The organism is Enterobacter wuhouensis (assembly GCF_004331265.1).
Classification (GTDB): domain Bacteria; phylum Pseudomonadota; class Gammaproteobacteria; order Enterobacterales; family Enterobacteriaceae; genus Enterobacter; species Enterobacter wuhouensis.
Map to the genome: position 1 here is coordinate 1 of NZ_SJOO01000003.1, position 115,343 is coordinate 115,343.

The window sequence follows — 115,343 nt, forward strand, 5'->3', positions numbered from 1 at the left end:
CCGCGCTGACGAACAGTCCCTTTCCGGCGCGGATAGCCCCGTATTCATCCGTGCGCAGTTCTGCGCCCGTGCCGCGGCGCTGTCCCTGCGCGTCCACCGGGTGCCCGGCGTTCAGCTGGGTTTTTCCGTACTCCGTGGCGAGCTTGATGTGCTCCTCCCCGCGCCGGTCCTCCATCCGCAGCTTGTTGTTCGCCGGGGTGCGCAGCACGTTGCGGGTGTGATTGTCACGATTCACGAGGTCGGGATGTTCAGAGTCGTGCAGCGCATACGCGATGTACGGCAGGTCAATATCACCGTTGCTGAACGCAATCGCCACTTCCGTCCCGTCGGTGAGCGGCGTATGCCAGCCGTATGTATCGCCAGCGTACGGCTTCGCCATCCGCAGCCACAGGTATGCAAAGCCCTGCTCAGTATCGTCCCGGTCAAAGTCCAGCCTGACCCGGTAGCGTCCGTGCCCGTCCAGATGGGCGTATATGTCGTTCTTCTCCCGGCTCTCGATGCGCGCGGGCAGGGTGCCGTGAATTTCAGGGCGCGGGATTTCCGCCGGGCGGAAGCAGTAGCGCTCCGTGTACGGCATCCCGTCGACGGAGACGTGCAGGCGGGTGTCGCGGGCGGCGTGGTATTCCACCTGAGTGATGACCACGCCTTCCTGCAGCGCGCGAATCACCTCACCCTGCGGCTCCAGCACCTGGCCGGGCATCAGGCCGGCGGCGTTGCTCTCAAGGTGAACGCGGGCCGACCCGTTCAGCTCCCGCTCGTGGTGAATGCGGGCATAAAAGGCCCCGGATTCGGTCTCCGGCTCCGGGTCCGTATCGTCCCCTGCAGTGCGGTACGGCTCCTGGTAGCGGTAATGCTCGCCCGTCGTCACCGCATCGCTGCGCACGCTGACCGCCGCATCCATCGGCGTGGTGGCGGTGCGGTAGTTGTGGTCCCTGGCGCTGACCCTCCCCGGCACCACCTGATGCCGGGTATGCACGTCCCACACCGACTCCTCTGCCCCGTCGTACAGCCCGGACGGCTCGCGGTACGGCAGGCGGACGTCAAACCGATAGTTCAGCGGGCTGTCGGCGAAAATCACGACCTCCAGCCCGCGGGCCTCGTCCGTCTCCGTGCGCCAGAATATCCCGACCTCTGAAAGGAGGCGCTGCACAAAGTCGAGGTCCGTTTCCCGCCACTGGGTGATAAGCTCACGCGCCGGGTACGTCCGCTCCAGGCGGAAGTCAAAGTCCGGCCCTTCCAGCCCGTGCTGGCGTAAAACCTGCTCCACCACCTCCGGCACGGAGTGGTTCTGAAAGACCCGGCACCGGCGGGTGCGGCTGAGCAGCGCCAGGCGGGAACTGAGCACCACCTGCCAGTGCGACTGGTCGGCGGTGACGGCAATCCACGCCATGCGGGTGATGATGCCGTGCACCGCCTTGCCGCTGCGCATGCGCAGTGTGGCGTGCTTCATCAGCACCTGTTCCGGGGCGACAGGGTTCTGCGGGGTGGTGAAATCGATGGTCCAGCAGAAGGGTTCGCTGAGCGCCTCGCGGCCCTGAAAGCGCAGGACGTCGGGCGTGACGGGGGAGTCGTTTATCTCGAGGGTGTAGCGGGTCTGTCCGTCGAAAAGCGCTGACCAGTTATCCATAACAAAGACCTTTAATTCTCTATGGTGAATAATCTCTGTGATAGTTACATAACGCAAATTCGTTGTAAATTGCTTAAATGATGCGTCTAAAAAAGACGATATCTTATAAAAGAACCTGTAAATAAATTTTGCCCGCTGAACATACAAAATTGTTTATATAATTACTGACACATCTTCATCCGCTCTTGAAAAACAATGTTCCTGCTTTTCCCAATAACAAAATGTAAGGACAGTAAGATGATGAAAATGACCCGTATTGCGTTGGTTGCAGCGTTGCTGGCGGTGTGCAGTTTTACGGCGCAGGCCGCTAACGTTCAGGCTGCCCCGTCTCCGACGCAGGATCCGCTGGTACAGCACCTGAAGCTCAGCAACGAGCAGGTTAAAAAGATCGAAGATCTGCACCAAACGTTGGAACAAAACGTCAGCAAGATCCCAATGACTGGCGTAAAAGATGGCGCGCTGATCGACATGTTCCAGACCGGGAAATGGGATGAAAGTACAGTGAAAAGTCAGCTTGCTGCCTTCAGCAAAATTGAAGAGCAGACCCGCTACTATCGCGTGAAATATTACTTCGATGTTAGTCAGGTGCTGACGCCTGAACAGCGCAAGCAGGTGAAAACCGACATGGCCAACGCGCTGGCAAACTGATTTCGAACCCGCGCCCGGCGCGGGTTTTTTATTTCTTGATCGCCATCACTTTTAGAAAAAAACAGTTTATTAAAACGTAATAAAAGCAAAATTTCCTCCCGGCCCGAAAAAACCACATAAAACTTGTGACCTTTTTCTCCCTCGTCACGGATATGATCTTTCCACACCAATAACAAACGCCTGCAAAGACCTGAATCGCAATCGCTGGCGATCGGCACCTAAAAAAATAAAAGTTACCCTACAAAATAAGCGAGTGTATTCATATGGATACGGCAACAAACGGCAGTGTGATTGTGAACGACTCCCCCGCGGCAAGGCGGGCTGGAATGAGCGAAAGCGAATGGCGAGAGGCGATTAAATTCGACAGTACCGACACGGGCTGGGTCATCATGAGCATTGGGATGGCTATCGGCGCGGGGATCGTTTTTCTCCCGGTGCAGGTGGGATTAATGGGTCTGTGGGTATTTTTGCTGTCGTCGATTATTGGTTATCCGGCAATGTATTTGTTTCAGCGTTTGTTTATTAACACGCTGGCGGAATCACCTGAATGCAAAGACTACCCAAGCGTAATTAGCGGTTATCTCGGTAAAAACTGGGGCATCTTATTAGGGGCGCTCTATTTTGTGATGCTGGTGATCTGGATGTTTGTCTATTCCACGGCCATCACCAACGACAGCGCCTCGTATTTGCATACCTTCGGCGTGACCGACGGTTTGCTCTCGGAAAATCCGTTCTACGGGTTATTCCTGATTTGTATTTTAGTGGCGATCTCCTCGCGCGGTGAAAAGCTGCTGTTTAAAGTCTCCAGCCTGATGGTGCTAACCAAGCTGTTTGTAGTTGCGGCTCTGGGGCTGTCGATGATTGGCCTTTGGCATTTAGCCAACGTCGGCATGCTGCCGCCGATGGGGCTGCTGATTAAAAACGCCATTATTACGCTGCCCTTTACCTTAACCTCCATTCTGTTTATTCAGACGTTAAGCCCGATGGTGATCTCTTATCGTTCTCGGGAAAAATCTGTTGAAGTGGCGCGCCATAAGGCGCTGCGGGCAATGAATATCGCTTTTGGCGTGCTGTTTGTGACGGTCTTCTTCTACGCCGTCTCCTTTACCCTGGCGATGGGGCACGACGAGGCGGTAAAAGCCTACGAGCAGAATATCTCTGCCCTCGCGATTGCGGCGCAGTTTATCAGCGGCGACGGCGCGGGCTGGGTCAAAATCGTCAGCGTTATTCTCAATATTTTCGCCGTGATGACCGCGTTCTTCGGGGTCTACCTCGGCTTTCGCGAGGCCACGCAGGGCATCGTGATGAACCTCCTGCGCCGCAAAATACCGGCTGAGAAAATTAAGGAAAGCACCGTCCAGCGCGGCATCATGCTGTTTGCCATCCTGCTGGCCTGGAGCGCGATTGTGTTAAACGCGCCGGTGCTCAGCTTTACCTCAATCTGTAGCCCTATCTTCGGCATGGTGGGCTGTTTGATACCTGCATGGCTGGTCTACAAAGTCCCGGCGCTACACAAGTATAAGGGCGTGTCGCTGGTGATTATCGTCATCACCGGGCTGCTGCTTTGTGTTTCTCCTTTCCTCGCATTCTCCTGAGGGCAAATAAGGTCGTAACGATGTCTGAGCAAAATCATCCTTTATGGAATCAATTTATTCGCGCGGTGCAGGAAGAAGTAAAGCCTGCGCTTGGGTGTACGGAGCCTGTCTCACTGGCGTTGGCCAGCGCGATGGCCGCAGAGCAACTCTCCGGTGAGGTCACGCAGATTGAGGCGTGGGTGTCGCCAAACCTGATGAAGAACGGGCTTGGCGTAACGGTGCCCGGCACCGGCATGGTCGGATTGCCTATTGCGGCGGCGCTGGGCGCCCTCGGCGGGAATGCCCAAGCCGGGCTGGAGGTGCTGACAGGTGCCTCTCCCGAGGCGCTGGCGCGCGCGAAATCCCTGCTGTCTGCGGGGAAGGTGCAGGTAAAACTGCAGGAACCCTGCAGCGAGATCCTCTATTCCCGCGCCCGCGTTTATGCGGGTGACGCCTCGGCAATGGTCACCATCGCCGGGGGGCATACGCGGGTTGTAGAGGTGGTTTGTCAGGGCGAAACCCGCTTCACGCTGGATGAGCAGCAGGGAGAGGTCAACGACGATCCGCTGGCGGTGCTATCACACGCTACGCTGTCGCAGATCCTGGAATTTGTTGAGCAGGTGCCGTTCGAGGCGATCCGCTTTATCCTGCGGGCAGGGCAATTAAACGATGCGCTCTCGCGTGAAGGGCTCAGTGGAAGCTGGGGGCTACACATTGGCGCGACGCTCAATAAACAGCGCGCGCGGGGGTGGATGGCGCAGGATGTAGGCTCAGACATTGTTATCCGCACCAGCGCGGCGTCGGATGCGCGAATGGGCGGCGCGACGCTGCCGGCGATGAGCAACTCCGGTTCCGGTAATCAGGGGATCACCGCCACCATGCCGGTCGTCGTGGTCGCCGAGCACGTTCAGGCGGATGACGAAAAGCTGGCGCGGGCGCTGATGCTCTCGCATCTGTCGGCTATCTATATCCACTACCAGCTTCCGCGCCTGTCGGCGCTGTGTGCGGCGACAACGGCAGCGATGGGCGCTGCGGCGGGGATGGCGTGGCTGATGGGGGGTTCTTACCAAACCATTTCAATGGCGATAGGCAGCATGATCGGCGACGTCAGCGGGATGATTTGCGACGGCGCGTCTAACAGCTGCGCGATGAAAGTCTCGACCAGCGTCAGCAGCGCCTGGAAAGCGGTGATGATGGCGCTGGATGACTCTGCCGTAACGGGCAACGAGGGAATTGTGGCGCACGATGTGGAGCAGTCGATCGCAAACCTGTGCGCGCTGGCGTGCCGCTCAATGCAGGAAACGGATCGGCAGATTATTGAGATTATGGCGAGTAAGGTGTTGTGATTTAATCCAACCCGTTACCCCTCACCCTAACCCTCTCCCTTTGGGAGAGGGAACCGATCGAGCGAGGGGGCGTGTTGATCTTAAACCGGCAAATCAATCAGCAGCGCGCGCAGCGGCGTATCCGCCACCAGGGTGATATTCGCCTCATCACGAATAAACGCCCCGTCGCCGCAGGTGAGCGCTTCTTTCTCTTCCGTATGCGTCACCGCATGTACCGTGCCGTGAATCGACTGCAGATAGGCGCGCGGGCCGTGAAGCTGGAAGCTCGCCTGTTCACCTTTTTTCAGCTCGATATGGTGCAGCCACACCTGCTGGCGCAGCTGCAGGCTGCCTTTGCTGCCGTCCGGCGAGGCAATCAGCTGCTGCTTATCGCCTGATAAATCTACCTTTTGCACCAGCGGGTTTTCCCGCTCCGGGCAGGCGTCCAGCCACAGCTGCATACGGGTTAGCGTTTTGTCTTTGCTGAGATTATGCTCGCTGTAGCTGATGCCCGGCTGCGTGGAAATTAACAACGCTTCGCCAGCCTTTGCCTGGACATGATTGCCCTCGCTATCGCGGTATTCTGCCTCGCCTTCCAGGATCAGGTTCAGGATATCGACTTTCGGATACGTACGCGGCTGGAAGGCGCTGCCGGGGGCGAGCACTTCCTGGTTCAACACGCGCAGTGAAGCGTAACCGAGGAGTTTAGGGTCAAAGTAGTGTCCAAAGGAAAAGGTGTAGCGGGCCTGCAGCCAACCGAAATCGGCTTGTCCGCACTGTTTAGCTGTTCTTGTCGTAATCATAAACTTGACCTCTCTTTACACTAAAACAATGGTAAAGGTATGGACGCTGCATTGTTAGCCAGATATTCTGCCCGGTATGTTCAAATTTCCTGAATGAGAACGAGATGGCTAAAGAGAGAGCATTGACGCTTGAGGCGCTTCGCGTCATGGACGCGATAGACCGCCGTGGCAGCTTCGCCGCGGCGGCAGATGAACTGGGGCGCGTTCCGTCTGCGCTGAGCTACACCATGCAGAAGCTGGAGGAAGAGCTGGACGTGGTGCTTTTTGACCGCTCCGGTCATCGAACAAAATTCACCAACGTTGGCCGGATGCTGCTGGAGCGCGGCCGCGTGCTGCTGGAAGCGGCGGATAAGCTCACCACCGACGCCGAAGCGCTGGCGCGCGGCTGGGAAACTCATCTTACGCTGGTGACCGAAGCGCTGGTGCCCACCGAAGCACTCTTCCCGCTGGTGGACAGGCTGGCTGCGAAGGCCAATACCCAGCTATCGATCATTACCGAGGTGCTGGCAGGGGCGTGGGAGCGTCTGGAAACGGGCAGGGCGGATATCGTGATTGCGCCGGACATGCACTTCCGTTCTTCGTCAGAAATTAACTCCCGCAAGCTCTATAGCGTGATGAACGTCTACGTCGCCGCGCCTGATCACCCGATCCATCAGGAGCCGGAGCCGCTTTCGGAGGTTACGCGCGTGAAGTATCGCGGCGTGGCGGTCGCGGATACCGCGCGCGAGCGCCCGGTGTTAACGGTGCAGCTGCTGGATAAACAGCCGCGTTTAACCGTCACGTCTCTGGAAGATAAGCGTCAGGCATTGCTGGCCGGGCTTGGCGTGGCGACGATGCCTTATCCGTTTGTTGAAAAAGACATTGCGGAAGGACGGCTGCGCGTGGTTAGCCCGGAGTACACCAGCGAGGTGGATATCATAATGGCGTGGCGTCGCGACAGCATGGGTGAAGCCAAGTCGTGGTGCCTGCGCGAAATACCCAAACTCTTCGCCCACCACAATAAATAAACGAGTAGGCCCGGCAAGCGTAAGCGCCACCGGGCGTTATTTTACGCGCCGATCTTAGGATCGGGGCCAAAGCGGTTTTCACCCGGGGTGCCGTTCTGACAGTTGAAGACCAAGATCACAATCCAGCCCACGATCGGGATCAGCAGCAGCAAGAGCCACCAGGCGGAACGATCGGTGTCGTGAAGGCGTCGGAACTGAACCGCCCAGGAAGGCAGCATAATAAACACGCCATAAATCGTGGTGAGAATGCCTTCTCCCCCGGCACGTTCCCAGCCCAGAATTTTGTCCACAATACTCAGCACCAGGGCGAGGATGAAGTTCACCAGAACGAACATCCAGTACTCTTTACGGCGGGCACGTCCACCAAATCCAATGTAGTTACGCAGTACGTTTAAATACCAGTCCATTTTTCCTTGCCTCATTTATCAGTCAATCACTTGTTTTCTAAGCGATCGAAGTAAGGATAGATGGATATTATGAATTAAAAAAGGGCATCTATTGATGCCCTTAATATTTAGCCGAAGCGGACGTCGCGCCCGTGCGGTTCATCCAGATCCTGCCACGGCCCAATGGAAATAATGCCCGTTGGGTTGATGGTTTTATGGCTGCGGAAATAGTGCGTGCGAATATGGTCAAAGTCGACCGTTTCGGCGATGCCCGGCGTCTGGTAGATATCGCGCAGAAAACCGTGCAGATTAAGGTAATCGCTGATGCGGTGTTTGTCGCACTTGAAGTGTGTAACGTAAACCGGATCAAAGCGGATCAGCGTGGTCCACAGGCGGATATCCGCTTCCGTCAGGCGATCGCCCGTTAAATAGCGGTGCTGACCGAGGATCTGCTCCAGACGCTCCAGGGATTCAAAGACTTTACCGACCGCTTCATCATAGGCTTCCTGGCTGGTGGCAAAACCGGCCTTGTAGACGCCGTTGTTCACGCTGTCGTAGATCCAGCCGTTCAGCTCGTCAATCTTATCGCGCAGTTCAGCCGGATAGTAATCCCCGGCGCGAGCGCCGTGCGCGTCAAACGCGGTGTTGAACATGCGGATAATCTCCGCCGATTCATTGCTGACAATCGTCTGGTTTTTCTTGTCCCACAGCACCGGTACGGTTACACGCCCGGTGTAGTGCGGATCGGCGCGCAGATAAAGCTGGTACAGGAAATCGTGGTGATACAGGTTGTCGCCGGTGGCGGCAGGGAAATCAGCGTCAAACGTCCAGCCGTTTTCCAGCATTAGCGGATTCACTACCGAAACCGGAATCAACGACTCCAGCCCTTTCAGTTTGCGCACGATCAACGTGCGGTGCGCCCAGGGGCAGGCGAGAGAAACATACAGATGATAACGGTCTTTCTCAGCCGCGAAGCCGCCTTCACCGCTGGGGCCTGCAGCGCCATCGGCGGTCAGCCAGTTACGGAAGGCCGAAACAGAGCGCTTGAAGCGACCACCGGTGGATTTGGTGTCATACCAGACATCCTGCCAGACGCCGTCTACGAGTTGTCCCATTTTTTTCTCCTCCGTCAGATAGCAAAAGCGAGGAGATATCTCCTCGCTTTGAATTTATTCAGTATAGCGTGCTTACCACTTCTTATTCAGAAGGCGGTCGATGCTGTAGGCGCCCGGACCGGTGATAGCCAGCAGCAGGAAGCCGCCTGCGATGGTCAGGTTTTTCATGAACATCAGGGAGTTCACGCCTTCCGCAAAGTTGCTGTGGAAGATGAACGCGGTCAGCAGCGTGAAGCCTGCAGTGAACAGCGCGGTGGTACGGGTCAGGAAGCCGAACAGTACCGCCAGGCCGCCGCCGAACTCAAGCAGAATGGTCAGTGGCAGCAGGAATCCCGGAACGCCCATGGCTTCCATATACTGTTGGGTACCTGCATAGCCGGTGATTTTGCCCCAGCCTGCGGTGATGAACAGAATTGGCATCAGAATGCGCGCGACCAGTACACCAACATCTTCTAATTTTTTCATTTTACTCTCCAGGAAACCACATCAGCGGCTGAACTTTAAATGTGTGCAAATTCGGGTAGATACCGCGTCTTTGCTGTCGATGGAGAGAATCATAAACGGGGCGGGTAACAATTGTTAGCAAGGAAAACTGTCAATCTTTATCAAAGATATTGAGTAAGGGATGTGCGCGCTGGTGCCCTCACCCCAACCCTCTCCCACGGGGAGAGGGCGCAAAAACAAAAAACGGTAACCTGGGTTACCGTTTTGCTTTTATCACCGCAACTGCTGCTGACGAATCGTTGATTTCACCAGACGCCAGGCGCTCCAGGCACCGAAGCCACGACGGGCCCAGCGAACCAGCATATTGGGATGACGAATACTCCAGATCGCCATCACGCTGCTCCCGACCAAAGCCCACGAACGCAGGCTCAGGACGGTATTCCAGCCGCGGTCGAATCGACGCGTTGCGTCAACCCAATCGCGACGGCTGGCGGACAGATCCAGCCGCTGCTGTTGGATTTGACTCAACAGATACGCCTTTCGCTTTTGACGTTCGGCTGTGCTGCTCACGATTTATCATCCTCCAGCAGCGAGCGATCGTTGGCTAACTCCTGGCGCGTATGGCGCAAGAAGGTGGACGTGCGCGCTTTGTGCAGCGTCCAGATACCGCCAATTAGCGCTGCAACAAGCAGAACAACGGTGGTAGCTATCATCGCGTTAAGCCGATACTGCGGGTCGATGGCCCAGATGATTAACACCATCAGGCTCATCAGACCGAACGCGGCGAAGAGCATGGTCAGCCCCAGCATCAATAGCATCTGGAAGAGATTGGCTTTCTCCTCTTCCAGTTCGACGACAGCGAGGCGGACGCGCGTTTCGGCAATCCCGACCAGCGTGGTCAAAATACGCTGGCCGATACCGAGGACGTTATTAGCAGGCCCTTGTGCGTGACGAGGATCTTCCATATTAACGACGCGTCAGCAGAACACCCAGCACCACACCGACGGCAGCACCGATACCGACGCCCGTCCACGGATTGTCGCGAACATACTCATCGGCACGCGCTGCGGCCTCGCGGGTCTGCTTAGCCAACGCATCGCCGGTTTCACCCAGGCGGTAACGGCTCTCTTTCAGCGCCTGCTCCGCTTTGCTGCGCAGCTTGCTGACTTCTTCCTTAGACTTATCGGCAGAGGAGTTCAGCACCTCTTCCAGGGTATCCGCCAGGGATTTCAGTTCAGCGCGCAGATGTTCTGAGGTGGTATCTTTTGACATGATTCTCTCCTGTTGAGATTTCCGTTAACTCAATAATCGCGAGCTTCCAGCGCTTTCAGGTCGTCCTGCGCTTCTTGCAACTTCCTCTCGCGTTTCGCAATTTTATCCGCATCACCTTTCTCTTTCGCTTCCTGCAGGTCTTGACGACGCTCGGCAATCTCGTCCTTTTGTTCAGCGATTTTCTTCTGGTGATCGGCACGCAGCTTGCTGTCCGTACAATTGTCTTTCACTTCGCTCAGCGCTTTTTTCAGGCCGTCAACACGGTGCTGATTGTTATGCTTTTCGGCATAGCTGATTTCACGCTGAATATCCTTTTCTTTCTCCTGACACAGAGAAGTGGCGAAGGATGCTGTGCTTAAAGAAAAAAGGGCCAGAGCCAGAGTGATGCGGTATTTCATTATTGAAACCTTCCATTGTGTTACGGCGTGAGCCGTGTTCCAGATTCATGCGGAGAACGTCTGAGGGGTGCTCCGCATACTTAAGCATAGTAAGTAAACGGGGGAATCACCAAAGTTGGTGAAAAGATTCGGAATCCTGGTAATTATCCGAACCGATGCGAAGTATCGCGCAATAATGACAGCCAGGCTGCAGGCTGGCTGTCATCTTCCTGCTGGGCAATGATGTACCCGTGCGGCAGCGTGCGGTCGAGCACAATTTTTGCCGCTGCGCTTTGCGCACTGGAATCAAATTTTATCAGCAGGACGTCGTCCTGCGGGGTGATGCTCTTAAAGCGGATGCCGTTGGCATCCAGATGATGCCAGACGGAAAAACCGTCAGGAACGCTGACGCCCTGATTCGCCGGGCGAATGGCCAGCGTGGACTCCTGCTGCTGAAGCGCCGCCCATGCCAGGAACAGGGCGCTGAACACGATCAGCGCAATCATGGCATAGGAAAAACGACGTACGACGAGCGGTGAGATAACCATCGTTAGCTCCTGGCCCCGTATTTCTTTTTCCACAGTACGTACAGCGAACCCAGCAGGCCAAACACCAGCAGCACGACCGGCAGCAGCATCAGGCACGACATCAGCTGGTCTTCATACTTCATAAAGACCGGCGTTTTACCCAGCGCATAGCCCAGCGTTGTCAGGATCAAGACCCACAGCAGGCCGCTCATCCAGTTAAAGAACTGGAAACGCGCGCTGCTCAGCCCGGAAAGCCCGGCAATGGTTGGCAACAGGGTTCTTACGAAGGCGATAAAGCGGCCAATCAGCAGCGCGGAAAGCCCGTGCTTATGGAAAAGATGATGCGCACGCTGGTGATAATGTGCCGGCAGATGGGAGAGCCAGTTCTGCACAATGCGCGTGTTACCCAGCCATCGTCCCTGGATATAGCTCACCCAGCAGCCGAGGCTGGCGGCAACCGTCAGTAAAAAAATGGTTTGTGGGAATGCCATTGCCCCTTTGGCGCAAAGCACGCCAACCAGGACCAGCAGGCTGTCGCCGGGTAAGAAGGCAGCCGGAAGCAATCCGTTCTCAAGGAACAGGATCATAAACAAGACGAAATAGAGCATGCCAATCATGGAAGGGTTGGCCAGCGTTTCGAAATCCTGAGCCCAAAGGGCATTCAGTAGTTGGGTCAAAAGTTCCATTCAGTGTTCCTGGAAATCGGTTAACGTCACGCCTGTTATCCGGGAAAAACAGCACGGCGACATTGTTGTGATTTCATTATGGTCGCTCGCGGACACGGTAGTGTGTGGCCAACACTGTTCCCTGTTAATTGGCTGGTTAGCAAGCACTAACTTACAAAATAACGAAGTGAATCCAATTGTAACAAAGCCCAACGTTCTGCGTCACAGAATTTGCAGGGGTAAAATGATTTTGGCGTAAGCAAGGGAGGTGAGCGAGGAGTTTTACAAAGGCTGACACTATATATGTTTTGCTTACCCCCTCTCGCCGGAAGGCGCAGCGAAGCGCCTGCCGGGGGAAAAGGAAACTATTTTGCCTGACTGGCTGCAGTATCGAGATGAACGACAGGATTATCCGCAAAAAGATAGCGGTCTGCGTTAAATTCAAAGTCGTCGCTGGTTTCATTGAACAGCATCTGTTTGGTGTTTTCCAGGTGCTGCCACATGGCCAGCTTCGCGGCATGCGGATCTTTACGAATCAGTGCCTTAAGAATTTGGTCGTGATCGTCGCACCAGTTATCGACGGTGCGCAAATCGATGTGATCGTGCAGTTTTTTCCAGTACGGGTTGTGAACGCGCTGAGTCCACATTTTTTCAACAATTGCGGCCAGCGCCGTATTCTGGGTGGCCAGCGCCACCTGAACGTGAAACTGGAGGTCCCATTCGGAATCGCGGAAACATTTTTCCTTACGCGCGTTCTCCTGGATCTCCATCAGCTTCATGATGTCCTGCTTGGTTACCTGAGTTGCCGCAAACTCCGCAATATTGCTTTCAATCAGCTGGCGAGCCTGGAGCAGCTCAAACGGACCGTAGCTGGCAAATTCCAGACTTTCGTCCGGTGCCGGGGAGTGTTTTGCCTGATTTGAAATAACGTGAATACCGGAGCCTTTGCGTACCTCAACGTAGCCTTCTACTTCCAGCATGATGATGGCCTCGCGCACCACCGTGCGGCTCACGCTTTTTTCATCGGCAATGAAGCGCTCAGCGGGAAGTTTATCACCGACAAGATAGACACCTTGCTCGATGCGATCTTTCAGCTCGGCGGCAAGTTGTTGATATAAACGACGTGATTCGGTGATTTCCATATGCGCTCCAGGCAGGGTACGGCGGATGATTTGTTATACCACTTTTGCGCGCCAGTCTCCAGATTTCGCCATGGAAAAAGCCGCTACAGAGCGGCCTTTAAATGCCCGGCGGCGCTTCGCTTGCGCGGGCCTACGGGGTTTGTAGGCCGGGTAAGGCGAAGCCGCCACCCGGCACTGCAACGCTAACTCTGCGTTGCCGGCCCCCCAAGGGACTCTTTTGCCAGCTCGTCTGCGGATTTGCTTTTCAGCACCGTCCAGATAACTACCGCGCCCAGCAGGTCGAAGATAGCCAGTACCGCGAACAGCGGGCTAAAGCCAATGGTATCCGCCAGGGCACCCACCACCAGCGCAAACATCGTACTTGCAGTCCAGGCGGCCATGCCGGTCAGGCCGTTGGCGGTGGCCACTTCGTTACGTCCAAACACGTCGGATGAAAGCGTAATCAGCGCGCCGGATAGGGATTGGTGAGCAAAGCCACCGATACACAGCAGGGCGATAGCAACGTAAGGGCTGGTGAACAGGCCGATCATGCCCGGGCCAATCATCAGCAGCGCGCCCATGGTGACAACCATTTTACGGGAGACGATCAGGTTCACGCCAAACCAGCGCTGGAACAGCGGTGGCAGGTAGCCGCCCACGATACAGCCCAGGTCTGCGAACAGCATTGGCATCCAGGCGAACATCGCAATCTCTTTCAGGTTAAAACCGTACACTTTAAACATGAACAGCGGGATCCATGCGTTGAACGTACCCCAGGCCGGTTCTGCGAGGAAGCGCGGCAGGGCGATACCCCAGAACTGACGGGTACCCAGGATCTGCCAGACGGTCATTTTTTTGCCGTTGTTGGTCTGATGCTGAGATTCCTGACCGCCAATGATGTATTCACGTTCTTCTTCAGACAGCTTTTTCTGGTCGCGCGGGTGTTTATAGAAGATCAGCCACGCCATTGCCCAGGCAAAGCTCAGGACGCCAGAGATGATGAACGCCATCTGCCAGCTGTGCATCACGATAGCCCACACCACCAGCGGCGGCGCAATCATCGCACCAATCGACGAGCCCACGTTGAAGTAGCCTACAGCGATGGAACGCTCTTTTGCCGGGAACCATTCGGAGCTTGCCTTCAGGCCCGCTGGGATCATGGCGGCTTCAGCCGCACCGACTGCACCACGCGCCAGCGCCAGGCCGCCCCAGCTGCCCGCCAGTGCGGTTGCACCGCAGAAAATCGCCCAGGCTACGGCGAAGAAGGCATAACCGATTTTGGTACCCAGAATGTCCAGAACATAGCCTGCAACAGGCTGCATTATTGTATAAGCCGCGGAATAAGCAGCAATGATGTAGGAGTATTGCTGCGTGGAAATATGCAGCTCTTCCATTAACGTTGGAGCCGCTGCTGCCACGGTGTTACGTGTCAGGTAGCCCAGCACGGTGCCGAGCGTCACCAGTGCGATCATGTACCAACGTAACCCTTTAATTTTACGCATGTAAAACCTCATCGTTATGTTATTTCCGTGCCGGGGCACGGTAACAGCTCAACCGTTGCCGGGAGCTGCTCTGTAACGGGAGGGGCGTAACCGGGAGAACTTCCCGGAACGGCCCGAACCTTGCCATAAGTAATCGTGCATAAGTCGGTTTCCGTACCGTTAAATCCGATGTTACTCACACCGGTAATGCATTCCGTCGGCGTAGTGTTTGCGACGGCGAAAAGATAACTTGTCATACAACTTTAAAAGGTGAGTGACATCACAAAAGTGTGATTCTTTGTAAGGACATTCTGAGGCGAGATTAAAGCCAGGGCTGGCGCGGCCTGCGAGAGGGTTTACTCCGTTTGAGGTAATTTATTTGTCGACGTTTATTGATCTAACTCACGAAAAAAACTTCGGTCGGTGGAAATTGGTGTGATAACTTTGCAGCATATGAACATACGCTTTCAGACGCTCTCGTTACGAGGAAGACGATAATGACGCCGTTTATGACCGAAGATTTTCTGTTAGATACCGAATTTGCCCGCCGCCTGTACCACGACTACGCAAAAGACCAGCCGATTTTCGACTACCACTGCCACTTACCGCCGCAGCAGGTTGCCGAAAATTACCGTTTCAAAAACCTGTATGACATCTGGCTGAAGGGTGACCACTATAAATGGCGCGCCATGCGCACCAACGGCGTCGCCGAGCGCCTGTGTACCGGCGATGCGACCGACCGCGAGAAGTTCGACGCGTGGGCGGCCACCGTGCCGCATACCATCGGCAACCCGCTCTACCACTGGACGCACCTCGAACTGCGCCGTCCGTTTGGCATCACCGGTAAGCTGCTCTCCCCAACCACCGCGGATGAAATCTGGGATCAATGTAATGAGCTGCTGGCGCAGGACAACTTCTCCGCGCGCGGCATCATGAAGCAGATGAACGTGAAGATGGTCGGCACCACTGACGATCCTGTCGACTCGCTGGAGCACCACGCCGTCGTCGCACAGGACGCCTCTTTTGACATTAAAGTGCTGCCGAGCTGGCGCCCGGATAAAGCCTTCAACATTGAGCAGGCTACCTTCAACGACTACATGGCGAAGCTAGCTGAAGTCTCTGATACCGACATCCGCCGTTTTGCCGACCTGCAGAGCGCGCTGACCAAGCGTCTGGATCACTTCGCGGCGCACGGCTGTAGGGTATCTGACCACGCGCTGGACGTGGTGCTGTTTGCCGAGTCTAACGAAGCCGAGCTGGACAGCATCCTGGCGCGCCGCCTGTCCGGTGAAGCGCTGAGCGAGCATGAAGTTGCCCAGTTCAAAACCGCGGTGCTGGTCTTCCTCGGCGCGGAATATGCCCGTCGCGGCTGGGTGCAGCAGTACCACATTGGCGCGCTGCGCAATAACAACCAGCGTCAGTTCAAGCTGCTGGGCGCGGACGTGGGCTTCGACTCCATCAACGATCGTCCGCTGGCGGAAGAGCTGTCCAAACTGCTGAGCAAACAGAACGAACAAAACCTGCTGCCGAAAACCATTCTGTACTGCCTGAACCCGCGCGATAACGAAGTGCTGGGCACCATGATCGGTAACTTCCAGGGTGAAGGTATGCCGGGCAAGATGCAGTTCGGCTCCGGCTGGTGGTTTAACGATCAGAAAGACGGCATGGAGCGTCAGATGACGCAGCTGGCGCAGCTGGGTCTGTTAAGCCGCTTTGTGGGCATGCTGACCGACAGCCGCAGCTTCCTCTCCTACACTCGCCACGAGTACTTCCGCCGCATTCTGTGCCAGATGATTGGCCGCTGGGTGCAGGCTGGTGAAGCGCCAGCGGATATCCAGCTGCTGGGCGAAATGGTGAGAAATATTTGCTTTAACAATGCGCGTGACTACTTCGCCATTGAACTGAACTAAGGCCGTTTGAGGTTGATATGCAATACATCAAAATCCATTCGCTGGATAACGTTGCCGTCGCGCTGGCAGATTTAACCGAAGGCACGGAAGTGACCTTTGACAACCAGTCGGTCACGTTACGCCAGGCCATTGGACGTGGACATAAGTTTGCCCTGATCCCCATTGCGAAAGGGGAGAACGTGGTGAAGTACGGTTTGCCCATCGGCCATGCGCTGGCGGATATTGCACCGGGTGAATACATCCACTCCCACAATACCCGTACCAACCTGAGCGATCTGGACGAGTACAGCTATCAACCTGACTTCCAGGCGGAAGCCGAGCGGGCGGCAGATCGCGAAGTGCAGATCTATCGCCGCGCCAACGGCGACGTGGGGATCCGCAACGAGCTGTGGATCCTCCCGACCGTTGGCTGCGTGAACGGGATCGCGCGTCAAATTCAGACGCGCTTTCTGAAAGAGACCAACGATGCCGAAGGCACCGACGGCGTGCATCTGTTCAGCCACACCTACGGCTGCTCCCAGCTGGGTGATGACCACATCAACACCCGCACCATGCTGCAAAACATGGTGCGCCACCCGAACGCGGGCGCGGTGCTGGTGATTGGCCTCGGCTGTGAGAACAACCAGGTCGACGCCTTCCGCGAAACGCTGGGGGAATTCGACCCCGAGCGCGTGCACTTTATGGTGTGCCAGCATCAGGACGACGAAGTGGAGGCGGGTCTTGAACAGCTGCGCCAGCTGTATGAGGTCATGCGCCACGACAGGCGCGAGCCGGGCAAGCTGAGCGAGCTGAAGTTTGGCCTGGAGTGCGGCGGATCTGACGGCCTGTCCGGGATCACCGCTAACCCAATGCTGGGCCGTTTCTCCGACTACGTCATCGCCAACGGCGGCACCACGGTGCTGACCGAAGTGCCGGAAATGTTCGGCGCGGAGCGTATTCTGATGAGCCACTGCCGCGACGAAGAGACGTTTGAGAAAACCGTCACCATGGTGAACGACTTCAAACAGTACTTCATCGCCCACAATCAGCCAATTTATGAGAACCCGTCGCCGGGTAACAAAGCGGGCGGGATCACCACGCTGGAAGAAAAATCCCTCGGCTGCACCCAGAAAGCGGGCGCGAGCCAGGTGGTTGACGTGCTGCGCTACGGTGAACGTCTTAAAACGCACGGCCTGAACCTGCTGAGCGCGCCGGGTAACGATGCGGTTGCCACCAGCGCGCTGGCCGGAGCGGGCTGTCACATGGTGCTGTTCAGCACCGGGCGCGGTACGCCGTACGGCGGTTTTGTGCCGACGGTCAAAATCGCCACCAACAGCGAGCTGGCGGCGAAGAAAAAGCATTGGATCGACTTCGATGCGGGCCAGCTGATCCACGGCAAAGCGATGCCGCAGCTGCTGACGGAGTTCGTGGACACTATCGTGGAATTTGCTAACGGCAAGCAGACCTGCAACGAGAAGAACGACTTCCGCGAGCTTGCGCTCTTTAAGAGTGGCGTGACGCTTTAATCGGTGCGGCCTGATGCCCTCACCCTGGCCCTCTCCCACGGGGAGAGGGTACAAACACTAAAAACGGCAACCTCAGGGTTGCCGTTTTGCGTTTACCCTGTAGGCCCGGTAAGGCGTAGCCGCCACCGGGCTTTTGTTTTAACTGCGCAGTGCATTCTTCGCTAAACGCGCGTCTTCCGCCTGACAGGCCGCGGCGGTAAACAGCACGTCGGTAGAGGAGTTCAGCGCGGTTTCGCAGGAGTCCTGCAGGACGCCGATGATAAAGCCGACGGCCACAACCTGCATCGCGATCTCGTTCGGGATGCCGAACATATTGCACGCCAGCGGGATCAGCAGCAGCGAACCGCCCGCTACGCCGGATGCGCCACAGGCACACAGCGATGCCACCACGCTCAGCAGCAGCGCCGTTGGCAGATCCACCGGAATGCCCAGCGTATGCACCGCCGCCAGCGTCAGCACGGTAATGGTGATGGCCGCGCCCGCCATGTTCACGGTTGCGCCCAGCGGGATCGACACGGAGTAGGTATCGCGGTCCAGGTTCAGCTTCTCCGCCAGCGCCATGTTGACCGGAATGTTCGCCGCAGAGCTGCGGGTGAAGAAGGCGTACACGCCGCTCTCGCGCAGGCACGTCAGCACCAGCGGATACGGGTTGCGGCGGATCTGCCAGAACACCAGCAGCGGGTTGATCACCAGCGCCACCAGCAGCATACAGCCAACCAGCACGACCAGCAGCTGCGCGTAGCCCCACAGCGCGTCAAAACCGGTGGTAGCCAGCGTGGAGGAGACCAGACCGAAGATCCCGATTGGCGCAAAGCGAATCACCAGCTTCACCATGAAGGTCACGGCGTTGGACAAATCGTTGACCAGGTTTTTGGTGGTGTCGTTACCGTGACGCAGCGCGAAGCCCAGGCCAATTGCCCAGACCAGGATGCCAATGTAGTTGCCGCTCATCAGCGCGGTGACGGGGTTAGAGACCATGCTCATCAGCAGGCCGCGCAGCACTTCTACAATGCCGGACGGCGGGGTGATGTCACCGGCCGCGCTGGTCAGGTGCAGCGTGGACGGGAACAGGAAGCTAAACACCACGGCCGTTAAGGCCGCAGAGAAGGTCCCCAGCAGATACAGGAACAGAATAGGGCGAATGTTGGTTTTTTGTCCGTGCTGGTGGTTGGCAATTGAGGCCATGACCAGCATCAGAACCAGTACAGGGGCAACGGCTTTCAATGCACCCACGAACAGCGTCCCGAGCAGCCCCGTCGCTTCTGCCGCTGGCTTTGACACCATCGCCAGCAGGATCCCCAGTACCAGCCCTACCAGAATTTGTTTAACCAGGCTGCCCTGCGCCAGGCGCGCAAAAAGCCCCGTTGATTTTGTGCTCATACATTATTCCTGAGTGAAATTGCGTTCCATCCCGGATGTGCTCTAAGTCACATTTATGTCCGGATGTAAGTAAATGTTTGCCTGGTCGAGTATAGGGAATGCGCGTACGGAGGGAAGCGTAAAATGCTGGATTTTACGTGGTGCGTCATGTTTTTTAACTATTGGTTAACGAAAATGCCGGGTGGCGCTGCGCTTTTCACCCTCTCCCTGTGGGAGAGGGCCGGGGTGAGGGAATTACTCCGCCTGCTGCTTCTTATCGTGCTGGCGGTTAACCCAGGTGTTGATAAGCAGCGTCATGATCAGAATGCCAAACACCACGCCGAGCGAAATGGCGATCGGGATGTGGTAGAAATCGACGATCAGCATCTTGATACCGATAAACACCAGAATCACCGACAGGCCGTACTTCAGCATCGAGAAGCGCTCCGCCGCGCCCGCAAGCAGGAAGTACATCGCACGCAGGCCGAGGATCGCAAACAGGTTAGAGGTCAGGACGATGAACGGGTCGGTGGTGACGGCAAAGATTGCCGGGATGCTGTCGACCGCGAAAATCACGTCGCTCAGCTCAACCAGAATCAGCACCAGCAGCAGCGGGGTGGCGAACAGCAGGCCGTTCTTGCGCACGAAGAAGTGCTCGGTTTCGATCTTGTCCGTCATGCGCAGGTGGCTGCGGATCCACTTCACCAGCGGTTTCTCGCCAATGCCGGTTTCGTCTTCTTTCGCCAGCGCCATTTTGATACCGGTGAACAGCAGGAACGCGCCAAAGACGTACAGCAGCCATTCGAACTGGGTAATCAGCCAGCTGCCGGCGAAGATCATGATGGTACGCAGGATAATCGCGCCCAGCACGCCGTAGACCAGCACGCGACGCTGCAGGGCAGCCGGTACGGCAAAGTAGCTGAACAGCATCAGCCAGACGAAGACGTTATCAACCGCCAGGGCTTTTTCAATCAGATAGCCGGTGAGGAAGGCGAGCGCCTGGGGATCGGCTACCGCGCGGCCTTCGGTCGAGGCCAGATACCACCAGAAGGCGGCGCAGAACAGCAGGGAGAGGGTGACCCAGACCAGCGACCAGGCCGCAGCCTGTTTGATGCTCATGCCGTGCGCGCCGCGACGACCCTGCAAAAAGAGGTCGATCGCCAGCATGATGAGCACGACAACCGCGAATCCGCCCCACAACATTGGAGTGCCGACAGAATGCATACTATTTTCCTTACACATAAAAAACAAAAACGGCCATGGTCAGAAGACGATAGCCGTTAGCTTTTTATGCATAGACCTCGCCTTCCGGCAAGGTCTCACTTACAACCACGAAGGTTGCCCGGCGACCGGATGCGTGTTTAACGCATCGTAATGACGATCCACCGGCGAAGAAGTTACTCCCCTTTGCAGGTAACAAAATATGTCAGACCATTGGTTTCGTCAATGGTCTGCACGGTTTCATTACACAGCTTTACGCGATCGCTTCCGCGCCTACGCCGTCTGCCGGGAACACCACGCCGGTCTGGCGGCGGATCTCCGTCTGCAGCTTCGCCGTCGTGCGGCTCACCGCGAGGCCCGGGTGATTCACTTCGTTGTCCTCGACCAGACGGGCGAAGACCTCTGCCTCATAGAGCATAGTGTTTATATGCTGAGGCTGCGTCAGCTCCTGCGCTTTGCCCCCGCGCGGCACAATGCTCACCTTCTGGCATTCTGAGATCTTTTCGACCACCAGCGATCCCGCTTCGCCCTGAATCTCGCTTGGCAGCACTGAATCGCTCACCTTCGAGTGCTGCAGGGTGACGCTGAAATCACCGTAGTCCAGCACTACTAGCCCGTGCGCATCCACGCCGCTCTCCAGCAGGCTGGCGGTGGCCGTCACGCCGTGCGGTTCGCCCCACAGTGCAACCGCAGAGGCCAGGCAGTAAAAACCGATATCCATAATCGAGCCGTTCGAGAAGGCCGGGTTAAAGGTGTTCGGGTTCTCGCCGTCCAGGTAGCGCTGGTAGCGCGACGAGTACTGGCAGTAGTTGATAAAGGCTTTACGCACCTTGCCAATTTTCGGCAGGGACTGCTGCAGCAGCAGGAAATTCGGCAGGCTGGCGGTTTTGAACGCTTCGAACAGCACCACCTGGTTTTCGCGGGCAAGCGCAATGGCGGCTTCCACTTCCTGGATATTGGAGGCCAGCGGCTTCTCGCAAATCACATGCTTTTTATGGCTGAGGAACAGCTTCGTTTGCGGGAAGTGCAGGGAGTTCGGGCTGGCGATATACACCGCGTCAATGGCGTCGCTTTGCGCCATCTCGTCGAGCGAGGTAAACAGATGTTCAACGAGGTAGTCGTTAGCAAAACTCTGCGCCTGCTCGAGGCTGCGGGAATAGACTGCGGTGAGCTTGTATTTGCCGGTCTCGTGGGCGGCGTCGACGAACTGGCGCGTGATCCAGTTCGTTCCAATGACTGCGAAACGTATCATAAACGTTTACGTACTCCGTAGCTGGGAACCTTTAGCCACTGTAGCACGGGATTATTGCAAAACCAGTGCGCTATTCCGCATTACCTTTTAACGATAAATGCGTAAGCCACAGGCGGGTATCAAACTCGAGCTGGTGGTACTGCGGCTCCATGTGGCAGCACAGGGAGTAGAAGGCTTTGTCGTGCTCTTTCTCTTTCAGGTGCGCCAGCTCGTGCACCACGATCATCCGCAGAAACGCTTCTGGTGCGTTACGGAACACGGTCGCGACGCGGATTTCGGCCTTCGCCTTCAGCTTGCCGCCCTGCACGCGGGAAATGGCGGTGTGCAGGCCGAGCGCGTTTTTCAGCACGTGGATCTTGTTGTCGTACATCACCTTGTTGATCGGCGGCGCGCTCCTCAGATACCGGTTTTTCAGATCCTGTGTATACTGCCAGAGCGCCTTATCGGTCGCGAAATCGTGCGTGCCGGGATAGCGTTTTTCCAGCACCGCGCCGAGCTTCTGCTCGGCAATCAGGCTGCGAACCTGAGTCAGTAAATGCTCCGGGTAGCCCTGGAGATAAGTAAGTTGGTTCATCAAAAGCCCAAATTAATGCGAAAACGGGTATACTCACGCACCCTTTTCAGGGATACGCCAAATTTTACCATTCAGGAGGGCCGATGAGCCACTTAGACAACGGTTTCCGTTCACTCAACCTTAAACGTTTCCCGGAAACGGACGACGTTAACCCGCTCATGGCGTGGGAAGCGGCGGATGAATATCTGCTGCAGCAGTTGGATGAGACTGAAATCCGCGGCCCGGTTTTGATCCTGAATGACGCGTTTGGCGCGCTGGGCTGCGCCCTGGCGGAGCACACGCCTTACAGCATCGGCGATTCCTACCTGAGCGAGCTGGCGACGCGTGAAAACCTGCGCCATAACGACATCGAAGAGTCCAGCGTGAAGTTCCTCGACAGCACCGCGGACTACCCGCAGGCGCCGGGCGTGGTGCTGATAAAAGTGCCAAAAACCATGGCGCTGCTGGAGCAACAGCTTCGCGCGCTGCGTAAGGTCGTGACGCCGGAAACGCGCATCATCGCGGGTGCCAAAGCGCGCGATATTCACACCTCGACGCTGGAGCTGTTCGAGAAAGTCCTCGGCCCGACCACCACGACGCTGGCCTGGAAAAAAGCGCGCCTGATCAACTGTACGTTCAGCGCACCGGAGCTGGCCGACGCGCCAGAGACCCTGAGCTGGAAGCTGGAAGGCACCGACTGGACCATCCACAACCATGCGAACGTCTTCTCCCGTACCGGGCTGGATATCGGCGCGCGTTTCTTTATTGAAAATCTGCCGGAAAACCTGGAAGGCGAAATCGTCGATCTGGGCTGCGGCAACGGCGTGATTGGCCTGACGCTGCTGGCGAAGAATCCGGACGCCAGCGTGGTGTTCAGCGACGAGTCGCCGATGGCGGTGGCCTCCAGCCGTCTGAACGTGGAAACCAACATGCCGGAAGCGCTGGACCGCTGCGAGTTTATGATCAACAACGCGCTGTCGGGCGTAGAGCCGTTCCGATTCAACGCCGTGTTCTGCAACCCGCCGTTCCACCAGAAGCACGCCCTGACGGATAACGTCGCGTGGGAGATGTTCCACCACGCGCGCCGCTGCCTGAAAATCAACGGCGAGCTGTACATCGTGGCGAATCGCCACCTGGACTACTTCCACAAGCTGAAGAAGATTTTCGGCAACTGCGTCACCGTTGCGACCAACAATAAGTTTGTGGTGCTGAAAGCGGTGAAGCTGGGACGTCGTCGGTAAGATCGTTTTGCCTGGCGGCGCTTCGCTTGCACAGGCCTACGGTTTTGTAGGCCCGGTAAGCGCAGCGCCACCGGGCGAGAAATCAAATCGCTAATGCCAATGTTGTCCCCTGCGCAATCGCCCGCCGCGCGTCCAGCTCCATCGCCACATCGCACCCGCCAATCAAATGCACCGTTTTACCGGCTTCGCGCAGCGGATCCGCCAGATCGCGCTTCGGCTCCTGCCCGGCACATAAAATGACGTGATCCACGCGCAGCAGCTGCGGCTCGCCGCCGATCGTGACGTGCAGACCCTCGTCGTCGATCTTCTGGTAGCTGACCGCCGGGATCATCTTCACCCCGCGCGAGAGCAGGGTGGCGCGGTGGATCCAGCCCGTGGTTTTGCCCAGCCCTTCGCCCGGCTTGCTGGCCTTACGCTGCAGCATCACAATCTGGCGCGGGCTTTTCGGCAGCTGCGGCCCTTCCGGGCGTAGCCCGCCGGACTGCTTCAGGCTGGTGTCGATACCCCATTCCACGCAAAACTCGGCAATGTTCTGGCTGGTGGCCTCGCCCGGCTGGCTTAAGTACATGGCGGTGTCAAAACCGGTGCCTCCGCAGCCGATAATCGCCACCTTCTCGCCAACCGGCGTTTTGTCACGCAGCACGTCCAGATAGCTCAATACCTTCGGATGATCGATACCCTCGATCGCAGGCGTGCGCGGGGCGATCCCGCTCGCCAGGATCACCTCATCGAAACCGATCAGATCCGCTGCGCTGACAAACTGGTTAAGCCGCAGATCGACGCCTGTAAGTTCGATCATCCGGCGGTAGTAGCGCAGCGTTTCATAGAACTCCTCTTTGCCGGGGATCTGTTTGGCGATATTAAACTGCCCGCCGATCTCCGCCAGCGCATCAAACAGCGTCACGCTGTGCCCGCGCGAGGCAGCATTGACCGCAAATGCCAGCCCCGCCGGGCCAGCGCCCACCACGGCCAGGCGTTTTTTATTCACCGCCGGAACGATCGGCATTTTAGTTTCGTGGCATGCGCGAGGGTTAACGAGACAGGAGGTGACCTTGCCGACGAAGATCTGATCCAGACAGGCCTGGTTACAGCCGATGCAGGTGTTGATCTCGTCCGCACGGCCGCTTTGCGCTTTGGACAGCAGCTCGGCATCCGCGAGGAACGGACGCGCCATCGACACCATATCGGCGTCGCCGCGTGATATCACATCGTCCGCCACCTGCGGATCGTTAATGCGGTTGGTGGTGACCAGCGGAACGGACACTTTGCCCTTCAGCCTGCGCGTTACCCAGCTGAACGCCGCGCGCGGCACCGGCGTGGCGATGGTCGGGATGCGCGCCTCGTGCCAGCCGATGCCGGTGTTGATAATGGTGGCACCTGCGGCTTCAATCGCCTGCGCCAGCTGCACGGTTTCGTCGAACGTCCCGCCGCCCTCCACCAGGTCGAGCATCGACAGGCGAAAGACGATAATAAAGTCCGCGCCCGCACGTTCGCGCACCGCGCGCACCACCTCCACGGCAAAGCGCATCCGGCGGGCATAGTCGCCGCCCCATTCGTCGTCGCGCTGGTTGGTGCGGGCGGCGAGGAATTCGTTGATCAGATAGCCTTCTGAGCCCATCACCTCAACGCCGTCGTAGCCCGCCTCGCGCGCCAGCGCCGCGCAGCGGGCGAAGTCGTCAATTAACGCCAGGATCTCGTCGTGGGTCAGTGCGTGAGGTTTAAAACGGTTAATCGGTGCCTGAAGGGCCGACGGCGCGACCAGGTTCGGCTGATAGCTGTAGCGCCCGGTGTGCAGGATCTGCAGGGCGATTTTGCCGCCTTCTTTATGCACCGCGTCGGTCACGATCCGGTGGTGCGCAAGCTGTGATGCATCGTTCAGCACCGCGCCGCCCTCCATCGTCACGCCAGAAGGTGCAGGGGCCACGCCGCCGGTCACAATCAGCGCCACCCCGTGGCGCGCGCGCTCGGCATAGAAGGCCGCCAGACGCTCGGCCCCGTCCGGACGCTCTTCCAGCCCGGTGTGCATCGAGCCCATCAGCACGCGGTTTTTGAGGGTGGTGAACCCCAGATCGAGAGGGGCGAATAACGACGGGTAGCGGCTCATAGTCTCTTCCAGTGTAAAATTATTGTTATGTGGTCGGATGAGTTACTAATTTAGCCAGCGGCAGCGGAAAGGTAAAAGCGGGATCGAATGATTGTGATAGATCTCAAAGAACTTCACCCCTCACCCTAACCCTCTCCCCGGAGGGGAGAGGGGACTGGCCGGTGCGGCCTTAAAGAATTGGCTCGATCAGGTTTTTCCCTCTCCCTTAGGGGAGAGGGGCAGGGTGAGGGGTTTGGGTTTTTACTAGCCCCGGTGCCTGCCACATCGACGTCGTCAGTCCGCTGTCCACCAGCCCAAGCTGGTCGGCGTACACCGCCTGCCATTTCTGCATCATGCCGTCGTACAGCTCGCGGTGCTGCGGGTTCGGCGTGAACTCGCGGCTCCATTTCACCAGGCGCTCGCCCGTCGAGGCCATATCCGCAAACAGCCCCGCGCCCGCACCTGCGGCAATCGCGCAGCCGAGCGCCGTCGCCTCCTTTACTTCCGGCACGCGCACCGGCAGGCCGGTGACGTCGCTTAAGATCTGGCTCCACAGGGCGCCCTTAGCCCCGCCGCCCGCAAACACCAGGCTTTCAAACGTCACGCCGGAGAAGCGCGAAATTTGCGCCAGGTTACAGGCCGAGACGATCGCCGCATTCTCCTCCAGGGCGCGGAACAGCGTCGCTTTGTTGCACTTTTCCGGATCGATGGAGAGGTTAATAAACGACGGCGCGGCGTGATACCACTGCTTAAAATGCATCGCGTCGGAAAATATCGGCATCACCCCGTGGGAGCCCGCCGGCACGCGGCTCGCCATCTCTTCCAGCAGGGAATAGGTGTCCATCCCCATCCGTTCGGCAATCAGCTTCTCTTCGGCGCAGAAGGCGTCGCGGAACCAGCGCATGGTCAGCCCGGTAAAGAAGCTGATCGACTCCGCCTGCGCCATGCCGGGAATCACGTGCGGGTTCACGCGGATGTTCATCTCGGGGTCGGTGCGCACCTGCGGCAGGTTGACGACCTGCTGCCAGAAGGTGCCGCCCAGCACCGCCGTTTGCCCGGCGCGAACCACGCCCAGCCCCAGACAGCCCAGCTGCACGTCGCCGCCGCCCATCACCACCGGGGTGCCTTCGCGCAGGCCGCTCTGCAGCGCGGCCTCTCTGGTGACAGTTCCCAGCACGGTGCCGGTCTCTTTCACCGGGGAGAGGATATCGGCGCGCAGCCCGGCCATGTCGAGCAGCGCCGGACGCCAGTCGCGGGAGAAAAGATCCAGCATGCCGGTGGTGCCCGCGTTAGACGGGTCGACCGCCAGCTCGCCGGAGAGCTTCGCCGCCAGCCAGTCGCTGATCATGGTGATGGTCGCGGCTTTGCGGTAAATATCCGGACGATGGTGCGCCAGCCACAGGAGGCGCGGCATGGCGCTCAGCGCCAGCGTCTGCCCGGAAACCTCATACACTTCGGATTCAAAACGGTCGTCGTGGATCTCTTTGAGTTCGGCCACCTCGCGGCTGGCGCGGGCGTCGACGTTGGCGCAGGCCCAGATGGCCTCGCCGTTGCGGTCGTACAGCACGATCCCTTCTCGCATCGAGCAGCAGGCGACGGACTGAATGTCCGCCGCGCTCAGGCGCGCGCGCTCCAGCGCCTGATGAATGCACCGGCAGGCCAGCTGCCAGTTGGTCTCGAGGTCGAACTCCATCGACCCCGGCACGTTCTCCACGCTCAGGTGCTTCCACTCGGCCTGGCCAACGGCAATCTGGTTGCCCTGTAAATCGAAAATCACGGCGCGAACGCTGCCTGTCCCTGCATCTAACGCTAAAAGGTAACTCATGAGCTTGCCTCGTTGTTAGCGCAGGGCAACCCCGTTACGTCAGGGCCAGCACCGCGCGGGCTGTCGTCTCTTCCGTCACCAGGCCATTGATACGGCGACCCTTCAGTGCGGCATAAATCGCATCGGCTTTCTCTTCCCCTCCGGCCACGCCAACGATGGTGGGCAGCTGCGCCAGTTCATCGAGCGTGACGCCCAGCAGTTCTTTGTGGATCTCCAGCTCCTCGACGCACTCGCCCTCGGCATTGAGGAAATAGCCGAGAATGTCGCCGACCGCCCCTTTGCGGGCGTACATCAGCTGTTCACCCTCGCTGATATAGCCGGATCGCAGTATCGTCGCGTCACGGCGCTGGTTTACCGAACCAATGCCGACCACCGCCACGTCGGCGGCGGTGGCGGCGAGGATCACGTCCCGCACGCTGGTTTCGCGTTTTAAGATCCCGGCCACCTCGGCGGAGGACACGCGAAGCGGGGCGGGGATCATGCTGACGCTGCAGGCCGCGTCCAACTGGCCGATACCGGTCATATACGGCCCGACGCCACCGGAGAGCGTCACCAGGCGGATCTGCTGCGAGCTGATAAAGCCGCTCAGGTGCTGCAGGCTGCTCATGGTGGTTTCACCAAACCCCACCGCCAGCAGCTGGCCCGGCTCCAGCACGCCCATCAGCGACTGCGCCGCGCCAATGCCGAGCCGCACGTTCATCGGCGGCGTATTTAACGCGGGCATCACGCGCACCAGCTTCAGGCCAAAGCGCTGCTGTAGCTCGGTCTCCAGCGCCAGGCAGCCCTCGTAGCGGGAGTTGATCTGCACGCGGATCACTCCGGACTGACGGCCCTTCTCCAGCAGGCGAGAAATCTTCAAGCGCGGCAGCCCGAGCCGCTCGCCGATGTCGTTCTGAGTTAATCCGTCGTGGTAGTAGCACCAGGCCACGCGCGCCACCAGCTCCTCTTCCGCCAGTGCCAGCCCGGCAAACCGTCCTTCTTCCGCAGTGCGTTTATCGCTCATAGTTGAACTCTTATAAAAATTTAGATCATATGTTCGTGATGGCGCGGAGGGAAAGTGTGAGCCACGCGACAAAACGGATCTTTTAGATCGTTTCTCGTTTATCTGTATCTCAATCGATAAAACTGTGATCCCTGCACGGTTGTAAATATAGTTCACCGTCTACGCTTTTGAACATTATTAAATCTAAAAATCATTTGTTCAATAGCGGAGCGATGATGACACCACTTCTCGACGCGCGAAATATCAGCAAGCAGTTCTCAGGCGTGCCGGTTCTAAAAGGCATTGATTTCACGCTGCTTGCGGGCCAGGTGCACGCGCTGATGGGCGGAAACGGCGCGGGAAAATCGACGCTGATGAAGATCATCGCCGGGGTCGAAACGCCGGACAGCGGTGAACTTTCTGTCGAGGGGCAGTCATATGCGCGGCTCACTCCCGTGCAGGCGCACAGGTTAGGCATTTACCTGGTGCCGCAGGAGCCGCTGCTGTTCCCCAACCTGACGGTGCGGGAAAACATCCTGTTCCGCCTGCCGCGCGAGCGCGATCTGGAAAAGCGGCTGGCGGAGAAACTCCAGCAGCTGCAGTGCCAGCTTAACCTCGATGCCGCCGCCAGCACGCTGGAAGTGGCGGACCAGCAGATGGTGGAGATCCTGCGCGGGCTGATGCGCAATGCCAGGATCCTGATCCTCGACGAACCTACGGCCTCCCTCACGCCGGGTGAAACCGAGCGGCTGTTCCGCCAGATCCGCGCCCTGCAGGCGCTCGGCGTCGGGATTGTCTTTATCTCGCACAAGCTGCCGGAAATTCGCATGCTTTCGAGCCACGTCTCGGTGATGCGCGACGGCGCGGTGGTGCTGAGCGGCGAAACCGCGCAGTTTGACGACAGCGCCCTGATCGCCGCCATGACGCCGGTAAGCCGGGAGAAATCCCTCAGCGATACGCAAAAGCTGTGGCTGGCGCTGCCGGGCAACCGCCGCACTCAGGCGCAGGATTTCCCGGTGCTGCGGGTGGACGATCTCACCGGAGAAGGGTTTATCGATCTCAGCCTTGAGATCTACGCCGGGGAGATCGTCGGCCTGGCCGGGCTGGTGGGAGCCGGACGCACCGAGTTTGCGGAAACGCTCTACGGCCTGCGGCCGGTACGCGGGGGCCGCGTCTGGCTTGAGAATCAGGACATTACAGGCGAGCCGGTAAGTTCACGCCTGGAAAAAGGGCTGGTCTACCTGCCGGAAGACAGGCAGGTGTCCGGCCTGTTCCTCGACGCGCCGATCCGCTGGAACACGGTGGCGCTGAACGAGCCGTCGATTTGGCAGCAGCGCAAGCGGGAGTCGGCGGTGGTGGAGCGCTATCACCGGGCGCTGGGGATCAAGCTCAACCATGCGGATCAAACCGTGCGCACGCTCTCCGGCGGCAACCAGCAGAAGGTGCTGCTGGCGCGCTGTCTCGAGGCCAACCCTTTACTGCTGATCGTCGATGAGCCGACGCGCGGGGTGGACGTCTCGGCGCGCGCCGACATCTACCAGCTGATAAAAAGCGTGGCGGCGCAGAACGTGGCGGTGCTGATGATCTCAAGCGATCTCGACGAGTTCCCGGGCCTCGCGGACCGGGTGCTGGTGATGCATCAGGGCGTGCTCAGCGGCGAGCTGCCGCGCCACGCCGTCAGCCTCGACAGGATGATGGCGCTGGCGTTCGGAGGGCAATCATGAAGACCTTACTCAAAAACCGCGAGCTGAGCGCGTTTCTCGCCATTCTGGCGCTGTTCGCCGTGCTGGTGGCGCTGAATCCGTCCTACCTGAGTTTACAGACGCTGGGGATGATCTTCGCCAGCTCGCAGATCCTGATCCTGCTGGCCATCGGTGCCGCGCTGGTGATGCTGACCCGCAACATCGACGTGTCCGTCGGCTCCATCGTCGGACTGTCCGCCATCGCCGTCGGCGTGGCGCTCAACAGCGGCTACAGCCTGCCGGTTTCCATTCTCTTCGCGCTGTCGATAGGCGCACTGGCCGGGGCGTTCAACGGGTTACTGGTGGTGGGGCTGCGCATCCCGGCGATTGTCGCCACCCTCGGCACGCTGGGGCTGTACCGCGGCGCGATGCTGCTCTGGACGGGGGGAAAGTGGATTGAGGGGCTGCCGCCGGGGCTGAAATCCCTCTCTGAGCCTGCCGCCGTCGGCATATCGCCGCTCGGCATGCTGGTATTAATTATCGCCGTCACTGGCGCATGGACGCTGTCGCGCACCGCGTTCGGGCGTGATTTCTACGCGGTGGGGGATAACCTCGCCGCCGCACGCCAGCTGGGCGTGGCGGTGAACCGCACCCGAATGCTCGCCTTTACCCTCAACGGCATGCTGGCGGCCTGCGCCGGGATTGTCTTTGCCGCGCAGATTGGCTTTGTGCCCAACCAGACCGGTAGCGGGCTGGAGATGAAGGCCATCGCCGCCTGCGTGCTCGGGGGGATTTCACTGCTGGGCGGCACGGGGACGCTGGTTGGCGCCTTCCTCGGGGCCTTCTTCCTGACCCAAATCGACACCGTGCTGGTGCTGTTCAGGCTCCCGGCGTGGTGGAACGACTTTATCGCCGGGCTGGTGCTGCTGGGCGTGCTGGTGCTCGACGGGCGCCTGCGCCAGGCGCTCTCAAGGCATCAACGGGCGCTGAAATACAGCCGTTTCCAGCCGGGTAACAAAGGTGGAAAGCACGTTACCCCGTTTCCCAAACGCAAAAAAGAGGTGGCGTAAATGAGGCTTAACTGGGAAAGCGCGCTGCTGATTTTACTGGTGCTGGAGATCCTGCTCTTTGGCGCCATCAACCCGCGCATGCTCGACATCAACATGCTGCTGTTCAGCACCAGCGACTTCATCTGCATCGGTATTGTGGCGCTGCCGCTCACGCTGGTGATTATCAGCGGTGGGATCGATATCTCCCTCGGCTCGACCATCGGCCTGTGTGCCATCGCGCTGGGCGTGATGATGCAGGCGGGGTGGCCGATGGCGGTCGCCGTTCCATTGACGCTGCTGCTCGGCCTGCTGTGCGGATTATTTAATGCCGCGCTGATTCACTACACCGGCATCAGCCCGCTGGTGATCACCCTTGGCACCCTCTACCTCTACGGCGGCGGCGCGCTGCTGCTCTCCGGCATGGCGGGGGCGACGGGCTACGAGGGCATCGGCGGTTTCCCGGACGGCTTCACGGCGTTCGCTAACCTCACGATGCTGGGTCTGCCGATCCCGCTGGTGCTGTTCGCGGTGATTACCGTTTTCTTCTGGCTGATTACCCACCGCGGGCGCTTTGGCCGTCATCTGTTTTTAATTGGGCAGAATCCGCGCGCGGCGCGCTATGCGGCGCTGTCGGTGAACGGCATGCCCTACGCGCTGTACGGGCTGGTGGGCGTGGCCTCCGCCATTGCCGCGCTGGTGATGGTCTCCTATTTCGGCTCCGCGCGTTCGGATCTGGGGCGCGATCTGCTGATGCCCGCGCTCACCGCCGCCGTGCTCGGCGGGGCCAATATCTACGGCGGGTCAGGTTCGGTTGTCGGTACGGCGCTGGCGGCGCTGCTGGTGGGCTACCTGCAGCAGGGTTTACAGATGGTCGGCATCCCTAACCAGGTGTCGAGCGCGCTGTCAGGGGCGCTGCTGGTTGTGGTGGTGATGGGACGTTCGCTGAGTCTGCACCGCGAGTGGGTGCGTTCTCTCTTTAGAAAACTATCCGGAGCGTAAGATGAAAACAAAACTGTTCGTCCTGGCAATGGCCCTCAGCTTCGCCTCGGCGCAGGCGGCGGACCGCATTGCCTTTATCCCGAAGCTGGTGGGCGTGGGCTTCTTCACCAGCGGCGGCAACGGTGCGAAAGAGGCGGGGAAAGATCTCGGCGTGGACGTCACCTACGACGGCCCTACCGAGCCGAGCGTCTCCGGCCAGGTGCAGCTCATCAATAACTTCGTCAACCAGGGCTATAACGCCATCATCGTCTCGGCCGTGTCGCCGGACGGCCTCTGCCCGGCGCTCAAGCGCGCGATGCAGCGCGGCGTCAAGGTCCTGACCTGGGATTCGGACACCAAACCGGAGTGCCGCAGCATCTACATCAACCAGGGGACGCCGGAGCAGCTGGGCGGCCTGCTGGTGGAGATGGCGGGCAAGCAGGTCACTAAACCGAACGCTAAAGTGGCGTTCTTCTACTCCAGCCCCACCGTTACCGACCAGAACCAGTGGGTGAAAGAGGCGAAGGCCAAAATCGAGAAAGATCATCCGCAGTGGCAGGTCGTGACCACCCAGTTTGGCTATAACGACGCCACCAAATCCCTGCAAACCGCCGAAGGGATCTTAAAAGCGTATCCGGATCTGGACGCGATTATCGCCCCGGACGCCAACGCGCTGCCGGCAGCGGCGCAGGCGGCGGAAAACCTGAAGCGCGAAGGGGTGGCGATTGTCGGCTTCAGCACGCCGAACGTGATGCGTCCGTACGTTGAGCGCGGCACGGTAAAAGCCTTCGGCCTGTGGGATGTCGTACAACAGGGAAAAATTGCGGTCAATGTCGCCGATCGCCTGCTGAAAAAAGGCGATCTTAACGTGGGCGACAGCGTGGACGTAAAAAATATCGGGGCGCTGAAGGTCGAGCCGAACAGCGTGCAGGGCTACCAGTATGAGGCGAAGGGCAACGGCATCGTGCTGCTGCCGGAGCGCGTGGTGTTCACCAAAGAGAACATCAGCAAATACGATTTCTGACGGGGGAACAAATGGCTGATTTAGACGACATCAAAGACGGCAAGGATTTTGGCATCGGCACGCCGCAGCAGAACGTGCCTTACACCCTGAAGGGCTGCGGCTCGCTGGACTGGGGCATGCAGTCCAGGCTTGCGCGCATCTTCAACCCGCTGAGCAACCGCGCGGTGATGCTGGCCTTTGACCACGGCTACTTTCAGGGGCCAACTACCGGCCTTGAGCGTATCGATCTCTCCATCGCGCCGCTGTTTGGCGAAACCGACGTGCTGATGTGCACCCGCGGCATCCTCAGGAGCCAGGTGCCAGCCGCGACGAACAAACCGGTGGTGCTGCGCGCCTCCGGCGGTAACTCAATTCTGGGCGAGCTGTCCAACGAGTGCGTGGCGGTAGCGATGGAGGACGCGCTGCGCCTGAACGTCTGCGCGGTGGCGGCGCAGGTGTACATCGGCAGCGAGTTTGAGCATCAGTCGATCAACAACATCATCAAGCTGGTAGATGCTGGCGCGCGCTACGGCATGCCGACGCTGGCGGTGACGGGCGTGGGCAAAGAGATGGCGCGCGACGCGCGCTATTTCTCGCTCGCCAGCCGCATCGCCGCCGAGATGGGGGCGCAGTTCGTCAAAACCTACTACGTGGACGAGGGCTTTGAAAAAGTGACCGCCAGCTGCCCGGTGCCGATTGTGATTGCCGGGGGCAAAAAGCTGCCGGAGCACGAGGCGCTGGAGATGTGCTGGCGCGCGATTGACCAGGGGGCATCCGGCGTGGACATGGGGCGCAACATCTTCCAGTCCAGCGCGCCGCTCGCCATGCTGAAGGCGGTGAAGAAAGTGGTTCACGAGAACTGGAATGCTCGCGACGCGTTCCAGTTCTGGCAGGAAGAAAAACAGGGAGAAGCAAAATGAACGTGACGCTGGTGGAGATTAACATCAAGCCCGAGCGGGTGGACGAGTTTCTGGAGGTATTCCGCGCCAACCACGAGGGGGCAATCAAGGAGCCGGGAAACCTGCGCTTTGACGTATTGCAGGACCCGAGGGTGAAAACTCGGTTCTTTATCTACGAGGCCTATAAGGACGAAGAGGCGGTGCTGGCGCATAAGCAAACTCCGCACTATCTGGCGTGCGTGGATAAGCTTGAGGAATTGATGTCAGAGCCGCGCAAGAAACGCAGTTTTGTGGGGTTGTTGCCGGAGTAGCGGATTTGCCCGGTGGCGCTGCGCTTACCGGGCCTACCGGTGCGGTGTGGTGCGGGATTTGCCCGGTGGCGCTGTCGCTTACCGGGCCTACGGGGCGAGGCTGTATTGATTTTGTAGGCCGGGTAAGCGACAGCGCCACCCGGCATTTGTCAGGCCAGCGCCAGATCCGCAAGTATCGCAGCAAGCGCTTCGCGCGGCTCACCCTGTATCGCCTGCAGCGGGAACGGCAGCGCGGGCGCTTCAACTTTCCCCAGCATCTCTGCCGCTGCCGCTACCACCCGTAAGCTGCCGTATCGACGGAACAATTCCCAAAGCGGCTCAAGCCGCTCGGACTGCGCCGCCTCTTTCGATCGCGCAATCGCCAGCGCGGCCTGCGGGAACAATCCTCCCATCACCGAATACCAGACGTCAAACCCGGCCTGCAGGGCGGAGGCCGCTCGCCAGTCACCGGCGATGCCCAGCGTGACGTTTTCAGGAAGGCGAGCGCGTACCTGCAACAGGTCCTCCGGCACGCGGCCAAGCTTTATGGACCCTATATTCGGCAGGGCCGCGGCGGCAAATAACAGTTCATCGCTAAACGAAAAACCGGTCGTTGCGGGGTTATCGTAAATGCACAGCGGTACGGAGATCTGGCGGGTCACCGTTTCATAGAGATTAAACACTTCGTCTTCCGTTAATCGCTGGTACGACACGGGTGCCAGCAGCACGCCGGAGGCTCCTGCCGATTGCGCGCCGTCAGCCAGACGCAGAATATCGTCCAGCCGTAATGCGCCGATGCTGACGATGACCGGAATGTCATCAGCATGCGCCACCGCGCAGCGTGCGATCCGGCTGCGCTCTTCAACGGTCAGATAGGCATAACTTCCCGTTGAGCCCAAAATGCCCAGTGAATCCACGCCAGCGTCGACAACGGGGTGCAGAAGATTGATGAAGGCCCGCTCGTCAAACGTCCCCTCTTTCAGGGGCGTTAACGGAAAGGCGCTTAACCCGTGAAACATTTTTTTGTCCTCTTACAGTTCCAGCAGCTGCACCTGCGCCGTGGCGCCGGGCATCATGCGCTGCAGATTATTGACCAGTTCTGCACCCGCCTCTTCCAGCGCGGCTAACGGCATCGACGGCAGGCTTTCGAGAATAAACCACATAGATCGCGCCTGGCTATCGAGACGCGTGCGTACCCCCTGTCGCCAGTTCCAGCGGCGGCAGGTGACGCCGAGGTCGTCGCGCCAGATAACCTCGCCTGCATCCGGGTATTCCACCACCGGCTGGCCCTCTTTCAGGGTATCAAAGGTTTCATCACCCGCGGCCAGCGTCAGTCGTGGTGCACCGGAATAGGCCGCGAGATTTTCTCCGCCCACCGGAATGGCATAGCGAATGCTCACCGCGTTATAGATATCCACTACCGGGTCGAGCGGCGGCAGCGAGCCGTCTTTAATCACCCGCTTGCGCAGGGCTGCGGCCGAGCAGGGCGTGCGTTTGGGTTTTGCGCCAAAGGCTTTAAACACCTCATCCCAGGCGGCGAGATGATCTTCAGCCCAGGGTACATCGTCATTCAACACCTGCTGGCAGGCCTGCGCCAGCGCGGCGGGCGCAACCTCCGGATGGATAATCGGCGCGGCTTCAACCAGAATGCTCAAGGCCCGAAAGCCGGGCGCGATCCCGGCCAGTCGTGAATCTATTGACGGCGTTACGAGAGACATAAATAATCCTGTATTGACTGTTTTATACCATGGTAGTGACCAATGACTGATAAAGTCAATATAATGACTGATTCGGGTGCCGATGTTGCCCAGGTAAGCCTGGCCGTGGCGAACCGCATCCGCAACTGGCGTAAAGAGAAAAAGCTGTCGCTGGATGAGCTGTCCCGCCGGGCCAGCGTCAGCAAAGGGATGCTGGTGGAGATCGAAAAGGGCGCAGCCAACCCCAGCATCGCCATTTTGTGCAAGCTGGCCGCCGCGCTCGGCATCTCCGTGGCGGATATCGTTAACGTCTCCAGCGAGCCGCTGGTGCATGTTATCGAAGAAGCGGCTATTCCGGTGCTGTGGCAGGGGGCGCAGGGCGGGTACGCCAGGCTGCTGGCAGGCACCGCGGGCCCGGACATGATTGAATTATGGCAATGGGAAATGCAGCCGGGGGAGCGTTTTACCTCTCCGGGGCACCCGGCGGGAACCATTGAGCTGCTGCACGTGAACGAGGGCGTGTTAACCCTGACGGTGGACGAGGTGGTGACGCAGGTTAACGCTGGCGCATCGGCGGTGGCGAAAACGGAAGCGAAGCACGGCTACGCCAATGAAGGTGATACCGTGCTTCGCTTCACCATGACGGTGGCGGAGTTTCACCGATAAAAAGTAGGCCGGGTAAGCGTAGCGCCACCCGGCGTTGTTTACGCTTCTTCCACGCTCACCCGCAGCGCTGCCAGCGCTTTACGCGCCGCTTTCAGCACCTGCTCACACTGCTCAATCGTCAGCGTCAGCGGCGGTTCAATGCGGATGGTTTTCGAGTTGTTGAGCGTTCCGGCGACCAGCACACGCTGGCGGAACATCTCGCTCGCGAAGCTATAGCCGGTTTCGTTATCAACAAACTCAATTGCCATCAGCATTCCTTTCCCGCGCGCGTCCTGCACCAGGTCCGGATACTCCCGGCCCAGCTGGCGGAAGCCGTCCAGCAGCATGTCGCTTTTCTGCTCCGCCTGCGCGGGCAGGTTTTGCTCCAGCAGCACGTTGATGGTCGCCAGCGCGGCCGCACAGGCCAGCGGGTTACCGCCAAAGGTGGTGGTATGCAGGAACGGATTATCGAACAGCACCGAGAACACCTCCTCGGTGGCCACCGTTGCGCCAATCGGCATTACGCCCCCGCCGAGCGCCTTCGCCAGGCACAGGATGTCCGGCTGAACGTTCTCATGCTCGCAGGCAAACATCTTGCCGGTGCGCCCCATTCCGGTCTGCACTTCGTCGAAGATCAGCAGGGCGCCAAACTCATCGCACAGCTGACGCACGGCGGGCAGATAGCCCTGCGGAGGCAGGATCACGCCGCCTTCGCCCTGAATCGGCTCCAGGATCACCGCCGCCACGTCGTCGCCGGTTTTACGGCATTCGCTCAGCAGGGTGCGCATGGCGTTGATGTCGCCAAACGGCACATGGCGGAAGCCCGGCAGCAGCGGCATAAAGGGTTTGCGGAAGGTGGATTTAGCGGTCGCCGACAGTGCGCCCAGGGACTTGCCGTGGAACGCGCCGCTGGTGGCGACAAAGGTGAATTTCCCGCGCGGCGACTGGTACGCCTTGGCGAGCTTAAGCGCCGCCTCGACCGATTCCGTGCCGCTGTTGCTAAAGAAGCTGTACTTTAGTTTGCCGGGCGTTAAGGCTGCCAGCGTTTTCGCGAGCATGGCGCGAAGCGGGTCGAGCAGCTCCTGGCTATGGAGAGGTTGTTTCGCAAGTTGATTCTGTACGGCGGAAACCACGACTGGATTACGGTGCCCCACGTTGAAAATACCAAAACCACCCAGGCAATCGATAAACTCCTGTCCCTGGGTGTCGACAAGCGTGTTCAGACTTCCCGCTTGCCACTCTACGGCTCCGTAATCCCCGCCGGCGGTAACAGATTTGCGATACTCCAGAAAACCAGGGTTCACATGCTCTTTAAAGTAGTCGATGACCTCTCGGTTAAGTTGTTTCATCTCCTCATGATCGAGCGTTCGCTTCTCAATGAGATTCAGTGCGTGCGCGGTACAGGCAAGAGCCGAGGCGCTGGAAGGTAACCTGTTCAAAATATGCTCCCGGGGATCGCGTATCACATGATACTGAGTTAAGTATTGCAGGGATTACGCCACTTCAGATGACTTAACGAAAATCGGGATAAACGCCAGGTTAACATTATGTTGCACAATATTTAATCATGCCGGGACAAGCCAAACGGGATGAACGAGCAGCGCAGAGGCCGGGAAGATGATGCCAGCTTTCGTCAATTGCACCAGCGTGGTGCGTTACATGCTTCTTTAGCGGGCATTAACAGGTAATGCTTTGTAGGTAATTTCTTCTCGAAAGTATTTTAAATCAATTAATTATAAAAACGCACAAAAAGTGCGGTTTAACTAAAATTTGCGATCTCGATCGAATTTAACAACTAAAGATAAATTGGTTATCGCCGAAAAAACAATAAACCACAAAATTAACATTCGAATAACCTGCAAGGAATGCCCGCCATGTCCTCTCCATCCTACGTCACCCAGAATGAATATCTTCTGGACGATGACACAACCCTAATGTCGACCACCGATCTCGACAGCTACATGACCCACACCAACGATACCTTTGTGCAGGTGAGCGGCTACTCCCTGCAAGAACTGCTTGGTCAGCCGCACAATCTGGTACGTCATCCCGATATGCCGAAAGCGGCCTTCGCTGACATGTGGTACACGCTGCAGCAGGGAGAACCCTGGAGCGGGATTGTCAAAAACCGCCGTAAAAATGGCGATCATTATTGGGTTCGCGCCAACGCCGTACCGATGGTGCGCCACGGAAAGGTGACGGGCTATATGTCGATTCGCGCGAAAGCGACGGCAGACGAAATTGCAGCCGTGGAGCCTTTGTATAAAGCCCTGAATGAAGGGCGTTGCAATAAACGCATCCATAAAGGGCTGGTGGTGCGTAAAGGCTGGCTCGGCAGGCTGGCGGGGATGCCGCTGCGCTGGCGGGTGCGCGGTGTCATGGCGGTGATGTACGTGGCGCTGGCAGCCACGCTGGCGGCAACCTCTGCGGCCTGGGCTTCCTATGCGGCCGCCGCCGTTGTCATGCTGCTGGGCATGGCGCTGTTTGAACAGCAGATTGTCCGCCCGGTGGAAAACGTGGCCCGTCAGGCGCTCAGGGTGGCGACCGGCGAGCGCAACAGCGTGCAGCATCTGAACCGCAGCGACGAGCTGGGCCTGACGCTGCGCGCCGTCGGGCAGCTTGGGCTGATGTGCCGCTGGCTTATCAATGACGTCTCAAGCCAGGTGGTGAGCGTGCGCGACGGCAGCGACAGGCTGGCGCAGGGCAACGAAGATCTCAACGACCGCACGCGTCAGACCGTCACCAACGTGCAGCAAACCGTGGCGACAATGAACCAGATGGCGGCGTCGGTACAGAGCAATTCGGAAACCGCCGCTGAGGTGGACAAGCTCTCCGTCGCGGCCAGCAGCGCGGCAACGAAGGGCGGGAACGCGATGCAGACGGTGGTGAAAACCATGGACGACATTGCCGACAGCACCCAGCGGATTGGCTCGATTACCTCGCTGATTAACGACATCGCCTTCCAGACCAACATCCTGGCGCTGAACGCCGCGGTCGAAGCGGCAAGGGCGGGTGAGCAGGGCAAGGGCTTTGCGGTGGTCGCGGGTGAAGTGCGCCACCTCGCCAGCCGAAGCGCCAACGCGGCTAACGATATTCGTAAGCTGATCGATGCCAGCGCCAGCAAGGTGCAGTCCGGCTCCGATCAGGTTCATGCGGCGGGCCGCACCATGGACGACATCGTTGAGCAGGTGAAAAACGTCACGCAGCTGATTGCGCAGATTAGCAACGCCACGTCTGAGCAGGCGACCGGGCTGTCCGAATTAACCCGCGCCGTGGCGGAACTGGACGGCATTACGCAGAAAAATGCGGATCTGGTAGAAGAGAGCGCGCAGATCTCTGCCATGGTGAAGCACCGCGCCGGACGTCTTGAAGATGCGGTAACCGTGCTCCATTAAGTCTTTTCAGGTTTCGCTAAAGCCGTTTATTCCCTTCGGGAGTAAACGGCTTTTTGTTTTTCTGAATAAGTCAGCATGTTAAATAAATATTAAATAACTAAAAAATGCCGGATTTTTTATTCACTCCTGACCCGTTCATCAATGGTGGTAAAGAAAAAAACGATCAAAGTCATAAAGTTAGCGTTTTTATTACCGATAACAGCGATCGTCTGAGAAATAATCACATCGATGGAGTAAATATGTTCTTACATGACGTAAAGATCGGCACGAAATTATTTCTGGCGTTTGGGTTTTTTATTGTCCTGATGATCGTCAGCGCGAGCTTATCCCTTTTGAGCCTGAACCGGGCAAACAACGGGATGCAAACCATCATTAGCAGCGACTACCCGACTACGGTAAAAGCCAACCAGCTAATCGACAACTTCCAGGAATTTATTAGCACCCAGCAGCTTATGCTGCTTGACGAACAGGGCACGTACACGGCGCAATCCCAGCAGCGCTTAAAAGAGATCAGCGAGCGCATTACGGTGATCCTGGGGGAGCTGAACAACGCGCTGCATGATGCAAAATCACAGCAGGTGCTGGCGGATATCCGCGACGTGCGCCAGCAGTACCTGGACTCGCGCTACCGTATTTTACAGGCGGTGCAGAATAACGATCGTGCGGGAGCCATCCAGGAGATGATGACCAACACGATTGCCGTGCAGCAGGCTTACAAAGCGAAAGTGCAGGCGCTGATTGCCATTCAAAACAGCGAGATGCAGAGCGCAGGCGCGCAGGTGGACGGCGACTTCCGTACTAATCGCCTGCTGCTGATCCTGATCACCCTCTTCAGCGTGGCGGTGGGCAGCCTGATCGGCTGGTTTATCGTGCGCTCCATCACCCGTCCGCTGGGCCAGGCGGTGAGCTTTGCGGAAGCCATTGCCGAAGGCGATTTGACCGGCAGCATTCGCTCCCACGGTAAAGATGAAACCGGCCTGCTGCTCGCCGCGCTGATGGAGATGAAAACCCGTCTGCTGGACATCGTGCAGCAGGTGCAGACCGGCTCCGAGAACATCTCCAGCGCCGCCGCGCAGATTGTCGCGGGTAACCAGGATCTGGCCGCGCGCACGGAAGAGCAGGCCAGCTCCGTTGAACAGACCGCAGCCTCGATGGAGCAGATCACCGCGACGGTGAAAAACACCGCGTCGCACACGGGTGAAGCGACCAACCTCTCTGCCGATGCCGCCACGGTGGTCAAAAACAACGGCGAGATGATGAAGCAGGTGACCAGCAAAATGCGCCTGATTAACGATACGTCGAACCGGATGTCCGACATTATCGACCTGATCGACGCCATCGCCTTCCAGACCAACATTCTGGCGCTCAACGCGGCGGTCGAGGCGGCGCGTGCGGGCGAGCACGGTCGCGGCTTTGCGGTGGTAGCGGGCGAAGTGCGCCAGCTGGCGCAGAAAAGCGCATCGTCCGCGAGTGAAATCCGCCAGCTGATTGAAAGCTCCACCAGCCAGACTCAGGACGGGATGAACCTGGTTGAGAAAGCCAGCGGGCTGATCAACGGGATGGTTGGCAACGTGGAGGAGATGGATATGATTCTGCGCGAAATCCGCCAGGCGAGCCACGAGCAGACGGAAGGGATCTCGCAGATTAACAGTGCGATTGGCCTGATTGACGCCACCACCCAGCAGAACTCCGCGCTGGTGGAGGAGTCCGTTGCGGCGGCGGCCTCGCTAAACGAGCAGGCAATGCACCTGAAGGCGCTGGTACGCGTCTTCCGCGTGAGCGAGCACGCGCTGGCTTAATCCAGCTGGGAGATCTCCAGCGCCGCGCGGTCGATTACGCCGATAATCTGCTTTAGCTGCGCGTCGCTGAGCTCTCCCTGATTCACCTTCAAATCCAGCACCGCCTTGAAGTTATCCAGCGCCCGCTTCATCTGCGGGTTTTTGCGTAGCTGGAACCCCACGGAACGCGCTTTGATACGTTCCTGAATCTGCTCAAGCTGTTCCTGGTTTTCATCCAGCCAGCGCTGCCCTTCAGCGGTTATCGCAATTCTCTTACGCCCGTTCTCTTCGTCCGTAATGGTGATAAACGTCTGATCCTGCAGATAATCCAGAGTTGGGTAGATCACGCCCGGGCTTGGGGTGTAGTTCCCCTGCGTCAGGTTCTCAATCTCTTTGATCAGCTCATATCCGTGGCTGGCATTGCGCGTCAGGATATCCAGGATCACCAGCCGCAGGTCGCCGTGGCCAAAAAATCGTGGTCGGCGTCCACCGCCGTCGTGTTCGTGTCGCATAGTGAACCTCATAATTTGATATATCTAAACTATATCGTAGATATATTCAGATGCAATCTAAAAGATCTTGCATTCCTGGTTAATAGCAATCATTATCATTAAAAAATCAATTTCGATATATCGTATTCACCTGAGAAGGGCATAAACATGACATCAACCCGTTACCCTCAACGTGTCCGCAACGACCTGCGCTTTCGCGAGCTGAACGTGCTCCGCGTTGAGCGCGTCAGCGCGGGCTTCCAGCGCATCGTTCTCGGCGGCGAGGCGCTGGAAGGGTTTAGCTCCCGCGGCTTTGACGATCACACAAAGGTCTTTTTCCCGGCACCGGGCACGACCTTTGTGCCGCCGGTGGTGACCGAGGACGGCATCGACTGGGGCGAAGGCGTGCGTCCGCAGGCGCGTGACTATACGCCGCTGTACGATGAGGTGAAGCATGAACTGGTGCTGGATTTCTATGTGCATGACGGCGGCATTGCCAGCAGCTGGGCGCTTGCGGCGAAGCCCGGCGACAAGCTCACTATTGGCGGCCCGCGCGGATCGCTGGTGGTGCCGGAAGATTACGCCTGGCAGCTCTACGTTTGCGATGAGTCCGGCATGCCCGCGCTGCGCCGCCGTTTAGAAGGCATCGCAAAACTGCCGGTGCGCCCGGACGTTCATGCGGTGGTGACCGTCAGCGATGCGTCTTATAAGGACTATCTGGCGCACCTGAGCGAATTTAACATCACCTGGGTTGTGGGCCATAGCGAACAGGCGGTAGCGGACCATCTGGCGACGCTGGTCGTGCCGGAGGCGGATTACTTTATCTGGCTGACCGGAGAAGGGAAGGTGGTGAAAAACCTGAGCCGTCAGTTTGAAACCGAGGCGATCGATCATCAGCTGGTGCGTGCCAGCGCATACTGGCACGCCAAATAATCAGGCGGCGGACTCCAGCTGCGCTTCGCTCACCTGATGTTCGAGCGAGGCTCGGACCTCGTTCAGCGCCTTCTCCTGCTGGGCAAAGTAGGCTTCCATATTGTTCAGCGAGGAGACCAGCAGCCAGGACTCTTCTTTTTCAAGCTCCGCCAGCTCGTTCACCAGGGTGTCGATTTGCTCGCGAACCTGCGCCATTTTTTTGCGGATTCGCTCCAGATCGTTCAGCCTGTCGCTCGCCATCAGCGGCTCAAAGCCCTGCTGCAGGCGCGCCACCAGTGAACGGATTGCTTTCACATCCCCGCGCTGCCTGGCCTGGTTGAGCTGCACCATCCTGGTATTGGCTTCCTCTTTCAGATCGTCCGCAACCAGATCCGGATGGCACAGCTTGCTCGCCTGACGCCACAGGCGTTTCAGCTCGTTCCGATCCTCTTCCGAGAGATCTTTCCCTTTACGCAGACGCACTTCAGCATCGTGATGCTGTTCGCGATACTTCTCGTACTCGTCGTTGGCCTCGTCGCGCGCCTGACGTGCCGGCTCTTCTTCTCGCGTTAAGCCGCTCTCCAGCTCCAGCGCTTCGGCCAGCAGATTGGCGATGAGGTTGCTCTGCTGCTGCAGATGCTTGCGCGCCTCGGCAGCCTGAATGGAATCGGCAGGCAGGTCGCGCCAGCGCTGGGTAAGCGTTGCCAGCACCTCCACCGCCTGCGCCATATAGTGCTGACAGCGACGGTAATCCTCTTCCCGACGACGCGCCTCCGCCTGCTGACGACGCAGGTTTAGCTCCGCCAGCGTTTTGCGCAGGGCGAGGATCTGCTGCATCAGCGGCCCGAGGCGGGAGAAATAGAGATCGTTGAACTCGTCAAGCTGTTGGACGCGGGCGTTACGACGATCGATCAGATCGCGCAGACGCTCCTCCAGCGCTTTCAGCTCCATCTTGCTGGCGGCCACCTGCGGGTCGCGCCACGGGGTAACGGCGCGCTGGCCCTGCAGCCAGGCGGTGATGGCCCTGATGGCCGCGGTATAGTTCTTCTGCTCAAGCGCCACGACGATTGCCTGTAGCTCATCGTCAAACGCTTCATTTTTCAGCCGCGTCAGCTGGCTCTGGATGATGTCGTCATCTTCCAGTTCGATGGCATTTTTAATGATTTCTAGCCGTTTGATCGGTGTGCTCATGATGCCTTTTGCTCTGGCGCTTAAGTATTTGAGTTAAGGTTAGTTGTTGTAAAAACTACAGGAAATAATACACACGGATGATGATCGGCGCGATGGGGGATTTCTTTAGTTTTTAGGGTTTGTGAAGGAGTGGTAGGTATTTTGCGATCCTTCTGGATGGGAGAGCACAGCAACTCCTCTTTCTCTGTGGAGTATCGCCAAGAAAAACAAAAGGGCCGACGATTTCTCGCCAGCCCTTGCTGTATCTTGTGGCCCCTGTTGGGTTTGAATCAACGACCAAGAGATTATGAGAACCATGATTACTTAAGTATAAACAATAATTTATGTGTAAATCAGTGAGTTAAATAAACCAATATACACCAATATTAGCCAGTATTCTTAAGTTCAAGCGACACTTTTGCGACACTAAATTTCTGAAAGTGCTCTGTAGGGAAAAAGCCGTTCAATGCGAGCACGATCGATCCCTCTGTTCATTTTTGCTTCAAACAACAGGTATAGATTAACCTCACACAACCATAATTTTTCGCTGTAAAGCATTTGATGTGTTGAAACATTTGAATGCCTAGATAATAGGATAGAAGAGATTCTGTCCCAGTTTTCAACAGGAAGCGTCAGCCAATGAATTACAAATTCTTCGGGAGCGATTTGACTCAGTATATCAATTGTTGAATATTTTCCCGACTGTTTTCCATCCCCGAGAAGAAGGAACTTAAAATGCTCTATATCTTGATCAAGCGCACACAAGATTTCTTTAGCATATTCTGGTCTTTTGTTTATCTGGCTTAATTTTCTTGATTTTTTAAGATAAGAAATTAAATCACTAATATACTTTTGATAAGTATCTTTAATCCAGTAGGAATATGAATTCGCCCTTGTGTAGATACTATCTGCGAATGGGTTGTATACTAATGGTTCTGGCTGCAGCAATCCTTTTTCTAAAAGCCCATCAATATAATTACATTGGAATGAATATATTTCATCGAAACTCATGTTAATTTCTTGTATTTCTGAAAGCATATAAGTTAAGCAGAAGCAGTGCATCATACCTTCAATATCCGTGACTTTAAAATTTCTAAAATCATCAAACATTTCCTCAATTGCTAATCTTACTATTTCGCTTTCCAAATTGTCAAAATTAATTATTTTTACCCAAGCAGGATGTTTAATTCTTTGAAAGAAATACTTGGATATATTAATTGAGTTGGTTATTTCTCTTACAGGATATCTACCTGAGTCAAAAATATAGCCTAAAAGTTCATTGTTCAAAGATGGATTTCTAATTTCTTCCATGGAATATTTATCAATAAATTTTAATATATTCTCATTTTTCTTTTTTTCATCTTCACTTGCTTTTTCACTCTTGCTTTTAAATGCAATATATTCTAACTGATTTTTTGGCAATATCCTGATTTCATTTGCATTAAGGTTGCCAAGTCTAAACTCAATGTTGAGTATACAGAAATAATTAAAAAGAGCTTGCATTGCTAAAGTGTTTTTAATATGCGCCGGCTCGAGACACTTAAGAAGTCTACTGCAATCACTAATAACACATTTCAAGATTCTTAATGAATGGCAATTGGATTTTTTAAATGATTCTAATATCAATGATTTGGCGTGTGAGTAGTTATTAAGATTCTGATTTTCTTTAAAGAAAGATACTGCTGCCTCATCGATTTGAGGTTCTATTTTTATAGTGTGTCCGACAATTTTTTCTTTAGTTTTGATAAATTCATGATGGGTTTTTATGTCATGAGCTAAAATTATAACTTTACATTGATGATGTTCGACGTACTGATTAATCACCCCTAAAATATCATTGTTTGGAATTGTACAGCGTTCGAGATCATCAAATATTAATACTTTTTCTTTATTAACTGTCTGTTTTATTAATGGCCCTAACATGTTACTGATTATACTTCCAGCACCGAAAGTAACCCCGCCGACTTCACTTGAAACTTCTTTTGTCATATCAAGTATTTTTTTTGCATAGTTCTTTCCGGGATACATTTTTGAAAAAACAGTACTATAAACTTCTTGGGAGTTATTAATACCGAATAAGCTGACATGGCATTGAAGATTAGCAGGGATTGCTTTAAGAACCTGATGTGTTTTACCAGATCCCCATTCGCCAGTTACTAAAACGGCAAATCCGGGGGCATTCAAAGATAGGTAGTAACTCAAATAACTTTCTAGGTTGGTTTTTTTCACGCGTTAACCTTAATTTTAACTAGTTTGCTAAGGGATTAAGTTTTAATGCTTCGTCTAAGTGGTTTGGTGCAAATTGCGCATAACGCATTGTCATTTTTATATCTGTGTGCCCAAGTAGGCGCTGAAGAACAATAATGTTCCCTCCATTCATCATAAAATGAGATGCAAAAGTGTGTCTCAAAGCGTGCGTGGATTGGCCAGCAGGCAATTCTATCCCTGCGCGTTCAAGGGCTGATCTAAAGGCGTAATAGCATGACTTAAAAAGAGAACCGTTCTTTTTGGGGAGCTCCGCTATGATTTCTGATGTTACCGGAATGGTAAGGTTGCGCTTACCTTTAGTTTTTATAAAAGTTACTTTTCCAGCTGTTATTTGGCTTCTCTTTAAATTTTCCGCCTCGCTCCAGCGAGCGCCCGTAGCGAGACTAATTTTGACAATCATCTCTAAATCTCTAGCAGAACTGCGGCGGCATTCCTCCAAAAGCTTATCAATCTGCTCAACCGTCAGATACTCCTCATTCAACTTGCCGAGTATCGATAAAGGGTCTTCGCATTCTTTATTAATTCTACGTAACCATTCTAAAGCTTTTACATGCTTTGAACCTTCGGGAGCATGTCCCGGAGCATCGGCATAGAAAAAAAGACTATCTAACCCAGCGTGGGTTTCTACGGATGATATGTGATCGGCTACAACTGACACTAAAGGCTGCGGAATTTTTCTTTCCATTTTCCTCTAACTCGTCGTTTGAAAGGTTGGTGCGTTGGCTCGCATTGGCTAAGGAGTGCAACACTTTTGCGACACAACGGAAGAGAATAGCTAGTTTTACAAGAATTTATGATGGAGATGTTGCTGATACTAAAGGGAAAATTTGGTGGCCCCTGCTGGACTTGAACCAGCGACCAAGCGATTATGAGTCGCCTGCTCTAACCACTGAGCTAAGGGGCCGTGGCGGTGAATTATAAAGTAACTCCCCTCAGCAATCCAGCCATTCACACCTGCCTGCTGTTTTTATAAACAATGCATAATCAATCCTTTATACTTCCTTAACGATGTATCCATTGGGAGTAAAGATGATCAACGACATTCTGGCCCCGGGCCTGCGGGTGGTGTTCTGCGGAATCAACCCCGGCAAGTCCTCGGCGCACACCGGTTTTCACTTCGCCCATTCGGGAAATCGCTTCTGGAAGGTGATCCATCAGGCAGGCTTTACCGACAGGCAGCTCAAGCCCGAAGAAGAGCAGCACCTTCTGGATACGCGGTGTGGGATCACCATGCTGGTCGAACGCCCCACGGTGCAGGCAACGGAAGTAAACCTGCATGAGCTGCGCACTGGCGGGCGTGAGTTGATCGGGAAAATTGAAGACTATCAGCCTGCCGCGCTGGCGATCCTCGGCAAGCAGGCCTACGAGCAGGCGTTCAGCCAGCGCGGGGCGCAGTGGGGCAAGCAGAGTATAAGCATCGGCGTCACGCAGGTATGGGTGTTGCCGAACCCGAGCGGATTGAACAGGGCAACGCTGGACAAGCTGGTTGAGGCGTATCGGGAACTCGATGAAGCCCTTATCGTGCGCGGGTTGTAGCTGCCGGAGCCAGAGGCTCCGGCATCATCATCAGAACTCGAAACGGGCACCCATGTTGTAGCGGCGTCCTTCCAGGATGGAAGACTGGTTGTAGGACGTTTTGTATATCGGGTTTACGTCGAACAGGTTGTAGACCCCCGCCATCAGCGTGATGCGCTTGTTGAGGTGGTAGCGTGCGCCCATGTCGACCAGCGCATAGGCTTCTGTGGATGTCGATTTGCCGGTGTTTGGCGTATTGCTGCGCCAGCTGGCTTTGGTCCACAGCTCAAGGTCGTTAAGCGCGCTCCACGTCAGGGACAGGTTGGCCATGCTGCTCGGGAATTCGTTCAGCGCTTCACCCTTGTACTGACCGCTCTTTTGCTCGCTGTGGGTGTAGGTATAGTTCGCGTTCGCCTTCAGCGCTGGCGTCACCTGCCAGTCGCCGTTTAGCTCCAGGCCATAAATCTCCGCGTCGCTGACGTTGAAATACTGGGAGACCTCTTCTGCTTCATACCCGTTGTACACACACTTCTGCGTGGCGGTTGCCGTACAGATGGTGTAATCGCTGATCTTGTCTTTAAATTTGGTGAAGAACACGGTGGCATCCAGCGCAAGAGTGTCCTCCTGCCAGTAGACGCCCAGCTCGGTGTTGACGCTCTGTTCCGGCTTCAGGTCATCGTTGCCTATGCCGATAAAGGAGTACGGATAGGCGCCGTAGACGCTGGTGAAACCTTCGTTGTTCTCACGCAAATCCGGTTTTTTATAGCCTGCCGATACGCCGCCCTTCAGCGCCCAGCTTTCATCGAGGGTCCAGTTACCGTAGAGCTTCGGCGTCACGTGGTAGCCAAAGTAGCTATCGTGATCCAGGCGTGCAGAGGTCGTCAGGATAAAGTCAGGCACCATCATCCATGCATCTTCGGCAAAGACTGCCCAGCCGTTGCGGGCGATCTTGCTGACCGGGGTCACGCCCGGCACTTCCTTGTCTGCAATACCGAAGGTGTCGTCCAGTTCATTGCGCGTGAAGTTAATCCCCAGCGTCAGCTTGTGATCGCCAAGCGTAAAGGTGTTCGCGCTGTTGGCCTCGTAGTTTTTTTGCTTGATGAACTGCGAGCTCATGCCCGGCACGCGATATTCGGTTTTGGCGTTCTCGTAGCTGACGAAGTTCTTCACCTCCAGCAGATCGTCGCCGTACCAGGCGTGCTGAGCGAGCGACGCGGCATCACGATCGAAGTCCCACTGCCAGGCTTTATCGTTGTGCGATTTTACCTGGTGCCCCTTAACGACGTTCAAATCCCACAGCTGGGTATCGGTCGGAGACATATTGATGGTGGCATCCAGGTTCCCGGCCTGGTGCTTCACAAAGCGCTCGTCGTTCTGGCTGTCGTCATCGCGACGGTCAAGATAATCCGCCGCCACGCTCACCCCGAGCTTGCCCGGAATGACTGGCCCCATCAGGAAGGCGTTGGTCTGGTTGGTGTTGCCGTACTCGCTCTTCTCCTGCAGGAAGTAGTTATCTTCCAGCACGCCGGTCCATTTATCCAGGTTATAGCCTTTTTTGGTGATGACGTTGACCACGCCGCCGATAGAGTCGGAACCGTACAGCGAAGACATCGGCCCGCGAATCACCTCGATGCGCTCGATAGCCGCCATCGGCGGAAGGAAGGCCGCTTCAGTACCGATGTGGTGCCCGTAAGGACGGGATTCGCGGGTACCCTGTTTGATGCCGTTGACCATGTAAGAGGTATAGGTCGAGTCCATACCGCGCATCTGGACGTCGCCCGTGGCAAGGCTTCCGTTACCGTTGCCCACCAGGACGCCGGGCATCTCGCGCAGCGCTTCGGTGACGTTTTGATTCGAACGGGTGTTAAGCTCTTTTTCGCCGACGACGGAGATGGTGGCCGGTGCCTCGCGGCGCTCCTGTGCAAAACCGGTGGCGGTGACCACGAGCCGATCTTCATCAGCAGGCGTTGTTTCTTCAGCGAAAACGGTCGCAGGAAGGGTGGCGAGGGCGAGCGACATCGCCAGCGCCGTACGTGTCTGGTTAATCACAGCGTGCTCCTCAGAATTGGGTTAGATCGAGTTTGAGCACGTAGTCAGCCTTGTTGGCTTTCTCATCCTGCTTCACGCTGACGAACAGCGTTTTACCGTCAGGTGAAAGCACCATGCTGTTCGGCATGGCTGCCGTTTTGACGGTGTGCTTCAGGCTGTAGTTGCTGGCATCGATAATGCTGATCTGACGGGCATTGCGGTGGGTGACATACACTTCGTTGCGCGCGGCGTTGTAGACCGCGGCGATAGAGTTCGGGGTTGGGACGCGATGAACGATCTTGCCGGTGCCGAGCTGCACAACCAGCACGTCGGCAGTATTGGTATCCGCGATAAAGCCGACGCCTTTGGCGGTATTCATGGCGATATTCAGGAAGTAGTGCTTAGGTTCGGATGGGTCAACCTTCACGCGGGAAAGCACCTGGGACGTTTTGCCATTCAGAGTGACTAACTCGCCTTTGCCGGTGACGGCGTAGACTTTGTCGCCATCTTCATCGACGGCAAAGCCGACCGGATCCATGCCTTTCAGGGCATGCAAAAGCCTCTGGTTCTGCGTGTCGACAACCCACAGCACGCCTTTACCTTCACTGCCGATGCCGGAGACATACAGGCGGTGGTGTTTCTTATCAAGAACTACCTCGCGGACGTGTGCTTTATTCTCAGCATCCGCAAGCTGGAGGGTTTTCACTTCTTTGCTGGTGCGGGTATCGAGCAGCGTCACTGAGCCATCCAGCGCGTTGCCTAACCACAGGATATGGTTGGCGTCATCGAGTGAAACCGCAAACGGGCGGCGCTGGGTAGTAATGCGCTCATCTACTTTTAGTGAATCGGCGGCAAGCTGGAACACTTCTCCGGCGGTTTTGTCTTTCTCGAAAGAGGGGGCAGAGGCCGCGTAGAGGGCCTGTTGTCCGGCGTCATAAGCCAGTTCGTAAACGCCGTGACCCAGCGTCTGAGTGGAAAACTGATTTTCCGTGAAGTCCTTTGCCAAAACAGAACCCGCATGAAGGGCTAGGGAAATCGCGAGCGCACAGAGGGATTGATTTTTTAATGTTCTGAAATTCATGTAATTTTTCTTTACAGTAGTTTACGAAAAGAAAAATGATAATGAAAATAAATATCATTTACAATTGCATGTTCGCGCTGTTACCCCTACCAATTTTTGTACTCTGCGGAAAATCCGCAAAAAAAAAGCTCCCCGGAGGGAGCTTTTCAATAACGGGAACGATTAGTCGTCCAGGAAGCTGCGCAGCACTTCAGAGCGGCTTGGATGGCGCAGCTTACGCAGCGCTTTCGCTTCGATCTGACGGATACGCTCGCGGGTAACGTCGAACTGTTTACCCACTTCTTCCAGCGTGTGGTCGGTGTTCATATCGATACCGAAACGCATACGCAGCACTTTCGCTTCACGGGCGGTCAGGCCAGCCAGAACGTCGTGCGTGGCGGCACGCAGGCTCTCGGTGGTCGCAGAGTCCAGCGGCAGCTCGAGGGTGGTATCCTCGATGAAATCACCCAGATGCGAATCTTCATCGTCGCCGATTGGCGTTTCCATGGAGATTGGCTCTTTGGCGATCTTCAGCACTTTGCGGATCTTGTCTTCCGGCATCAGCATGCGCTCGGCCAGCTCTTCCGGCGTCGGCTCGCGGCCCATCTCCTGCAGCATCTGGCGGGAGATACGGTTGAGCTTGTTGATGGTCTCAATCATATGCACCGGAATACGGATGGTGCGCGCCTGGTCTGCGATAGAGCGGGTGATCGCCTGACGGATCCACCATGTCGCGTAGGTGGAGAACTTGTAACCACGACGGTATTCAAACTTATCTACCGCTTTCATCAGACCGATGTTGCCTTCCTGGATCAGATCCAGGAACTGCAGACCACGGTTGGTGTATTTCTTGGCGATAGAGATAACCAGACGTAAGTTCGCTTCAACCATCTCTTTCTTCGCACGGCGGGCTTTCGCTTCACCGATGGACATACGACGGTTAATGTCTTTCACCTGCTCGATGGTCAGGCCGGTTTCTTCTTCAATCTGCTGCAGCTTCTGCAGGCCACGATGGACGTCTTCCTTCACGTCGTGCAGTTTTTCAGACCACGGCTTGTTCATCGCGATAGCCGCGTTGAACCAGGTTTCGCTGGTTTCGTTACCGGTGAAGAGAGTGATGAAGTTCTTCTTCGGCATTTTGCACTGCTCAACGCACAGCTTCATGATGATGCGTTCCTGGGTGCGTACGCGATCCATCATCACGCGCATGCTGTTAACCAGGTAGTCGAACTGTTTTGGCACCAGGCGGAACTGTTTGAATACTTCAGACAGCTTCAGGATCTCTTCCTGAGCGGCGGCGTGGCTGCGGCCTTTTGCCTTGATGGTATCGCGGGCCAGTTCGTACTGGGTACGCAGCTCGCCAAACTTCTCACGCGCCAGTTCAGGGTCGATGCTGTTGTCATCGTCGCTGTCGTCTTCTTCTTCCTCGTCTTCTTCTTCGTCGTCATCCATCTCTTCCTGAGACAGTTCAGAACCGACGTGAGTGGCGGTTGGCGCCATATCTTCTTCAGCGTTCGGGTCGACAAAGCCGGTGATAAGGTCGGAGAGGCGAGCTTCTTCAGCTTCAACGCGATCGTACTGCTCCAGCAGGTAGGTGATCGCTTCCGGGTATTCGGCAACAGAGCACTGCACCTGGTTGATACCGTCTTCGATGCGTTTCGCGATGTCGATTTCGCCTTCGCGGGTCAGCAGTTCAACGGTACCCATTTCGCGCATGTACATGCGGACCGGGTCAGTGGTACGCCCGATTTCAGATTCCACGCTGGACAGTACCTGTGCAGCAGCTTCTTCCGCATCTTCGTCAGTGTTGTTGGAGGTTTCAGCCAGCAACAGATCATCGGCATCAGGTGCTTCTTCCATCACCTGAATACCCATGTCATTGATCATTTGGATGATGTCTTCGATCTGATCTGAATCGACGATATCTTCCGGCAGATGGTCATTGACCTCGGCATAGGTCAGATAGCCTTGCTCCTTACCGCGTTGGACAAGAAGTTTCAGCTGTGACTGCGGGTTTTGCTCCATAAGACGGTATCCACACTTAATTCGTTTGATTGGTGTCGGCGGTGGGGCTGCCAACCTTTAAAGCGAGGGCGTACTTATATTTTTGCCGCTGCCTCTCAGTGCGGCTGCCGGGGGCTTCCCGATCGATATTCGGCACTTAAGCCGTTAAATACTTTTGTCTTTCACTTATTTTCTTGCCAGTTCCTGGTTAATCATCCAGAGCTCCCGGCGTTCTTCGCTGCTTAAGCCGTGCGTGCGCTCGCGAGCGATCAGCTCTTCCTGGCGCAACTCAAGCATCGAATCAAACATATGGTTGAGTGAGTCGGTGAACGTTTTTTCTGCGATATCCTTATCTGCTATATCGTCCCACATCGACAGTTTTTCAAGGGTAGCGGCCTCTTTTGTGCCGCGATAATGTTCTAAAAGTTGTCCGGTGGTCAGACCTGGCTGCGACAAACAAGTGTTGACCAGTTCTGAAAATAAGCCAAGTCCGGGCAATTTTTCGTGGTTCAAACCCGCCAGCGACGGCACCTGCGGAGCAAGTTCGGGGTTTTGGACCAGTAACCCTATCAGTATACGCATGGTTGTGCGTTTTAGCTGAGGCGCGGGGCGAACCGTGCCGTTTTCAGCCTGTTTTGGCATTAAACGTTCAAGCTGGCTGTCATCCAGAATGCCGAGCTTATTGCCTAACTCCTGACGCAGATAGATGCGCAGCGTTTCGCCGGGCACCTGAGTGATTAGCGGCAGCGCCAGCGTGCTGAGCTGCGCGCGCCCGTCAGGGGTACTCAAATCAACCCGCGGCATCAGGCTGTTAAACAGAAACGTGGAGAGCGGCTGTGCCTGCTCCATCCGCGCTTCAAACGCTGCCTTGCCCTCTTTACGCACCAGCGTATCCGGGTCTTCACCGTCGGGCAGAAACATAAAGCGCAGCTGACGCCCGTCGGTCATGTACGGCAGCGCGGTTTCCAGCGCGCGCCAGGCGGCGTCGCGGCCTGCGCGGTCACCGTCGTAACAACAAATCACGTTGTTCGTGACGCGGAACAGCAGCTGGATGTGATCCGCCGTGGTAGACGTCCCTAATGACGCTACCGCGTAGTTAATGTCGTACTGCGCCAGCGCAACGACGTCCATATAGCCTTCGACGACCAGAAGACGCGGAGGTTCCGCATTATCCTGCTGCGCCTCATAAAGACCGTACAGCTGGCGGCCCTTATGGAAAATATCGGTTTCCGGGGAGTTGAGGTACTTCGGCATGCCGTCACCCAGCACGCGACCGCCAAAACCAATCACCCGGCCACGCTTGTCGCGGATCGGGAACATCACCCGTTCGCGGAAGCGGTCGTAGCTTCGTCCCTGGTCGTTGGTGACCAGCATGCCTGCATCGATGAGAGACTTACGATCTTCGCTATTGCCGCCAAAACGCTTTAACACGTTGTCCCAGCCGGGCGGGGCGTAACCAATAGCGAAACGCGCAATGACATCGTCGCTCAGTCCGCGCTTGTTCAGATACTGACGCGCAGGCTCAGCCGCAGAGTGCTTAAGAGACTGTTGATAAAACGAATTCAGGCCATCCAGCAGTTGATACAGCGTTTGCCGTTGATGACGCTCGATCTGACTTGGCCCGCTGCCGGCTTCATAGGGCACTTCAAGGTTATGCATCGCCGCCAGCTCTTCGACGGTTTCAACGAACTCGAGCTTGTCGTAGTTCATCAAAAAATCGACGGCATTACCGTGTGCGCCACAGCCGAAGCAGTGGTAGAACTGCTTTTCACCGTTTACGGTGAAAGAGGGGGTTTTTTCGTTATGGAACGGACAGCACGCATGGTAGTTCTTGCCCTGCTTTTTTAGCTTTACCCGCGCGTCGATGAGATCGACGATGTCGGTTCTGGCAAGCAGGTCATTGATGAAAACGCGTGGGATTCTTCCGGCCATATGCCCCAAAATTTTAAGCGACTTATAAACGAAAACAAGCCGCGCATTCCTTCCGGAAGCACGGCCTTACGACTATTACTCTGTCTGTCAATTGAGGGCTGAGGCCCTCAACCAATTAGTACAGACGAGTACGGCGTGCGTTTTCGCGAGCCAGTTTCTTCGCGTGACGTTTCACAGCGGAAGCTTTAGCGCGCTTACGTTCGGTCGTTGGTTTTTCATAAAACTCACGACGACGAACTTCAGCCAGAACACCTGCTTTCTCGCATGAACGTTTGAAGCGACGCAGTGCTACGTCGAACGGCTCGTTTTCACGTACTTTAATTACCGGCATGTAACTCTCACCTTTAATAAATTCGGTTTGCCGCTGGCATCAACGCCAGCTTATTTCAAAATGGTGCGGAATTTTACTGCAAATGCTGCTGCTTTGTAAAGCACCGATGCGATTTTGAAAGGGACTTTAATAAGGGTGAGGAGTATACACGAGCCTTCTTCCTGGGGCGAACAAAGTTTTACATCAACCCGCCCAGGCTCTACACTGCGCGGTATTGAAACGAGGTAAATCAAGTCATGCGTGTACTGGGTATTGAAACATCCTGCGATGAAACCGGCATCGCCATTTACGACGACGAAAAAGGGCTTCTGGCCAACCAGCTGTATAGTCAGGTGAAATTGCACGCTGACTACGGCGGCGTTGTGCCTGAACTGGCCTCTCGTGACCACGTGCGTAAGACGGTTCCCCTGATTCAGGCGGCGCTGAAGGAAGCCGGATTAACGGCAAAAGAGATTGATGCAGTGGCGTATACCGCAGGCCCGGGCCTGGTCGGCGCGCTGCTGGTTGGCGCTACCGTTGGCCGCTCGCTGGCCTTCGCGTGGGATGTTCCGGCGATCCCGGTCCACCATATGGAAGGGCATCTTCTGGCGCCGATGCTGGAAGACAATCCGCCTGAATTCCCGTTTGTCGCGCTGCTGGTCTCCGGCGGCCATACCCAGCTGATTAGCGTAACGGGCATTGGCAAGTACGAGCTGCTGGGCGAGTCCATCGACGACGCCGCCGGTGAAGCCTTCGACAAAACCGCCAAGCTGCTGGGGCTGGATTACCCGGGTGGCCCGATGCTGTCCAAAATGGCGTCGCAGGGAACGGAAGGGCGTTTTGTCTTCCCGCGTCCGATGACCGACCGTCCGGGGCTGGACTTCAGCTTCTCCGGGCTGAAAACCTTCGCGGCTAACACGATCCGCAATAACGACAACGACGAGCAGACCCGTGCCGATATCGCCCGCGCGTTTGAAGATGCGGTGGTGGATACGCTGATGATCAAGTGCAAGCGCGCGCTGGATCAGACCGACTTTAAGCGTCTGGTGATGGCGGGCGGCGTGAGCGCCAACCGCACGCTGCGCGCGAAGCTCGCCGAGATGATGCAAAAGCGTCGCGGAGAGGTGTTCTATGCCCGTCCGGAATTTTGTACCGATAACGGCGCGATGATTGCCTACGCGGGTATGGTGCGCCTGAATGCGGGCGCAACGTCCGACCTGAGCGTGTCCGTGCGTCCGCGCTGGCCGCTGGCGGAACTGCCGGAGGCGTAATCCCTCACCCTAACCCTCTCCCACAGGGAGAGGGGATCGTTTGATTACACCCGCAGCATCCCTTTCGCTTCCAGAAACGCAATAATCGTCGCTAAGCCGTCACCCGCCTTCAGGTTGGTAAACGTCCACGGGCGCTCGCCGCGCATGCGGTTGGTATCGCGCTCCATCACCTCCAGCGACGCACCGACGTACGGCGCGAGATCGGTTTTATTGATCACCAGAAAATCGGATTTGGTGATCCCCGGCCCGCCCTTGCGCGGAATTTTTTCCCCTTCGGCCACGTCGATCACGTAAATAGTCAGATCCGCCAGCTCCGGGCTGAACGTTGCGCTCAGGTTGTCGCCGCCGCTTTCAACGAAGATCAGATCCAGATTGCCGAACTTCTCGCTTAACGCCTCCACCGCCGCCAGGTTCATTGAGGCGTCTTCGCGGATGGCGGTATGCGGGCATCCGCCGGTTTCCACGCCCACGATGCGCTCCGGCTCCAGCGCGCCCGCCTCGGTCAGGATGCGCTGATCCTCTTTGGTGTAGATATCGTTGGTCACCACCGCCAGATGGTAGGTGTCGCGCATCGCCTTGCAGAGCGCCTCCAGCAGCGCCGTTTTGCCCGATCCGACCGGGCCGCCCACGCCTACGCGCAGGGGATGTTTGTAATCAGCCATGTTGACTCCTCAGGAACGGAATAGTCGTGAATATTGGGTTTCGTGGCGCGCGGAGGCGATGGCCGAAAGCGGCGTCGCTGCCCCCAGCTCGTCGTCACTGCGTAAAAATGCCTGTTCAAAACCAGCGGCGTAGTGGTCGCTCAGTTCGATAATCAGCTGCTGCGCGGCCTGCTGCCCAAACGGCACCAGCTTGACGCCCGCCATCACCGCGCTCTCCATCCAGCTGTAGCCCAGGCTTAGCGCCAGCTCGCGCACGCTAATGCCCCAGCGCACGCCGAGCCACGCCATGCCGCAGAGCTGGCTCTGCATAAACAGCGGTAGCCACGCTGCCGGACAATCCGGCTCCCAGCTTTTGATGAGGCGCGTAAAGGCCGCGCCGCGGTTGCGCTCCTCTTCGCGCAGCTCGCGCGTTTCCCGGCAGGCGAGAAGGTATGCCGTCCAATGTTTTGCCATCGCCAGATCCTGCTGCTCGCAGGCCTGGAACAGCCGGGTAAACAGCGGAAGGTCGACGCAGAAAAAGCTCTGCTCCATCTGCTGGATCTGCCAGCGTTTAAAGGCCTCGGCGTCCGTGACCCAGCCTGCCTCAACGGCCCACTCCAGCCCCTGCGACCAGGTAAACGACCCGACCGGCAGGCTGCTGCTGGAGAGCTGCATCAGGCGCAGCCTCTGGCGGGCGTGCTCCATCAGCTCATCAGCGCCAGCAGGGCGGAGACGATCAGCCCGCCGCCGAAGGTTTTACGCAGGCCGTCGTGACGGCGCAGCAGCAGCCCTGCGGCAAAGCTGGCGCACAGCACCGTGGCGCTGGCGAGCATAAAGCCGCTGGTGAACAGCCAGAAGCTGTGGCCGGACATCTCCACGCCGTGCGCCCAGCCGTGGAACATCGCCAGGGCAGGCACCGCCAGCAGCAGGCGGTTTTCAGTTTTAAACATCATTACGCCGGATACCGCCAGCGAGGCGATAATCAGCATCTCCATGCCGCTAAAGCCGCCGAGCAGGCTGCCCGCAATCGCGCCGACAAGCATCATGCCGAGGGTGGCAAACGGCAGCAGAAGCCTGCGACCGCTCAGGGCAGAGAGCACGCCCGCGCCGGTCAGCATCAGCAGGTGATCGAGCCCGGTCAGCGGATGGAGAAAACCGGCCTGAAAGCTGTCGGTGCCGTGGCCGGGATGGGCGAGCGCCGGAACGGAAAAGGCCAGAAGCAGCAGAGGTAAATACTTACGCATGATTGATCCTTAATGTGAATGAGCGTGAGAGTGGCTGTGGGCATCGCTGGTATAAGCGCCCGCTTCCGGTTCAAACGGCAGGCTGGCGTAGGCCACCTCCAGCCCGAACTGGCGCAGCATGTCGTCAAGAACGTGGTCGTGGTGATAGCGCAGCTCGCCGGGCATGATCTGCAGCGGCACGTGGCGGTTGCCCAGGTGGTAGCAGGCGCGGGCGAGCAGGAACGGATCGGCGCAGCGCACTACGGATACGGACTCCGGGGCGGCGAGCACTTCGATCACCTCGCTGCCGTCGTCGGTGGTCAGCAGGTCGCCCCCGCGCAGCAGCAGGCCGCGCGGCAGCATCAGCCCGGCTTCGCGACCGTCGTTCAGCGATACGCGGGCGCGGCTTTTCACCCGTACGTCAATCGGCAGCGTGACGCTGGCGGTGACGGGGTGGGCATGGTCCAGGCGTTGGGTTAAATAGATCATTATCACTCCTCAAAACAGGAAATAGCGTTGCGCCATCGGCAGAACGTCAGCCGGTTCGCTGGTTATCAGTTCGCCGTCGACGCGCACCTCGTAGGTTTGCGAGTCGACGGTGATATTCGGCTGCAGGCCGTTGTGGATCATGTCCGCCTTTTTCACCGTTCGGCAGCCTTTCACCACCGCGGTGGCGCTCTGCAGGTTGAGCTGCTGCGGGATGCCGTTCGCACTGGCGGCCTGCGAGATAAACGTCAGCCGGGTGGCGTGGCGCGCGGCGCCCAGCGATCCAAACATCGGGCGGTAATGCACCGGCTGCGGCGTAGGGATCGAGGCGTTGATATCCCCCATCGGCGCACAGGCGATCATCCCGCCCTTGACGATGGTGGTGGGCTTGACGCCGAAGAACGCCGGGGACCAGACCACCAGATCCGCCAGCTTGCCTGCCTCAATTGAACCGACTTCGTGGGCGATGCCGTGGGTGAGCGCCGGGTTGATGGTGTACTTGGCGACGTAGCGCTTCACGCGGAAGTTGTCGTTATCGCCCGTCTCTTCCGGCAGCGCGCCGCGCTGAACCTTCATACGGTGCGCCACCTGCCAGGTGCGGATAATCACTTCCCCGACGCGGCCCATCGCCTGCGAATCTGACGAGGTGAGCGAGAACGCGCCGATGTCGTGCAGCACGTCTTCGGCAGCGATGGTTTCACGACGAATGCGGGATTCGGCAAACGCCACGTCCTCGGCGATATCCGGGTCGAGGTGGTGGCAAACCATCAGCATGTCGAGATGCTCGTCGATGGTGTTCACCGTGTAGGGCAAGGTCGGATTGGTGGAGGAAGGCAGAATATTCGGGTGCGCGCAGGCGGTGATGATATCCGGTGCGTGGCCGCCGCCCGCGCCTTCGGTGTGGAAGGTGTGGATGGTGCGCCCTGCGATGGCCGCCAGCGTGTCTTCGACAAAACCGGACTCGTTCAGCGTGTCGCTGTGCAGCGCCACCTGAATATCCATCTCTTCCGCCACCTCCAGCGAGCAGTCGATCGCCGCAGGCGTCGCGCCCCAGTCTTCGTGGATCTTCAGCCCGATAGCACCGGCGGCAATCTGTTCCCGCAGGGCGTCCGGATTGGAGCCGTTACCCTTGCCGAGCAGGCCGATATTCACCGGCAGGGTATCGGCAGCCTGCAGCATGCGGGCGATATACCACGGCCCCGGCGTACAGGTGGTGGCGTTGGTGCCCGCCGCCGGTCCGGTGCCGCCGCCGATCATGGTGGTGACGCCGGAGACCAGCGCCTCTTCCGCCTGCTGCGGGCAGATCCAGTGGATGTGGGTGTCGATCCCGCCAGCGGTGACGATCTTCCCCTCGGCGGCGATGACTTCCGTTGCCGCACCGATCGGGATCGTCACGCCGGGCTGAATGTCCGGGTTGCCGGCCTTGCCGACGGCAAAGATCCGCCCGTTCTTCACGCCGATATCGGCCTTGACGATCCCCCAGTGATCGACGATCAGCGCGTTGGTCAGGACCAGATCCACGCACCCGTCAGCGGTCATTTGACCCTGACCCATGCCGTCGCGGATCACCTTTCCGCCGCCGAACTTGACCTCTTCGCCGTAGATCGTGAGATCGTCCTCCACTTCGATCCACAGCTCGCTGTCGGCCAGCCGAACTTTATCCCCGGTGGTGGGGCCGAACATATCGGCATACGCCCGGCGTGAAATGTCAGCCATGTTTCACCTCTCCCATTACGTCACCGCGAAAGCCGAAAATGCGCTGCGCGCCCGCGATCTGAACCAGCGTCACCTCGCGCTTCTGGCCGGGCTCAAAGCGCACGGCTGTGCCCGCCGGGATGTTCAGGCGGTAGCCCTTGGTGGCTTCCCGATCGAACTTCAGCGCCGGATTGACCTCGTAAAAGTGGTAGTGCGATCCAACCTGGATCGGCCTGTCGCCGTGGTTTTCGACGATCGCGATTTGGGTTTCTCGCCCGACGTTGAGAGCAATAGTGCCGGGCTGGATCTGGTATTCGCCTGGGATCATCATGCGCTCCTTAGACGATAGGGTTGTGGACGGTGACGAGCTTGGAGCCGTCCGGGAAGGTGGCTTCGACCTGAATATCCGGGATCATCTCCGGCACGCCCTCCATCACCTGATCGCGCCTCAGGACGTGGCGGCCTGCCTCCATCAGCGAGGCAACGGTTTCGCCATCGCGCGCGCCTTCCATGATGAAGGCGCTGATCAGCGCGACCGATTCCGGGTAGTTGAGCTTTACCCCGCGCGCAAGGCGGCGCTCGGCAACCAGCGCGGCGGTGAACAGCAACAGCTTGTCTTTTTCTCTGGGGGTCAGTTCCATAACGTTTCTCTTATGTCTGCCAGATGCGGGGTGAACAGGCGGCTTTGGTGGTTAAAAGGGGGCGAAGCGACTGCCAGATCTCGCGCATCGCCCGCTGGCAAATCAGGTTATCGTGGGAGAGAAAGCGCACCGACAGCAGGCCATCGGTGAGCGTTGCCCCCGCATAATTTTCCAGCGGGGCGAGCCGTTCGCGCACCGCGTCGAGATGTTCTTCCCGGGCAGGATAAAACAGCAGGGTGCCGATCCACGGATGCCCGGCGACGGGCGTAAGATCGCCATCGCTGAGGTGCTGGCGTTCAATCAGGCGCGGTTCATCATCCACCCACACCTCAAGGCGGCTTTCCAGCGTGCCGTGGCTGAAGGTTTCGTTAATCACCGGGCGGCCCAGGCAGTAAAGCTCCCAGGCCAGCAGCGTGCTGGAGGCCTTAAGATGAAAGACGGAGCGCAGCATCGCGTTTGCACCGGGAAAGATAATGGTGTCCTGCGGCAGCCACTCCAGCGTGGCGTTTTCCTCAAGGTAAAAATGCTGGCTCAGACGCGCCTGCGGGCCGCTGCTGCGATAGAACTTGCTGGCGCCGGGCATGGTGATAAGCGCGTGGCTTTTGGCGTCCAGCCGAACGGAAATGTCCAGCGTATCGCCGCCCACAATCCCGCCGGGCGGGTGCAGCAGGTAGAGGTGGCAGGTTTCCCCTTCGGGATAAAACGGACGCTGGACGGTAAGCGGCCCGACGTGGTGGGCGGAGTGCAGGAGGGTTTTCTCAGGGGTATGACAAAACTGGAGGGCAAGCGATGCCTGCCAGCCTTTATACGTATTATCAGTGACCTGAGTTGCTAACATGCTGCATCCATTTCCACACCATCGGGATACTTTTCAGTATGCCCTGGCGGAAATGAAGGCTGTCATATGAGTCGCTTATGGATAAAAAACGGCTGATGTGATTTTCGCCCGGCGGCGCTACGCTTGCACGGGCCTACAGGGTAATGTGCAGTGTAGGCCGGGTAAGCGCAGCGCCACCCGGCAGGAAAGGCTAGCGATAATCCTCCGCATCCACATCATACCCGGACGGCTCCCAGCGGATCGCCAGCAGCGACGCCAGGCCGATAAACGGCGCCAGCGCAATCACCCAGAACACGGCGGTATCCAGCGAGGCGACCAGCAGCGGGAACAGGAACAGCGACAGCGTCGAGCTGCTGCGCATCAGCGTCTGGTTGAGGCCCACGCCCACGCCGCGCAGCGAGGTCGGGTAGCTCAATGAAGCAAACGTCATGGTATGCGCGCCCGGCCCGAAGCCCTGACCGAACAGGAACAGCGCCAGCATCGCCACGGCGACTACGCCCTCCGCCGCGCCTTCCGGTCGGCCAATCAGCGCCAGCCCGAGCAGCGCCACAAGCTGGCAGGCATAGCCCGCGAGCGACATCCGCCACGCGCCGAAGCGCGGCACGTAGCGTACCGCCAGCAGTCCGCCGACGAAGGCAAACAGCAGGTTAAGCACCAGCGAAATGAGTATGGTGGTGAGCATCGACTGCACGAAGAAGCTGGAGATAATCACCGGCAGGCCAAAGGCCACGGCGTTGTAGGCGAACGAGGAGACGACGGACAGCAGCGTGGCGAGCGTGGTGCGCCGCAGATAGATGCCGCGGAACAGGTTGAGGTAGTTCGACCATTTTGCCTTGTTAACCACCGGCGCGGGCTGGGCAAGCGCATCCTGCGGCACGTGGGCGTTGATATTGTACGACTGGCGAAGGATGGATGCGGCCTCCTTCAGGTTGCCCTGATTGGCCGCCCAGACCGGGGACTCGCTCATGTAACGGCTGCGAATGGCGATGATCGCCAGCGCGGGCACCGCGCCAAAGCCGAGGATGATGCGCCAGAGCCAGTCGCTGTGGCTTTCAGGCAGTACGGCGTAGAAGAAGAGAACCAGTAAGTAGGAAATACTGATGGCCGCATACCAGGTAGGGCACCACATCGCGACGCTGGAGGCCTTATTCCCCGGGCCTTTCAGTTTGGCGAACTCGCTCAGAAAGGCCATCGCCACGGGAAGGTCGATCCCCACGCCGAGCCCCATGACAAAGCGCGCGCCTGCCAGCACATATTCGTTCGGGGCCAGCGCACAGGCGATAGCGGCGACGACAAAGAACACCATGTCGGCCATAAACACGCGGTAGCGCCCGATTTTATCCGTGAGATAGCCGCCGAGCAGCGCCCCGACGATGGCACCAAAGGTAATGGCCGACGCCACCATCCCTGTGCCAGCAGGGGTTAAATTGAATTCGCGGGTAATGTCCTTGATGCCAAACGCCAGCGCGCCGAGATCGTAGGCGTCGAGAAAAATACCGCCCAGCGCGATACCCACCACGATACGGGCGTTGGCCCGGCCCTGAGAACCGTCGTTAACCAGACGTGAAACGTCCGATGCGCTGCGCACCCACCTTATGTCGCCATCCGGGGTGCTTCCTGCCGTTGAAAGGGGAGTTGTATCTGTGATTTCTGCCATTTTTCTTTTTGTGTGGTTGTGTTGTGTCTCTAACAGTTACCACAGGCAGAAGGTGACCAAAATCACATTTGGTTATAAGGCATAACGAACGGTTTATTTAGCGTCTTTCTTTTTACGCTTGAGCTTCGTCCAGATCTTCGTTTCCTGACGCCGCCACAGGCGCTGAATATTGTCGTGATGGCGCAGCAGGATCAGGCAGGAGAGCATCGACACCGGGAAGGTGAACTGGGGTTTGAACCACCATACGTAGAACGGGGCAATCAGCGCGCTGACGATAGCGCCCAGCGACGAGTAGCCGCTCAACAGAATGGTGAGCAGCCAGGTGCCGGCCATTACGCCGGTCAAATCCCAGCCGATAGGCGCAATCGCACCAAAGGCCGTTGCGACGCCTTTGCCTCCTTTGAAACCGAAGAACACGGGCCAGATATGGCCGACGCAGGCGGCGATGGCGATAAGGCCAAGCCAGAACGGCGTGACGCCCAGCGCGTAAGCGCCCCAGACGGGAAGCATTCCTTTCAGAACATCAAAAATCAAAACCGCTACGGCTGCTCCCTTGCCGCCAATTCGTAGTACATTGGTCGCCCCGGGATTCCCGGACCCGCTTTCGCGCGGATCGGGCAACCCGGCGATGCGGCAGACCAGAATGGCGCTGGAGATTGAGCCGCAAAGGTAGGCGAGGATAATCATTCCAGGCGCGATTGCACTCATAACGCTGTTCCGTTTTGAAAATGTATCTGTATTCTCAGCATCTGTGGATAATACGCATAATTCGCCGGAAGTGGTATCCGGTTTAGCCAAAAAGCAGGCAGGTCGTGATGGATATTGTATTTATAGAGCAACTTTCGGTAATCACCACTATTGGTGTTTACGACTGGGAACAGACCATCGAGCAGAAGCTGGTGTTCGATATCGAAATGGGCTGGGATAACCGCGCGTCGGCAAAAAGCGACGATGTTAACGACTGTCTGAGCTATGCCGACATTAGCGAAGCGGTCGTGGGGCACGTGGAAGGGCAGCGTTTTGCGCTGGTGGAACGCGTGGCGGAAGAGGTGGCAGAGCTGCTGCTGAGCAAGTTCAACTCGCCGTGGGTGCGCATCAAGTTAAGCAAGCCGGGTGCCGTTGCGCGCGCCGCCAACGTAGGCGTGATTATCGAGCGTGGCACAAATCTGAAATCAAAGGTTTAACGTCATCATCGTTAAACCATTTTCGTTTATATAGGTCTTAAAGCTGTATCTTTCACGGTAGCCGATGTGGCGACCGTTTTTTTATATCTTTTTAGGGGTTTATAGATGAGCGATATGCACTCGCTGCTGGTGGCGGCAATACTGGGTGTGGTCGAGGGATTGACGGAATTTTTGCCGGTTTCCAGTACGGGCCATATGATTATCGTTGGCCATCTGCTGGGCTTTGAAGGCGATACCGCAAAGACGTTCGAGGTTGTGATTCAGCTGGGTTCTATCCTGGCGGTTGTCGTGATGTTCTGGCGTCGTCTGTTTGGTCTGATCGGCATCCACTTTGGCCGCTTACCGCAGCGTGAAGGGGAAGGCACTGGCCGCCTGACGCTTATCCATATTCTGCTCGGCATGGTTCCGGCGGTGGTGCTGGGCCTGGTCTTCCACGATACCATCAAGTCGCTTTTCAACCCGATTAACGTCATGTACGCGCTGGTGGTCGGCGGCTTCCTGCTGATCGCAGCCGAAGTGCTGAAGCCAAAAGTGCCGCGTGCGGAAGGCCTGGACGATATGACCTACCGCCAGGCGTTTATCATCGGCTGCTTCCAGTGTCTGGCGCTGTGGCCGGGCTTCTCGCGCTCGGGTGCAACGATTTCTGGCGGGATGCTGATGGGCGTGAGCCGCTATGCGGCGTCTGAGTTTTCCTTCCTGCTGGCGGTGCCGATGATGATGGGCGCTACCGTACTCGACGTTTATAAGAGCTACCACTTCCTGACCGCTGGCGACATTCCGATGTTTGCCGTCGGCTTTATCACCGCCTTTATCGTCGCGCTGATTGCCATCAAAACCTTCCTGCAGCTGATCAAGCGTATCTCGTTTATTCCGTTTGCGATCTACCGCTTTATCGTCGCCGCTGCGGTGTACGTGGTCTTCTTCTGACGACCGGCTGCCCTCAGTCTTTTGGCTGAGGGCAACGCTGTTCCTTCCACGCCGCGACGGCCTCAGTTCGCCGTTTCGTCATCTCTTCGCGAATCTCAGGCCCTTTAAATCCTGCCTCAACGACGTCCTTCGTTGGCACCGCTTTTGCCACCTCCCAGGCTTCGCGCAGCAAACGCCCCTGCGGGTAATCGCAGGCCTCAAACCCGGTGCGTCCGCGTACGTCAGCCTCGCTTGTTAAGGCGATTTGCTCTACGCGCTGGGGCTTGCGCCAGGCGTCGATGTTGTCAAACAGCTTAACGATGGTGGCCGGTTTCAGGATCGGGAAGGTATGGATCAGGTCATGGAATTCCGCCACCAGTTTTGCCAGGTCGCGGATCTCATTTGGCACGCGCAGGCGCTGGCAAATTCCCTCGACCAGCTTCACGCCCGCCGGACCGTGCCCGTGGTGGCGCGGCCAAAACTCCTTCGGCGTTAATCCTTTGCCGAGATCGTGGCACAGGGTGGAAAAACGCACGTCCACGTCCGGGCTAAGCATGGCGGCCATGCTCAGCGTCATCAGGGTATGTACGCCGGTATCAATTTCCGGGTGCCACTTCGCTGGCGCCGGTACGCCAAACAGGTTATCCACTTCCGGGAAGAGCACTTTCAGCGCCCCGCAGTCGCGCAGCACCTGGAAAAAGACCTGCGGGTTGCGGGTGGTGAGGGCGTTTTCCGTCTCTTTCCAGACGCGCTCGGGCGTGAGGTGTTCCAGCTCGCCCGCTTCGGTCATCGCGGCCATCAGCGCCAGGGTTTCATCGGCAATGCGGAAGCTCAGATGGGCATAGCGGGCAGCGAAACGCGCCACGCGCAGCACGCGAAGCGGATCTTCAGAAAACGCAGGGGAGACGTGACGCAATATGCGGTTACGCAGATCGTCCTGACCGCCGTAGGCGTCGATGATATGGCCGTCTGCATCCTGCGCCAGCGCGTTGATCGTGAGGTCGCGACGCAGCAGATCCTGCTCCAGCGTCACGTCCGGGGCTGCATAGCAGGTAAAGCCGGTATAGCCAGAGCCGGATTTTCGTTCGGTACGCGCCAGGGCGTACTCCTCACGGCTTTTCGGATGCAGAAAAACAGGAAAGTCGCGGCCTACCTGCTGGTAGCCCGCGTCGAGCATCTCTTCTGGCGTGGCGCCAACCACAACCCAGTCTTTATCTTTGACCGGCAGTCCTAACAACGCATCACGTACCGCACCACCGACCAGATAACTCTTCACGCACTACACTCCCGTTTTCTGTTTTCCCAGATGATACGTAAGTGTGGCAGAGAAGACGAGTTAGTTCATCCAGCGGTCTTTGCGTTTACGGCTTGGGATGAGCATTGGCAGCACGAGACCCAGCACCAGGCCTACGCCCAGCACGCCGCCGCCATACATAAACCACTGCATGATGATGGTGCGCTGCTTGTCATCAAGCTGAAGATTAGCGGCGCTGACTTTTTTCTGCGCGACAATCAGCTCGTTTTTCAGCTTCTGGTTCTCTTCCTTCAGGCCGTTAATCACGCTGTCGCTCTGCGCCACTTTTTGCTGCATTTCAGCCGTGCGCTGGTTCCAGGTGTTATCGATATTGGTCAGCTTGTCGGTGAGGGTTTTCACCTGGTTTTCCAGATCCGGCACGCGGGTGCGCAGGCTAGGCACGTTGCTCAGCTCTTTCAGTGGTATCCAGGAGGTACGGCCCGTACTGTCGCGAACCTGTCCATAGTTGGTGTCGGCATTGGTTTGTAACAGCACCACTTCCTCGCCGGCATTCACCGTACCCACGAGGCGATAATTGTCCCCGGGGCCACTGCGTACCCAGGTGTTGAGTTCATCAGAAACGTAACGCTTCTCTTCAGCGTGGACCGCGGTTGCGGCGCTAAAAGCGAGTAAAGTAAGTCCAATCAGGCGTAATTTAAGCATATCAGTCGTTATTTTCATAAATAGTGGAACGATAGTAGTGGTATCAGTGTCGCTACGCAAAGGATTCATCATCAATCGGAATCATCTGTGTCGTGCTTTTCACCACTTCAAACTTTTACGCCCGTCAAATTGCTCATTGCGTGGTAATTTGGCGCAAAATACTATGTACTGACAAACAAATGGCGAGGAAGTTCGCCTTCATCGACGCGTCTGTGACGCACGCAAAAGTACAAGGCTATGGCACAAGAAATCGAATTAAAGTTTATCGTCGAAAAAGACAGCGTTGACGCGCTCCGTCAGCACCTGAATACGCTTTCCGGCGAACACCATGAACCGGTACAGCTGCTTAATATCTATTACGAAACGCCGGAAAACTGGCTCCGTCGTCACGATATGGGCCTGCGCATTCGCGGCGCAAACGGCGCATATGAGATGACGATGAAAATCGCCGGTCGCGTGGTGGGCGGTTTGCATCAGCGTCCTGAATACAATATCGACATCAGCAAGCCAGAACTTGAGCTGGATCGTTTTCCTGCGGACGTTTGGCCTGAAGGAAAGCTGCCGGAAACCCTATCCGCTGAGGTACGGCCGCTGTTCAGCACCGACTTCTGGCGTGAGAAATGGCTGGTGACGGAAGGCAAAAGCCGTATCGAAATCGCGCTGGATCTGGGCGAGGTGAAGGCCGGTGAATTCCAGGAACCGATTTGCGAACTCGAGCTTGAGCTGCTCGAAGGCGATACGAGCGATGTACTGAAGCTGGCGCGCAAGCTGGTGAACCAGTCCGGACTGCGTCAGGGTAGCCTCAGCAAAGCGGCGCGCGGCTATCATCTGGCAGCCGGAAATGCCCCGCGCGTGGTAAAAGAGACGACCGTCCTGCGGGTCGCTCCGAAAGCCAGCGTGGAGCAAGGTATGGAAGCGGCGCTGGAGCTGGCGCTTTCGCAGTGGCAGTACCACGAAGAGCTGTGGGCGCGGAATGTGAAAAACGCGAAAACGCACGTGCTGGCAGCGATGGGCCTGGTGCGTCATACCCTGGCGCTGTTCGGCGGCATCGTGCCTCGTAAAGCGAGCGCTCACTTACGTGATCTGCTGACGCAAACCGAAACGCTGATGCTCTCCGACGTATCCGCGCAAACGGCGATCTACAGCCCGCAAACCGCCACGGCAAAACTGGCGCTGACCGAGTTTCTGGTGACGCGCGGCTGGCGCGCTTTCCTTGATGCGAAGGCCGAGGCTAAAATCGCCGAAAACTTCAAACGCTTTGCGGATATCCATCTTTCACGCCATGCCGCCGAGCTGAAAACGACCTTTGCCTACCCGCTGGGCGACCAGTATGGCGATCAGCTGCCACGTCTTTCGCGCAATATCGACAGCATGTTGCTGCTGTCTGGCGCCTATGAAGCCAAGGCGCAGCCCTGGCTGGAAAACTGGCAGGGTCTGAAACATGCTATCGAAACCCGCCAGCACATTGAGATTGAGCATTACCGTAACGAGGCTATTTCGCAGGAGCCGTTCTGGCTGCACAGCGGAAAACGTTAACTCTGGCAAGGAACCCCTACAATGCCGCTTTCTTCGCAGTTAGAGCAGCACTGGCAGACCGTTTGCGAACGTCTGCCCGAGTCATTACCGGCATCATCGTTAAGCGAGCAGGCCAGAAGCGTGCTCACCTTCAGTGATTTTGTGCAGGAAAGTATTACTGCCAACCCTGACTGGCTGGCGGAGCTTGAGGGGTCGCCACCGCAGGCAGAAGAGTGGCGGCAGTATGCGGGCTGGCTGCAGGCCGATCTTGAGGGCGTGGCGGATGAGGCGACGCTGATGCGCGTCCTGCGCCAGTTCCGCCGTCGGGTAATGGTCCGTATCGCCTGGGCCCAGTCGCTGGAGCTGGTCAGCGAAGAGAGCACGTTGCTGCAGCTGAGCGAGCTGGCGCAGACGCTGATTGTCGCCGCGCGCGACTGGCTCTACGCCGCCTGCTGCAAAGAGTGGGGCACGCCGTGCAGCGAGGAAGGGGTTCCACAGCCGCTGTTGATCCTGGGAATGGGCAAGCTCGGCGGCTGCGAGCTGAACTTCTCCTCCGATATCGACCTGATTTTTGCCTGGCCGGAGAACGGCTCCACGCGGGGCGGTCGTCGCGAGCTGGACAACGCCCAGTTCTTTACCCGCCTCGGTCAGCGCCTGATTAAAGCCCTGGATCAGCCCACGCAGGACGGTTTTGTCTACCGCGTGGACATGCGTTTGCGTCCGTTTGGCGACAGCGGCCCGCTGGTGCTGAGCTTTGCGGCGCTGGAAGATTATTACCAGGAGCAGGGGCGCGACTGGGAACGTTACGCAATGGTCAAAGCGCGGATTATGGGCGACAGCGACGACGCCTACGCCAACGAGCTGCGCGCCATGCTGCGCCCGTTCGTCTTCCGTCGCTATATCGACTTCAGCGTGATCCAGTCTCTGCGTAACATGAAGGGGATGATTGCCCGCGAGGTGCGCCGTCGTGGCCTTAAGGACAACATTAAGCTCGGCGCGGGCGGCATCCGCGAAATTGAATTTATCGTTCAGGTCTTCCAGCTTATTCGCGGCGGACGCGAGCCGTCCCTGCAGTCCCGCTCGCTGTTGCCAACGCTGGGCGCCATCGAACAGCTGCACCTGCTGCCGGAGGGCGACGCGACCACGCTGCGCGATGCGTACCTGTTCCTGCGCCGCCTGGAAAACCTGTTGCAGAGTATCAACGACGAGCAAACCCAGACCCTGCCGGGCGACGATCTGAACCGGGCGCGTCTTGCCTGGGGAATGCACGCAGAAGACTGGGCGGCGTTAACCGTACAGCTCGATGCCCACATGGCGGGCGTTCGGCGCATTTTTAACGACCTGATCGGCGACGATGAAGGCGAATCGCAGGACGACGCGCTCTCTGAACACTGGCGCGAGCTGTGGCAGGATGCGCTTCAGGAAGACGATACCACGCCGGTGCTGACGCATCTGAGTGACGACGCGCGCCATCGCGTGGTAGCGCTGATCGCGGACTTCCGGCTTGAACTTAACAAGCGCGCCATCGGCCCGCGCGGTCGGCAGGTGCTGGATCACCTGATGCCGCACCTGCTGAGCGAAGTCTGCTCCCGCGACGACGCGCCGGTGCCGCTGTCGCGCATGATGCCGCTGCTGAGCGGGATTATCACGCGTACTACGTATCTGGAGCTTCTGAGCGAGTTTCCGGGGGCGCTCAAGCACCTGATTTCCCTCTGCGCCGCCTCGCCGATGGTGGCGAACAAGCTGGCGCGTTATCCGCTCCTGCTGGACGAACTCCTCGACCCGAATACGCTGTATCAGCCGACGGCGACGGATGCCTACCGCGACGAGCTGCGCCAGTACCTGCTGCGCGTGCCCGAAGAAGACGAAGAGCAACAGCTGGAGGCGCTGCGCCAGTTCAAGCAGGCGCAGATGCTGCGCGTGGCGGCGGCGGATATCGCCGGAACGCTGCCGGTGATGAAAGTGAGCGATCACTTAACCTGGCTGGCAGAAGCGATCATCGATGCGGTTGTGCATCAGGCGTGGGTGCAGATGGTGGCGCGCTACGGCCAGCCGAAGCATCTCGCCGAACGAGAAGGTCGCGGCTTTGCGGTGGTCGGCTACGGCAAGCTCGGCGGCTGGGAGCTGGGCTACAGCTCCGATCTGGATTTAATCTTCCTGCACGATTGCCCGGTTGACGTGATGACCGACGGCGAGCGCGAAATCGACGGGCGTCAGTTCTACCTGCGCCTGGCGCAGCGCATTATGCACCTGTTCAGCACCCGCACCTCCTCCGGCATTTTGTATGAAGTGGATGCGCGCCTGCGCCCGTCCGGCGCGGCGGGCATGCTCGTCACCTCCACGGAATCGTTCGCGGAATACCAGAAGAGCGAGGCCTGGACGTGGGAGCATCAGGCGCTGGTGCGCGCCCGCGTGGTGTATGGCGATCCGCAGCTTAAAACGCAGTTTGACGTCATCCGTAAGGACGTCATGACGACCGCGCGCGAGGGCAGCACCCTGCAAACCGAAGTGCGCGAAATGCGCGAGAAAATGCGCGCGCATTTGGGCAATAAGCATCGCGATCGCTTTGATATTAAAGCCGATGAGGGCGGTATCACCGATATTGAGTTCATCACCCAGTATCTGGTGCTGCTGCACGCGCACGATAAGCCGAAGCTGACGCGCTGGTCGGATAACGTGCGCATCCTGGAACTGCTGGCGCAAAACGACATCATGGACGAGCAGGAGGCGCAGGCCTTAACCCGTGCCTACACCACGCTGCGCGACGAGCTGCATCATCTGGCCTTACAGGAACAGCCGGGCCACGTGGCGCTGGACTGTTTTGCTCATGAACGCGCACAGGTAACGGCGAGCTGGCAGAAGTGGCTGGTGGAACCGTGCGTAACAAATCAAGTGTGATATTATCGCGCGCAAATTGTGAATCTTTCTGGAGTCAGGAATGAAAGTAACACTGCCAGAGTTTGAACGTGCTGGGGTAATGGTTGTTGGGGATGTGATGCTGGACCGCTACTGGTACGGGCCGACCAGCCGCATCTCCCCGGAAGCACCGGTGCCGGTGGTTAAGGTCGACACCATTGAAGAGCGTCCCGGCGGCGCGGCAAACGTGGCGATGAACATCGCTTCTCTGGGCGCGCATTCGCGTCTGGTGGGCCTGACCGGTATCGACGATGCGGCGCGCGCGCTGAGCAAGTCGCTGGCGGATGTGAACGTGAAGTGCGACTTCGTTTCTGTTCCGACCCACCCAACGATTACCAAACTGCGCGTGCTGTCGCGCAACCAGCAGCTGATCCGCCTCGACTTTGAAGAAGGTTTCGAAGGCGTTGATCCTGAGCCGCTGCACGAGCGCATCACCCAGGCGCTGGGCAATATCGGCGCGCTGGTGCTGTCCGACTACGCCAAAGGCGCGCTGGCAAGCGTACAGACGATGATTCAGCTGGCGCGCAAGGCCAGCGTGCCGGTACTGATCGACCCGAAAGGGACTGATTTTGAGCGCTATCGCGGCGCAACCCTGCTGACGCCAAACCTCTCTGAGTTTGAAGCGGTGGCGGGCAAGTGCAAAACCGAGGAAGAGCTGGTTGAGCGCGGCATGAAGATCATCGCTGATTTCGAGCTGTCTGCGCTGCTGGTGACCCGCTCCGAGCAGGGGATGACGCTGCTGCAGCCGGGCAAAGCGCCGCTGCATATGCCAACGCAGGCGCAGGAAGTCTACGATGTGACCGGTGCCGGTGATACGGTGATCGGCGTGCTGGCGGCGACGCTGGCGGCTGGGAATTCGCTGGAAGAAGCGTGCTACTTCGCTAACGCCGCGGCGGGCGTTGTCGTCGGTAAGCTCGGTACGTCAACGGTGTCGCCAATCGAGCTGGAAAACGCGGTGCGCGGGCGTGCGGATACCGGTTTTGGCGTGATGAGCGAAGATGAGCTGAAGGTGGCCGTTGCCGCCGCGCGCAAGCGCGGTGAGAAAGTGGTAATGACCAACGGCGTGTTCGACATTCTGCACGCGGGCCACGTCTCTTATCTGGCGAACGCGCGCAAGCTGGGCGATCGCCTGATTGTGGCGGTCAACAGCGATGCCTCGACCAAACGTCTGAAGGGCGAAACGCGGCCGGTGAATCCGCTGGAGCAGCGCATGATTGTACTCGGCGCGCTGGAGGCGGTGGACTGGGTGGTGTCGTTTGAAGAAGACACGCCGCAGCGCCTGATTGCCGGTATTCTGCCGGACCTGCTGGTGAAAGGCGGGGATTACAAGCCGGAGCAAATCGCGGGCAGCGAAGAGGTCTGGGCCAACGGCGGTGAAGTGATGGTGCTCAACTTTGAGGACGGGTGTTCAACCACCAACATCATTAAGAAGATCCAGAAAGACAGTCAGTAAAAAACGGGCCAGTTGGCCCGTTTTTTTATGTCGGGTGGCGGCTGCGCCTTACCCGACCTACGCGTTCATGTAGGCCCGGTAAGGCGTAGCCGCCACCGGGCACATCAGGCCGCACTTACTCCTGGTCGTCCACCGGTGGAATAGCAGGTGCAGGCTTCACTTCTTCCGGTGCATTGCGGTTTTCCAGCTCGCTCAGACGCTGTTCCAGCAGCGCCAGCTTTTCGCGGGTGCGCAGCAGAACTTGGGTTTGCACGTCAAACTCTTCGCGGCTGACTAAATCAAGGCGAACCAACTGCGCCTGCAGGGTCTGGCGGATTTTCTTTTCAACGTCATCACCAAACTCACGAATGCCCTTCGGCATGGACTCATGAACCTGACGCGCGATCTGCTCAATTTTCTTTGGGTCAATCATTGTCGTTTCCCTTGATGAAAAGGTGTTAGTGCCTATTGTAGCGCGTCATGCCGCGGGTTAAACAAAATTGTTTGAAGCTTATGCATTGCCCAGGGTAATCAATAGCGTTATAGTTATCTCGCTTATTCTCAGGGCGGGGCGAAATTCCCCACCGGCGGTAAATCAGCTTAACGCTGAAAGCCCGCGAGCGCTTTGGGTGAATTCTCAAAGGTCAGCAGATCCGGTGTAATTCCGGGGCCGACGGTTAGAGTCCGGATGGGAGAGAGTAACGATCCAGTCGGGCTAGGGCCCGCTCACGTTATCTTTTTGCCGCTTATACGGCGCTCCTAAGACTGCCCTGATTCTGGTAACCATAATGTTAATGAGGTTTTTTTACCATGAATCAGACGCTACTTTCCTCTTTTGGCACTTCAACTGAACGTGTTGAACATGCACTTGATGCGCTGCGCGAAGGCCGCGGCGTGATGGTGCTCGACGATGAAAACCGTGAAAACGAAGGCGACATGATTTTCGCCGCCGAAAACATGACCGTTGAGCAGATGGCGCTGACCATCCGTCACGGCAGCGGCATCGTATGCCTGTGTATTAATGAAGACCGTCGTAAACAGCTCGATCTGCCGATGATGGTTGAGAACAACACCAGCGCCTTTGGTACCGGCTTTACCGTGACCATCGAAGCGGCGCACGGCGTGACCACCGGCGTGTCTGCGGCTGATCGTCTGACTACCGTGCGTGCAGCCATTGCTGACGGCGCGAAGCCATCCGATCTGCATCGTCCTGGCCACGTTTTCCCACTGCGTGCGCAGGCGGGCGGCGTGCTGACCCGCGGTGGCCACACCGAAGCGACCATCGATCTGGTAACGCTGGCAGGCTTCAAGCCCGCTGGCGTACTGTGTGAACTGACCAATGATGATGGCACCATGGCGCGCGCGCCAGAATGCGTCACCTTTGCCCGTCTGCACAACATGCCGGTCGTGACGATTGAAGATCTGGTGGAATACCGCCAGGCGCACGAGCGCAAAGCCAGCTGAAAGCGCTGATGTGAAAAAGCCGGGGAAACCCGGCTTTTTTGTTTCTAGTGGTAGTTAATTTTAAACAGCACGACCGTTTCGAACGGGCCTGACTGGATGGCTTTTCCCTCCACGGGCGATAGCTCAGCCGTGTACGTCTGATTGTATTGCAGCGTACTGCCCGTGAAATCAGCATACTCTTCATAGTGGTTGAAGGTATAAGGCTCTGTACCATTGAGGATCCGCAGCTTCAGCCCATTGCCGATCAATAATGCCGTATCGTCAGCACTCAGTGATTCTGTGGTGTAGAACGATGAATCCATTTTAAATCCATCCGAACATTGCGCATCCTGCACTTTGGTTGTTCTCACCGAGAACGTGCGGGTACGCTTCTGCTGATTCACAATATCCCGTGCGCTAAAGGTACCAAAATCAATCTCCTGGTTTTCCGGGTATATGCTGAACGTTGCCCCGCAGTCCAGCACGGTAATGTTTTGCAGGCCGTTAATATGGTATTTGAGGTTCTTTGCGTCGGCCATTTGGTTAACCCCGCCCTTGCCATCGAACTGCACAACGATGTAATCGCCGAGCGAGCTGACATAGCCATGTGGGGGAATTGCCTTAATTTTTACAAACAGGCGCAATCGGGCCACAAATACCCGTGAGGTATGGATATCATCCGGGTTGCCGGAGCAGATGAGGTTTTCCCACCCCATTTGCCGGATCTGAGCGGGGGTATAGATCAGGATGTTATCGTTATCCAGACACTGGTGTGTATCAACGCCGTTGGGCTGGCCTGTTGCATCGTAATCCATCCCCTCGTAGGTCACACCAAGTTCGTAATAAGGATCTGAGGCAGCAGGGTAAGGGTTTACCCAGGCATAGACATCCTCCGGTTCAAAATCACCGACAACGTTGTGGTTGCAGGTCACCGGAATTTTGATGTCATCCGACTCCCAAATTTTTTGACCCACCTGCGCGTTACTAGGGATAGCAAAAGGCGTGATGGTTTTGGTCTCTTCAACGGGACCGCCAGAGCCACCCAGATAGCAGTCGAGCGCCAGCGCCTCTTTTAAAGGCAGTACAGAAACCAGCAGAATAAGAAGTACCTTAGTGAGCTTTCGCATCTTTATCGATCTTCCGTTCGGTAAGCGTGCATTGAGCCGTTCCGGCGCACTGCGCGTCGACTTTTTTCAGCGCACCGTAATCGTCGATATAACCGATGCTGTAATAGCTACCGTGATAATCACCGGTAGAGGTCGTTGCCGTCGCGAAAGGCGCAATCATCAGGCTGTCGAAGCCCGGCAGCATGGATTTCGCATTCTTGCTGAGCCACGCCAGGGTGATGTAATAGGGCGTAGGGTTGTGCACGGTCAGCCCTTTCGCATTGGCTGAAACCTCCATGCGCATTTCCGCCAGCTCGCCAGGCTTTTTGGTGATGGATTTAGGACGCCAGAACAGCTTGATGCGGCTCTGCATCGCCACCTGCATGACGCTGCGTTCATCGCTGGCGCTGGTGCTTTTGGGGGGCACTTCGCGCAGGTTGAAATAAAAGAGCGATTCCCTGTCTTTCGGCAACTGGCTGGTGGCCGCTTGCTTAACTATCCTGACCTGAGACGCTGATCCGGCTTCAATGCGCTGAATAGGCGGAAGCGCCATAAAGTGCGTGTCATCTTTGCGCCCGTTTTCATCTTCAATCCATGAAAGGGCCAGATAAGGCTGTGCCTTACTTTGATTATCAACTTTCAGGCTGCTGGCCTTATCGCTTTCTGGAAAAACAATCCGCGTGCGGTCCAGGTTAACGGCTGCGTGAGTGGTGAATGCGGCACCGATTAACAACAGGCACAGATTCTTCAGTGGGGTGAGTTTCATCATGGTTTCTTACTGACATGGCAGTATCAACTGCATACTGTTTTCAAGGTGTGAAGGTAGCGTGAAGTGACACTGCTGATTGTCACCCCACGTCACGCGATAGTGTTGTTCTGGCTCTACGGCACCCAGCCAGACGTGGCCATCGTCGGCCACCATCCCAATTTGCCGATCGCTTTCCTGCAGGCGAACAACCGCACCGAGCGCTGGTGTGCCTGTTGGAGTGCGTAAAACGCCCGAAATATCCTTGCCCGCGCGGGTGGCAATCTGACGGTATCCGATAGCCCCCTCTGTCCATGTTGAGGTGACGACGCGGTTGTCCACGTCCACGCCATCAGGCAGGTTATTCATATTGACCTGCACGCTGGCGGGGGAGTAGCTGGAAAAAGAGGGTAAAACGCCAATGCCAAAACGGTTGGTTTCATCCCGGGCCATATTTAAGGGAATGTTGCCCACGCCGTCGGTGCTGACCATCACGCGCGGTTCGTTACCGTAGCTCCGGCGATGCAGGGCGGCGCCTTTCGCTGTTGAGGTGAATGAGCCGTTCCAGCTGGCGCTGAGAGAGTTGTATTCGTCGGCCTTATAACTTCCGGAGAGATTCAGATCGCCAAAGGTAGAATAGTGTTGGTAATTACCGCTGAACTGCGCGCCGGAGTTCGGTTTCTCACTTTCCGTACCCGCCGAAACGCCCCAGGTGTTGTTGCGATCGGATGTGTCATACCACGACACTTTCTGCGTCACCGTGTCGCTGTTGTGCAGGTCGTAGTTGAGACGATGGTCGGGGTCCAGAGGCACGCTCAATGAGACATAGAACTGCGTATCATCGTCCTCATCTTCGTAATGCGTCTTGCTCCAGGACAGGGTTACGCCCAGGTTTTTCCAGCGGCCAATATCAAAGTTGTAGCCAGCCGTCACGCTGCCCGTGGTGGAAGGCGAATCATTCCACCAGGTCTGACGCAGCATGTTCACATACAGGTTTAGCGATAGCGCCGAAATATACTGGCTGGCCGTGACGCTCAACGTCTGTTTTTCAGACTGTCGATCGTTGTTGTCATAATCCAGGAAACGGGCATAGCTCAGGAACTGCGGATCGGAATAGCGGTAGCTGGCGAGCGTAAGCTGGCTGCCCGTGGTATCGAAACGTTTGCTGTAGTTAAAGCGGTAGCTGTAGCCCGTCTGGCTATTCTGATGCGGCAATTGGCTGGTGGCCTGGGTGAAATCAAACGAGAGCGCCCCCAGATATTCCATGTTCTGCCCGATCCCGGCGGCGACGGACCGGTAATGGTCTCCGTCGGCAAGGGTCCCACCGTAGAGGGAGGTTTGCGACAGCATGCCCCAGGAGAATTCCCCGCTCATGAACGCGTTGTCTTCAACATCATGGGAGGCGTCTTTGCGCGCCTTCCCCGTTGCGAGTTTATAGCGTACCTGTCCCTTGCGCGTTAAGAAAGGCACCGATTCCGCCGACACCTGGAAGGTGCTCACGCGCCCGTCTTCTTCTGTGACTTTGACGTCCAGCGTGCCCTGTACCGACTGATTTAGATCCTGAATAACAAACGGCCCTGGCGGGACTTTGCTTTGATAAATAACGCGATCGGCGAGGCTGACGGTGACCGTGGCGTTTGTTTGCGCGATGCCGGTAATTTGTGGCGCGTAGCCGCGTAGCGACCAGGGCAACATACGCTCATCGCTGATCAGGGAGGCGCCGGTATAGGTAAAGGCATCAAAAATAGCGGACTGGAAATCCGTTTCGCCCAGCGTAAGTTTTGCACCCAGAGAGGGGAATGGGCGGAACATATAGACGCGCGAAAAGCGTCCGTCGTTTTGTGAGCCTGCGTCAGTATGGGTTTGCGTGTACTGGTAATCGCTGCGCAGCCGCCATGCGCCCATATTCGCACCGGCGGTGCCGTAGGTGTTGGCGTTATCCGTGCTGCTGCCGTTATTCGGCTGGTAATGGCTGGCAAAAAGATTGTAATCCAGCAGGACGCCGGGCACGCCGTTGTCCCAGGTTGAGGGCGGCATCCAGTCGGCAGCACGGTACTGTAACCAGGCCTGAGGTACGGTGACCTTCAGCGTCTGGCTGGATTGCTCGAAGTTAAACTTTATATCCGGTCTGGATGCAAAATCGACGTACCCGTCTTTTTCAGGCAATGCGCTACGGATGTTGTCCTGCAGAGCAAAAGTATCGGCCAGCTCGGGTGGAATACAGACCTGGACGCTATTTTTTATCTGTCGCCAACGAAGCTGCCAACCATTTGCCAGCGGGATATCATTAATTGAGACGGTAACAAAATAGTTGCCCGGCGTAACGGAGATTTGATCTTTAAACAGTGATAAATCGACGCTATCACGCTGATCTTTATCTATTGCGTTAATGTTAAATTCAGTAGAGGAAGCAATTTTCGTCATTAACAGGGACGTAATGATAATTATCCATTGTAATTTATATGTCATCGTCCTGTTACTCAAAAAAAGATATAGAATGCCGGCTGGCATTTAATGTCAGCCGGTTTATACCGTGAAGTGAGGTAATTATTTGTACATCAGAACATAGTTTGCGGTTGCTTCAACCTGACCCGCGGTTGCCGTTTTACCGGTCGCAACTTCCATTAACGCTTTGAAGTGCAGAGTCTGAGTGGTTGAACCTGCCAGCAGTGCAATTTCATTAGCCGCACCCAGCGTGATGTTAGCTTCTGCGTTATCCAGCAGACGAACGCCAACGTTCTGAGCACCGCTTGCATAGGTGTTGCTCATCAGGCTGGTGTCAGTTGCGTCAGTTGCCGCACTAGTGAAGGTCACATCGACTTTGGTAATTGGCGTATCTGTTTCGTCAGCCGGATCGTCAAGCTGGCAGTTCTCCAGGTTGATATCTACCGCGACAGGCGTAGACTTTTTGTTGGCATTGATGACTGCAGTAGTCACTTCACCCAGATCCACTTCTTTATCAACGCTGTCTGGTGCAATACTGCAAGGGGCATCAATAACCACACCTTTGAATTTGATTTTGCCTGAACCCTGGTCGTCAGCAAAAGCAGAACCCGATACGATGGCTGCCATCGCAACCGCTAACAGTACTTTTTTACCCATATACATGAAAATATCCTTTTTCAAATGAATTCATAATCTGAATATTAATTTTCAGAATACGGGAAAAGTATACGGTTTGGCGGAGTGGGATGCGATTAATGTGGCTTAAACTTATTTTAAGTTTCTATTAAATTATAACTTTTAATTATTGTAAGCGTTTGATATTTGCTATCCAGCGCGCAGGGTTACCCTCAGGAATGGGCGATTGTATAGTGGGTAATAATATAAAGTAAATTACTTTACTTTTGTCTAAGAGATATCAACTGCGATAATCAATATCGATAACATTAAATGAACGAGATGGGTGCCTCCGTGTAAAACGGAGGCGACAATCTTTTAACCTATCCCGGCAGTTTGCAGCAACACCAGGCTTAATCCCATCACCGACATCCCGCACAGTACGCCATAGCTCGGGTTATTGTTTGGATCGATCTCTTTCGCCAGCGGCATGAGTTCATCCACCGAGAGGGCAACCATAATTCCGGCTACCGCCGCCATAATGGCTGCCATCACGACCGGAGAGACCAGGCTGCCAAGGATCAGCCACGCCAGCACACCACCGAGAATTTCGGCTATCCCGGATATGCCCGCCCAGAAGACTGCGGTACGTTTTGAACCTGTCGCAGCATAGACCGGCCCGGCAACGGCCAGTCCTTCAGGAATATTATGTAACGCCACCGCCAGGGCGATCCCAAGGCCCATCTCCAGGTTGCTGCTGGCCGTTACGTAGGTGGCCACGCCTTCGGGGAAGTTGTGCAAACTGATACCCAGCGTCAGCAGGATTGCCGTGCGCTTGATATTACGCGGCATGGGGGTAACGCTCTTATGCATTAAATCCTGCGGATGGGCATGGGGCAGCATGCGGTCGAGCGCAAAGTAGCCCAGCAGGCCCAATACAAACATGCCGTAGCCCAGAATGGGCGACATGCCCTCGGTGCCCAGCGCGGCAGGGAGCATCTCCATCAGTGAGATAAGCAGCATAATGCCTGCAGCAAAGCCCAGTGAGAAGGCCAGCACGCGGTTAGACGGCTTTTGCCCCAGCACGCCGAGCAGCGCGCCGATAAAGGTGGCCGCTCCCGCAAGTATTGTCAGAATCAAGGGGACTGACATTTATCTCTCCTTACGCTGTTCCTGATATTCAAAATTTCTGAAGATGATCTTCACGCTTATCTGCGTTCATCCTGACCAGATTGCGCGTACTGTAGAACCATCAAATTGACACCTTCTGTAAGGATATCATCATGTCTTCATCTCGTATGCCAGCGCTGTTTTTAGGCCACGGTAGCCCAATGAACGTTCTGGAAGATAACGTCTATACCCGCGCATGGCGTCATCTGGGCGAGACGTTGCCGCGTCCGAAGGCGATCGTGGTGGTGTCCGCGCACTGGTTTACCCGTGGAACGGGCGTGACGGCTATGGAAGAACCAAAAACGATTCATGATTTTGGCGGCTTCCCGCAGGCGCTGTATGACACGCACTATCCGGCACCGGGCTCGCCCGAGCTTGCACAGAAGCTGGTGGATCTGCTGGCGCCTGTCCCCGTTACGCTGGATAAAGAAGCCTGGGGATTTGATCACGGCTCGTGGGGCGTGCTGATCAAGATGTACCCGGATGCTGATATCCCGATGGTGCAGTTGAGTATCGACAGCACCAAGCCGGCAGCCTGGCACATGGAGATGGGGCGTAAGCTGGCGGCGCTGCGCGATGAAGGCATCATGCTGATTGCCAGCGGTAACGTGGTGCATAACCTGCGTACGGCGCGCTGGCACGGGGAGAACACGCCGTACCCGTGGGCAACATCCTTTAACGACTACGTTAAAGATAATCTGACCTGGCAGGGGCCGAGCGAGCAGCATCCGCTGGTGAACTATCTTGATCATGAAGGCGGTTCGCTCTCTAACCCAACGCCGGAACACTTCCTGCCGCTGCTGTATGTCCTGGGCGCATGGGATGGCCGGGAGCAGATCACTATTCCGGTCGACGGAATTGAGATGGGCAGCTTGAGTATGTTGTCAGTGCAGGTGGGGTGAAAACATGCCCGGTGACGCTACGCTGACCGGGCCTACAAAACCGTAGGCCGGGTCAGGCGAAGCCGCCACCCGGCAGATCTTACTCTACGAAAATATGCGGATAGAATCGTGACAGATCCTGGGTGATCAGCGCGCGATCTTCGCGAATGCCAATCCCGGCAGGCTGGTCGTTGATGAGCCAGCTGCCAATCAGCGTATAGCTGTCACCAAACTTCGGCAGTTGATAGAACGCCTGGACGATCATCCCTTCCTCGCCATAAGGCCCTTCGACCGCTTCCAGCGTTTTACCGTTTTCGATAATCGAGACGTTTGCCCCTTCGCGAGAGAAGATCGGCTTAACGACGTATTTCTCCATCGGCGGGAAATCATCTTCCGCAAAGTAAGCAGGCAGCAGGTTCGGATGGTTCGGGAACATCTCCCACAGCATCGGCAGCAGGGCTTTATTGGAGATAATGCTCTTCCAGGCCGGCTCCAGCCAGCGCACGCCCGCATCTTCCAGCTTGGTGGAGAACATCTCGCGCAGCATGTATTCCCACGGGTAGAGCTTAAACAGGTTGCTGATCACCTGGTCCTGAGTGTCGGTAAACTGACCTTTTTCGCCCAGGCCAATGTCCTCGATGTAGAGGAACTCTGTCGCCACTTCCGCTTCGGCCGCGCAGTCCTGCAGATACTGCACCGTTCCACGGTCTTCTTCCGTGTCGCGGCAGCAGGCAAGGTGCAGCAGGTTGAAACCGTGCTGTTCACGCAGTTCGGCGAAACGCTCAATCAGCTTTTCCTGCAGGCTGTTGAACTGGTCACTGCCTTGCGGCAGGTTTCCGGCATTGACCTGGTCTTCCAGCCAGATCCACTGGAAGAACGCGGCTTCGTACAGGGACGTTGGCGTATCGGCGTTATTTTCCAGAAGCTTAGGTTCACCCACGCCGTCCCATGCCAGATCGAGACGCGAATAGAGCGACGGCTGGCTGGTTTTCCACGACTGGCGCACAAAGCTCCAGGTGTGTTTCGGGATGCGGAATTTGGTCATCAGCGCATCGCTGTCGATAACCTTCTCGACAACCTTCAGGCACATCTGGTGCAGCTCAGCGGTAACCTCTTCCAGTTTTTCAACCTGGGCAAGGGTGAGCTTGTAGTAAGCATCTTCACACCAGTACGGCTCGCCGTACATGGTATGGAAGTTAAAACCGTATTCGGTGGCTTTTTCGCGCCAGTCCGGGCGCTCAACAATACTGACTCGTTCCATGATCAGCCGCCCATAGAGCGAGTTGAAGAGCCGGTCGCGCTACGCTGCATGGTGGTCTGTTTTGCCACAGACTCGCCGAAGCCGCCGCGGGTAATGGTGCTGGTAGTCGCCGGCTTTGGCGCCATCGCCGTTTGTGGTACGGTCGTGGTGCGGCCAGGCGTTGCTGCGCCGTAGTTTTTACCGCTGGCATCGGTGTATTTACCGTATGCCGGGCTGTTTGGGTTTTTGGAGCTAAACAGCGGCTGCTGCTGGTAGCCCGCGCCGCCGCTCATCATACGGCCCATCATGTAGCCTGCCATCAGCGGCATCCAGAAGCTGCCGCTGGACTGCGCCTGCGCCTGGTTTTCTGGCGCCACGCCTGCCTGAGCAGGTGCCTGCTGGCACTGGCCTTCGCCGAATTCAGCGACACAGTCTTCGCGCGAGGCGTATTTCGGCGCGGTGCGTTCCGCTTCTTTCAGGGCGTTGTTATAGGCAGTCGTACACTCAGCGGCTTTGCCGGTGGCGGTAGAGCAGTCGTCGGCGTTCTGATACATCGAGACCGTTTCGTCGCTTTGCTCACAGCCTGCCAGCATAAAAACAGCCGTGATCGCAAAGGCAACAGGAGTGAGGTGGCGCGCGTTCCAGCTTTTGCGGAACGAGGCGTGATTAATCGTTTTTGTCCGTTTCATCTTTGTCTTCCAGGACCCAGTGGTAATAACGCTCAGGATAGAGGATGAGTGGTTGAAAATGAAGCGAAGAGGGGGATTAAGGGGGATCTTTACGTTGGCTTACGTTTGGATGTGATAGGGGTTCCCTCTCCCGAAGGAGAGGGAGGGCAATGCTTAGTTACGGAACGGATTGTTACCGCTGCTGGCAGGTGCGGTTGTACGTGCCGTAGCAGGCTGTGCTGCTGGCGCGCTGTTTTCACCGTTAAAGTTATCTACGGCGGCGGTCTGCTGTGGGTTCTCCGGCGCAACGCTTTCAGGTGACGTTGATACCGGTTTGCCCAGCGCGCTGTTCAGCGACTGCAGATCCTGCTCGTTCAGGGTACCGAGCGCCTGCTTGATGTTCAGCTGGTTAATCAGGTACTGGTAACGGGCGCTGGAGAGCTGCTGCTTGGCGTTGTACAGCGTGGTCGTTGCGTCTAACACGTCAACGATGGTACGCGTACCGACGGAGTAGCCTGCTTCCATTGCGTCCAGGGAGCTCTGAGCAGACACAACGGCCTGTTTATAGGCGTTAATGCTGCTGATGGACGCGTTCACGTTGTTGAAGGAAGAACGCACGGTCTGCACCACGTTACGGTGCGCGCTCTCCAGCTGTTCGCTTGCGCCAACAAAGTTATATTGCGCCTGTTTGACCTGAGAGTTTACCTGACCGCCCTGATACAGCGGCAGAGAGAAGCTCAGGCCCACTTTATTTTGCCCCTGGTTGCTGTCGTCATACTGGGCAGTATTGGTTTTAGAACCGCTGTAGGTGGTATCAGATACGCCGGTAGACGCGCTGAGGCTCAGGGTTGGCAGATGACCGTCCTGCGCCTGGCGAATCTGCTCGCGGGCCAGATCCTGGCTCAGACGTGCCTGCAGTAATGCCAGGTTGCGGTTTTCCGCTTCTTTCAGCAGGGCATTAACGGCCTGTGGCTTATCGGTTTTAAAGCTGTCTACGTTCAAAGAAGCCAGCTCAGGATAATAGTTACCGGTGACCTGACGCAGTGATTCCAGCGCGTTGTCGAGGTTGTTACGCGCGGTCACTTCATTTGCCAGAACGGTATCGTACTGTGAACGGGCGTTCTGTACGTCAGTGATGGCGACCAGGCCCACGTTGAAACGCTGGGTGGTTTGATCCAACTGACGATAAATTGCCTGTTTCTGCGCTTCGGTGTAGGAGAGCGCGTCAATCGCGCTCAGCACGTTGAAGTATGCTGTCGCGGTGTTCAGAATCAACGTCTGCTGATCGGTCTGATAGGTCACATCCTGAATGCCTGCGCTCTTTTCCTGCAGGGTCAGGGCACGCCATTTGGACATATCAAACAGGGTCTGGGTCAACTGCAGCGATGCGCTGGTGGCGTTGGAGTTAATGCCATTGGAGTCGCGGAAACCGTTGCTGTAGGTGTAGTCTGCACCTAAGCCCAACTGCGGCAGCAGTGGACTACGTGCTTCGTTAATCTTTTCAAACGCAGCATCACGATCGGCCGCTGACTTACGTAAATCAGGGTTGCCCAGACGTGCCTGCTGGTAGACCTGTAGCAGGTTCTCTGCCTGGCTCATTGCACTGAAGCCCGTCAGGCTCAGGCCGATAAGGATGGGGAGCAATTTCTTCATTTGCATTCCTTGTTGTGAAGCAGTATTAGCGCTGATCTAATTAAAAATAATTGCCGATTCTAACAGAATCATCCACACCAAAAGGTTGGCGTTACGTGCCATCTGGCGGTAATTTGCACCAATCTACCATATAGCCTTTGAAACGGCAGCCAAACAGCCTTGAAATTCACAATTTCATCACCATTGCTACCAGGACTCGACCCATGGAAAAACCAGAAAAGTTGCCAGTGACATTCGCCAAAAACGATGTAGAAATTATTGCACGAGAAACGCTTTATAGCGGTTTTTTTTCAATGGATCTTTACCGTTTCAGGCATCGCCTGTTCAACGGTGAGATGAGCGGTGAAATCCGCCGTGAAATTTTTGAGCGCGGGCACGCTGCAGTCTTGCTACCCTTTGACCCAGTGCGCGATGAAGTTGTGCTTGTAGAGCAGATTAGGATTGCCGCATACGACGTCAGCGACACCCCGTGGTTACTGGAGATGGTAGCCGGGATGATCGAAGAGGGTGAGTCGGTCGAAGACGTTGCCCGCCGTGAGGCGCTGGAAGAGGCGGGTCTGGTGGTCGGCCGCACGAAGCCGGTGCTGAGCTACCTGGCAAGCCCGGGCGGCACCAGCGAGCGCTTGTCTATTATGGTGGGTGAAGTGGACGCCACGACCGCGGAAGGCATTCACGGTCTGGCTGATGAAAACGAAGATATTCGGGTTCATGTGGTAAGCCGGGAGCAGGCTTACCAGTGGGTAGAAGAGGGGAAAATCGACAACGCAGCGTCTGTCATCGCCCTGCAATGGCTGCAGCTGCACTATGAGGCATTACGAAACGAGTGGAAAAAATGAAGCGCTATACGCCTGACTTCCCAGAAATGATGCGCCTGTGCGAAACCAATTTCGCCCAGCTGCGCCGCCTGCTGCCGCGAAATGACGCACCCGGCGAAACGGTAAGCTATCAGGTGAGCAACGCACAGTATCGATTAACGATAGCAGAATCAACGCGCTACACGACGTTGGTAGAAATTGAGCAAACGGCACCCAGCATTAGCTACTGGAGCCTGCCGTCGATGACGGTGCGTCTCTACCACGACGCGATGGTCGCTGAAGTGTGTTCAAGTCAGCAGATCTTTCGCTTCAAAGCGCGGTATGATTATCCGAATAAAAAGTTGCATCAACGCGACGAAAAGCATCAAATTAACCAGTTTTTAGCCGACTGGCTAAGATATTGTTTAGCACATGGAGCAATGGCGATTCCGGTTTGTTAGCGTCATAAACCTACCTAAGGACACCATTTGGAAAGCCTGTTGAACCTGACTGTTGCTGGTGGGGCGCCAGTCAGGATATTACAAATCACCGATACCCACCTGTTTGCCGAAAAGCATGAAACTCTGCTGGGCGTGAACACCTGGGAGAGCTATCAGGCGGTACTAAGCGCGATCCATGCCGAAAATCGTGCCTGCGATCTGATTGTCGCAACGGGCGATCTGGCGCAGGATCAGTCCTCCGCGGCCTACCAGCATTTTGCTGAAGGTATCGCGAGCTTCAGCGTGCCTTGCGTCTGGCTGCCGGGCAATCATGACTTCCAGCCTGCGATGTTTAGCGCACTCCATGAGGCGGGGATCTCGCCGGCGAAGTGCGTGTTCGCGGGTGATAACTGGCAAATCCTGCTGCTCGACAGCCAGGTATTTGGCGTACCGCACGGTGAACTGAGCGAGTTTCAGCTCGACTGGCTTGAGGCTAAACTGGCCGCCGAGCCGGAGCGAAACACGCTGCTGTTGCTTCATCATCATCCCTTACCGGCTGGCTGTAGCTGGCTCGATCAGCATAGCCTGCGCAACTCTGCGGCGCTGGATAGCGTGCTGGTGAATTTCCCCCGGGTGCAAAACCTGCTGTGCGGGCACATTCATCAGGAACAGGATCTCGACTGGAATGGCCGCAGAATGCTGGCAACGCCGTCCACCTGCGTGCAGTTCAAGCCGCACTGCGCCAACTTCACCCTGGACACCATTGCACCGGGCTGGCGCTGGCTGGATCTGCATGCCGACGGCACGCTGACGACGGAAGTCTGCCGCCTGTCCGGCGCCAAATTCCGTCCTGACACCGCTTCAGAAGGCTATTGATGTCTACGCTTCTTTATCTTCACGGGTTTAACAGCTCGCCGCGTTCCGCGAAAGCGACGCAGTTTCGCCACTGGCTGAGCGAGCATCATCCAGACGTTGAGATGATTGTTCCGCAGCTGCCGCCTTACCCGGCGGATGCGGCGGAGATGCTGGAATCAATCGTGCTGGAACACGGCGGCGAATCATTTGGCGTGGTCGGCTCGTCGCTGGGCGGATACTACGCCACCTGGCTATCGCAATGCTTTATGTTGCCCGCCGTCGTGGTTAACCCGGCGGTACGTCCTTTTGAGCTGTTACGCGACTTTCTCGGGCAAAACGAGAACCCCTACACCGGACAGCAATATGTGCTAGAGTCACGCCATATTTACGATCTCAAAGTTATGCAGGTAGACCCGCTTGAAGCGCCCGATCTTATCTGGCTGCTGCAGCAAACGGGTGATGAAGTGCTGGATTACCGCCAGGCAGTGGCGTATTACGCATCCTGCCGCCAGACTATAGAAGAGGGCGGAAATCATGCTTTCACGGGCTTTGAGGATCATTTCACCCAGATTGTCGATTTTCTTGGACTGCACAGCCACTGACAATCAATGCGAATTGCTAGTTTAAATCATGACGCAAACCTATAACGCTGATGCCATTGAGGTACTCACCGGGCTTGAGCCGGTTCGCCGCCGCCCGGGGATGTACACCGATACGACGCGCCCAAACCACCTGGGCCAGGAAGTTATTGATAACAGTGTGGACGAAGCGCTGGCAGGCCATGCCAAACGCGTTGACGTCATTCTGCACGCCGATCAGTCGCTGGAAGTCATCGACGACGGGCGCGGCATGCCCGTGGATATCCACCCGGAAGAGGGTGTGCCTGCCGTTGAGCTGATCCTCTGTCGTCTGCACGCGGGCGGTAAGTTCTCCAACAAGAACTACCAGTTCTCCGGTGGCCTGCACGGGGTGGGTATTTCCGTGGTGAACGCCCTGTCTAAACGCGTGGAAGTGAACGTTCGACGCGACGGGCAGGTGTACAACATCGCGTTTGAAAACGGCGATAAAGTGCAGGATCTGCAGGTTGTCGGCACGTGCGGTAAACGCAACACCGGCACCAGCGTCCACTTCTGGCCTGACGAGAGCTTCTTCGATAGCCCGCGCTTTTCGGTTTCTCGCCTCACGCACCTGCTGAAAGCCAAAGCGGTGCTGTGTCCGGGCGTGGAAATCACCTTTAAAGACCACGTTAACAACACCGAACAAACCTGGTGCTACGCCGACGGTCTGAACGACTATCTGTGCGAAGCGGTAAACGGCCTGCCGACGCTGCCGGAAAAACCGTTCGTCGGGAACTTTAGCGGCGATACCGAAGCCGTGGACTGGGCGCTGCTGTGGCTGCCGGAAGGCGGCGAGCTGCTGACCGAGAGCTACGTCAACCTGATCCCAACCATGCTCGGCGGTACTCACGTCAATGGCCTGCGTCAGGGGCTGCTGGACGCGATGCGCGAGTTCTGCGAATACCGCAACATCCTGCCGCGCGGCGTGAAGCTGTCGGCAGAAGACATCTGGGACCGCTGCGCCTACGTCCTCTCCGTGAAGATGCAGGACCCGCAGTTTGCCGGGCAGACCAAAGAGCGCCTGTCGTCACGCCAGTGCGCGGCGTTCGTTTCCGGCGTGGTGAAAGACGCGTTTACCCTATGGCTGAACCAGAACGTGCAGGCAGCAGAAATGCTGGCCGAAATGGCGATCTCCAGCGCCCAGCGCCGTCTGCGTGCCGCCAAGAAAGTGGTGCGTAAAAAGCTGACCAGCGGCCCTGCGCTGCCGGGCAAGCTGGCAGACTGTACCGCGCAGGATCTCAACCGTACCGAGCTGTTCCTCGTGGAAGGTGACTCGGCGGGCGGATCGGCCAAGCAGGCGCGCGATCGTGAGTATCAGGCGATCATGCCGCTCAAGGGTAAGATCCTGAACACCTGGGAAGTCTCGTCTGATGAAGTGCTGGCCTCGCAGGAGGTGCATGATATCTCGGTGGCGATCGGTATCGATCCGGACAGCGACGATCTGAGCCAGCTGCGCTACGGCAAGATCTGTATCCTTGCGGATGCGGACTCCGATGGCCTGCACATCGCCACGCTGCTGTGCGCGCTGTTTGTGAAGCACTTCCGCACGCTGGTGAAAAACGGCCACGTCCACGTGGCGCTGCCGCCGCTGTACCGTATCGATCTCGGTAAAGAGGTCTATTACGCGCTGACGGAAGAAGAGAAGGCGGGCGTGCTGGAGCAGCTGAAGCGCAAGAAGGGCAAACCGAACGTACAGCGCTTTAAAGGGCTGGGCGAGATGAACCCGATGCAGCTGCGTGAAACAACGCTGGATCCAAACACCCGCCGTCTGGTTCAGCTGACCATCAGCGACGAAGACGAACAGCAGACCAACGCCATGATGGATATGCTCCTTGCCAAGAAGCGTTCGGAAGACCGACGTAACTGGCTGCAGGAGAAAGGCGATATGGCGGACATTGAAGCCTGATGCACTGGCCCTCAGCCTCCCCGGAGGCTGAGGGATCGCCGGGCACCGTGGCGTTGCGCCATCATCCCGTCAGCGAAACGGGGTCTTTTCCGGTTTCATGAAACGCAGATTAACAATCGCGCCGTCGGTAGGTACGGTCTCCAGCTCATTCACCTCCATATCTGTCCCTTCAGGCAGGCTTAAACTGTCAACCGTGATGCGGTTTACTCGCCAGGGCGTGAGGTAACTCACCAGCAGATCGCCATCCGCGTTGGTGGTTGAACCGAACTGGTTATAAAACCCAATCTTCGCCGAACCAGGCACCTGCACCAATGCCGCAGTACTTCCCAGCGTCTGGCCCAGGACAACACCCTCCTGATATAACAGCACGCTGCCGCTGACGTCACCATGATAATCACGCTGCCTGCCGCTGCGGGCCATACTGACGTTCAGTTCTCCGCTGTTGTACTGATAGCCGATACTGCTTTTCAGGGCATCGTTCCCGTGTTCGCTATGCTCCGCCGTCACGTCATAGCGCAGGCTGTAATCATCCAGCAGCGAGCCATTGATGTTGATTCCATGGGTATTCTTGTTTCGGCTGGCGAGGTCGGAAACCCATGCCACATTGGTAAAATGGCTTCCAATGCTGAAGGGGATGCTGATGTTAAACCCCAGCGTCGATTCCGGTACATAGTCGCCGTAGCGGTCATAGCTGCCATACAGCGACAAATCGACGTCCCGCCAGCTGGCGTCCAGGCTCAGGGTGAGGCTGTTGCTGCCCGCCTCGCGAGCGCGTGATTTTAGCCAGCGCCACGAGAGGCTCAGACTCGAGTTTTCGTCGAAGTTTTGCGTCAGCTCAATCTGGCCCTCAAGTGCACGCTGGGTGGTGTCATCATCTACACCCCAGGCCAGCAGCGAGGCGCGGTTTAACCGCTCCTCAAGCGAACGATACTGGCTACCGCGCGGGTACCATTGGAGTTGGGCGTTGAGGCTGGTTTCGGTTTGAAAAAATGTTTTTGCGTAACGCAATCGCCCGACGCTGCCGCTGAGCGCGTTGCCCTGCTGGCTGTAATGGGCGTTACGTACATCGGCTGACAACGCTCCCCATTTGCCCATATTGCCGCCCAATCCCGCAACATGACTGAAGTAATTCTCGCCCTGCTGTACGCCCCCAAATATGGTAGCGCGCGGGGCGACGCCCCAGGAGAGCGTGCTCTGCCAGAAACGATCTCTATCCAGCTCCACGCCGTGAAAGGGTTTATACCGCCCTGCGACCAGCTCGTAACTGAACATTTTGTACTGCACCAGATTGGGCATGATCGAGTACGGAATTGACCGGGTACGCTCGCTCCCGTCGCTCTCCTGAATCGTCAGCTCAAGGTTGCCCTGGGAATCTGGCGGATAAAAATCACGGATAACAAAAGGCCCCGGTGGGACGTGAATGCGATAGACGCGCTCGCCGTTCTGACGAAGGGTGACTTCCGCTTCGCTGCGCGCATAGCCGTTAATCAGCGGTGAATAGGGCCGCCAGCTATCCGGGAACATCGCCTCATCGCTGGCAAGGGACATCCCCCGATAGGACATGCTGTCGAACAGGTTCGATGAGGTGTAACCGTCGCCAAGGTTAAGCCGGGATCGCATAGACGTGATACTGCGCCAGACAGAGGCTGAATTACTGTAAGAGCCGTGCTGGCGGTCTGCCTCTCGCCAGAAGGTATTCTGGTAGCGCATGCGCCATGGCCCGACGTTAAGGCCGTTTTCCAGCACGAGCGTTGCATCGGTGCCCGGCGTATCCCAACGGTACTGCGCACGTTGGTTATTGACGTCCAGCCGGTAGTTAACAAACAGGGCATTCATTCCATCATCCCAGCGGCTGGTACTGACCCCGTTTTGTTGCGGATTAAACGCCTCCTGGGGAAATAAAAGCGTGAGCAGGTTGGCATCCGGACGGTACCAGAACTGGAGGTCGAAGGCGTTCGCCGAGTCGGCGCTCAGACACCCCCAGGTATCCCAGCGAAGCCTGTCAAGTACGGAGGATTTAACGCCCCACTCTTCAAGAAGAGGACGCGTCAGGCAGGGTTTATCGGATTGAAAATCAAGAAAGATTGAGCCTTTATAGTCGTTATTAAGAATAACCCATGTCTTCTCATTTGCAGACGCAGCGTTTGCTGTCAGTAACAGCACTATCACTCGAATTCCAGGGTGAATCTGCATCTTTGCGTCAGCATCGTGGGCAGCTTTTGCTGCCCACGATTAAGCTCGCGATGGCTTATTTGTTAAGAGCAGCCAGCTCGGCGCGAGCCTGGTTCAGCTCTTGCTGAATTTCACGCAGATCCGCCTGTTTTTCTGCCAGTTTTTTCTGATACTTGGCGATCTTCTTGGCATCACCCTTCGCTTTAGCTTCTGCCAGATCGGCCTGAACTTCAGCAACGTCGCCACGTTTTTCTGCCAGTTTTTTCTCCAGCTTGCGCACGTCTTTCTGGGCATCAGCCAGAACGCTTGCGTTAGTACAGTGGGCTTTGACTTCTGCCAGCGCTTTTTTCAGGCCGTTCACTTTGTAGGTATTGCCATATTGCTGGGCAATTTTGATCTCTTTTTCCAGCGCAGCGCTTTTTGCCGCACAGCTTTCAGCGGCGTGCGCTGATGCTGTAGCAAACATACCAACAGCTGCAACGACAGACAGAACGGAAACGAATTTCTTCATGGTCTTTCTCCTTTGTTGATGTTTTGCCTGAGCAGATGCTCCGGCAATCTCCTGTGGACAAAAGAGTACTGCAACGCCGATAGCCAAAACGATGCAGACGCGTCCTCAACGCGTGTAGGACGTGGATTAAGGTTGTCGTCCTGAATCGTACCAACGCTGTAGCGCGGCCCGTAGCTGCTCAAGCTCAGCTAACAGCTGGTGAATGCCGTCGCGGTCCGGGTTATCTTCCTGTGCTTCACAGCGGGCGACCAACGCGGGCACGCTAAGTAACGCGAGTCCGCCGCGCAGCTTGTGCAACGTCTCACGCAGAGCGGTTTCCGGCGCGACGAGCCAGGCGCGCAAGTGGGTAAGGGATTCATCAATGACCGCGATCTGGAGCGAAAGAAACAGGGGCAGGTTATCTCCTTCCAGCAACTCGGGCGGCAGGTTACACGCCAATGAGCCTTGTGGCTCCTCGGCATCCGGGGCAGATCCCTTCAGGGGAGCCAGCAGTTCCGCAAGCACAGTGAGCGTGACCGGCTTAAACAGACAGTGGCGCATACCGGCTTCTCTTGCCATTTCACGGACAATTTCCCGTGCGTCAGCGGTCGCGCCAAAGACCGCAATGTCCGGGTAATGCGTATGGATTATCTGCGCCAGCTCAAACCCACTCATGCCGGGCATATTGCAATCGGTGATCACCGCATCAGGCTGCGCATGCTTTAGCGCTTCCAGCGCAGAGGCTGAGCTTTCGGCGCCGATCGCGCGATGACCGAGCCAGCTCAGCTGCTGGCTGAGTACCATTCTGCCCACGGGATTATCATCGACAATCAAAACGCGCAGGGAGGGGCGAAAAAGCGGGGACGCGGACTGTATATCAGGAACATCCTGGCGTTCCGCCATCGCCGGCAGCTTGAGGGAGACCGTGACCGTCGTTCCAAGTCCAGGCTCGCTGTGAATCGCTAAACTGCCGCCCATCATCATTGTTAACGTGCGGCAGATATACAGGCCCAGCCCGCTTCCCTGTGCAACGTTAGGGGTGTTTCCCTGAGCGAAGGGTTGGAACAGCCGCTGTTGGGTGGCCTCGTCGATACCTTCGCCGGTATCGACAACCGTTATACGCAACAGCAGATAGCCCTCGTCACGTCCGTCGAGCTGCACGCTCAGCGTTATCTGTCCGCGTTCGGTGAATTTGATCGCGTTTCCGACGATGTTGACCAAAATCTGCCTGAAACGGCTGCGATCGACCAATACGTCCTCCCGCAGCTCGGCATCACGTTCCAGCACGAAGGTCAGCCCTTTTTGCGCCGCCATGCCCTCGAACAACATCGCGGGCTCCTCAATCAGCTTGCGCAGCGAAGAACGCTCGGGGCGAAGCACCAGGCGGCCAGATTCGATCCGCGACACGTCGAGTATGTTGCCTATCAAAAGCAGCAGGGCCTGGGCGGCATCCCACGCTACCTGCACTGACTGGCGATTCTGCTGGGTATCGCCAGGGCGTTTCATGACGAGTTCCAGCATCCCCATGATCGCGCCGATCGGCGTGCGTATCTCGTGGCTCATGGTTGTCAGAAACATGCTTTTCGCACGGCTGGCGCGATGCGCAAGATTTCTGGATTGTCGCTGGGCCGAAATGATTTTCAGCATTCGCTGCCGATAGCGCAGATGGCGACGATAGCCCCAGGCGGCGGCGAGACAGAGAAGAAGCGTGATAGCCAGTCCGACGGTCACTACCGTGATCAGCGCGACCTGTTTCGGTCCGGTCGACGTGAAGCTGTTACCGGCATTTCCGCCACGGGTCAGGGCATGGAGATCCTCGGGCGGAATATTAATGAGCGCTTTATTAAGAATGGTCATTAAGGGCCAGGACTGGCGGGACGCCCCGAACGAGAATCGCATCGGATCGATGTCGATGCTTCCCAGAATACGGAGCGCGGCATACTCTTTATTCGCCAGGAAAGTATTGGCGACGATCAGCGGCATGGCCATCATCCTGTCGTTACTCTCAACAATGCGGTTAAGCCCCTGTCGCCAGGTGTCGACCTTTTCCGTCTGGCCCCCGCTCTGCTTACGTAACCACTCTTCTGGCGACTGCCCATCCAGGCTGAGTACGCCAGGACTCACCGCGCCCGGCGCAGAATGCGCTTGTCCGACCATCACCCAGGAGTTATAGAGCCAGGTACGGGTGGTGAGTAAATCAGTGCGCCAGATATCCCCCTGCGTCACGCCTGCAACCAGGTCCGATTTTCCCGCTTTCACCGACGCCAGGGCCGCCCTTTGGGTAGGAAAACGCTGAATAACAAAGGTAAACCCGGTGCGAAGCTGTAACGCGGTCAGGACGTCGGCAATGATACCGCGCATCTGGCCGCCTTCATCAAAATAGGCAATCGGTGGGTTATCCTCGGCCACTGCCACCCGTATACGTTTGTGTTCATCAATCCATTTATTCTCCAGCGAGGTAAAGACCGGTTTCTGCTCGCTAAGGGAAAGCGGAATACCGCCATTCCACCGGCGGTGTATCTCTACGCTCGCACTGTCCGGTAACGCGGCCAGAAAGTTATTCAGCACCGCGATCCACATTTGCATCTTTGGCATTGCCGCAAAGGAAAATCCTGAAACGGGAAAGGAGGCGTCGAGAGGGCGTATGAGTAAGTTGCTGATGTTGGACTGGTTCACCAGATAGCGGGCGGTGACGCCATCGCAAAAGAAAAGGTCGATTTTTCGAAACGCGAGTGCTTCCAGCGCGTGGCGCGGTGAATAGAAAGGGACGATCTCCGCGTTCGGGTAGCGCTGCAGGACGCGTTGAGGATCGTAGCCCGGCGCGATGGCAATCTTTCTGACCGCATCATCCTGCGTGGCTTCGTTATTGACCACTTCAACGGCAGCATTTGGGCTGTATGGATGGCTCAGTATCAGCCCCTGATTATGCTGGTTGTCGCTGGCCTGCGCGATGAAATCTGCTTCCCCTGTGCGTAACGCTTCCAGCGCAGCGTGATAGTTTGGGTAGCGCATAACTTCTATTTCGACGCCTAGATTATCCGCCGCCAGACCGATGAAATCGGCATTGATGCCGCCGTAATCATTCAGGCCGGTGGTAATGTCATAGGGCGGCGACATCGGCAGCCAGACGGCCAGGCGGATCTTGCGGTGTTCGCGCAGCCAGCGCCATTCGCTTGCGCTGAGTCCCGGGTCGGCAATCGTCTCCATGCTTCGGGAGAGAAGCTTAAGGGATTCATGCGCCGTTGCACCTTGCGTCATAAAAGCGACGAGTAACAGCAGCAGTCCGCTAAGTATTCTCATTATCAGATTCTCTGAAAATCAGCGAAATAAGCTGGTTGAGATCGTCGCAGCCACATTTTTGCAGCATCCGGGTTTTATAGGTGCTAATGGTTTTATTGCTGAGCATCAGGAGATCGGCAATCTCTTTGTTACTCTTGCCCTGTTTCAGATAATTAAGAACGGCAATTTCGCGATCCGAGAAGCGGCTTGAGAGTGATTCAGACGCAGCGCTTTTTTCATTGACGCTGGCGGCTTTGAACAGCGTCCCTTCGGGAAAACATTGATAGCCCGCCATAATGAGCCGGCACAGTGGCTCAACGTTTTCCAGCGGCATATTTTTATTGATAAACCCCTGCGCCCCGGCCTGGAGCGTTCTCAGCGCATATAAACCTGCTGACTGGCTGGTAAAGACCAGGATTTTAAGATCCGGGAAGTGTTGTTTAATTCGGGGCAGCAGGTCGAGGCCATCGGCGTGCTTAAGTTCGAGATCCAGAATTAAGAGATCCGGACGCTGCTGGTACAGCTGGGGCAGCAGTTTCTCACCTGTAGAGGTAGTGACGATCGCATCTCCGTGCTTCTCCAGCAGGACCTTTAATGCAAAGCAAATTGCTGGGTGATCGTCTGCAAGCAAAATTGAAATCATACTCCCCCTTGTCCTTTTGGTGGCCTCACTGACTCCTTCGACCTGAGGGGCAATATAGTAATCAACAGCGAATAAGAACGATATAGTAAAAGGCCGGATTTAGGATTTTGGATTTTGGATTTAGGATTAAAGACGCTTTTACTATTTCAGCGCGGGTTATTCCGAATAAAGAATTAAATTAAGTGCTGATGTCGTGCGCTATCGGGGTAATTAAGATTTTGCCTATGAAAACTTCAGGCCCGGCAGAGAGTATTGCCACCGGGCTGTTTTAATTAAAACTCCATCTTCACCGTAAACTGCACTTCGCGCGGGTCGCCAATCTGGTTGCCCAGGTTATTGGTCGCAATCGACGACGTGTAGTAGGTCTTATCAAACAGGTTTTTCACGTTCACCTGCAGCGTCACCGGATACTGCAGCTTCATCTTATACGCCGCAAACGCATCCGCCACGAAATAGCCCGGCAGATAATAATCCGCGCCGTTGGTTGCCGAGCGGCGGCTCACGCCGTGCCCGCCGCCGCCAATCGTCAGGGTATTACCGGCAAACGCATTCTGAATATCGTACGTCAGGAACAGAGAGCCGGTATGGCGCGGCACGTTCGGCAGCGGTTTACCCGCGTAGTCCGGGTCTTCCAGCACCTTCGCATCGGTATAACCGTAGCTGGCGATAATGTTGGTGTTCTCGGTCAGCGATCCGGCGAGATCCACCTCCACGCCCTGAGATCGCACGCGGCCCGCGGTTTTGGCGACGGTTTCATCACCCACGCTTTCGGTATACAGCACGTTACGCTTGTGGATATCAAACAGCGCGATGTTGGCAGTAATGCCGTCGAACAGGTCAAACTTAGCGCCGATTTCATAGGCGTTTGAGGTCTCAGGCGGCAGGTCGCCAATGTAGCTCGCGATGGACGACTGCGGCATAAACGTCTGCGAATAGTTGGCAAAGAGCGACACTGCTGGCGTCAGCTTGTAAACCAGTCCCAGCTTCGGCGTCCACTGGTCGTCGCGGCTGTCGGTGTTCACGTTAAACGGACGGCCTTTCCCCGCGTACTGGGTGTAATACTGATAGCGCAGGCCGGCAACGGCGATCCATTTATCGGTCAGGTACAGCGCGTCCTGCGCATAGGCAGAATAGCTCTCCTGCTTGATGGTCTGATCGCTGTCCGACGCCGAGACGGTGGTGCACTTGTCGAGGTTGCCATAAACCGGATGGTAGATGTTGAAGCCTTTGACGTTCTTACAGCGCATCATATCCGTGCGCAGCAGATCGTAATTCTCATACGACACGCCGGTCAGGATCTCGTTGTAGAAGCCCGCAATATCGACGTTCCCCTGCAGATCCGCACGCGTCGTATGCATCCGCTGGGTCGAACCCTGGGTGGCATCCACGCGGCGGGTCAGGTTGCCGGTTTTCGAATCGTAGTCCATCACGCGGGCCTGGTTATCGCTGTATTTATCCTGGCTGTAGCTGTAGTCGAACTTCGCGGTCCACTGGCTGTTAAGGCGATACTCCGCGTTGAGCTGAGCGAGATCGGACTGCCCGTCGGTCACGTTGAACGACTCGTCGAAGCGGGTTTTGCGATCGACGTCGACGGCTTTTTTGGTATTGAGATCGAAGATCGTCCCGCGATCGAACGGCGTTTTATAGTCGCGATGCGAATAGAGTACCGTCACGGTGGCATCATCGCCGAACCAGGTCAGCGATGGGGCGATAAAGGTGCTGCGCTCGGTGCCAAAATTGCGCCAGTAGTCTTCGTCCTGATATTCACCCGTCAGGCGATACGCCAGGCGCGTGCCGTCAATCGGGCCCGTGACGTCAAACTGTCCGGTGCCGCCGCCAAAGCTGGTCGATGTGGCGGAAAGCGAGCCGCCAAAGGTTTTCTCCGGGCGTTTGGTCACCACGTTAATCAGCCCGCCGGGATCGAGAATGCCGTACAGGGTCGATGCCGGCCCCTTCAGCACCTCCACGCGTTCGGTTGACGCGTTAAAACTGCGCGGCAGCACGGTGCGTAGGCCGTTGGTCATGATGGAACCGTCGCGGTTCGCGCCAAAGCCACGGCGCACGAAGGCATCCTGCGTGCCGCCCAGGGTGTTGGTTTGCACCACGTTGCTGACGTTGTACAGCGCCTCGTCGAGCGTGGTCGCGTTTTGATCTTCCAGCACCTTGTCGCTGACGGTATTCACTACCTGCGGAATATCCAGCATCGGCATGTTGGTCAGCGTAGCGGTAGAGGTATTCAGGGGCTGATAGCCGTTGGTGGCGTCAACGGTAGCATTCGGATCGGCGGTAACGGTCAGGGTATCGCCGTCTTTTGCCGCTGCATGTATCAGAGGTGCCATAAACAGAAGTGAAAAGAGCGCGCGCCCTTTTACCCCAGAGAACGAAGGTGTGAACTTAGCCATTACATCTGTTTTCCCAAAATATCCACAAGGGAAGGCTTGCGGAAGAATGTGTGAGTCATTGCCCTTACGGTCTGTTCGTTAGCCATTGCGGCATCGAACTTGTAATTGAGAATCATTCAAACATGAGCGAATGTAGTAGTAAATGGAAAAAAGAAAAAATTGGCTACAGTGAATTTATTCACCTCAATGCTTTTGGGTGTGTTGTGTAATCGATTGAAATAATGTGATTAAATTTAGATTCAACAGATGTGTATCTTTACGTTTAACCCTGGATTTTTAAGGGTGTTTCTTCTCTTGACTACTACATGAGGCGGCGGCAAACTCTCAAAAGAGAATGAGTTTTATTTTTATTTATTAGCTCCATTATTACGTTGGCGTTCACGTGGCTTACAACACCAAAAAGTCGGGACTGGTTCTTGAAAACCTTTCTGCGGGCTATCAGAAAAAAATCATCGTTGATGACATCTCCCTTGCGATCCCCCGGCAGAAAATGACCGTACTGGTGGGTGCCAACGGCTGCGGAAAATCCACGCTGCTGAGCACTCTCGCGCGTCTGCTACAGCCCCTCGGCGGCAGCGCGGTGCTGGACGGCAAAGCCATTCACGAACAGCCAACCAAAGCGGTTGCCCGACAGCTGGGCATTTTGCCGCAGTCTCCGCTGCTGCCGGAAGGGTTGACCGTGTTTGAGCTGGTGTCGCGCGGGCGCTTTCCCTGGCAGAACTTTATGCGCCAGTGGAGCGATGAGGACGAGCAGGCGGTTGAGGAGGCGTTACGCCTGACCGGGACGGCAGAGTTTGCCCATCTGCCGGTAGAAAGCCTGTCCGGCGGCCAGCGCCAGCGCTGCTGGATCGCCATGGCGCTGGCGCAGCAAACGCCCTACATCCTGCTGGATGAACCCACAACCTATCTCGATCTTCGCTATCAGGTGGAGATCCTCGAGCTGCTGCACGCCCTGACGCGCCGGCACGGGCGGACCGTGGTGGTGGTTCTGCACGATCTCAACTTTGCCGTGAACTACGGGGATTCGCTGGTCTTTTTACGCCAGGGGAAAGTTGAAGGCGTATTGCATGAGGGCGATGCCTGCACGCCTGAACTCATTAAGTCGGTGTTTGATGTTGACGTGCATATGTCGGTTAACCCGCTGACCGGAAAGCCGTTTTTTATGCCGTTTCGCCAGGCTGCCGACAGGTCATGATGCGAACCTCGCTGGCATTTATTCTGTTCACGCTGCTGCTGGTGATGGGCGCGATTGCGCACCTGGGCATTGGCGCACGCTTTATCGCCCCGCAGACTGTGGTGGAAGCATTCTTCCATTTCGAGCCGCGCAATTTCGACCATAACGTCATCATAAAATTAAGGCTGCTGCGCCTTTGCGCCGCGATGGCGACGGGGGCCGCCCTCGGCGTGGCGGGCGTACTGCTGCAGTCGGTGATCCGCAACCCGCTCGGCGAGCCGCATATTCTGGGGCTGAACGCCGGGGCGGCGCTGGCGGTAGTGCTGACCAGCGCTCTCGGGCTGTCGCTGCCGTTTGGGCGTCCGCTCGTTGCCGCTGCGGGAGCCGCCGCGCTCTTTTTGCTGGTGCTGCTGTTCTCCTCATCCGGACGCACCGGCCTCACGCCGATGAAGGTCACGCTGTGCGGCGTGGCGATGTCGGCCTTCGCTTCGTCGATTACCGCCGCGGCGCTGATTCTGGATGAGCAGACGCTGCTCGCCATGCGGACCTGGCTGGCGGGGGATTTATCCGGGCTAAACGGGGATACGATCGGGAGCGCCGCGGGGCTGGCTGCCGTGGGGTTTGCGCTGGCGCTCTGGCTCTCGCCGTCGCTGAACATGCTGGCGCTGGGCGACAGGATGGCGCAGGGGCTTGGCGTATCGCTGTTAAAAACCCGGCTGTTCGCGCTGCTGGCCATCGCGCTGCTGTGCGGCGCGGCGGTTTCTGTTGCCGGTCCAATCGGGTTTATCGGACTCGTGGTGCCGCAGCTGATCCGCCGCCTGGTATCGGTAGATTTACGCGTGATGGTGCCGCTTTCCGCATTGTGCGGCGGGCTGGTGCTGCTGCTGGCGGATATCGCCGCCCGCACGCTATTTACGCCGTATGAGCTGGCAACCGGCGTCATGACCGCGCTGGTGGGGGCGCCGGTCTTTATCCTTATGGCGTCGAGGATGTTCAAATGAACCGGGCTGGACTGCGTGCGCTACGCGTCGGCATTTTCTCGGCGCTGATTCGTCCGAGGGCGCTGGCGTGCCTGGCCCTCTTATTGCTGATAGCCTTCCTGCTGGTCACTTTTGGCCTCACCCACGGCTCCCTGCCCATTCCCGCCTCTGCCATCGGGCGCGCGCTGGTTTATCCGCAAACGCTGGATGCAGAGACGCATTACATCGTCATGGATATTCGCCTGCCGCGCCTGCTGATGGCGGTGCTGTGCGGCGCGATGCTCGGCACGGCGGGTGCGGCGATGCAGTCCATCACCCGCAATGGCCTGGCCGATCCTGGCCTTATCGGCGTGAAGGAGGGCTGCAGCGCGGCGGTGCTGCTCCTGATTTTTCAGTTTCCTGCGCTGGGGCTGTACTGGCGGCCACTTATCGGTATGGCCGGCGGGTTGCTGGCCGCGCTGCTGGTGGTGGCGCTGGCCCGCGATATCTCGCGTCCCCGGTTCATTTTGATCGGCATCGGCGTGTCGTGGGCGTTTGCCGCCGCGATGGGGATCTTCATGACCACCGCCGACGTGCGCGACGTGCAGACGGCGATGCTGTGGCTGGCCGGAAGCCTGCACGCGGCAAACTGGACGCTGGTCGGCACTGCGGCTGCCTGGGCAGCGCCCGCGTTCGCGCTGCTGCTCTTTACCGCGCGCGCCGCCGATGTTGCGCTGCTGGGCAACCAAACCGCGACGGGCCTTGGGGTGCGTACCTCTCGCCTGGCGTTGCTGCGCGTCTTAGCGCCCGTTGTGCTGACCGCGGCCTGCGTCTCGTGCGTGGGCAGTATTGGCTTTGTCGGGCTGATCGCGCCGCATATGGCGCGCCTGCTCCTGCGCGGTGGGCAAACCGCGCTGCTGACGGGAAGCGCCGTGCTGGGTGCGCTGCTGGTGCTGCTGGCGGATAACGCCGGGCGTCTGGCATTTCTTCCGCTGCAGCTGCCGGCGGGAATAGTAATTTCAATGATTGGCGGACCGTTTTTCCTGCTGCTGCTCTGGCAGCGTCGGGACACATTTTAGGGGAGTGTAATGCGCATACTTTTTTCGATGCTGCTGCTGGTGGGCTTCGCCGTCGGGGCGGCGGAGCCGACGCAGACGTTTACGGACGATCTGAACCGCAAAGTGGTGGTGCCGGTGCATCCGAAGCGGATCGTTTCTTTGCACGATCTGGATATCACCATTCCGCTGATCGAGCTTGGCGTGCCGCCGATCGCCAGCCATGGCCGCACCCGACCGGACGGCAGCCATTTTCTGCGCTCCAGCGGCATGTTAACCGGCGTCGACTTTGATAATTCCGCCATCAAGTTTATCGGCACTGCGGATATCGATATCGAAGCCATCGCCGCCGTGAAGCCGGATCTTATCATCACCGAGCCGACCCGCAGCACGCCGGTAGAACAGCTGGAAAAAATTGCCCCGACGGTGAGTATCGATCACCTGGACGGCGGCGCGCCGGAGATCTACCGCAAGCTGGCGCAGCTGACCGGCACGCAGGCGCGGCTAAAGGTTCTGGAACGTCGCTACGAGGAGCAAATCAAGGCCCTGAAAGCAACGATCGACACCAGCAGGCTAACCGTCTCGGTGATTCAGGCTAATCAGGGAAAAATTAACGCCATGCACAGCTATCACTCGCTTGGGCGCGTGCTGCGCGACGCCGGGTTCAGGTTCCCGCCGCTGATTGAAAGCATTCCGGAGGGGGGACGCATTGACGTCAGCGCCGAGCGCCTGCCGGAGCTGGACGCCGATTTTGTCTTTGCCACCTGGCGCGGGGATACCGGGGGTAAACCGCAGGACGAGCAGGCGGCGATGGATGCGGTGATGCCGGGCTGGTGTCAGTTTCTCAACGCCTGCCGAACCGGGCATTACGTGCTCATCTCCCGCGAGGAGGCGATCTCAAATTCATTTGCCTCGCTGGGGCTGATGGCCGCGCAGGTGCAGTCGCAGATAGCGGGCCGTCCGCTGCCGGAGGCGTCACGTTGAGCCGCAAAGTCGATGTTTACGGCGACCGCTTTCGATCGCGGGCGCACCAGCTGACGCCGCGCCTGCTGCGGGTGGCGCGCTATATCAATGAGAACCGGGAAGCGGTGATGGAGCAGACGGCAATGGAGATCGCGACGATGCTCGATACGTCTGATGCCACCGTCGTGCGCGCCATTCAGGCGCTCGGTTTTGCCGGGCTGCGCGATCTGAAGCAGACGCTGGAGCAGTGGTTTGGCCCGGTGATCACCTCCAGCGAGAAGATGTCCACCACGGTGAATACGCTCACCAGCGACGTTAACGCGAGCATCGATTTTGTGCTGGAAGGGCATCAGCACACCTGTAACGTCTTGTCCCAGCCGGACAATCGCTATGCGATGGCGCAGGCCGTATCGCTGCTGGCGCAGGCGAGGCAGGTCGCTATTTTTGGCATTGGTGCATCCGGCATTCTGGCCGAGTACACCTCTCGCCTGTTTAGCCGTATAGGTCTGCCTGCGATCCCGCTTAACCGCACCGGCATTGGCCTCGCCGAACAGCTTATCGCCTTACAGCGTGGCGACGTGCTGGTGATGATGGCGCAAAAATCCGCGCACCGGGAAGGGCAGACCACGCTGCGCGAAGCGAAACGTCTGGGCATTCCCACCATTTTGCTGACCAACGCCACCGACTCGCGATTCAGCAAAGAGGCGAGCGTGGTGATCCACGTTCCGCGCGGCGGCGAGAAGGGCAAAATACCGCTGCACGGCACGGTGCTGCTGTGTCTGGAGATGATTATTTTGTCCGTCGCTTCCACCGAGCCGCAGCGCACCATCAGGTCGATGAAGCGCATCAACGAATTTCACCGTGGGTTAAAGCCGGGCAAGAAAAGCGGTTGATTTTCCCCTCTCCCCGTGGGAGAGGGCTGGGGTGAGGGCGTCAAACCGCACGATGGTTCTTCCTGTACTGCAGCGGCGTCTCCCCAATCCCTTTTTTGAACGCGCTGATAAACCACGTCACGTCGGAAAAACCCGTCTGCGCCGCGATGTCCCGCACGCTCGAATCCGTGTGAAGCAAAGACTCGCAGGCCTTGCGCAGCCGTAACGTATTCAGATAGTCGTGGATCTTCTCGCCCGTCTCCGCATGGAATTTTCGCGACACGTAGCTGCGCGATTTCCCCAGCTCTTCGGCCAGCGCGTCCAGGCGGAATTTTTCCTGGTAATGCTCGTCCAGCCAGAACATCACCTGGCTTGCGATCCCCTGGCTGCTGCCCGGCGCGCCGGCGTTATCGTCCGGCAGCATGGCAAACAGGCTTATCAACATCCCGGCGATGCTCTCGCTGTTCATAGGAGACTGATAACAGCCCAGCAGGTGATCGATATGCTGGCGGCAATGCGCCAGGTCAGCGACCCACGCCTCGCCGCCGCGGCGCGAAAGCCGCTCCAGCCGCTGTCGGGTTTGCGGGAAATCGCGCAGGGTTTTCATCACGGCATGATGGTCGAGATGGATGATGGTGCGCCGGTAAATCGCTTCGGCCTGCTCGTCTACCATCACCTTGTGCAGCGTAAACGGCGGAAAGAAAAAAAGCCGCCCGGGGCGCATGGTGTAATGGCGGTTGTCGACAATCGCCACGCCAAACCCTTCTTCCACATATAGAATTTCCAGGCACTGGTGCCAGTGGTGGTAACGCACCGTGTTGGCAAACAGGCGGCTAAACGACACGACGGTGTCGTTCAGGGTAATCAGCTCAAGACGGTCGGATATCGGCGTGTCGCGCATAGTGCAATAAAACTCAACTTTTTCCCGTAACAACCACGTTATAAACCACCTTTTTAAATTTTCTCAACTGCGGGTTTATTCATCGCTCTTAGCTGTGACATGGCTAACATTTCTGCCCCTTGTGGATTCACTATGCTTTGCCGCAGTTGATTACGAGGGCAAACCTATGTGGGCGGTAAATAAAGAAAAATCAAATCCGTTGTCTTCACGCCGGGACGTAGTGGCGTATCTGAACGAGATGCTGGGCGCGTTGGATAAGCAGTTTCCGCCGGGCGGTTCCCGCTTCTCTCTGGGGGAAACCTGTGCGCATTACGCAACGGACATTGCGCAGATGGAAGGGCTTTCCCGCGCGCTGTGGGGGCTGTTTCCGCTGATGGCGGGCGGCGGCGACGCCACGCCGTTTAGCGAGAAGTACATAACGGCCATCAGGCTCGGCACCGATCCGCAAAGCGCAGGCTACTGGGGCGAAGCCGGCCCTTACGATCAGCGCCTTGTAGAGATGGCGGCCTACGGTCTGGGGCTGTCCCTGCTGGGCGACAAACTCCTCGATCGCTTCACCGAGCGCGAAGTGATGAACCTCCACGCCTGGCTCAGCCAGATTACCGACGCGCAAATGCCGGACAGCAACTGGAACTACTTCGCCATTATGGTCCAGCTCGGCTTCAAACGCGCCAGACTGCCGTATGATCAGGCCGCCATCGATCGCCGCTTTGCGCTGATGGACGCCTACTATCTGGGAGACGGCTGGTATTCCGACGGCCCGGGCCGCCCGAAGGATTATTACATCTCGATGGCTTTCCACTTCTACGGGCTGATCTACGCCACCCTGAGCGGGGACGAGGCGAGGGCGGAGGGGCTGCGCGAGCGCTCGCGCCTGTTCGCAGAAGACTTTATCTACTGGTCCGCCGCAGACGGGGCCTCGGTGCCGTTTGGCCGCAGCCTGACCTACCGCTTTGCAATGGTGGCCTTCTGGAGCGCGGTGGCCTTTTCCGAACTGGACGTATTCACGCCGGGTATCGTAAAAGGCATTATCCTGCGCCATCTGCGCTGGTGGCGGCAGCAGCCGATGACCGATCGCGACGGCATTCTGACCCTCGGCTTTGCCTATCCTAACCTGGCGATGTGCGAGGACTATAACTCCCCCGGCTCGCCGTACTGGGCGCTAAAAACCTACCTGATACTGGCGCTGCCGGAGGCGCATCCCTTCTGGCAGGCCGACGAACAGCCGTTGCCCGCCCTGGCTGAGAAGCACGCGATCCCGCACGCCCAGCAGATCCTTATCCATGCGGAAAAGTCGCAGCACGTCACCATGCTCACCGCCGGGCAGCTTGAGCTGAACAACTACGTCAACACCGACGCCAAATACACCAAATTTGCCTACTCCAGCCGCTTCGGCTTCACCATTGAGCGCGGGCGTTTTGGCCTGAAGCATGCCGCCTGCGACTCCATGCTGCTGCTGGCGGACGGAGATGATTACTACCGCGGGCGCCGCGCGTGTGACGCGGTGCGGGTGGATGAAAACTCTATCTACTCGCGCTGGTCGCCGTGGCACGACGTGCATATCGATACCTGGCAAGTGCCGTTCGGAGAGTGGCATCTGCGTCTGCACCGCATCAACAGCGCGCGCGCTCTGCAAACGGCAGAGGGTGGTTTCGCGGTGATGAAAACGGAACAGCAGATCCGCGAGCGCGGCTGTTATCTCGCGGCGGAAAACGGCAGCAGCCTGATTGTCGATCTGTCGCCCGCCATCGCTCGTCAGCCGGACAGCATCGTCACGCCGCCAAACAGCAGCATCATGTTCCCGGAGTGCGCCTCCATTCCGCTGTTAAAAACCGATCTCCCGCCAGGGGAAAGCTGGCTCTGCTGCGCCGTCGTTGCCAGCGGATCGCCACACGATGCGGTAGCGCCGCAGCTGAACATCACCCAAAACCAGGTTGTTATTCGCGAACCCGGAAGCGAACGACAAATATCGTTCACGTTATAAAAACTCTGACCCCTACACGTCGGCGAGGATGATATGAAAAATACATCTACAACAAACAGAACCGAATATTACAAAATCAGCAGCTTTATTTTTCTCTATTTCTTTACCTGGTCTGCCAGTATTGGCCTATTGGCCATCTGGCTTGGTCAAAAAGCCAACCTCAGCGGATCGGTTATTGGGACCGTATTTGCCGTAAACGGTATTTTCTCCGTTATTCTCAAACCGATTTACGGCTACATTCTCGATAAGATCGGCATGAGCAAATATCTGCTCTATTTTGTGGTCGCCATGTCGGCCCTGATGGCGCCGTTCTTTATTTACGTCTATCAGCCGCTGTTAATGTCCAACACGATGCTGGGGATTATTATCGGCGCGCTCTATTTAAGCTTTGCCTGGTACGCGGGCGTGGCGGCGTGTGAATCCTATTCCGACCGCTTCAGCCGCCTGAACGGCATGGAGTTCGGGCAGATCCGCATGTGGGGATCGCTCGGCTGGGCGGTGGCGTCTTCGTTCTCCGGCCTGCTGTTTAACCTATCTCCGGCCTATAACTTCATCATGGGCAGCGTGGCTTCGGTGGTGATGCTGATTGTCCTGCTGAGCCTGAAAGTGAACACTAACTCCGCTCACGCCGGTGACGTGTTGACCAAAGAGAAAATCGCTCCGTCAGACGTGTATGCCCTGCTGCGAAACCGCAAGTTCTGGGCCTTCTGCCTCTACGTGGCGGGCGTGGCGTGGATGATGTTTATCGCCGAGCAGCAGTTCTCGCGCTATTTCGTCACCTTCTTCGACGATATCCACGAGGGTAACGCGGTGTTTGGTTATCTGGGCACCGTACAGTCGGGGATGGAGTTCGTCATGTATATGGTAATCCCCCTGTTCGTGAACTTTATTGGCGCCAAGCGCGGGCTGTTAATCGTCGGCCTGGTGGTCGGCGCGCGCCTGATTATTTCCGGCATGTGCGATTCACACCTGTTAATTTCCGTGCTGAAACCGCTGTACGGCCTGGAAATATGCCTGCTGCTGGTGTCGGTCTTTAAATATATCGCCGAGCATTTCGATAAGCGCGTTAACGCCACCATGTATTTACTGGGCTATCAGGCCATGCTCTACGTCGGTAACGTGGTGGTTTCTTCACCTGCGGGATATATGTATGACCGCATCGGCTTTGAGCAGACCTATATCATCATGGGCGCCACGGCGCTGACCTTTACCCTTATTTCTGCCTTTACGTTATCCGCCTGCCAGAGCAAATGGCGCGGGGCCCGCGCGCTGAACGTAGCAGAAACCTCAACACGATAATTACGCCGTCAAAGAAGGAACCGAAATATGTTAAGTCGTATCAAAGAGGAGCGTCTGCCCGCTATCCCTGCGCCCGTTGATTCACGCGTTTTTAGCGATGAATTGAGTACGGCACGCCGCCACGTTCTCGACCTGATCAGCCGTCATTTAACGGAATTCGGCGAGCAGTTTCCAGCGGAAACCTGTAAGGACGGTTTTTATCCGCTGACCGACAACGTGGAGTGGACCACCAGCTTCTGGACCGGCCAGCTGTGGCTGGCGTGGGAGATGAGCGGCGAGGCGAAATTCCGCGCGATGGCGGAAAAACACGTGCGCTCGTTCGGCCTGCGCATCGCCGGGCGCAGCGACACCAACACCCACGATTTGGGCTTCCTGTACACGCTCTCCTGCGTGGCGGCCTGGCGACTCACCGGCAGCCGCGAGGCGCGCGGCTTCTCCCTGCTGGCGGCAGAGGCGCTGCTGGAGCGCTTCCATGAAAAAGCGAAGATCATTCAGGCGTGGGGCGATCTCGCTGACCCGGAGCAGGCCGGACGGATGATCATCGACTGCAACATGAACCTGCCGCTGCTGTACTGGGCGACGGAACAAACGGGCGATCCGCGCTTTGCCGACGCTGCAAAAGCGCACGTCATGCAGGCGGCGACGTACCTGATTCGCGAAGATGCCTCGACGTTCCACACCTACTATATGGATGTGAACACCGGCGCGCCGCGCTACGGCAATACCCAGCAGGGCTACGCCGACGACTCATGCTGGTCGCGCGGGCAGGCGTGGGGGATTTACGGCTTCCTGCTGAGCTATATCTATACCGGCGACGAGACGATGATCGCCCTGTCGAAGCGGCTGGCGAACTATTTCCTCAACCGTCTGCCGGAAGATTACGTCTGCCACTGGGATCTGGCGCTGGTAGGTACGGACGCGCTGCGCGATTCGTCTTCGGCGGCCATCGCGGTATGCGGCCTGCTGGAGCTGGTGAAGCATCTTCCGGTCACGGATCCGGATCGCGAGCGCTATCTGGAGTGGGCGAAAGGGATCATGTCGTCGCTGACGAAGCACTACCTGATGGGCAAAGACGAGAAGGGCAACGGGCTGCTGAAGCACTCGGTGTATCACCTGGCGAGCAATAAAGGGGTGGACGAGTGCGCGAGCTGGGGAGATTACTTCTACGTTGAGGCGCTGGTGCGCTTCACCCAGAGCTGGAAGCTGTACTGGTAAAACAGCCGGGGGGACGTCCCCCGGCTATGCGGTTACGCTTTCGGAATACGCAGCGTCTGGCCGGGGTAGATTTTATCCGGGCTGGAGAGCATCGGGCGGTTGGCCTCGAAAATCTTGTTGTACTGGTTGGCATCGCCGTACACGGTTTTGGAGATGGCGCTCAGGGTATCGCCAGATTTCACCGTATAGTACGTGGCTTCATCTTTGGCATCGGTGGCGGTGATATTGTTCTCAACCTCGCTCACCCCCGCGATGTTCCCCACGGCAACCTGGATTTTCTCTTTCTGCTCCTGCGTCAGCCCGTCACCCGTGACGCTGGCTTTGCCGTCGGTAACGGTGACCTGGACTTTATCCGCGCCAGGAATATTCAGCTTTTTGAGGTGCTCGCTGACTTTGTCGCCTGCATCCTTATGCGACTCTGTGAGGTTGTCCCACAGCTTCTCACCTGCTTCTTTAACGAAATTAAAAAGACCCATTCCATCCTCCTGTTAACAATGAAGTCAGAATAAGCATAGCAGTTGGGTTTTAAGGTGATAAAAAAGCCCGGTGGCGCTAGCGCTTACCGGGCCTGAATGTGTTCTCCCTCTCCCCGTGGGAGAGGGCGGGGTGAGGGGAAACTTAAACCCCTTGCTCCAGAATGCGGATGTGCGTTTCCAGAACGTCAGCTTTCACCGCGTCGCTCCACGCTTTCATGTGCGGGGTCTGCAGGTGCGCTTCGAGGTGCGCGACGGTTTCCCACTGCTCAACCATGATGATGGAGTCGGGTGCGGTCGCCTGGAAGCTCGCCTCGGTGGCGGCGTCCACCATCGGCGCGTAGCCGTGGCAGCCTTCTTCTTTCAGTACGGTTGGGATAATCTTCGCGAACTGATCCAGCACCGCCTGGCGGTGATGTTGACCTGGACGAGTACGGATTTCTGCGATAACGGTAAGCATGGTTACTACTCCTTTAATTCCAGGCTACCAGTTAAGCAAAAATTTCCGCGAGATGCTTGCGATATTCTGCGATATAGCGCGGGACGTCAGGCATTTTAATCACGTCGTTGACAATAAAGGTCGGCAGCGGGTCCATGCCCAGGAACTGATTCGCCTTGTGGAACGGCAGGTAAGCGCCGTCAACGCCTACGCCTTCGAAGAACTGATCTTTCTCGGTGAAGGCTTCCATCGGGGCGTTCCAGGTCAGGGAGAGCATATATTTTTTGCCCTGAATCAGGCCGCCGGAGCCGTATTTTTTCGACGCGTCTGAGCGGGTACGGCCGTCGCTGGCATACAGCGAGCCGTGGCCTTCGGTGAACACGTCGTCCATGTATTTTTTCACGGTCCACGGCGCGCCCATCCACCAGCCCGGCATCTGCCAGATCACCACGTCAGCCCACAGGAAGTTCTGCACTTCGGCCTTCACGTCGTAGTTGCTGTCCGCGCGCACGACCTTAACATCATGCCCGGCGTCGCGCAGGAAACCGTCCGCGACCTCGGTCAGGGTGTCATTCAGCTGGCCTTTTGAGTGGGCGAATTCTTTCGCGCCGTTGATAATCAGAATGTTGCTCATTATTTGTCCTCGGTGTTGAGAGTATGCAAGGTATTCTACGCGCGAGGACGGAGCGGAAAAATGAGCAAAATGTGCAAAGTCTTTTGCATTCAGCGCAATAATCGCTTACCAGCTTATTGTCACCTCAAAGCCACCCTGAGCCGCGTTGCCCAGCGCAACGCGCATGCCGTGCAGGGCAGCAATACGCTTCACGATGGATAACCCCAGCCCGCTGCCCGTTTCATCCTGCCCAGGCGGACGATAGAAGCGCTCGCCGATCCGCGCCAGCGCGTCGGGAGAAATCCCCGGGCCGTTGTCGCGCACCGTGAAGCGCCGGGCATCCAGCGTTACGTCAATCAGGCTGCCGCGCGGGCTGTAGCGGATGGCGTTATCCAGCAGGTTACGCACCAGCAAGCTGAGGAGCAGCCGCTGGCCGGTGCGCTTCACCTCCGGCGCGTTGACGTTCAGGCGAATGTCGATACCCGCCTGCTGCGCCGGATGATAAATATCCATCACCGCCGACTGCAGTAAATCGGCGATCGCGATCGGCTCCACGTCGTCGAGATTGTCGAGCGAGTCGAGGCGCGAAAGCGTAAGAAGCTGATCCACCAGCCGGGACGCGCGGTCAATACCCGCATGAAGCTGCGTCAGCGCTTTTGCCTGCGCCTGCGGATCGTCCAGATACAGCTGCGCCACGTCGGTTTGCACCTTCAGCGCGGCCAGCGGGCTGCGCAGCTCGTGGGCGGCATCGGAGGTGAAGCGGCGCTCGCGGCTCATCATCTCCTGCGTGCGGGTAAACAGGTGGTTCAACGCGTCCAGCAGGGGGCGCACTTCCGTCGGTACGCCTTCCGTCGGCAGTTTATCGGTGGCGTCCGGAGAGCGTGAGCGCAGGGTCGTCGCGAGCTTTTTCAGCGGCCTCAGCTCGCGGCCCAGCAGCAGGATTAACAGCAAAAGCATCACGGGCAGCGCCACCAGCCACGGCGTGAGCTGCGAACCCACCACGTCCAGCGCCAAATCCTGCCGGTACTCCCACTCCTGGCCGACCACCACGCGGTACTTACCGTCCGGCGACGTCAGCCACAGGAAGCGCCATTCGTCGCTGTCGTCCTGAAGCCGTCCGTCAGCAAACCCGTCGCGACGGTAGTGATACGGGATATCGCGCCCGTTTTCGCCGTCGTTGAGGATCATGCTGCCGTCGGCGCTAAAGATGGCGAAGGCCAGCGCGTCATCGTCCAGATGTCCGTGCCTGGCTTTTTTCGGTATCTCGCGCATCCGTTCCGGCGCGCGAAGCTCGTCCAGGTCCATCGTCAGCAGCCGTTTCGCAAACAGCATTTGCTGGGTATCAAACAGCTTGTCGAGCTTATGCGTCGTCTGCTGCCAGGCGACCAGGCTGGCGGCAAACCAGGCTGCCAGAGACAGCAGCAGGAACAGCAGCGTCAGGCGGAGCTTCAGGCTCAGTTTCATGCGTCACCCAGGGTATAGCCGATGCCGTGGACGGTGCGGATAAAGTCGCTCCCGAGCTTGCGGCGAAGATGATGGACGTGGACCTCCACGGCGTTGCTGGAGACATCGTCATCCCAGGTATAGAGCTTTTCTTCAATCGTTTTGCGGGGAAGCACGCGGCCCGCGTTGCGCATCAGCAGCTCCAGCAGGGCGAACTCTTTTGGCTTGAGGGTAAGCGCTTCGCCGTTAAGCGTGGCGACAAGGCCGGTAGGATCCAGCGTCACCTTGCCGTGACGCAGCTCGCTGCGCGCCTGGCCGTGGCTGCGGCGCACCAGCGCTTCAAGGCGGGCTGCGACTTCGATCAGGGCAAACGGCTTACAGAGATAATCGTCCGCGCCCAGGCGTAGCCCGTCGACGCGCTGGTTCAGCGCATCCCGCGCCGTCAGAATCAGTACCGGTTCGCTGCGCCCGCTTTCGCGCCAGGCGCGGAGGATCTCAAGCCCGTCAATTTCCGGCAGGGTCAGGTCAAGCACCACGGCATCATAGGGCGCGGAATACAGCGCGGCCTGCCCGGTTTTGCCGTCGGTAAACCAGTCAACGCTAAAGCCCATTTTGCTTAATCCTGCCTTAATGCCGTCGCCGATAAGCCTGTCGTCTTCTACCAGTAAAATGCGCATGTTCCCTCCTTGATGCCGTCAGTAAACCCTCTGTACGCGCATGCTGTACAGTAAAAATAAATAAATTTTCCCCTTAAGAAGTTGTTAAGGATTACCCTGTTTAATGGATTGCGAAACCACATTAAAGGGAGAGATTAATATGAAAAAATTCGCTGCACTTGCTGCCATCATGATGATGACCACTGCCCCTGTTTTTGCTGCGCAGGGCGGATTTAACGGCCCGTCCGCAACGGCGCCCCAGACCCAAACTCAGCAGGGCGGTTTTGTTGATAACAACGCCAACCTGACGACGGCGGCAAAAGTGAAAGACCTGAAGGACGATGCCTGGGTGAAGCTGCGCGGGAACATCACCGAGCGCCTGTCCGATGACCGCTACACTTTCCGCGATGAAACCGGCACGGTGGTGGTTGAGATCGACCACAAGCGCTGGAACGGCGTGACCGTCAGCCCGCAGGATAAGGTTGAGCTTCAGGGTAAAGTCGATAAAGACTGGAACGAGTTTGAAATCGACGTGAAGCAGGTTATCAAGCTGGACAAATAACCCGGAAAGGGCCGCTTATGCGGCCCTTTTTCTTTGTGACTCAATTCGTCAGATGAGGTAGTATCTGCGGCAATATTGCCTGAAACCCTTCGGTTTCTGAGTTGAGGAATCACACGTAATGAGCGATATGGCAGAGCGCCTCGCGCTACATGAATTCACGGAAAACGCCTACCTGAACTACTCCATGTACGTCATCATGGACAGGGCGTTGCCGTTTATCGGGGATGGCCTGAAGCCCGTTCAGCGCCGCATCGTCTATGCGATGTCCGAGCTGGGGCTGAGCGCCAGCGCCAAGTTCAAAAAATCCGCCCGTACCGTCGGTGACGTACTGGGTAAATACCATCCGCACGGCGACAGCGCCTGCTATGAAGCGATGGTATTAATGGCGCAGCCGTTCTCTTACCGCTACCCGCTGGTGGACGGGCAGGGGAACTGGGGGGCGCCGGACGATCCAAAATCTTTCGCCGCAATGCGTTATACCGAATCCCGCCTGTCCAAATATGCCGAAGTGCTGCTGGGCGAGCTGGGTCAGGGAACCGTTGACTGGGTGCCAAACTTCGACGGTACGATGCAGGAGCCGAAGATGCTGCCTGCGCGTCTGCCGAACATCCTGCTGAACGGCACCACCGGTATTGCCGTGGGTATGGCGACGGACATTCCGCCGCACAACCTGCGCGAAGTGGCGAAGGCCGCCATCACCCTGATCGAGCAGCCGAAAACCTCGCTGGACGAGCTGCTGGATATCGTGCAGGGGCCGGACTACCCGACCGAAGCCGAAATCATCACCTCGCGCGCGGAAATCCGCAAAATCTACCAGAACGGCCGCGGCTCCGTGCGCATGCGCGCGGTGTGGAATAAAGAGGACGGCGCGGTCGTCATCACCGCGCTGCCGCATCAGGTTTCCGGTGCCAAAGTGCTGGAGCAGATCGCCTCCCAGATGCGCAATAAAAAGCTGCCGATGGTGGACGACCTGCGCGACGAATCCGACCACGAGAACCCGACCCGTCTGGTGATCGTGCCGCGCTCGAACCGCGTGGACATGGAGCAGGTGATGAACCACCTGTTCGCCACCACCGATCTGGAAAAAAGCTACCGCATCAACCTGAACATGATCGGCCTCGACGGGCGTCCGGCGGTGAAAAACCTGCTGGAGATCCTCACCGAATGGCTGGCGTTCCGCCGCGATACGGTGCGCCGTCGTCTGAATCACCGTCTGGAAAAAGTGCTTAAGCGCCTGCATATCCTCGAAGGTTTGCTGGTGGCGTTCCTCAACATCGACGAAGTGATTGAGATCATTCGTACCGAGGACGAACCGAAGCCCGCGCTGATGTCGCGTTTTGGCATCAGCGAAACCCAGGCCGAAGCGATCCTTGAGCTGAAGCTGCGCCATCTCGCCAAAC

The 115,343-nt window shown here is 57.2% G+C and carries 104 protein-coding genes, 1 tRNA gene, 1 pseudogene and 1 riboswitch (1 of these 107 running past the window's edge); of the genes and pseudogenes, 41 read left to right on the forward strand and 65 right to left on the reverse strand.

Annotated elements, in window-relative coordinates; all coding sequences use genetic code 11:
- On the reverse strand, positions 1-1,627 hold a 1,627-nt coding region (locus E0L20_RS07565), incomplete at its 3' end, for a type VI secretion system Vgr family protein (RefSeq protein WP_131633425.1).
- Positions 1,628-1,864: 237 nt separating this feature from the next.
- Between E0L20_RS07565 and E0L20_RS07570 the strand changes: the two genes are divergently transcribed.
- The 3 genes from E0L20_RS07570 to E0L20_RS07580 all read left to right on the forward strand — a co-directional run bounded on the left by E0L20_RS07570 (position 1,865) and on the right by E0L20_RS07580 (position 5,195).
- Positions 1,865-2,275, forward strand: a complete 411-nt coding sequence (locus E0L20_RS07570) for a Spy/CpxP family protein refolding chaperone (RefSeq protein WP_131633426.1) — start codon at positions 1,865-1,867, stop codon at positions 2,273-2,275.
- A gap of 263 nt (positions 2,276-2,538) precedes the next feature.
- Positions 2,539-3,870, forward strand: a complete 1,332-nt coding sequence (locus tag E0L20_RS07575) for an SLC5/6 family protein (protein ID WP_131633427.1) — start codon at positions 2,539-2,541, stop codon at positions 3,868-3,870.
- A 20-nt stretch (positions 3,871-3,890) separates the two neighbouring features.
- Complete coding sequence (locus E0L20_RS07580; protein ID WP_131633428.1) at positions 3,891-5,195, forward strand: L-cysteine desulfidase family protein; 1,305 nt, start codon at positions 3,891-3,893, stop codon at positions 5,193-5,195.
- Positions 5,196-5,275: 80 nt separating this feature from the next.
- Here E0L20_RS07580 and E0L20_RS07585 read toward each other — a convergent pair whose 3' ends face one another.
- Positions 5,276-5,977: a pirin family protein gene (locus E0L20_RS07585; protein ID WP_131633429.1), complete on the reverse strand. Its 702-nt coding sequence runs from the start codon at positions 5,975-5,977 to the stop codon at positions 5,276-5,278.
- A gap of 104 nt (positions 5,978-6,081) precedes the next feature.
- Between E0L20_RS07585 and yhaJ the strand changes: the two genes are divergently transcribed.
- Positions 6,082-6,984 carry a DNA-binding transcriptional regulator YhaJ gene (gene yhaJ, locus E0L20_RS07590; protein ID WP_003862655.1) on the forward strand — a complete coding sequence of 301 codons (903 nt, stop codon included), beginning with the start codon at positions 6,082-6,084 and terminating at the stop codon, positions 6,982-6,984.
- A gap of 41 nt (positions 6,985-7,025) precedes the next feature.
- On the opposite strand, the gene E0L20_RS07595 is transcribed toward yhaJ, so the two are convergent.
- From E0L20_RS07595 to E0L20_RS07645, 11 genes are all read right to left on the reverse strand, one after another.
- Positions 7,026-7,391, reverse strand: coding sequence for a DUF805 domain-containing protein (locus E0L20_RS07595; RefSeq protein ID WP_131633430.1), 366 nt, complete (start codon positions 7,389-7,391; stop codon positions 7,026-7,028).
- Positions 7,392-7,498: 107 nt separating this feature from the next.
- Positions 7,499-8,485, reverse strand: coding sequence for a glutathione S-transferase family protein (locus E0L20_RS07600; protein WP_131633431.1), 987 nt, complete (start codon positions 8,483-8,485; stop codon positions 7,499-7,501).
- A gap of 72 nt (positions 8,486-8,557) precedes the next feature.
- Positions 8,558-8,950 (reverse strand): DoxX family protein, encoded by a 393-nt coding sequence (locus E0L20_RS07605; RefSeq protein WP_003862651.1) that lies wholly within the window; start codon positions 8,948-8,950, stop codon positions 8,558-8,560.
- Positions 8,951-9,202: 252 nt separating this feature from the next.
- Positions 9,203-9,499: a YqjK-like family protein gene (locus E0L20_RS07610; protein ID WP_131633432.1), complete on the reverse strand. Its 297-nt coding sequence runs from the start codon at positions 9,497-9,499 to the stop codon at positions 9,203-9,205.
- Positions 9,496-9,894 carry a phage holin family protein gene (locus E0L20_RS07615; RefSeq protein WP_131633433.1) on the reverse strand — a complete coding sequence of 133 codons (399 nt, stop codon included), beginning with the start codon at positions 9,892-9,894 and terminating at the stop codon, positions 9,496-9,498. Before E0L20_RS07615 ends, E0L20_RS07610 begins: the two co-directional genes overlap by 4 nt.
- Position 9,895: 1 nt before the next feature.
- On the reverse strand, positions 9,896-10,201 hold the full coding sequence (locus tag E0L20_RS07620) for an ElaB/YgaM/YqjD family protein (RefSeq protein ID WP_008503141.1): 306 nt from the start codon (positions 10,199-10,201) through the stop codon (positions 9,896-9,898).
- 29 nt (positions 10,202-10,230) lie between these two features.
- Positions 10,231-10,599, reverse strand: a complete 369-nt coding sequence (locus E0L20_RS07625; protein ID WP_131633434.1) for a DUF1090 domain-containing protein — start codon at positions 10,597-10,599, stop codon at positions 10,231-10,233.
- Positions 10,600-10,742: 143 nt separating this feature from the next.
- On the reverse strand, positions 10,743-11,126 hold the full coding sequence (gene mzrA / locus E0L20_RS07630) for an EnvZ/OmpR regulon moderator MzrA (RefSeq protein ID WP_131633435.1): 384 nt from the start codon (positions 11,124-11,126) through the stop codon (positions 10,743-10,745).
- Between the two features lie 2 nt (positions 11,127-11,128).
- A complete protein-coding gene (gene yqjA / locus E0L20_RS07635) occupies positions 11,129-11,791 on the reverse strand; it encodes a DedA family general envelope maintenance protein YqjA (protein ID WP_131633436.1) in 663 nt (220 codons plus the stop codon).
- 344 nt (positions 11,792-12,135) lie between these two features.
- Positions 12,136-12,912 (reverse strand): transcriptional regulator ExuR, encoded by a 777-nt coding sequence (gene exuR, locus E0L20_RS07640; RefSeq protein WP_131633437.1) that lies wholly within the window; start codon positions 12,910-12,912, stop codon positions 12,136-12,138.
- 182 nt (positions 12,913-13,094) lie between these two features.
- Complete coding sequence (locus E0L20_RS07645; RefSeq protein WP_131633438.1) at positions 13,095-14,393, reverse strand: MFS transporter; 1,299 nt, start codon at positions 14,391-14,393, stop codon at positions 13,095-13,097.
- Positions 14,394-14,869: 476 nt separating this feature from the next.
- On the opposite strand from E0L20_RS07645, the gene uxaC reads away from it, so the two are divergent.
- Entirely contained in the window at positions 14,870-16,282 is a 1,413-nt protein-coding gene (gene uxaC, locus E0L20_RS07650) for a glucuronate isomerase (protein ID WP_131633439.1), read from the forward strand.
- Between the two features lie 17 nt (positions 16,283-16,299).
- Positions 16,300-17,787 carry a UxaA family hydrolase gene (locus E0L20_RS07655; RefSeq protein ID WP_131633440.1) on the forward strand — a complete coding sequence of 496 codons (1,488 nt, stop codon included), beginning with the start codon at positions 16,300-16,302 and terminating at the stop codon, positions 17,785-17,787.
- Between the two features lie 138 nt (positions 17,788-17,925).
- Here E0L20_RS07655 and sstT read toward each other — a convergent pair whose 3' ends face one another.
- The 4 genes from sstT to E0L20_RS07675 form a co-directional block, all read right to left on the reverse strand.
- A complete protein-coding gene (sstT, locus tag E0L20_RS07660; RefSeq protein WP_131633441.1) occupies positions 17,926-19,167 on the reverse strand; it encodes a serine/threonine transporter SstT in 1,242 nt (413 codons plus the stop codon).
- A gap of 234 nt (positions 19,168-19,401) precedes the next feature.
- Positions 19,402-20,370, reverse strand: a complete 969-nt coding sequence (locus E0L20_RS07665; RefSeq protein WP_131633442.1) for a TerC family protein — start codon at positions 20,368-20,370, stop codon at positions 19,402-19,404.
- Between the two features lie 250 nt (positions 20,371-20,620).
- Positions 20,621-21,619, reverse strand: coding sequence for a Gfo/Idh/MocA family protein (locus E0L20_RS07670; RefSeq protein WP_131633443.1), 999 nt, complete (start codon positions 21,617-21,619; stop codon positions 20,621-20,623).
- 70 nt (positions 21,620-21,689) lie between these two features.
- Positions 21,690-22,193 carry a YgjP-like metallopeptidase domain-containing protein gene (locus E0L20_RS07675; RefSeq protein ID WP_131633444.1) on the reverse strand — a complete coding sequence of 168 codons (504 nt, stop codon included), beginning with the start codon at positions 22,191-22,193 and terminating at the stop codon, positions 21,690-21,692.
- An 83-nt stretch (positions 22,194-22,276) separates the two neighbouring features.
- On the opposite strand from E0L20_RS07675, the gene rlmG reads away from it, so the two are divergent.
- Positions 22,277-23,413: a 23S rRNA (guanine(1835)-N(2))-methyltransferase RlmG gene (rlmG, locus tag E0L20_RS07680; protein ID WP_131633445.1), complete on the forward strand. Its 1,137-nt coding sequence runs from the start codon at positions 22,277-22,279 to the stop codon at positions 23,411-23,413.
- 82 nt (positions 23,414-23,495) lie between these two features.
- Here rlmG and E0L20_RS07685 read toward each other — a convergent pair whose 3' ends face one another.
- From E0L20_RS07685 to lsrR, 3 genes are all read right to left on the reverse strand, one after another.
- Positions 23,496-25,517: an NADPH-dependent 2,4-dienoyl-CoA reductase gene (locus E0L20_RS07685; RefSeq protein ID WP_131633446.1), complete on the reverse strand. Its 2,022-nt coding sequence runs from the start codon at positions 25,515-25,517 to the stop codon at positions 23,496-23,498.
- Positions 25,518-25,722: 205 nt separating this feature from the next.
- Complete coding sequence (lsrK, locus tag E0L20_RS07690; RefSeq protein ID WP_131633447.1) at positions 25,723-27,321, reverse strand: autoinducer-2 kinase; 1,599 nt, start codon at positions 27,319-27,321, stop codon at positions 25,723-25,725.
- 34 nt (positions 27,322-27,355) lie between these two features.
- On the reverse strand, positions 27,356-28,324 hold the full coding sequence (gene lsrR, locus E0L20_RS07695; protein WP_010435856.1) for a transcriptional regulator LsrR: 969 nt from the start codon (positions 28,322-28,324) through the stop codon (positions 27,356-27,358).
- 215 nt (positions 28,325-28,539) lie between these two features.
- On the opposite strand from lsrR, the gene lsrA reads away from it, so the two are divergent.
- Genes lsrA through lsrG form a run of 6 tightly spaced genes read left to right on the forward strand, consistent with a single transcriptional unit; the run spans position 28,540 to position 34,225 of the window.
- Positions 28,540-30,027 carry an autoinducer 2 ABC transporter ATP-binding protein LsrA gene (gene lsrA, locus E0L20_RS07700; protein ID WP_131633842.1) on the forward strand — a complete coding sequence of 496 codons (1,488 nt, stop codon included), beginning with the start codon at positions 28,540-28,542 and terminating at the stop codon, positions 30,025-30,027.
- Positions 30,024-31,055: an autoinducer 2 ABC transporter permease LsrC gene (gene lsrC, locus E0L20_RS07705; RefSeq protein ID WP_131633448.1), complete on the forward strand. Its 1,032-nt coding sequence runs from the start codon at positions 30,024-30,026 to the stop codon at positions 31,053-31,055. The genes lsrA and lsrC overlap by 4 nt, the downstream gene beginning before the upstream one ends.
- Positions 31,056-32,033 (forward strand): autoinducer 2 ABC transporter permease LsrD, encoded by a 978-nt coding sequence (lsrD, locus tag E0L20_RS07710; RefSeq protein WP_121424720.1) that lies wholly within the window; start codon positions 31,056-31,058, stop codon positions 32,031-32,033.
- Between the two features lies 1 nt (position 32,034).
- Positions 32,035-33,036: an autoinducer 2 ABC transporter substrate-binding protein LsrB gene (gene lsrB / locus E0L20_RS07715; RefSeq protein ID WP_023333523.1), complete on the forward strand. Its 1,002-nt coding sequence runs from the start codon at positions 32,035-32,037 to the stop codon at positions 33,034-33,036.
- Between the two features lie 11 nt (positions 33,037-33,047).
- On the forward strand, positions 33,048-33,935 hold the full coding sequence (gene lsrF, locus E0L20_RS07720; protein WP_131633449.1) for a 3-hydroxy-5-phosphonooxypentane-2,4-dione thiolase: 888 nt from the start codon (positions 33,048-33,050) through the stop codon (positions 33,933-33,935).
- On the forward strand, positions 33,932-34,225 hold the full coding sequence (lsrG, locus tag E0L20_RS07725) for a (4S)-4-hydroxy-5-phosphonooxypentane-2,3-dione isomerase (protein WP_003862606.1): 294 nt from the start codon (positions 33,932-33,934) through the stop codon (positions 34,223-34,225). Before lsrF ends, lsrG begins: the two co-directional genes overlap by 4 nt.
- Before the next feature lie 149 nt (positions 34,226-34,374).
- Here lsrG and E0L20_RS07730 read toward each other — a convergent pair whose 3' ends face one another.
- Positions 34,375-35,223, reverse strand: a complete 849-nt coding sequence (locus E0L20_RS07730; protein ID WP_131633450.1) for a dihydrodipicolinate synthase family protein — start codon at positions 35,221-35,223, stop codon at positions 34,375-34,377.
- A gap of 12 nt (positions 35,224-35,235) precedes the next feature.
- Positions 35,236-35,922 (reverse strand): B3/B4 domain-containing protein, encoded by a 687-nt coding sequence (locus E0L20_RS07735; protein ID WP_131633451.1) that lies wholly within the window; start codon positions 35,920-35,922, stop codon positions 35,236-35,238.
- 42 nt (positions 35,923-35,964) lie between these two features.
- On the opposite strand from E0L20_RS07735, the gene E0L20_RS07740 reads away from it, so the two are divergent.
- Positions 35,965-36,567, forward strand: coding sequence for a helix-turn-helix domain-containing protein (locus E0L20_RS07740; protein WP_131633452.1), 603 nt, complete (start codon positions 35,965-35,967; stop codon positions 36,565-36,567).
- 38 nt (positions 36,568-36,605) lie between these two features.
- Here E0L20_RS07740 and ygjG read toward each other — a convergent pair whose 3' ends face one another.
- The gene (ygjG, locus tag E0L20_RS07745) at positions 36,606-37,985 is read right to left on the reverse strand and encodes a putrescine aminotransferase (RefSeq protein ID WP_207389439.1); all 1,380 of its coding nucleotides are present in this window, start codon (positions 37,983-37,985) and stop codon (positions 36,606-36,608) included.
- A 435-nt stretch (positions 37,986-38,420) separates the two neighbouring features.
- On the opposite strand from ygjG, the gene E0L20_RS07750 reads away from it, so the two are divergent.
- Positions 38,421-39,941 carry a methyl-accepting chemotaxis protein gene (locus E0L20_RS07750; RefSeq protein ID WP_131633454.1) on the forward strand — a complete coding sequence of 507 codons (1,521 nt, stop codon included), beginning with the start codon at positions 38,421-38,423 and terminating at the stop codon, positions 39,939-39,941.
- Positions 39,942-40,180: 239 nt separating this feature from the next.
- Positions 40,181-41,740 carry a methyl-accepting chemotaxis protein gene (locus E0L20_RS07755; protein WP_131633455.1) on the forward strand — a complete coding sequence of 520 codons (1,560 nt, stop codon included), beginning with the start codon at positions 40,181-40,183 and terminating at the stop codon, positions 41,738-41,740.
- Here the strand turns inward: E0L20_RS07755 and E0L20_RS07760 are convergent.
- Entirely contained in the window at positions 41,737-42,231 is a 495-nt protein-coding gene (locus tag E0L20_RS07760) for a PadR family transcriptional regulator (RefSeq protein ID WP_131633456.1), read from the reverse strand. The genes E0L20_RS07755 and E0L20_RS07760 overlap by 4 nt on opposite strands.
- Before the next feature lie 147 nt (positions 42,232-42,378).
- On the opposite strand from E0L20_RS07760, the gene E0L20_RS07765 reads away from it, so the two are divergent.
- On the forward strand, positions 42,379-43,143 hold the full coding sequence (locus tag E0L20_RS07765; protein WP_131633457.1) for a siderophore-interacting protein: 765 nt from the start codon (positions 42,379-42,381) through the stop codon (positions 43,141-43,143).
- Here the strand turns inward: E0L20_RS07765 and E0L20_RS07770 are convergent, their stop codons facing one another.
- The 4 genes and pseudogenes from E0L20_RS07770 to E0L20_RS07785 form a co-directional block, all read right to left on the reverse strand.
- The gene (locus E0L20_RS07770; protein ID WP_131633458.1) at positions 43,144-44,313 is read right to left on the reverse strand and encodes a DNA repair protein; all 1,170 of its coding nucleotides are present in this window, start codon (positions 44,311-44,313) and stop codon (positions 43,144-43,146) included.
- Between the two features lie 405 nt (positions 44,314-44,718).
- On the reverse strand, positions 44,719-46,521 hold the full coding sequence (locus E0L20_RS07775) for a P-loop NTPase fold protein (RefSeq protein ID WP_131633459.1): 1,803 nt from the start codon (positions 46,519-46,521) through the stop codon (positions 44,719-44,721).
- Between the two features lie 19 nt (positions 46,522-46,540).
- Positions 46,541-47,029, reverse strand: a pseudogene (locus tag E0L20_RS07780) (tyrosine-type recombinase/integrase); the annotation flags it as partial.
- A 359-nt stretch (positions 47,030-47,388) separates the two neighbouring features.
- Positions 47,389-47,464, reverse strand: a tRNA-Ile gene (locus tag E0L20_RS07785).
- A gap of 125 nt (positions 47,465-47,589) precedes the next feature.
- On the opposite strand from E0L20_RS07785, the gene mug reads away from it, so the two are divergent.
- The gene (gene mug / locus E0L20_RS07790) at positions 47,590-48,096 is read left to right on the forward strand and encodes a G/U mismatch-specific DNA glycosylase (RefSeq protein ID WP_131633460.1); all 507 of its coding nucleotides are present in this window, start codon (positions 47,590-47,592) and stop codon (positions 48,094-48,096) included.
- Positions 48,097-48,126: 30 nt separating this feature from the next.
- Here the strand turns inward: mug and E0L20_RS07795 are convergent, their stop codons facing one another.
- The 5 genes from E0L20_RS07795 to rpsU all read right to left on the reverse strand — a co-directional run bounded on the left by E0L20_RS07795 (position 48,127) and on the right by rpsU (position 55,430).
- The gene (locus E0L20_RS07795; protein ID WP_131633461.1) at positions 48,127-50,124 is read right to left on the reverse strand and encodes a TonB-dependent receptor domain-containing protein; all 1,998 of its coding nucleotides are present in this window, start codon (positions 50,122-50,124) and stop codon (positions 48,127-48,129) included.
- A 10-nt stretch (positions 50,125-50,134) separates the two neighbouring features.
- Positions 50,135-51,184 carry a 7-bladed beta-propeller protein YncE gene (gene yncE, locus E0L20_RS07800; protein ID WP_131633462.1) on the reverse strand — a complete coding sequence of 350 codons (1,050 nt, stop codon included), beginning with the start codon at positions 51,182-51,184 and terminating at the stop codon, positions 50,135-50,137.
- Between the two features lie 162 nt (positions 51,185-51,346).
- Positions 51,347-53,188 (reverse strand): RNA polymerase sigma factor RpoD, encoded by a 1,842-nt coding sequence (gene rpoD / locus E0L20_RS07805; RefSeq protein ID WP_131633463.1) that lies wholly within the window; start codon positions 53,186-53,188, stop codon positions 51,347-51,349.
- Positions 53,189-53,353: 165 nt separating this feature from the next.
- Positions 53,354-55,099 carry a DNA primase gene (gene dnaG, locus E0L20_RS07810; protein ID WP_131633464.1) on the reverse strand — a complete coding sequence of 582 codons (1,746 nt, stop codon included), beginning with the start codon at positions 55,097-55,099 and terminating at the stop codon, positions 53,354-53,356.
- A gap of 115 nt (positions 55,100-55,214) precedes the next feature.
- Positions 55,215-55,430 (reverse strand): 30S ribosomal protein S21, encoded by a 216-nt coding sequence (gene rpsU / locus E0L20_RS07815; RefSeq protein WP_001144069.1) that lies wholly within the window; start codon positions 55,428-55,430, stop codon positions 55,215-55,217.
- Between the two features lie 236 nt (positions 55,431-55,666).
- On the opposite strand from rpsU, the gene tsaD reads away from it, so the two are divergent.
- The gene (gene tsaD, locus E0L20_RS07820) at positions 55,667-56,680 is read left to right on the forward strand and encodes a tRNA (adenosine(37)-N6)-threonylcarbamoyltransferase complex transferase subunit TsaD (RefSeq protein WP_131633465.1); all 1,014 of its coding nucleotides are present in this window, start codon (positions 55,667-55,669) and stop codon (positions 56,678-56,680) included.
- Positions 56,681-56,724: 44 nt separating this feature from the next.
- On the opposite strand, the gene ureG is transcribed toward tsaD, so the two are convergent.
- From ureG to plsY, 10 genes are all read right to left on the reverse strand, one after another.
- Positions 56,725-57,342, reverse strand: coding sequence for an urease accessory protein UreG (gene ureG, locus E0L20_RS07825; RefSeq protein WP_131633466.1), 618 nt, complete (start codon positions 57,340-57,342; stop codon positions 56,725-56,727).
- A 9-nt stretch (positions 57,343-57,351) separates the two neighbouring features.
- Entirely contained in the window at positions 57,352-58,026 is a 675-nt protein-coding gene (locus tag E0L20_RS07830) for an urease accessory protein UreF (protein ID WP_131633467.1), read from the reverse strand.
- Positions 58,026-58,565 (reverse strand): HupE/UreJ family protein, encoded by a 540-nt coding sequence (locus E0L20_RS07835; RefSeq protein ID WP_131633468.1) that lies wholly within the window; start codon positions 58,563-58,565, stop codon positions 58,026-58,028. The genes E0L20_RS07830 and E0L20_RS07835 overlap by 1 nt, the downstream gene beginning before the upstream one ends.
- Before the next feature lie 9 nt (positions 58,566-58,574).
- Complete coding sequence (gene ureE / locus E0L20_RS07840; RefSeq protein WP_131633469.1) at positions 58,575-59,033, reverse strand: urease accessory protein UreE; 459 nt, start codon at positions 59,031-59,033, stop codon at positions 58,575-58,577.
- Positions 59,034-59,042: 9 nt separating this feature from the next.
- Positions 59,043-60,746 carry an urease subunit alpha gene (gene ureC / locus E0L20_RS07845; RefSeq protein ID WP_131633470.1) on the reverse strand — a complete coding sequence of 568 codons (1,704 nt, stop codon included), beginning with the start codon at positions 60,744-60,746 and terminating at the stop codon, positions 59,043-59,045.
- Complete coding sequence (locus tag E0L20_RS07850) at positions 60,739-61,053, reverse strand: urease subunit beta (RefSeq protein WP_131633843.1); 315 nt, start codon at positions 61,051-61,053, stop codon at positions 60,739-60,741. Before E0L20_RS07850 ends, ureC begins: the two co-directional genes overlap by 8 nt.
- A gap of 10 nt (positions 61,054-61,063) precedes the next feature.
- Positions 61,064-61,366, reverse strand: a complete 303-nt coding sequence (locus E0L20_RS07855) for an urease subunit gamma (RefSeq protein WP_006811999.1) — start codon at positions 61,364-61,366, stop codon at positions 61,064-61,066.
- Between the two features lie 10 nt (positions 61,367-61,376).
- A complete protein-coding gene (locus tag E0L20_RS07860) occupies positions 61,377-62,204 on the reverse strand; it encodes an urease accessory protein UreD (RefSeq protein ID WP_131633471.1) in 828 nt (275 codons plus the stop codon).
- A gap of 190 nt (positions 62,205-62,394) precedes the next feature.
- A complete protein-coding gene (locus tag E0L20_RS07865) occupies positions 62,395-63,861 on the reverse strand; it encodes an MFS transporter (RefSeq protein WP_131633472.1) in 1,467 nt (488 codons plus the stop codon).
- A gap of 93 nt (positions 63,862-63,954) precedes the next feature.
- Positions 63,955-64,569 carry a glycerol-3-phosphate 1-O-acyltransferase PlsY gene (plsY, locus tag E0L20_RS07870; RefSeq protein ID WP_010435699.1) on the reverse strand — a complete coding sequence of 205 codons (615 nt, stop codon included), beginning with the start codon at positions 64,567-64,569 and terminating at the stop codon, positions 63,955-63,957.
- Between the two features lie 107 nt (positions 64,570-64,676).
- Here plsY and folB point away from each other — a divergent pair, with 107 nt between their 5' ends.
- Positions 64,677-65,045, forward strand: coding sequence for a bifunctional dihydroneopterin aldolase/7,8-dihydroneopterin epimerase (gene folB, locus E0L20_RS07875; RefSeq protein ID WP_131633473.1), 369 nt, complete (start codon positions 64,677-64,679; stop codon positions 65,043-65,045).
- 105 nt (positions 65,046-65,150) lie between these two features.
- Complete coding sequence (gene bacA, locus E0L20_RS07880; RefSeq protein WP_131633474.1) at positions 65,151-65,972, forward strand: undecaprenyl-diphosphate phosphatase; 822 nt, start codon at positions 65,151-65,153, stop codon at positions 65,970-65,972.
- Between the two features lie 13 nt (positions 65,973-65,985).
- Here the strand turns inward: bacA and E0L20_RS07885 are convergent, their stop codons facing one another.
- Both E0L20_RS07885 and E0L20_RS07890 read right to left on the reverse strand, forming a co-directional pair.
- The gene (locus E0L20_RS07885) at positions 65,986-67,227 is read right to left on the reverse strand and encodes a multifunctional CCA addition/repair protein (protein ID WP_131633475.1); all 1,242 of its coding nucleotides are present in this window, start codon (positions 67,225-67,227) and stop codon (positions 65,986-65,988) included.
- Positions 67,228-67,287: 60 nt separating this feature from the next.
- Positions 67,288-67,908, reverse strand: a complete 621-nt coding sequence (locus E0L20_RS07890; protein ID WP_131633476.1) for a TIGR04211 family SH3 domain-containing protein — start codon at positions 67,906-67,908, stop codon at positions 67,288-67,290.
- Positions 67,909-68,145: 237 nt separating this feature from the next.
- Between E0L20_RS07890 and E0L20_RS07895 the strand changes: the two genes are divergently transcribed.
- Genes E0L20_RS07895 through hldE form a run of 3 tightly spaced genes read left to right on the forward strand, consistent with a single transcriptional unit; the run spans position 68,146 to position 73,792 of the window.
- A complete protein-coding gene (locus E0L20_RS07895; RefSeq protein ID WP_131633477.1) occupies positions 68,146-69,444 on the forward strand; it encodes a CYTH domain-containing protein in 1,299 nt (432 codons plus the stop codon).
- 21 nt (positions 69,445-69,465) lie between these two features.
- Positions 69,466-72,321 (forward strand): bifunctional [glutamate--ammonia ligase]-adenylyl-L-tyrosine phosphorylase/[glutamate--ammonia-ligase] adenylyltransferase, encoded by a 2,856-nt coding sequence (gene glnE, locus E0L20_RS07900; RefSeq protein WP_131633478.1) that lies wholly within the window; start codon positions 69,466-69,468, stop codon positions 72,319-72,321.
- Between the two features lie 40 nt (positions 72,322-72,361).
- Positions 72,362-73,792, forward strand: a complete 1,431-nt coding sequence (hldE, locus tag E0L20_RS07905; RefSeq protein WP_131633479.1) for a bifunctional D-glycero-beta-D-manno-heptose-7-phosphate kinase/D-glycero-beta-D-manno-heptose 1-phosphate adenylyltransferase HldE — start codon at positions 72,362-72,364, stop codon at positions 73,790-73,792.
- A gap of 115 nt (positions 73,793-73,907) precedes the next feature.
- Here the strand turns inward: hldE and ubiK are convergent, their stop codons facing one another.
- On the reverse strand, positions 73,908-74,204 hold the full coding sequence (ubiK, locus tag E0L20_RS07910; protein ID WP_028014454.1) for a ubiquinone biosynthesis accessory factor UbiK: 297 nt from the start codon (positions 74,202-74,204) through the stop codon (positions 73,908-73,910).
- Positions 74,205-74,324: 120 nt separating this feature from the next.
- A riboswitch (FMN riboswitch) is annotated at positions 74,325-74,475 on the forward strand.
- Between the two features lie 106 nt (positions 74,476-74,581).
- On the opposite strand from ubiK, the gene ribB reads away from it, so the two are divergent.
- Positions 74,582-75,235, forward strand: coding sequence for a 3,4-dihydroxy-2-butanone-4-phosphate synthase (ribB, locus tag E0L20_RS07915; protein ID WP_131633480.1), 654 nt, complete (start codon positions 74,582-74,584; stop codon positions 75,233-75,235).
- 44 nt (positions 75,236-75,279) lie between these two features.
- On the opposite strand, the gene E0L20_RS07920 is transcribed toward ribB, so the two are convergent.
- From E0L20_RS07920 to zupT, 5 genes are all read right to left on the reverse strand, one after another.
- Positions 75,280-76,341 carry a type 1 fimbrial protein gene (locus tag E0L20_RS07920; RefSeq protein WP_131633481.1) on the reverse strand — a complete coding sequence of 354 codons (1,062 nt, stop codon included), beginning with the start codon at positions 76,339-76,341 and terminating at the stop codon, positions 75,280-75,282.
- Positions 76,325-77,086: a fimbrial biogenesis chaperone gene (locus E0L20_RS07925; protein ID WP_131633844.1), complete on the reverse strand. Its 762-nt coding sequence runs from the start codon at positions 77,084-77,086 to the stop codon at positions 76,325-76,327. The genes E0L20_RS07920 and E0L20_RS07925 overlap by 17 nt, the downstream gene beginning before the upstream one ends.
- A gap of 9 nt (positions 77,087-77,095) precedes the next feature.
- Entirely contained in the window at positions 77,096-79,534 is a 2,439-nt protein-coding gene (locus E0L20_RS07930; RefSeq protein ID WP_131633482.1) for a fimbria/pilus outer membrane usher protein, read from the reverse strand.
- A 78-nt stretch (positions 79,535-79,612) separates the two neighbouring features.
- Positions 79,613-80,173, reverse strand: coding sequence for a fimbrial protein (locus tag E0L20_RS07935; RefSeq protein WP_131633483.1), 561 nt, complete (start codon positions 80,171-80,173; stop codon positions 79,613-79,615).
- Positions 80,174-80,503: 330 nt separating this feature from the next.
- A complete protein-coding gene (zupT, locus tag E0L20_RS07940) occupies positions 80,504-81,277 on the reverse strand; it encodes a zinc transporter ZupT (RefSeq protein ID WP_131633484.1) in 774 nt (257 codons plus the stop codon).
- A 131-nt stretch (positions 81,278-81,408) separates the two neighbouring features.
- Here zupT and ygiD point away from each other — a divergent pair, with 131 nt between their 5' ends.
- Positions 81,409-82,197, forward strand: a complete 789-nt coding sequence (gene ygiD / locus E0L20_RS07945; RefSeq protein WP_131633485.1) for a 4,5-DOPA-extradiol-dioxygenase — start codon at positions 81,409-81,411, stop codon at positions 82,195-82,197.
- A gap of 79 nt (positions 82,198-82,276) precedes the next feature.
- Here the strand turns inward: ygiD and E0L20_RS07950 are convergent, their stop codons facing one another.
- From E0L20_RS07950 to tolC, 3 genes are all read right to left on the reverse strand, one after another.
- Positions 82,277-83,437, reverse strand: a complete 1,161-nt coding sequence (locus E0L20_RS07950) for a glutathionylspermidine synthase family protein (RefSeq protein ID WP_131633486.1) — start codon at positions 83,435-83,437, stop codon at positions 82,277-82,279.
- 2 nt (positions 83,438-83,439) lie between these two features.
- The gene (locus tag E0L20_RS07955) at positions 83,440-84,105 is read right to left on the reverse strand and encodes a DUF1190 family protein (RefSeq protein ID WP_131633487.1); all 666 of its coding nucleotides are present in this window, start codon (positions 84,103-84,105) and stop codon (positions 83,440-83,442) included.
- Positions 84,106-84,258: 153 nt separating this feature from the next.
- Entirely contained in the window at positions 84,259-85,737 is a 1,479-nt protein-coding gene (gene tolC / locus E0L20_RS07960) for an outer membrane channel protein TolC (protein WP_131633488.1), read from the reverse strand.
- A gap of 203 nt (positions 85,738-85,940) precedes the next feature.
- On the opposite strand from tolC, the gene nudF reads away from it, so the two are divergent.
- From nudF to parE, 5 genes are read left to right on the forward strand one after another with little or no spacing between them, the layout of a single operon-like run.
- Positions 85,941-86,573 (forward strand): ADP-ribose diphosphatase, encoded by a 633-nt coding sequence (gene nudF, locus E0L20_RS07965; RefSeq protein ID WP_131633489.1) that lies wholly within the window; start codon positions 85,941-85,943, stop codon positions 86,571-86,573.
- On the forward strand, positions 86,570-86,992 hold the full coding sequence (locus tag E0L20_RS07970) for a DUF1249 family protein (RefSeq protein WP_045330081.1): 423 nt from the start codon (positions 86,570-86,572) through the stop codon (positions 86,990-86,992). Before nudF ends, E0L20_RS07970 begins: the two co-directional genes overlap by 4 nt.
- A 27-nt stretch (positions 86,993-87,019) precedes the next feature.
- A complete protein-coding gene (gene cpdA / locus E0L20_RS07975; RefSeq protein WP_131633490.1) occupies positions 87,020-87,847 on the forward strand; it encodes a 3',5'-cyclic-AMP phosphodiesterase in 828 nt (275 codons plus the stop codon).
- Positions 87,847-88,428 carry an esterase YqiA gene (gene yqiA, locus E0L20_RS07980; protein WP_131633491.1) on the forward strand — a complete coding sequence of 194 codons (582 nt, stop codon included), beginning with the start codon at positions 87,847-87,849 and terminating at the stop codon, positions 88,426-88,428. The genes cpdA and yqiA overlap by 1 nt, the downstream gene beginning before the upstream one ends.
- Positions 88,429-88,456: 28 nt before the next feature.
- A complete protein-coding gene (parE, locus tag E0L20_RS07985) occupies positions 88,457-90,349 on the forward strand; it encodes a DNA topoisomerase IV subunit B (protein WP_131633492.1) in 1,893 nt (630 codons plus the stop codon).
- Between the two features lie 69 nt (positions 90,350-90,418).
- Here parE and E0L20_RS07990 read toward each other — a convergent pair whose 3' ends face one another.
- From E0L20_RS07990 to E0L20_RS08010, 5 genes are all read right to left on the reverse strand, one after another.
- Entirely contained in the window at positions 90,419-92,518 is a 2,100-nt protein-coding gene (locus E0L20_RS07990) for a fimbria/pilus outer membrane usher protein (RefSeq protein WP_242673394.1), read from the reverse strand.
- A gap of 79 nt (positions 92,519-92,597) precedes the next feature.
- The gene (locus E0L20_RS07995) at positions 92,598-93,032 is read right to left on the reverse strand and encodes a DUF1090 domain-containing protein (RefSeq protein WP_131633494.1); all 435 of its coding nucleotides are present in this window, start codon (positions 93,030-93,032) and stop codon (positions 92,598-92,600) included.
- A 126-nt stretch (positions 93,033-93,158) separates the two neighbouring features.
- The gene (locus tag E0L20_RS08000) at positions 93,159-96,311 is read right to left on the reverse strand and encodes an ATP-binding protein (RefSeq protein ID WP_131633495.1); all 3,153 of its coding nucleotides are present in this window, start codon (positions 96,309-96,311) and stop codon (positions 93,159-93,161) included.
- On the reverse strand, positions 96,298-96,933 hold the full coding sequence (locus tag E0L20_RS08005) for a response regulator transcription factor (RefSeq protein ID WP_131633496.1): 636 nt from the start codon (positions 96,931-96,933) through the stop codon (positions 96,298-96,300). The genes E0L20_RS08000 and E0L20_RS08005 overlap by 14 nt, the downstream gene beginning before the upstream one ends.
- Before the next feature lie 272 nt (positions 96,934-97,205).
- Positions 97,206-99,335 carry a TonB-dependent siderophore receptor gene (locus tag E0L20_RS08010; RefSeq protein ID WP_131633497.1) on the reverse strand — a complete coding sequence of 710 codons (2,130 nt, stop codon included), beginning with the start codon at positions 99,333-99,335 and terminating at the stop codon, positions 97,206-97,208.
- Between the two features lie 382 nt (positions 99,336-99,717).
- Between E0L20_RS08010 and E0L20_RS08015 the strand changes: the two genes are divergently transcribed.
- Genes E0L20_RS08015 through E0L20_RS08035 form a run of 5 tightly spaced genes read left to right on the forward strand, consistent with a single transcriptional unit; the run spans position 99,718 to position 104,379 of the window.
- Complete coding sequence (locus tag E0L20_RS08015) at positions 99,718-100,530, forward strand: ABC transporter ATP-binding protein (protein WP_131633498.1); 813 nt, start codon at positions 99,718-99,720, stop codon at positions 100,528-100,530.
- Positions 100,527-101,510: a FecCD family ABC transporter permease gene (locus tag E0L20_RS08020; protein WP_131633499.1), complete on the forward strand. Its 984-nt coding sequence runs from the start codon at positions 100,527-100,529 to the stop codon at positions 101,508-101,510. The genes E0L20_RS08015 and E0L20_RS08020 overlap by 4 nt, the downstream gene beginning before the upstream one ends.
- A complete protein-coding gene (locus E0L20_RS08025; RefSeq protein ID WP_131633500.1) occupies positions 101,507-102,547 on the forward strand; it encodes a FecCD family ABC transporter permease in 1,041 nt (346 codons plus the stop codon). The genes E0L20_RS08020 and E0L20_RS08025 overlap by 4 nt, the downstream gene beginning before the upstream one ends.
- Before the next feature lie 9 nt (positions 102,548-102,556).
- Entirely contained in the window at positions 102,557-103,507 is a 951-nt protein-coding gene (locus E0L20_RS08030; protein WP_131633501.1) for an iron-siderophore ABC transporter substrate-binding protein, read from the forward strand.
- Complete coding sequence (locus E0L20_RS08035; RefSeq protein ID WP_131633502.1) at positions 103,504-104,379, forward strand: MurR/RpiR family transcriptional regulator; 876 nt, start codon at positions 103,504-103,506, stop codon at positions 104,377-104,379. The genes E0L20_RS08030 and E0L20_RS08035 overlap by 4 nt, the downstream gene beginning before the upstream one ends.
- Positions 104,380-104,419: 40 nt before the next feature.
- On the opposite strand, the gene E0L20_RS08040 is transcribed toward E0L20_RS08035, so the two are convergent.
- The gene (locus E0L20_RS08040) at positions 104,420-105,259 is read right to left on the reverse strand and encodes an AraC family transcriptional regulator (protein WP_131633503.1); all 840 of its coding nucleotides are present in this window, start codon (positions 105,257-105,259) and stop codon (positions 104,420-104,422) included.
- 166 nt (positions 105,260-105,425) lie between these two features.
- Between E0L20_RS08040 and E0L20_RS08045 the strand changes: the two genes are divergently transcribed.
- From E0L20_RS08045 to E0L20_RS08055, 3 genes are read left to right on the forward strand one after another with little or no spacing between them, the layout of a single operon-like run.
- Positions 105,426-107,243, forward strand: coding sequence for a DUF2264 domain-containing protein (locus E0L20_RS08045; protein ID WP_131633504.1), 1,818 nt, complete (start codon positions 105,426-105,428; stop codon positions 107,241-107,243).
- 33 nt (positions 107,244-107,276) lie between these two features.
- Complete coding sequence (locus E0L20_RS08050; protein WP_131633505.1) at positions 107,277-108,542, forward strand: oligosaccharide MFS transporter; 1,266 nt, start codon at positions 107,277-107,279, stop codon at positions 108,540-108,542.
- 27 nt (positions 108,543-108,569) lie between these two features.
- On the forward strand, positions 108,570-109,757 hold the full coding sequence (locus E0L20_RS08055; protein ID WP_131633506.1) for a glycoside hydrolase family 88 protein: 1,188 nt from the start codon (positions 108,570-108,572) through the stop codon (positions 109,755-109,757).
- 32 nt (positions 109,758-109,789) lie between these two features.
- Here E0L20_RS08055 and lysM read toward each other — a convergent pair whose 3' ends face one another.
- From lysM to qseB, 5 genes are all read right to left on the reverse strand, one after another.
- Positions 109,790-110,233: a peptidoglycan-binding protein LysM gene (gene lysM / locus E0L20_RS08060; protein ID WP_131633507.1), complete on the reverse strand. Its 444-nt coding sequence runs from the start codon at positions 110,231-110,233 to the stop codon at positions 109,790-109,792.
- A gap of 142 nt (positions 110,234-110,375) precedes the next feature.
- A complete protein-coding gene (locus tag E0L20_RS08065; protein WP_131633508.1) occupies positions 110,376-110,690 on the reverse strand; it encodes a putative quinol monooxygenase in 315 nt (104 codons plus the stop codon).
- Between the two features lie 31 nt (positions 110,691-110,721).
- The gene (locus tag E0L20_RS08070; RefSeq protein ID WP_131633509.1) at positions 110,722-111,303 is read right to left on the reverse strand and encodes an NAD(P)H-dependent oxidoreductase; all 582 of its coding nucleotides are present in this window, start codon (positions 111,301-111,303) and stop codon (positions 110,722-110,724) included.
- Between the two features lie 105 nt (positions 111,304-111,408).
- On the reverse strand, positions 111,409-112,746 hold the full coding sequence (qseC, locus tag E0L20_RS08075; RefSeq protein WP_131633510.1) for a quorum sensing histidine kinase QseC: 1,338 nt from the start codon (positions 112,744-112,746) through the stop codon (positions 111,409-111,411).
- Positions 112,743-113,402, reverse strand: coding sequence for a quorum sensing response regulator transcription factor QseB (gene qseB / locus E0L20_RS08080; RefSeq protein ID WP_131633511.1), 660 nt, complete (start codon positions 113,400-113,402; stop codon positions 112,743-112,745). Before qseB ends, qseC begins: the two co-directional genes overlap by 4 nt.
- Before the next feature lie 139 nt (positions 113,403-113,541).
- Here qseB and E0L20_RS08085 point away from each other — a divergent pair, with 139 nt between their 5' ends.
- The gene (locus tag E0L20_RS08085; protein ID WP_131633512.1) at positions 113,542-113,943 is read left to right on the forward strand and encodes a YgiW/YdeI family stress tolerance OB fold protein; all 402 of its coding nucleotides are present in this window, start codon (positions 113,542-113,544) and stop codon (positions 113,941-113,943) included.
- A 118-nt stretch (positions 113,944-114,061) separates the two neighbouring features.
- On the forward strand, positions 114,062-115,343 hold the 5' portion of the coding sequence (gene parC, locus E0L20_RS08090) for a DNA topoisomerase IV subunit A (RefSeq protein ID WP_131633513.1). It continues 977 nt past the right edge of the window; only the first 1,282 of its 2,259 coding nucleotides appear in the window; the start codon lies at positions 114,062-114,064; its stop codon lies beyond the right edge, outside the window.

Coding starts and splice junctions, on each gene's coding strand:
- E0L20_RS07995 (WP_131633494.1), bottom strand. CDS start 93,032: ATGAAGAAATTCGTTTCCGTTCTGTCTGTCGTTGCAGCTGTTGGTATG.
- E0L20_RS08085 (WP_131633512.1), top strand. CDS start 113,542: ATGAAAAAATTCGCTGCACTTGCTGCCATCATGATGATGACCACTGCC.
- E0L20_RS07925 (WP_131633844.1), bottom strand. CDS start 77,086: ATGAAACTCACCCCACTGAAGAATCTGTGCCTGTTGTTAATCGGTGCC.
- E0L20_RS08010 (WP_131633497.1), bottom strand. CDS start 99,335: ATGGCTAAGTTCACACCTTCGTTCTCTGGGGTAAAAGGGCGCGCGCTC.
- E0L20_RS07750 (WP_131633454.1), top strand. CDS start 38,421: ATGTCCTCTCCATCCTACGTCACCCAGAATGAATATCTTCTGGACGAT.
- ribB (WP_131633480.1), top strand. CDS start 74,582: ATGAATCAGACGCTACTTTCCTCTTTTGGCACTTCAACTGAACGTGTT.
- E0L20_RS07730 (WP_131633450.1), bottom strand. CDS start 35,223: ATGTTTCACGGGTTAAGCGCCTTTCCGTTAACGCCCCTGAAAGAGGGG.
- exuR (WP_131633437.1), bottom strand. CDS start 12,912: ATGGAAATCACCGAATCACGTCGTTTATATCAACAACTTGCCGCCGAG.
- yncE (WP_131633462.1), bottom strand. CDS start 51,184: ATGAATTTCAGAACATTAAAAAATCAATCCCTCTGTGCGCTCGCGATT.
- E0L20_RS07685 (WP_131633446.1), bottom strand. CDS start 25,517: ATGAGCCGCTACCCGTCGTTATTCGCCCCTCTCGATCTGGGGTTCACC.
- mzrA (WP_131633435.1), bottom strand. CDS start 11,126: ATGGTTATCTCACCGCTCGTCGTACGTCGTTTTTCCTATGCCATGATT.
- E0L20_RS07670 (WP_131633443.1), bottom strand. CDS start 21,619: ATGATACGTTTCGCAGTCATTGGAACGAACTGGATCACGCGCCAGTTC.
- E0L20_RS07930 (WP_131633482.1), bottom strand. CDS start 79,534: ATGACATATAAATTACAATGGATAATTATCATTACGTCCCTGTTAATG.
- ureC (WP_131633470.1), bottom strand. CDS start 60,746: ATGGCTGACATTTCACGCCGGGCGTATGCCGATATGTTCGGCCCCACC.
- rlmG (WP_131633445.1), top strand. CDS start 22,277: ATGAGCCACTTAGACAACGGTTTCCGTTCACTCAACCTTAAACGTTTC.
- lsrC (WP_131633448.1), top strand. CDS start 30,024: ATGAAGACCTTACTCAAAAACCGCGAGCTGAGCGCGTTTCTCGCCATT.
- hldE (WP_131633479.1), top strand. CDS start 72,362: ATGAAAGTAACACTGCCAGAGTTTGAACGTGCTGGGGTAATGGTTGTT.
- E0L20_RS07755 (WP_131633455.1), top strand. CDS start 40,181: ATGTTCTTACATGACGTAAAGATCGGCACGAAATTATTTCTGGCGTTT.
- E0L20_RS07850 (WP_131633843.1), bottom strand. CDS start 61,053: ATGATCCCAGGCGAATACCAGATCCAGCCCGGCACTATTGCTCTCAAC.
- E0L20_RS08050 (WP_131633505.1), top strand. CDS start 107,277: ATGAAAAATACATCTACAACAAACAGAACCGAATATTACAAAATCAGC.
- E0L20_RS07830 (WP_131633467.1), bottom strand. CDS start 58,026: ATGGAGCACGCCCGCCAGAGGCTGCGCCTGATGCAGCTCTCCAGCAGC.
- E0L20_RS07600 (WP_131633431.1), bottom strand. CDS start 8,485: ATGGGACAACTCGTAGACGGCGTCTGGCAGGATGTCTGGTATGACACC.
- E0L20_RS07605 (WP_003862651.1), bottom strand. CDS start 8,950: ATGAAAAAATTAGAAGATGTTGGTGTACTGGTCGCGCGCATTCTGATG.
- lsrF (WP_131633449.1), top strand. CDS start 33,048: ATGGCTGATTTAGACGACATCAAAGACGGCAAGGATTTTGGCATCGGC.
- E0L20_RS07620 (WP_008503141.1), bottom strand. CDS start 10,201: ATGTCAAAAGATACCACCTCAGAACATCTGCGCGCTGAACTGAAATCC.
- E0L20_RS07865 (WP_131633472.1), bottom strand. CDS start 63,861: ATGGCAGAAATCACAGATACAACTCCCCTTTCAACGGCAGGAAGCACC.
- bacA (WP_131633474.1), top strand. CDS start 65,151: ATGAGCGATATGCACTCGCTGCTGGTGGCGGCAATACTGGGTGTGGTC.
- E0L20_RS08045 (WP_131633504.1), top strand. CDS start 105,426: ATGTGGGCGGTAAATAAAGAAAAATCAAATCCGTTGTCTTCACGCCGG.
- E0L20_RS07955 (WP_131633487.1), bottom strand. CDS start 84,105: ATGAAACGGACAAAAACGATTAATCACGCCTCGTTCCGCAAAAGCTGG.
- lsrK (WP_131633447.1), bottom strand. CDS start 27,321: ATGAGTTACCTTTTAGCGTTAGATGCAGGGACAGGCAGCGTTCGCGCC.
- E0L20_RS07570 (WP_131633426.1), top strand. CDS start 1,865: ATGATGAAAATGACCCGTATTGCGTTGGTTGCAGCGTTGCTGGCGGTG.
- E0L20_RS07655 (WP_131633440.1), top strand. CDS start 16,300: ATGCAATACATCAAAATCCATTCGCTGGATAACGTTGCCGTCGCGCTG.
- uxaC (WP_131633439.1), top strand. CDS start 14,870: ATGACGCCGTTTATGACCGAAGATTTTCTGTTAGATACCGAATTTGCC.
- E0L20_RS08005 (WP_131633496.1), bottom strand. CDS start 96,933: ATGATTTCAATTTTGCTTGCAGACGATCACCCAGCAATTTGCTTTGCA.
- lsrB (WP_023333523.1), top strand. CDS start 32,035: ATGAAAACAAAACTGTTCGTCCTGGCAATGGCCCTCAGCTTCGCCTCG.
- lsrR (WP_010435856.1), bottom strand. CDS start 28,324: ATGAGCGATAAACGCACTGCGGAAGAAGGACGGTTTGCCGGGCTGGCA.
- E0L20_RS07760 (WP_131633456.1), bottom strand. CDS start 42,231: ATGCGACACGAACACGACGGCGGTGGACGCCGACCACGATTTTTTGGC.
- E0L20_RS07645 (WP_131633438.1), bottom strand. CDS start 14,393: ATGCGTAAAATTAAAGGGTTACGTTGGTACATGATCGCACTGGTGACG.
- E0L20_RS07625 (WP_131633434.1), bottom strand. CDS start 10,599: ATGAAATACCGCATCACTCTGGCTCTGGCCCTTTTTTCTTTAAGCACA.
- E0L20_RS07615 (WP_131633433.1), bottom strand. CDS start 9,894: ATGGAAGATCCTCGTCACGCACAAGGGCCTGCTAATAACGTCCTCGGT.
- E0L20_RS07890 (WP_131633476.1), bottom strand. CDS start 67,908: ATGCTTAAATTACGCCTGATTGGACTTACTTTACTCGCTTTTAGCGCC.
- ureG (WP_131633466.1), bottom strand. CDS start 57,342: ATGGCTGATTACAAACATCCCCTGCGCGTAGGCGTGGGCGGCCCGGTC.
- E0L20_RS07950 (WP_131633486.1), bottom strand. CDS start 83,437: ATGGAACGAGTCAGTATTGTTGAGCGCCCGGACTGGCGCGAAAAAGCC.
- E0L20_RS07580 (WP_131633428.1), top strand. CDS start 3,891: ATGTCTGAGCAAAATCATCCTTTATGGAATCAATTTATTCGCGCGGTG.
- qseC (WP_131633510.1), bottom strand. CDS start 112,746: ATGAAACTGAGCCTGAAGCTCCGCCTGACGCTGCTGTTCCTGCTGCTG.
- yhaJ (WP_003862655.1), top strand. CDS start 6,082: ATGGCTAAAGAGAGAGCATTGACGCTTGAGGCGCTTCGCGTCATGGAC.
- lsrD (WP_121424720.1), top strand. CDS start 31,056: ATGAGGCTTAACTGGGAAAGCGCGCTGCTGATTTTACTGGTGCTGGAG.
- lsrA (WP_131633842.1), top strand. CDS start 28,540: ATGACACCACTTCTCGACGCGCGAAATATCAGCAAGCAGTTCTCAGGC.
- rpsU (WP_001144069.1), bottom strand. CDS start 55,430: ATGCCGGTAATTAAAGTACGTGAAAACGAGCCGTTCGACGTAGCACTG.
- sstT (WP_131633441.1), bottom strand. CDS start 19,167: ATGAGCACAAAATCAACGGGGCTTTTTGCGCGCCTGGCGCAGGGCAGC.
- parE (WP_131633492.1), top strand. CDS start 88,457: ATGACGCAAACCTATAACGCTGATGCCATTGAGGTACTCACCGGGCTT.
- E0L20_RS08025 (WP_131633500.1), top strand. CDS start 101,507: ATGAACCGGGCTGGACTGCGTGCGCTACGCGTCGGCATTTTCTCGGCG.
- yqiA (WP_131633491.1), top strand. CDS start 87,847: ATGTCTACGCTTCTTTATCTTCACGGGTTTAACAGCTCGCCGCGTTCC.
- ureE (WP_131633469.1), bottom strand. CDS start 59,033: ATGATCTATTTAACCCAACGCCTGGACCATGCCCACCCCGTCACCGCC.
- E0L20_RS07860 (WP_131633471.1), bottom strand. CDS start 62,204: ATGTTAGCAACTCAGGTCACTGATAATACGTATAAAGGCTGGCAGGCA.
- E0L20_RS07855 (WP_006811999.1), bottom strand. CDS start 61,366: ATGGAACTGACCCCCAGAGAAAAAGACAAGCTGTTGCTGTTCACCGCC.
- E0L20_RS07595 (WP_131633430.1), bottom strand. CDS start 7,391: ATGGACTGGTATTTAAACGTACTGCGTAACTACATTGGATTTGGTGGA.
- E0L20_RS08065 (WP_131633508.1), bottom strand. CDS start 110,690: ATGCTTACCGTTATCGCAGAAATCCGTACTCGTCCAGGTCAACATCAC.
- E0L20_RS07575 (WP_131633427.1), top strand. CDS start 2,539: ATGGATACGGCAACAAACGGCAGTGTGATTGTGAACGACTCCCCCGCG.
- tsaD (WP_131633465.1), top strand. CDS start 55,667: ATGCGTGTACTGGGTATTGAAACATCCTGCGATGAAACCGGCATCGCC.
- E0L20_RS07735 (WP_131633451.1), bottom strand. CDS start 35,922: ATGTCTCTCGTAACGCCGTCAATAGATTCACGACTGGCCGGGATCGCG.
- E0L20_RS07665 (WP_131633442.1), bottom strand. CDS start 20,370: ATGCATTCTGTCGGCACTCCAATGTTGTGGGGCGGATTCGCGGTTGTC.
- ubiK (WP_028014454.1), bottom strand. CDS start 74,204: ATGATTGACCCAAAGAAAATTGAGCAGATCGCGCGTCAGGTTCATGAG.
- glnE (WP_131633478.1), top strand. CDS start 69,466: ATGCCGCTTTCTTCGCAGTTAGAGCAGCACTGGCAGACCGTTTGCGAA.
- E0L20_RS07970 (WP_045330081.1), top strand. CDS start 86,570: ATGAAGCGCTATACGCCTGACTTCCCAGAAATGATGCGCCTGTGCGAA.
- E0L20_RS07585 (WP_131633429.1), bottom strand. CDS start 5,977: ATGATTACGACAAGAACAGCTAAACAGTGCGGACAAGCCGATTTCGGT.
- qseB (WP_131633511.1), bottom strand. CDS start 113,402: ATGCGCATTTTACTGGTAGAAGACGACAGGCTTATCGGCGACGGCATT.
- E0L20_RS07740 (WP_131633452.1), top strand. CDS start 35,965: ATGACTGATAAAGTCAATATAATGACTGATTCGGGTGCCGATGTTGCC.
- tolC (WP_131633488.1), bottom strand. CDS start 85,737: ATGAAGAAATTGCTCCCCATCCTTATCGGCCTGAGCCTGACGGGCTTC.
- E0L20_RS08070 (WP_131633509.1), bottom strand. CDS start 111,303: ATGAGCAACATTCTGATTATCAACGGCGCGAAAGAATTCGCCCACTCA.
- E0L20_RS07935 (WP_131633483.1), bottom strand. CDS start 80,173: ATGTATATGGGTAAAAAAGTACTGTTAGCGGTTGCGATGGCAGCCATC.
- zupT (WP_131633484.1), bottom strand. CDS start 81,277: ATGTCAGTCCCCTTGATTCTGACAATACTTGCGGGAGCGGCCACCTTT.
- folB (WP_131633473.1), top strand. CDS start 64,677: ATGGATATTGTATTTATAGAGCAACTTTCGGTAATCACCACTATTGGT.
- E0L20_RS07835 (WP_131633468.1), bottom strand. CDS start 58,565: ATGCGTAAGTATTTACCTCTGCTGCTTCTGGCCTTTTCCGTTCCGGCG.
- E0L20_RS07675 (WP_131633444.1), bottom strand. CDS start 22,193: ATGAACCAACTTACTTATCTCCAGGGCTACCCGGAGCATTTACTGACT.
- lysM (WP_131633507.1), bottom strand. CDS start 110,233: ATGGGTCTTTTTAATTTCGTTAAAGAAGCAGGTGAGAAGCTGTGGGAC.
- rpoD (WP_131633463.1), bottom strand. CDS start 53,188: ATGGAGCAAAACCCGCAGTCACAGCTGAAACTTCTTGTCCAACGCGGT.
- dnaG (WP_131633464.1), bottom strand. CDS start 55,099: ATGGCCGGAAGAATCCCACGCGTTTTCATCAATGACCTGCTTGCCAGA.
- plsY (WP_010435699.1), bottom strand. CDS start 64,569: ATGAGTGCAATCGCGCCTGGAATGATTATCCTCGCCTACCTTTGCGGC.
- E0L20_RS07895 (WP_131633477.1), top strand. CDS start 68,146: ATGGCACAAGAAATCGAATTAAAGTTTATCGTCGAAAAAGACAGCGTT.
- E0L20_RS07770 (WP_131633458.1), bottom strand. CDS start 44,313: ATGAGCACACCGATCAAACGGCTAGAAATCATTAAAAATGCCATCGAA.
- yqjA (WP_131633436.1), bottom strand. CDS start 11,791: ATGGAACTTTTGACCCAACTACTGAATGCCCTTTGGGCTCAGGATTTC.
- ygiD (WP_131633485.1), top strand. CDS start 81,409: ATGTCTTCATCTCGTATGCCAGCGCTGTTTTTAGGCCACGGTAGCCCA.
- E0L20_RS07765 (WP_131633457.1), top strand. CDS start 42,379: ATGACATCAACCCGTTACCCTCAACGTGTCCGCAACGACCTGCGCTTT.
- nudF (WP_131633489.1), top strand. CDS start 85,941: ATGGAAAAACCAGAAAAGTTGCCAGTGACATTCGCCAAAAACGATGTA.
- E0L20_RS07920 (WP_131633481.1), bottom strand. CDS start 76,341: ATGCGAAAGCTCACTAAGGTACTTCTTATTCTGCTGGTTTCTGTACTG.
- mug (WP_131633460.1), top strand. CDS start 47,590: ATGATCAACGACATTCTGGCCCCGGGCCTGCGGGTGGTGTTCTGCGGA.
- E0L20_RS08055 (WP_131633506.1), top strand. CDS start 108,570: ATGTTAAGTCGTATCAAAGAGGAGCGTCTGCCCGCTATCCCTGCGCCC.
- E0L20_RS08000 (WP_131633495.1), bottom strand. CDS start 96,311: ATGAGAATACTTAGCGGACTGCTGCTGTTACTCGTCGCTTTTATGACG.
- lsrG (WP_003862606.1), top strand. CDS start 33,932: ATGAACGTGACGCTGGTGGAGATTAACATCAAGCCCGAGCGGGTGGAC.
- E0L20_RS08030 (WP_131633501.1), top strand. CDS start 102,557: ATGCGCATACTTTTTTCGATGCTGCTGCTGGTGGGCTTCGCCGTCGGG.
- E0L20_RS08040 (WP_131633503.1), bottom strand. CDS start 105,259: ATGCGCGACACGCCGATATCCGACCGTCTTGAGCTGATTACCCTGAAC.
- E0L20_RS08020 (WP_131633499.1), top strand. CDS start 100,527: ATGATGCGAACCTCGCTGGCATTTATTCTGTTCACGCTGCTGCTGGTG.